This window comes from Streptomyces sp. NPDC002886 (genome assembly GCF_042888445.1).
Taxonomy (GTDB): Bacteria; Actinomycetota; Actinomycetes; order Streptomycetales; family Streptomycetaceae; genus Streptomyces.
This window is the reverse complement of the sequence record NZ_JBIAPV010000001.1, coordinates 1,288,558-1,373,221: the sequence shown is the minus strand read 5'-3', so window position 1 is coordinate 1,373,221 and position 84,664 is coordinate 1,288,558. Positions and strand designations below refer to the sequence as shown.

Sequence of the window (84,664 nt, the reverse complement as noted above, 5' to 3'; positions counted from 1 at the left end):
TTTAGGCGCCCTGCCTCCGACTCCGACAGGGTGCGGGGTGCTCTAGCGCCACAAATCACGTTTTACGTCCAGGCCAACACCCCACCCCGCCCCCGGCACCGACCCGGCGCCTTCCCGACCCCGGCTGGGAGGACATCCAGACCCGGCCGGGCCGCTTTCAGGCGGTCGGGGATGGGTTTTCTAGCCCGCCCGCGCCCTTTCAGCCGTCCGGAGTTTGAGGACCGGGGCCTGGGGCGGAGCCCCAGGGGGTCCGGGCGTAGCCCGGGACCCCTTCCCAGCCCGTCCGGCGTTTGAGGACCGGGGTCCGGGCAGCGCCAGGGGAACGGTGGAAGGGCGGGTAGGGGAACTCCGCCCCGCAGGGCCCACCTAGTCGCACCCGCCCACCGGACCCCGCGCCGGGACGGCGGTGGCGAGCACCCCGACCGGCCACCGCCGGACGGAGTCCGGTGTGGCTGGGGCGGAGCTGGTGTGGCCCGCCCAGGCCGCATCGGGCGGGCGGTGCGTCAGGAAGGCGTGGGGGCGGGGTGGAGTTGGTCTGCCAGCCAGGTGGGGATGCCGCCCAGGAGGTGGAAGAGGCGGCGGGCCTCGGCGCGGAGGCGGGCGGCCTCCGGTTCCGGTTCGGCTTCGGCCAGGGCCGCCAGGGCGGGGGCCGTGCCGATCAGGAAGCCGAGGTCCTCCCGGATGCGGAGCGATTCCGCGAAGCCCTTGCGGGCTTCGGCGACCTCGCCGTCCCGCAGGGCCAGCGCCGCCAGGTGCCGCCAGGTGAAGGACAGGAGGAGGGTGTCGCCGTGGGCGAGGGCGCCCGCGTGGGCCCGCCGGTAGGCCGGCAGGGCCGATGAGGGCGCGTCCGCCAGGTGCTCCGCGACCAGGCCCCGGCGGAAGTCCAGCAGTGGCCGGGTGCGGGAGCCGGGGGACAGCAGCGCCGCCGCCCGACCCAGGGCGGAGCGGGCCTCGTCGGCCCGGTCGCGTACGCCCAGTACGGTCGCCGCGTACGCCAGGTGACCCCGCTCGCACGCGGCCGCGCCCCGGTCGTCGTCGTCCTGGGAGACCGCTTCGGCCACGCGCAGGGCGTCTTCGGCCTCGGCCCAGCCCTGCCCGGTGAACAGGCAGCGTTCGACCAGGAGCCCGGTCCGCTGCACGGCGGCTCCGGCATCGTGCAGGTGCGGTGTCAGCAGGGCCGCCGCGTCGGTCCAACAGCCGCGCGAGCGCAGCCGCCATATCGCCCGCTGGAGGGGGTCGTCTCCCCCGATAGTTCCGGCACTGGACATGGCGGTATCCGCCACATTGCCCTCCCCAAAGCAACCAAGCAGCACGTCGTTGAGCCCTGGGGCGAAATGAGAGCACGGATCGGCAGGTTCGGCCAAGGGGTCGGGTGAACTCTTTCACAAAGTCCGGACGGATCATCAGCCACCCCCGCCCGGCCTCCAGTCGGGCTGCACTCGGTCCCGACCGGCCCCCCGGCCGGTCAGGCGGTGGATCTTCTCAGCTCATCCGCAGTGCCAGGAAGAAGTCGAGCTTGTCCTCGAGCCGGGAAAGGTCCCGTGCCGTCAACTGCTCGATTCGCCCGACCCGATACCTCAGCGTGTTGACGTGGAGGTGCAGCCGCGTCGCGCAGCGGGTCCACGATCCGTCGCAGTCCAGGAAGGCTTCGAGGGTGGGGATGAGCTCCGCGCGGTGGCGGCGGTCGTAGTCGCGCAGCGGGTCCAGCAGCCGGGCCGTGAAGGCGCGGCGGACGTCGTCCGGGACGAACGGGAGCAGCAGGACGTGCGAGGCCAGCTCGTGGTGCCCGGCCGCGCAGACGCGGCCCGGGCGGGCCGCGGCGACCCGGCGGGCGTGCCGGGCCTCTTCCAGGGCCCCGCGCAGGCCCTCGGCGGAGGACACGGCCGCGCTGACGCCCAGGGTGAGCCGGCCGTCGTCGGCGAGTCCGGCCGCCAGGGGGTCCCGTACGGCCGCGAGCAGCGTTTCCGCGTGCAGGGCGGTGTCGGGGCCCTTCTCCTCGCCGGGCTCCCCGGCGGGCGCGGGCAGCGGTACGAGGGCGATCGCCTCGTCCCCGGCGTGCGCGACGGCGATCCGGTCCGAGGGTTCGGGACCGGAGACGGAGGGGTCGACCAGGATTTCTTCGAGCAGCGACTGGGCTACGGGGCCGCCCGCGATGTCACCGCCGTCCCAGTCCACCCGGGCCACGACGACCTGCCAGTGCGGGGCGGCGCCCAGCCCGGGCAGGAGCACCGGCGCGGCCACCCGCAGGCGGGCGGCGATCTCGGCGGGCGGAGCGCCCGTCTGGACCAGCTCCAGGACCTCCTGGGCGAGGCGCCGGCGCACCGTACGGGCCGCGTCGCGGCGGTCCCGCTCGACGGCGATCAGCTGGGTGACGCCCTGGAGCAGGTCGAGCCGCTCGGCCGGCCAGTCGCCGGCGTCGGCCTCGACGGCCAGCAGCCAGTCGGAGAGCACGCTCTCGCGGACGTCCCGGGCCGCCGGACCGGCGGCGCCGCGCCCGTGTCCCCTGATCGGGAAGAGGGAGTACGTAATACCCTGGAGGGAGATCCGGTGCGGTCCCCTGCGGCCCGTCCGGACCGCCGCGAGGTGCTCGCTCGCCAGTGCCGCGCAGATGCCCGGCGCCAGCGGCTCGCCCGCCCCGGCGATCTGCCGTCCGGTGGGCGAGAGCACCCAGGCCCGGAGATCGAGGTCCGTGGTGAGCAGATCGAGCACCACATCGGGTCCGCCACCGGCCGGACCGGAGGTCATGAGCCGTCGATGGCGGTCCACGACGGCCGCGAGGTCTCCGGCACGCTCTCCCGACACCTGCCGCACCACGTACTCGGTGATGGTGGCGAATGCAACGTCTTCGTTTACAGCGAACAACGGCAGACGGTTGCGAAGACACGCCGAGACGAGGTCGTCGGGAATGTCACCCAGCTCCGCCTCGCCTGCCGCGAGCCCGGCCACGCCGGCGCTCGCGAGGATTCGTACGAACGGCTCGGAGTCGGCTGAATTTCGTCTCCAGGCCAGGCCAGTGAGGACCAGCTCCCCTCCGGATAGGTACCGGCTGGGATCCCGTAGGTCGGTCGTCATGACCCCGCGGACCGTCCGGTCGAGTTCTTCCTCGCCGCCCAGCAGCCGCAGCCCCAGCGCCTCGGTTTCCAGCAGTGCGCGCAGCCGCATGATGTCGCCGCCGATCTGTCTCGAATGTTGCCGTTGGAAATCGGGCAGGTCGTCGCATCCTGCCTTTCATACGAATCTACAAGACGAGGGAGGTCCCCAGCCAACTCCTTCATGGTTTCGGTGACTGCACCCGGGGGACGCAGGGCCGGTGTACTGAGTCCACACCGCGTTAACAGCACGTGAACGACCAGTCGAGGGCCCAACGGCCTCCTGGCTTGAAGTGAACGACCCGATTAAGAAGAAGAGAGCCGCACATGGACTTCCTTCGCCCCGCCAGCTGGGAGGAGGCGCTCGCCGCTAAGGCCGAGTTCCCCACAGCTGTGCCGATTGCGGGTGGCACCGATGTGATGGTCGAGATCAACTTCGACCACCGTCGGCCGGAGTACCTCCTGGACCTGAACCGCATCGGTCTCCTGCGGGAGTGGGAGGTCGGCGAGGACGTGGTACGTCTGGGCGCCTCCGTCCCGTACACGCAGATCATGGAGAACCTCCGCACGGAGCTTCCGGGACTCGCGCTCGCCTCGCACACGGTCGCGTCCCCGCAGATCCGTAACCGCGGCGGTGTCGGCGGCAACCTCGGTTGCGCCTCGCCGGCCGGCGACTCCCACCCCGCGCTCCTCGCGGCGGGTGCCGAGGTCGAGGTGGAGTCCGTACGCGGATCCCGCCTGATCCCGATCGACGAGTTCTACACCGGCGTCAAGCGCAACGCGCTGGCCGCCGACGAGCTCATCAAGACCGTCCACGTCAAGAAGGCGGACGGCCCCCAGCAGTACTCCAAGGTCGGCTCCCGCAACGCGATGGTCATCGCCGTCTGCGCGTTCGGCCTGGCGCTGCACCCCGAGACCCGTACGGTCCGCACCGGTATCGGTTCGGCCGCGCCGACCCCGATCCGGGCGAAGGCCGCCGAGGAGTTCCTCAACGCCGCGCTCGAAGAGGGTGGCTTCTGGGAGTCCGGCAAGGTCATCACCCCGTCGATCGCCAAGCAGTTCGGTGACCTCGCCTCCGGCGCGGCCAACCCGATCGACGACGTCCGCGGCACGGCGAAGTACCGCCGCCACGCGGTCGGCATCATGGCTCGCCGCCAGCTCGTCTGGACGTGGGAGCAGTACCGCGGTTCGAACAACGGCCGCTCGCTTGAAGGGGCTGCGTAATCATGCGCGTCAATTTCACTGTCAACGGCCGTCAGCAGGAAGCCGACGACGTCTGGGAGGGCGAGTCCCTTCTCTACGTCCTGCGCGAGCGCCTGGGCCTGCCCGGTTCGAAGAACGCCTGTGAGCAGGGCGAGTGCGGTTCCTGCACCGTCCGTCTCGACGGCGTGCCGGTCTGTTCCTGTCTGGTCGCGGCCGGTCAGGTCGAGGGTCGCGACGTCGTGACCGTCGAGGGCCTGGCGGAGTTCGCCAAGCAGCGCGAGGAGCACGGCCACGGCGGTGCCTGCGGCACCGGCGGCGGCTGCGGCAGCAAGGGCGGCGTCACCCTGGACGCGGCCAAGCAGTGGCAGGCCAAGCCGGGCGACTCGCAGACCGGCGAGGGCGTCGAGCTCTCCACCATCCAGCAGGCGTTCATCGACGCCGGCGCCGTCCAGTGCGGTTTCTGCACCCCGGGCCTCCTGGTCCAGGCCGACGCGCTGCTGGAGGAGAACCCCTCCCCGTCCGACCAGGACATCCGTGAGTCCCTGTCCGGCAACCTCTGCCGCTGCACGGGCTACGAGAAGATCCTCGACGCGGTCCGCCTCGCGGCCGCCCGTCAGTCTGAGGCGGTCTGACCATGGCCCAGAACACGCGCACGGTCCCGGCGGGTACGCCGACCAACGTCACGCAGAACCACACCAAGGGCGGCATCGGCGAGTCCACGCTGCGCCCGGACGGCACCCTCAAGGTGACCGGTGAGTTCGCGTACTCCTCGGACATGTGGCACGAGGACATGCTGTGGGGCCAGACGCTCCGCAGCACCGTGGCCCACGCCGAGATCGTCTCGATCGACATCTCCGAGGCCCTGGCGATGCCGGGCGTCTACTCGGTGCTGACGTACGACGACCTGCCGGCCGAGATGAAGAACTACGGCCTCGAGATCCAGGACACCCCGGTTCTCGCCAACGGCCGGGTCCGTCACCACGGTGAGCCGGTCGCCCTCGTGGCCGCCGACCACCCGGAGACCGCCCGCCGCGCGGCCGCCAAGATCAAGATCGACTACCGTGAGCTGCCGCTCGTCACGGACGAGGCCTCCGCCCTCGCCGAGGGCGCGCCGCTGATCCACGAGGGCCGCGACGACCACCACATCGGTCACGTCCCGCACCCGAACATCGTGCACCGCCAGCCGATCATCCGCGGCAACGTGGAAGAGGCCCGCAAGCGCGCCGACGTCATCGTCGAGGGCGAGTACACCTTCGGCATGCAGGACCAGGCCTTCCTCGGCCCGGAGTCCGGTCTGGCCGTACCGTCCGAGGACGGCGGTGTCGAGCTGTACGTCGCCACCCAGTGGCTGCACTCGGACCTCCAGCAGATCGCCCCGGTCCTGGGCCTGCCGCCGGAGAAGGTCCGCATGACGCTCTCGGGCGTCGGCGGCGCGTTCGGTGGCCGCGAAGACATCTCGATGCAGATCCACGCCTGCCTCCTGGCCCTGGCCACGAACAAGCCGGTCAAGATCGTCTACAACCGCTTCGAGTCCTTCTTCGGCCACGTGCACCGTCACCCGGCGAAGCTGTACTACGAGCACGGCGCCACCAAGGACGGCAAGCTCACGCACATGAAGTGCAAGATCGTCCTGGACGGCGGCGCCTACGCGTCCGCTTCCCCGGCGGTCGTGGGCAACGCCTCCTCCCTCTCGGTCGGTCCGTACGTCCTGGAGGACGTGGACATCGAGGCGATCGCGCTCTACACGAACAACCCGCCCTGTGGCGCGATGCGCGGCTTCGGCGCCGTCCAGGCCTGCTTCGCCTACGAGGCCCAGATGGACAAGCTCGCGGCGAAGCTGGGCATGGACCCGGTCGAGTTCCGTCAGCTCAACGCCATGGAGCAGGGCACGATCATGCCCACCGGCCAGGTCGTGGACGCTCCGGCGCCCGTCGCCGAGCTGCTGCGCCGGGTCAAGGCCCGCCCGCTGCCGCCGGAGCGCCAGTGGGAGTCCGCCGGCGAGAACGCGGACGTCCGCGCGCTGCCCGGTGGTCTGTCGAACACCACCCACGGTGAAGGCGTCGTCCGCGGCGTCGGCTACGCGGTCGGCATCAAGAACGTCGGCTTCTCCGAGGGCTTCGACGACTACTCCACCGCCCGCGTGACCCTCGAGGTCATCAACGGCGAAGCGGTCGCGATGGTCCACACGGCCATGGCGGAGGTCGGCCAGGGCGGCATCACCGTCCACGCGCAGATCGCCCGTACCGAGCTGGGTGTCACGCAGGTGACCATCCACCCGGCCGACACGCAGGTCGGCTCCGCCGGTTCCACGTCCGCCTCGCGGCAGACGTACATGACCGGTGGCGCCGTGAAGAACACCTGTGAGGCCGTCCGCGAGCGGGTCCTGGAGATCGGCCGGCGCAAGAACGGCTCGTACCACCCCGCGTGGGCGACCGCCGAGCTGCTCCTCGAAGGCGGCAAGGTCGTCACCGATGGCGGAGAGGTCCTCGCGGACATCGCCGACATCCTCGAGGGCGAGGACGCGATCGACATCGAGCTCGAGTTCCGCCACGCCGCGACCGAGCCCTTCGACCTGGTCACCGGCCAGGGCAACGGCCACGTCCAGTACACCTTCGCCGCGCACCGCGCGGTCGTCGAGGTGGACACCGAGCTCGGCCTCGTCAAGGTCGTCGAGCTGGCGACCGCCCAGGACGTCGGCAAGGCGCTGAACATGCTCTCCGTGGTCGGCCAGATCCAGGGTGGTACCACCCAGGGCCTGGGCGTCGCGATCATGGAAGAGATCATCGTGGACCCGAAGACCGCGAAGGTGCGCAACCCCTCCTTCACGGACTACCTGATCCCGACCATCCTCGACACCCCGACCATCCCGGTCGACGTCCTGGAGCTCGCCGACCCGAAGGCCCCGTACGGCCTGCGCGGTATGGGCGAGGCCCCGACCCTCTCGTCCACCCCGGCCGTCATCGCGGCGATCCGGGCGGCGACCGGTCTGGAGATCAACAAGACGCCGATCCGTCCGGAACTGCTCACCGGCACCCTCTAGGACGGCCGGTCCGGGGGCCGCGAGGCCCCCGGACCCCCCAGATTTCCGGGCGGTGTGACACGGGAACGTCACACTTCCAGTCGCACCGCCCGGAGCACAGAAGTCCGGAGTCATCAGCACCGCACCGCTCGCGGTCAAGTTTTCCCCGGAAGTACCCCCCCGTAGTACCCCCCGGGTCACCGCCTACCCCAGGTGACACCAGGAGTACCAGCCGTACCGCAGAACCCTCGCAGTACCCGCAGTACACGCAGTGCACCTTTTGCGTCGCCTCGGGCCGTCACCCCGGGTCGTGCAGCCAAACGCGTTTTCCCAAATCCCGTGTCTCCAATCTTTATGCGGGTGCCCCTTTGAACCTTGGGAGTTAGGCACCATGACCCAGTCCTCTGTGGAGCCCAAGACCAGTGCGGAGGAAGCCGGAGACGGCTCTTCGACCCCCGCTGGACAGTCTTGGCTCGACCGGTACTTTCACATCAGCAAGCGCGGATCCAAGGTCGGAAACGAAGTTCGTGGCGGTATCACGACCTTCATGGCCATGGCTTACATCCTCCTGCTGAACCCCCTGCTGCTTTCCGGCAAGGATGTCGACGGCCACACGATGGCCGCCTCGGCGATCATCACCGCCACGGCGTTCGCCGCGGCCGTCACGACGCTCCTCATGGGCTTCGTCGGCAAGGTTCCCCTCGCGCTCGCCGCCGGCCTCTCCGTGTCCGGCGTGCTGGCCTCGCAGGTGGCCCCCCAGATGACCTGGCCGCAGGCCATGGGCATGTGCGTGGTCTACGGCGTCGTGATCTGTCTCCTGGTCGTCACCGGCCTCCGCGAGATGATCATGAACGCGATACCCCTCGCGCTCAAGCACGCCATCACCATGGGCATCGGCCTCTTCGTCGCCCTGATCGGCTTCGTGAAGGCGGGCTTCGTCGGCAACGGCGGGGAGTTCATGCCCCCCGTCCAGCTCGGTGCGACCGGAGAGCTCTCCGGCTGGCCCGTCCTGCTCTTCGCCATCACCCTGATCGCGATCTTCATGCTCCAGGCCCGCAAGGTGCCCGGCGCGATCCTGATCGGCATCGTCGGTGGCACGGTCCTCGCCGCGATCCTCAACGCCATCGTGGACATCGACCCCAAGGCCTGGAAGAACGGCCCGCCGGAGCTCAGCGGCTCCGCGGTTTCGGCGCCGGACTTCTCGCTCTTCGGTGACGTCTCCTTCGGCGGCTGGGGCGACGTCGGCTACATGACGGTCGGCATGATCGTCTTCACCCTGGTGCTCGCCGGCTTCTTCGACGCGATGGCCACCATCATCGGCGTCGGTACCGAAGCCAAGCTCGCCGACGAGCAGGGCCGCATGCCGGGCCTGTCCAAGGCGCTGTTCATCGACGGTGCCGGTGGCGCCATCGGTGGCATCGCGGGTGGCTCCGGCCAGACCGTGTTCGTCGAGTCCGCGACCGGCGTCGGCGAGGGTGCCCGCACGGGCCTCGCCTCCGTCGTCACCGGCCTGTTCTTCGCCGCCTGCCTCTTCTTCACCCCGATCACGCAGATCGTCCCGGGTGAGGTCGCCTCCGCGGCCCTGGTCGTCATCGGCGCGATGATGATGCAGAACGCCCGCCACGTGGACTGGGCCGACTCCTCGACCTCGATCCCGGTCTTCCTGACCGTCGTGGTCATGCCCTTCACCTACTCGATCACCGCTGGTGTCGCCGCGGGTGTCATCTCCTACGTCGCCATCAAGGTCGCTCAGGGCAAGGCCCGTGAGATCGGCGGCTTCATGTGGGCGCTGACCGGAATCTTCCTGGTCTTCTTCGCGCTCCACCCGATCGAGAGCTGGCTCGGCGTCGGCTGAGCCGGCCGGGTCTGATCCGTAGCAAAACCCGCACCCTCCACGTATCCGATACTGGAATCTGAACCTCTCCGAGGAGGCCCCCATGCTGGACATCGCCGAAGAACTGAACCGGTGGGTCGAGCAGGGACGCGACTTCGCCGTCGCCACGGTCGTGGCGGTCGGCGGGAGCGCACCCCGGCAGCCCGGAGCGGCCCTCGCCGTCGACAGTGACGGCACGGCCATCGGTTCGGTCTCCGGCGGATGCGTGGAGGGTGCGGTGTACGAGCTGTGCCAGCAGGCGCTGGAGGACGGCGAGACCATCCAGGAGCGCTTCGGGTACAGCGATGACGATGCCTTCGCCGTCGGTCTGACCTGCGGCGGAATCATCGACATCCTGGTGACCCCGGTCCCCGTGGGCTCTCCCTCCCGGGAGGTGTTCGCGGCCTCGCTGGCCGCCGCCGCCCGGGGGGAGGCGGCGGCGGTCGCGCGGATCGCCGAAGGCCCGGCCGAGCTCATGGGCCGCGCCGTACTCGTCAGGGGCGAAGGCTCCTACGAGGGCGGATTCGGCGGTCACCCCGAGCTGGACCGGGCCATCGCCGACGAGGCCCGTGCCATGCTCGAGGCCGGCAAGACCGGCGTGCTGGAGATCGGGGCCGACGGCCGCCTCTGCGGAGAGCCGCTCAAGGTGCTGGTCGAGTCCAGCGTCCCGCCGCCCCGGATGGTCGTCTTCGGTGCCATCGACTTCGCCTCCGCGCTCGTGCGGATCGGCAAGTTCCTGGGCTATCACGTCACCCTGTGTGACGCCCGGCCCGTCTTCGCCACGAAGAAGCGTTTCCCCGAGGCGGACGAGATCGTGGTCGACTGGCCGCACCGCTACCTCGAGGAGCAGTCCTCCGCCGGTGCGATCGACGGCCGGACGGTCCTGTGCGTCCTCACGCACGATGCCAAGTTCGATGTCCCCCTTCTCGAACTGGCCCTCAAACTTCCCGTCGCCTACGTCGGCGCCATGGGCTCCCGCCGCACCCACGAGGACCGAAACAAGCGGCTCCGCGAGGTCGGCGTGACCGAGCTCGAGCTGGCCCGGCTGCGCTCCCCGATCGGCCTGGACCTCGGGGCCCGCTCGCCGGAGGAGACCGCGCTGTCCATCGCCGCCGAGATCGTCGCCAACCGGCGCGGCGGCACCGGCGCGGCCCTGACCGGCGCGCACATCCCGATCCACCCGGACGTCGCGAACACGGTGATCAGCAGGATCGGTTCCGTCGCTTGAAGAGCTGACGAGCTTTAGCACGGTGTGTACAGGGCGCAACCCCGTGGGGGTTGCGCCCTTTCGTTGTTCCGCCTATCTTACCGGCCGGTAACAGCGTCTCGCCTTAACGGAGTTGACCGGATGTCTGCCAGTCGATCGAGTAACCGTCGTGAGCGTGGGGCCGGCCGCGCCCTGCCGGCCCTGGCGGCCGTGGCCGCGCTGGCGCTGGCCGCCCTCGCGGTGGGTCCCGCGCCCGCGGCGGGGGCCGGATTCGCGGCGGGCTCCGGGTCCGAGGCGGGCTCCGGGTCCGCGGGTGCGGGCCCGCGCGAGGTCCTGTTCGTGGGCAACAACTGGGAAGGCACCGCCGACGTCCTCGCCTCCACCGGGGACCTGGCCAAGGTGGGCCGGATCGACATGGTTCCGGACAAGGAGGAGCGGCTCCGGGAGATCTACCTCAACCCGGTGAAGCTCGCCTACTTCCTGGGCGTCCGGGCCACCGCGGGCGAGGGCCACGACCAGTTCGTGGACGACATGTACACCACCCCGGACGGCTCCTCCGTCATCGCCTCCCGCCCCAGCTTCGCCGACGTCGTCTCCATCGACGTCCGCACCGGACGCGTCAACTGGCGCTTCCCCGTCGCCGGTTACCGGGCCGACCACATGGCGATCTCCCCGGACGGCACCCGCGTGGCGGTCTCGGCCTCCACCGCCAACACCGTGCACGTCCTCGACATCGCGAGCGGCCGCCAGGCCGGCTCCTTCACCACCGGCGACAAACCGCACGAGAACACCTTCACCCGGGACGGCCGCTTCCTGTGGAACAGCTCCATCGGCGACGTGACCTCCGCCCTCGACGCGCCCTGGCTGGACTGGACGAAGGGTGACCGCAGGATCACGGTCGCCGACGCGCAGACCCTCCGCCCGGTCCGGGTGATCGACATGCGGGCCCGCCTCGACGCCTTCGGGCGCTCCGACCTGTCCGACGCGGTGCGGCCCATGTCCTTCACCCCGGACGAGTCGAAGATGTACTTCCAGGTGTCCTTCTTTAACGGCTTCGTCGAGTACGACGTGGCCGCCGACCGGATCACCCGGATCAAGACCCTCCCGGTGAACCCCGCCACCAGCACCGACCGCACCACCTGGGTCAACGACTCCCGGCACCACGGCATGTCCATGAGCCCGGACGGATCCAAGCTCTGCATCGCGGGGACCATGGACGACTACGCGACCGTCGTGGACCGGGCCACCCTGGAGCAAGGGCCCCTCGTCCCCGCCGCCAAGCCCTACTGGGCCACCGTCGACGGCGACGGCACCGGCTGCGTGATCTCCGAGAGCGCCGCGGACCAGGTCACCGCCATCGACTTCGCCACCGGCGCCAAGCGCGTCTCCGTACCCGTCGGCGACCACCCGCAGCGGGTCCGGCTCGGGCACGTCCCGGCGGACTGGACGGGGCCCGCCGCGCGCTGACCCGCCACCGGACGGGGCGAGAACCGGCCCGCATCGAGAATCGGCCGTTATGAAGTGACTGGTCCACCATGACCGATTAGTCTCCGGATCATGGTGGAGATCCGCGAGGTGCCCGAGTCCGACATCGACCGCGCTCTGGAGCTCGCGTACCTGGTCTTCCACGACCGCCCGGAGAAGGAGGGGCGCGAGCGGCACCACGAGCTGCTCCGCCCCTGCCTGCGGATCGGGGCCTACGACGGCGACGCGCTGGTCGGGTTCATGGCCGCGCACGCCTTCCGGCTCTCGGTGCCCGGGGCGGACCTGCCCTGTCCCGGGCTCACCTTCGTCTCCGTCGCCCCCACCCACCGCCGCCGCGGGGTACTGACCGCGCTGATGGGCGACCTGCTGCGCCGCGCGGGGGCGGCCGGCAGTCCCGTCGCCGCCCTGTGGGCCTCCGAGGCGGCCATCTACGGGCGCTTCGGCTACGGCAGCGCCACCCAGGGCGCCACCATCGAGATCGACTCCACCCGGCCGCTGGCCCTGCGCATCGAGGCGGACCGCAGGCCGCTGCGGCTGGTCGCCCCCGAGGAGGCGGTCGCCGTCGTGGGCCCGTACCAGGAGGCGGCCCGAGCGGTCCGGGCCGGGCGGCCCAGCCGCAGCGAGCGGCGCTGGACCGAGGAGTGGCTCATCGAGCAGGACGAGGAGGACGAGGAGCTCAGCCCACCCCGGATCATCGTCCTGGGGGAGCCGGGCGAACCGATCGCGGGCTACGTCCTCTACCGCACGAAGCCCGAGGAGAACACCGGGGGCGTGCGGGTCCCGGGCCTGGTCCGGGTCGACGAGCTGGAGGCCGACACCCCGGGGGCCGCCGCGGCGCTGTGGGAGTGCGTGGCCTCCCTCGACCTCACCGGCCGGGTCACCGCGTGGGGCCGGCCGGCCGACGACCCGCTGCTGCACTTCGCCGCCGACCGGGACCAGGTCAGGGTCACCGCCGTGTTCCCGGCGCTCTGGCTCCGGCTGGTCGACGTGGCGGCCGCCCTGACCGGCCGGTCGTGGGCCGCGCCCGTGGAACTCGTCCTGGAGCTGACCGACGTACGGCTGCCCGCGAACGCGGGGCGGTTCCTGCTGAAGGCCGGGCCGGACGGCGCGGCGTACGAGCCCGCCGCAGCGGGCCGGGCCCCGGACCTGACCCTGGACGTACGGGAGCTCGCGGCCTGCTACCTCGGCGGGACCCGAGCCGTCGAACTGGCCGCGGCGGGACTGCTGGTGGAGCACACCGCCGGCGCGGCAGCGGCCCTGGACGCCGGGCTGCGCACCGCGCTGCTCCCGCACACGGCGGACGAGTTCTGAAGGGTCCGCGGCGGGGAGGACGGCCCCCGCCGCGGATCCGGCTCAGGGGGTGGGCAGGGAGATCCGGGCCGCCGACATGCCGAAGTCGGAGCTCAGGACCCCGGTGGAGATCCCGTCACCCAGGCGGTGCAGGTGCTCCTCGCGGTAACGGACCGTCTTCTCGTGCCAGTTCAGGATCCCGGCCAGCCAGTCCTTCAACTCGCCCACGTACGCGTCGAGTCCGGCCCGGGCTTCGGCGTCCAGCTTCCAGTCGTCGTAGAGCAGGGGCAGCTGGTTCGCGACGATGTGCTCGAACTCCTCGGTGCGCTGGGTCATCAGCGAGTGGCAGATGTGCAGCGCCTTCTCGTAGCCGATGTCGAAGAAGTTGCGGGTGACGAGCACGTAGTTGTGCACCTCGCCCTCGACCTCCACCTCCTTCTGGTACGAGAAGATGTCGTTCATCAGGCACGCGGAGTCGGCCGCCGCGTTCTCCAGCGAACGGATGGTGCCCGAGGCGTAGATGTCCTGGGGGATGCCCCGGCCCGCCTGGCCCAGCCGGCACAGGTACATCGTCAGGTGCGAGCCGAAGGTGTGCCGGCGCATCTCCGCGTAGTCCACCGGGTCGGGGATGCGGTTCTGGATCTGGTTCTCCATCTCCCACAGCCAGCTGTGCAGCATGCTCACGAGGGTGGCCCGGAATTCGGCCCGGACCTCGGGGGACATGTCCTTGCCGGTGCGCACCCACAGGTCGCCGAGGGACCGCTCCATCGCGGTCAGTCCCACCGGCTGCTCGGCGTGGTCCACCGGGAGCATGGCGACGAGCCGCGCGGTGGTGGCCTTGGCGGCGGAGAGGTTCTTGGACTGGGCGAAGACCACCGGGTAGTAGTCGTCCCCGTACGTGCCCCAGGTCAGCCAGCAGGCGTTGAGGGCCAGGGCCTCGGGGGTGGCGTCGGGGTCGATGCCGGCGGAGCAGAGCGCGAAGTCGTAGCCGCGCAGCTTCTCCTCGTTCCAGATCGCCGAGCCGGGGTCGCCGGGCTGCGGATCGATCAGACCCATCCGCCGGGCCCAGGCGACGGATTCCTCGCGGGCGCGGGCGTGGTGGGGGCTCAGGGTGAGCGGGAACGGCATGTAGACGTCCGGGACGACGGACGGGCCGGTCGGCTCGAAGGGGACGTGGGTGAAGGAGCGCCGGCGCAGTTCCAGGGCGCGGGGGGCGAGGATGGAGCGGAGGTCGAGGGCGGTGGTGCCGAGGCCGGTGGGCATGAACGGGAGGGTGAGCGGGGCCGTGGCCCGGGCCTCCTTGTTCATGTAGCGGCTGGAGACCATGTGCCACTCGTGGCCGCCGGACTGCCAGTCCTGGAGCCCCTTGGCGTAGGCGAGGACGGCGGCGATCTCCGCCGGGTTCATGGCGTGGTCGGCGAAGAGCTGCGGGAGTTCGGCGAGGGCGGTCTGCTCGAACTGCTGGAGCCGGGAGGTGAGGAGGTCGTTGGAGGCCTCGGCTGCCTCCTGGGTGGTGCAGTCGAGGAAGGTCTCCAGCACCAGGATGGCGTTGGACAGTTCACCCTCCTCGGAGACCTCGCGCTGGTAGGAGAAGATGTCGTTCCTGATGTGCACGGCGTCGGAGAAGGAATCGCGCAGCACGCCGAGGGGGCGGGAGTGCGCGACGCGGGCCGGAACCTCCGCGGACACGTACTCGATGAGCCCGGCCGACCAGGGCGCCCCGCCGACCTTGCGGCGCATCTCGATGTATTCGAGGGGGTTGGAGACCCGTCCGATGTTGATGTTGGCGAGTTCCCACATCGACTCGTCGAGCAGGTTCTTGGTGGACAGGGAGAACCGTTCCCGCCAGTCCATCGACATGGCCGGGACGGTACGGGCCCACAGGTCGGCGAGTCCGGCCTCGACGGGGTTGGTCGCCTCGGGGAACCCGTCCGCCAGGTCCATCGGCATGAAGGCGCCGAGCCGGTCGAGGTAGGCCTTGGCGCCCGCGCGGTCCTGGGAGCGCTTGAACATCTCCAGGAAGTGGTCGTCGAAGAAGAACACCCACACGTACCAGTCGGTGACCAGGGACAACGCCTCGCTGCCGCAGTCGGGGTGGGTGTACGAGCAGAGCAGGGCGTAGTCGTGCGAGTCGAGGTCGCTCTCCTCCCAGACGCCGGAACCTTCCAGCATCCCGAAGTCGCGGGCCCACTTCTTGGTGTGGACCCTGGCGTCCTCCAGGTGGGGGTTCAGTCGCGCCGGATAAGGCACATAGAAATCCGGCAGTTGAAACGGCTGCGTCACGGCAGGGTGGGCCTTTCATCTGACTGTCTCGTTGGTTCCTCACGAGATCAGCAGGGCACTACCCGTGTTGCCGGTGGGATAAGGGGGACTTCACTTCATCAGGTGACGTGTGCGTCGTTCCGCGACGGATGGGGCCGGTGACCGGTAGAGGGGCCGATGGGGCGGCCGGGGAGGGTTCGGGTCGGCTGGCCGGGGAGGCGGTGACCCTCCCCGGCGAGGGGGCTCAGGCCCCGGCGGACTTCCGCTCGTCGAAGGCCGGGTAGAACTTGCGCAGCAGGCCGAAGGTCTCGGGGAAGTCGAGCTGGCCCGGAGCGGAGCTGGCACCGAAGAAGGAGTACGTGATCCGGGACCCCAGGGCCGGGAAGAAGACGCGGGAGACGGCTCCGGTCTCGCCCATGGCGATGACGATCAGCCGGGTGTCCTCGGCCCCGGCGCGCAGCAGCAGCGAGGCCAGCCGCCGTACGTCGTCCTGGGACCGCACCATGGTGGACACCTTGACCACGTCGGCGCCGGCACTCTTCGCGTCGTCGATGACGGTCTGGAGTTCCTCGGTGGCCGGGGTGAATTCGAAATTGTGATAGGAGACGAGCGCCACCGTGTCGTGCCGGTGGGCGGCCTCGATCACCTCGGACAGGATTTCTCCGGAGGAGAGCTCGATGTCCACGGCCTGGACCTGAGGGGCGAGCGCGCGGAACAGTTCGAGCCGCTCGGCCTCGGTGCCCTTCCAGTCGCCGCCTTCGCGGGCGGACCGGATGGTGGCCAGTACGGGCAGCGTCTTGAACGCGTCCACCTGCGCGAGGACATGGGCCGTGTCGGTCGCCGCGTACCGGTCGACGCGCAGTTCGGCCACGTCGACGCCCGCGTTCTTGGCGGCGTGTGCGCGCGGCTCGGTCTCGCTGTCGTCGAAGCTGACGGCCACCAGCGGAATCCCGCCGTCGAGAAGGGCCCGCAGTGAATTCATTTCTTGGTCACAGCCTTTTCGATTCCGATATCCGACGCGAGGCGCAGGGTGAACGGGGCGGATTATACGTGGAATCGGTAAGGGTGAGGGTGGGTGCCCGCTCCTTGGCCGGAAGGGTGCCCGGCGCGCTCGCGGTGTAGCTGGTGTCGCACCCCGACATGCTTGTCCGATTGTTCTAGGTTTGTCCCATCAGTTCATACTTTCGAGTTCCGGGAGAGAGACTCATGGCGATCGACCTCGACAAGGTGCTGGACAAGGCGTGGGCCGACAAGCCGCTCGCGGAGGTGCTCGCGGCGCCGGTGGCCGCGCTCAAGGGCGTCACCGACAAGGACGGCGAGCTGCTGCTCGAAGCCTTCGGCGTGAAGACCGTCGCCGACTTCGGCCAGCTGAAGTACGCGCGCTGGGCCCAGGCGCTGGTCGCGTTGAACCAGACCAGCAAGTAAGAGGGTCGGCGCACCGGCCATCCGGCGCGCCGGCCATCCGGCGCACCGGCTACCCGGCGGGCCTCAGGTCCCCGTCGGGGTGGGCCGTGCGCCAGGCCTTGATGGACAGGTCCCAGTCGTCGCCCGTCAGGGCGGTGAGGGACGCGGGAAAGAGGCCGTCCTCCTCTTTCGCGATGTGATGGTGGAGCTCCTCCACCGCCCGGCGCAGGGCCGCGGCGTCCGCCGGGTCCGCCAGGTCGGCGCCGGCGAGGAACGCCGCCAGTTCGCGGTGCTCCTCGACCAGCGCCGCGATGTACGGGGCGTACTCCGGGTCCTGCTCCATGACGGTGAACAGGCCGTCCTCCTCGCCCTTCCAGTGGGCGAGCAGGACGGCCGTCATCTCCGTGACGAGGGCACGCGCCCTCGGGAGGTCCCCCGTATCCAGGGCGCGCAGCGCGTCGCCCGCGGCGTTCGTCACCGCCTCGTGCTCGGCGATGAACTCCTTGATCAGGGGGATCTCACGGCAGCCGCAGTAGTGGCACATGCGGCCAGTCTGATCCAGCCGGTGTCCGGTTAGTCGCTTTCGCCTTCGAGGTTGCCCTCCGTGTCCAGGTACACCTGGCGCAGCGCCTCCAGGACCTGCGGGTCCGGCTTCTCCCACATGCCGCGGGACTCGGCCTCCAGCAGCCGCTCCGCGATCCCGTGCAGGGCCCAGGGGTTGGCCTCCTCCAGGAAGGCGCGGTTCTCCGGGTCCAGGACGTACGTCTCGGTCAGCTTGTCGTACATCCAGTCGGCGACCACACCGGTCGTGGCGTCGTAGCCGAAGAGGTAGTCGACCGTGGCCGCGAGCTCGAAGGCGCCCTTGTAACCGTGGCGGCGCATCGCCTCGATCCACTTCGGGTTCACCACGCGGGCACGGAAGACCCGGGAGGTCTCCTCGACCAGCGTGCGCGTCTTGACCGTCTCGGGCCGGGTCGAGTCCCCGATGTACGCCTCGGGGGCCGTGCCGCGCAGGGCGCGGACGGTGGCCACCATGCCGCCGTGGTACTGGAAGTAGTCGTCGGAGTCGGCGATGTCGTGCTCACGGGTGTCGGTGTTCTTCGCCGCGACCGTGATCCGCTTGTAGGCGGTCTCCATCTCCTCGCGCGCCGCGCGCCCTTCCAGGCCCCGGCCGTACGCGTACCCGCCCCACACCGTGTAGACCTCCGCGAGGTCGGCGTCGGTGCGCCAGTCGCGGGAGTCGATCAGCTGCAGGATGCCCGCGCCGTACGTGCCCGGGCGCGAGCCGAAGATGCGGGTGGTGGCCCGCCGCTCGTCCCCGTGCACCGCCAGGTCGGCCTGCGCGTGGGCCCGTACGAAGTTGTCCTCCGCGGGCTCCTCCAGCGAGGCCGCCAGCCGTACCGCGTCGTCCAGCAGGCCGATGACGTGCGGGAACGCGTCCCGGAAGAAGCCCGAGATGCGCAAGGTCACGTCGATGCGCGGACGGCCGAGCTCCGCGAGCGGGATCGGCTCCAGGCCGGTGACGCGGCGCGAGGCCTCGTCCCAGACAGGGCGGACACCGAGCAGCGCCATGGCCTCGGCCACGTCGTCGCCCGAGGTGCGCATCGCGCTGGTGCCCCACAGGGACAGGCCGACGGAGGCGGGCCATGCGCCGTTGTCCGTGCGGTAGCGGGTCAGGAGGGAGTCGGCGAGCGCCTGGCCGGTCTCCCACGCGAGGCGGGAGGGGACGGCCTTCGGGTCCACCGAGTAGAAGTTGCGGCCGGTCGGCAGCACGTTGACCAGACCGCGCAGCGGGGAGCCGGACGGGCCCGCCGGGACGAATCCGCCGTCCAAGGCGCTAACCACGTGGGCGATCTCGTCGGTGGTGCCGGCCAGGCGCGGGACGACCTCGCGGGCCGCGAAGTCCAGTACGGCCGCCACGTCCGCGGAGTGGCCGGCGGCGACCGAAGCCACCGCCTCCGGGGCCCAGTTCGCGTCCTCCATCGCCTGGACCAGCGCGCGGGCCGTCTCCTCCGCCTCGTCGGCGGTGGTGCGGGTGGCCGCGGACTCGTCGAGGCCGAGCGCTTCGCGCAGACCGGGCAGGGCCGTCGTACCGCCCCAGATCTGGCGGGCGCGCAGGATGGCGAGGACCAGGTTGACGCGGGCATCGCCGGTCGGGGCGCCGCCCAGGACGTGCAGACCGTCGCGGATCTGGGCGTCCTTGATCTCGCACAGCCAGCCGTCGACGTGGAGCAGGAAGTCGTCGAAGCCGTCGTCGTCGGGGCGCTGCTCCAGACCCAGGTCGTGGTCCAGCTTCGCGGCCTGGATCAGGGTCCAGATCTGCGCGCGGATGGCCGGCAGCTTCGCCGGGTCCATGGCGGAGATCTGGGCGTACTCGTCGAGGTGCTGTTCCAGGCGCGCGATGTCGCCGTACGACTCCGCGCGCGCCATCGGCGGCACCAGGTGGTCGACCAGGGTGGCGTGCACGCGGCGCTTGGCCTGGGTGCCCTCGCCCGGGTCGTTGACCAGGAACGGGTAGATCAGGGGCAGGTCGCCGAGCGCGGCGTCGGGGGCGCAGGACGCCGACAGGCCGGCGTTCTTGCCCGGCAGCCACTCCAGGTTGCCGTGCTTGCCCAGGTGGATCATCGCGTCGGCGCCGAAACCGCCGTCCTCGGCGCGCGCCTGGATCCAGCGGTACGCGGCGAGGTAGTGGTGCGAGGGCGGCAGGTCGGGATCGTGGTAGATCGCGATCGGGTTCTCGCCGAAGCCGCGCGGCGGCTGGATGAGGATGAGGAGGTTGGCGCGGCGCAGGGCGGCGAGCACGATGTCGCCCTCGGGGTTCGCGGAGCGGTCCACGAACATGTTGCCCGGGGCCTCGCCCCAGTGCCGCTCGACGCTTTCGCGCAGATCGGCCGGGAGTTCGGCGAACCAGCGCTTGTAGTCGGCCGCCGGGATGCGGACCGGGTTGCGGGCGAGCTGCTCCTCGGTGAGCCAGTCCTGGTCGTGGCCGCCGGCCTCGATCAGGGCGCGGATCAGCTCGTCGCCGTCGCCGGAGACCAGGCCCGGGACGTCCTCGACGGGACCGAAGTCGTAGCCGCCCGCGATGAGGGTGCGCAGCAGTTCCACGGCGCTGGCCGGGGTGTCCAGGCCGACCGCGTTGCCGATGCGGGAGTGCTTGGTCGGGTACGCGGACAGGACCAGGGCGATCTTCTTGTCGCGGCGCTCGATGTGGCGCAGGCGTGCGTGGCGCACGGCGATGCCGGCCACGCGGGCGGCCCGCTCGGGGTCGGCGACGTAGGCGGGCAGCCCGTCCTCGTCCAGCTCCTTGAAGGAGAAGGGGACGGTGATCAGGCGGCCGTCGAACTCCGGGACGGCGACCTGGGTGGCGGCGTCGAGGGGGGACAGGCCCTCGTCGTTCGCCTCCCAGGCGGACCGGGAGCCGGTCAGGCACAGGGCCTGCAGGATCGGCACGCCGAGGGCGGCCAGGGCGCCGGCGTCCCAGGACTCGTCGTCACCGCCGGCGGAGGCGGTGGCGGGCTTCGTGCCGCCGGCGGCCAGGACCGTGGTGACGATCGCGTCGGCGGACGCGAGCTGCGCGATCAGCTCCGGCTCCGGGGAGCGCAGGGAGGAGACGTAGAGCGGGAGCGCCTGGGCCCCGTGGGCCTCGATCGCCTCGGCGAGGGTGTGCACGAAGGCGGTGTTGCCGCTCATCTGGTGCGCGCGGTAGTAGAGCACCGCGATGCGGGGCCCTCCCTCGAGGGGGGCGCGCTGCGGGGTGCGCTCCAGCGGGCCCCACGTGGGGGAGGCCGCCGGGGGCTCGAAGCCGTGGCCGGTGAGCAGCACGGTGTCGGAGAGGAAGCGCGCCAGCTGGTCCAGGTTGGCCGGGCCGCCGTGGGCGAGGTAGCCGTGCGCCTCGGCGGCGATGCCGATCGGGACGGTCGAGGCTTCCATCAGCTGGGCGTCGGGGGCCTGTTCGCCGGTCAGCACGACCACCGGGCGGGTCTGGCCGGGGGCCAGGAGCAGGTCGAGGCCTTCCTGCCAGGCGCGCAGGCCGCCGAGGAGGCGTACGACGACCAGGGTGACGCCGTCGAGGAGACCGGGGAGGTCGTCGAGGGGAAGGCGGGAGGGGTTGGCGAAGCGGTACGGGACGGGAGCGTCCCCCGCGTTCGCCGCGCGGGCGCTGAGAAGATCGGTGTCGGACGTCGACAGCAGCAGGATCATGCGGCGGCAGGCCTTCCTCGGGGTTTCCGCGCCCCGGGCAGTGAGGACGGCGGGAGTTCCTGACTCATCCGGTGCGGCCGGGGCCGCGCGGATTCACAGTGGCGGGACCGCGCCGGATTCGCACCGGGCTTCCTCCCATGTCGCCGTCCTCGGCGATGGCGGGCCTGTTGGCCGCCTTGGACTCATCCTAGGGGGCGGGGTCCCCGGCCGGGAGCGGGGGCCCTCCGGGGGTACGGGAGCCCTCCGCGCGGCGCCGTCGCCGGGGGCCGGCCCCCGGACCTCCGCTCCTCAAACGCCGGAGGGGCTGGATATTCCCCACACGTTGCGGTCACGTGCGGACTGAGGCCGGCCACATCCAGCCTCGTCGGCGTGTGAGGCGTGGGTCCGGGCGGAGCCCGGGGAACGGTGGAAGGGCGGGTAGGGGACTTCGGCCCCGCGCAGCGGCACGCGGGGGTCCGGGCAGCGCCCGGAGGGTTCGGGTGGGGCCCGGACGGATTCCGTGGAGGCGGGGCGTGGGGCTGGATTCGGGCAGTCGTCAGGCTGGAACGGGGTGGTGTGGGCCACAGGGGGCGGGCGCAGAATCGTGGGTATGCTCGCCGCCATGCCCACGCCCCCCTCCGCCACCGCGCGGGACGAACCCGTCATACGGGATCGCGGCGACGCCTGCCCCGGCGCGCTGCGCCTGCATGCCGCCGACGACGGGTACCTGGCGCGGGTCCGGATCCCGGGGGGTCTGCTGACCGGCCGGCAGGCCTCGGTGCTGGCGCTGGCCGCCGACCGCTTCGGGGACGGGCACCTGGAGCTCACCTCGCGGGGGAACGTGCAGCTGCGCGGGCTCGCCGAAGGATGCGGCACGGGGCTGGCGGAGCTGCTGGACGGGGCCGGGCTGCTGCCCGCCCCCGGCCACGAGCGGGTACGGAACATTGTCGCGACCCCGCTGTCCGGGATCGGGAGCTCCGGGCGGCCCCATGTGACGCCCTGGGTCGGCGAGTTGGACCGGCTGCTGTGCGCGAGCACCCGTGCGACGGCCCTGTCCGGGCGGTTCCTGTTCGCCATCGACGACGGGCGCGGAGACGTCGCCGCGCTCGACCCCGATGTCACCCTGCTCGGCGGACCGCGGGGCCGGGCGCTGGTCCGGCTCGGCGCCGCCCCGGGCGCCGTGGAGGTGGACGCCGCCGACGTGCCGCGGGCGGCCCTGCTCGCGGCCGAGTACTTCCTCGACTCCGCCGACGCCGCCGGTACCCGGGCCTGGCGGGTGTCCGAACTGCCCGCCGAGCACGCCCTGTTGGAAGGGGAGTTCGCGCTGCGGCTCGGGTCGGCGGGTATCGCGGCCGACGTCCTTCCCGAGGTGGCCTGGCCCTACGCGCCGCCGCCCAGGCCCTGGGGCCCCGGCACCGGTGACCGGACGGCGCTGTGCGTCCTGCCCCCGCTCGGCCGGCTCACCGCCGACCAGTGGCGGGTGCTGGTGGACGTCGCGGCCGGCGGGGAAGAGGGCTGGGAAGGCGGCTGGGCGGACAGCGGTGAGGGCGGCGGCGAGCTGCGGGTCACCCCGTGGCGGAGCATCGTCCTGCCCGGCGCGAGCACCGTGCGGCGGCCGGTCGAGGGCTACGCGCGGCTCGTGGCCGCGGGCCTGTCCGTCGCACCCGACGGCCCCTGGGAGTCCGTCACCGCCTGTACGGGGCGGCCGGGTTGCGCCAAGGCGCTGTCCGACGTGCGCGCCGACGCGCGGGCCGTCGTGGACGCGCAGGGCGCGAACGGTGCCCTCGGCGATGATCGGGCCGGCCGCGGCGCGCCCGTCCACTGGTCCGGGTGCGAGCGCCGCTGCGGGCACCCGCGCGGCACCGCCTGGGTCGACCTCGTCGCCACGCCCGACGGGTACCGGCTCGACGGCCGCCCGGTGCCGTCCCACGAACTTGCCCAGGCCGTCGCCGACGCGCGCAGCCAACCCCGAGTGTCCGAAGACGCAGTGAAGAAATGAGCGAGTACACCGTGTTCGAGTACGAGAAGGACGGCGCCGAGATCTACCGCCAGTCCTTTGCCACGATCCGCGCCGAGGCGGACCTTTCCGGGCTGCCCGCCTCGGTCGCCCAGGTCGCGGTGCGCATGATTCACGCCTGCGGGATGACCGACCTGACCCGGGACCTGGGCTACTCGCCCGAGGTCGTGCTGAGGGCGCGCGCCGCCCTGGAGGCCGGTGCCCCGATCCTGTGTGACGTGCAGATGGTCGCCAGCGGGGTCACCCGCAAGCGGCTGCCCGCCGACAACCAGGTGATCTGCACCCTCTCCGACCCGGCCGTGCCGGATCTCGCCGCGAAGATGGGCACGACGCGCAGCGCCGCCGCCCTCGAAGTCTGGCGGGACCGTGGCCTGTTGGAGGGTTCGGTGATCGCCGTCGGGAACGCGCCGACCGCGCTCTTCCGGCTCCTGGAGATGATCGAGGAGGGCGCCCCGCGCCCCGCCGCGGTCATCGGGGTCCCCGTCGGATTCATCGGCGCCGCCGAGTCCAAGGACGCCCTCGCCGAACACCCCTCCGCACTCGACCACTTGATCGTCCGTGGCCGCCGCGGCGGCAGCGCCATGGCCGCGGCCGCCGTCAACGCCATCGCGAGCGTGGCCGAATGAGCACCGGACGGCTCTACGGGGTCGGGCTCGGGCCCGGCGACCCCTCGCTGATGACGCTGCGCGCCGTCGAGGTGATCGCGGAGGCCGACGTGGTCGCGTACCACTCCGCCCGCCACGGCCGCTCGATCGCCCGCTCCATCGCCGCGAAGCACCTGCGCGCGGACCACATCGAGGAGCCGCTGGTCTACCCGGTCACCACCGAGACCACCGACCACCCCGGCGGCTACCAGGGGGCGATGGAGGAGTTCTACGAGGCCGCCGCCGCCCGGCTCGCCGCCCACCTGGACGCCGGCCGGACCGTCGCCGTGCTCGCGGAGGGCGACCCGCTCTTCTACAGCTCGTACATGCACATGCACAAGCGGCTCTCCGACCGGTACGAGACCGAGGTGATCCCCGGGGTGACCTCGGTGAGCGCCGCGGCCGCCCGGCTCGGCACCCCGCTCGTGGAGGGCGAGGAGGTGCTGACGATCCTGCCCGGCACCCTCTCCGAGGAGGAGCTCACGGCCCGCCTCGCCGCCACCGACTCGGCGGTCGTCATGAAGCTCGGCCGCACCTTCCCCGCCATCCGGCGGGCCATGGAGAACAGCGGCCGGATCGCCGAGGCGCGCTACGTGGAGCGTGCCACGATGGCGGGGGAGCGGACGGGCCTCCTGGCGGACACCGACCCCGACTCCGTCCCCTACTTCGCCGTCGCCGTGGTGCCCAGCCGGATCGGGAACCCGGGCAGCGTGCCGTCCGGCCCCGGCGAGGTCGCCGTCGTCGGCACCGGCCCGGCCGGGCCGCTGTGGCTGACCGCCGAGACGCGGCGGGTGCTGGCCGACGCCGAGGTGCTGGTCGGGTACACGACCTACCTGGACCGGGTCCCGGTCAAGCCGGGCCAGATCCGGCACGGCTCGGACAACAAGGTCGAGTCGGAGCGCGCCGAGTTCGCGCTCGACCTCGCCCGGCGCGGCAAGCGGGTCGCCGTGGTCTCCGGCGGCGACCCCGGGGTCTTCGCCATGGCCACCGCCGTCTTGGAGGTCGCGGGGCAGCCCGAGTACAAGGACGTGCCCGTACGGGTGCTGCCCGGGGTGACGGCCGCCAACGCGGCGGCGGCCCTGGCCGGTGCGCCGCTCGGCCACGACTACGCCACCATCTCCCTCTCGGACCGGCTCAAGCCCTGGGAGGTCATCGCGGAGAGGCTGCGCGCGGCCGCCGCGGCCGATCTGGTCCTGGCCCTGTACAACCCGGGCTCCCGCAGCCGGAACTGGCAGGTGGCCCGCGCTCGCGAACTGCTGCTGGAGCTGCGCGCGCCGCAGACCCCGGTGGTCGTCGCGCGCGACGTGGGCGGGCCGGAGCAGTCGGTGCGGATCGTCACGCTGGCCGAACTGGAGCCGTCCGAGGTGGACATGCGGACGATCCTGCTGATCGGCTCCTCGCAGACCCAGGTGACCGAGCGGCCCGACGGGTCGCGGGTGACCTGGACCCCGCGCCGTTACGGCTGACGCCGGGCGGGTCTGTGCCGGGGAGCTCCGCCGACTTGGCGGGGGCCCGGTGGGCGGGTTCGGGTGGTTCGGCCCTGCGGGGCGAAGTCCCCTACCCGCCCTTCGCCCGTTCCCCGGGGCTCCGCCCCGGACCCCGCGCCTCACGCGTCGGCGAGGCTGGATATGGCCGGCGCAGCCCGCACGTGCGCGCAGCGCACCGTGCCGGCCCCCGGGAACGGCGCCGCACGCGGCATGGGTCCGGGCAACGCCCGGGGAACGGTGGAAGGGCGGGTAGGGGACTCCTGCGCCGCGGCACGCTCGCAGCCGGGCGGGCTCGGTGAGACGCTCAGCCGGACAGCCAGCCCAGTACCCCGTCCACCGACGGGGTCTGCGGGACGCCCTGCGGCACCCGCGGGCGGCGGACCACCAGCACCGGGACACCCGCCTCGCGGGCGGCCGTCAGCTTGGGGGCGGTGGCCGAGCCGCCGCTGTCCTTGGTGACCAGGAGGTCGATGCGGTGGCGGGACAGGAGGTCCCGCTCGTCGCCGAGGGTGAACGGGCCCCGGGCCAGGAGGACTTCCAGGCGCGGCGGCACGGACCCGGCCGGGGGATCCACCGAACGCACCAGGAACCAGGGCTCGGTGAGGTGCGCGAAGCTGTGCAGTCCCATCCGTCCGGTGGTCAGGAAGGCGCGGGTGCCGAGCCCGGGCAGCAGGGCGGCCGCCTCGGCGAGGGAGTCCGCGAAGTGCCAGTCGTCCCCGGGGCCCGGGGACCAGCCGGGACGGCGCAGGGCCAGGAGGGGGACGCCCGAACGGGCCGCCGCCCCGGCCGCGTTGAAGCTCATCCGCTCCGCGAAGGGGTGCGTGGCGTCGACCAGGTGCGTGACCCCGTGCGCGGTGATCCAGGCGGCCAGCCCGTCGGCACCGCCGAAGCCGCCGATCCGGGTCTCGCCGGGCGGGAGCACCGGGGCGGCGACCCGGCCGGCCAGCGAGGTGGTCACCCGGGGGGAGTCCGGGGCGGCGGCCAGCGCCTCCGCCAGGCGGCGGGCCTCGGTGGTGCCGCCGAGGATCAGGACGTGCGGACCCGGGCAGCCGGCCGGATCAGCAGGCATGCCGGTCGCGCTCGGCGGAGTACAGGTGGCTGTCGCGGAACTGCTCGGCGCCCAGGGTGCGGCCCACCAGGATGACGGCCGTGCGGACCAGCCCGGCCTCCTTCACCTGGGCGGCGATGTCGGCCAGCGTTCCGCGCAGGATCAGCTCGTCGGGGCGGCTGGCCATCGCGACCACCGCGGCCGGGCACTCGGCCCCGTAGTGCGGCAGGAGTTCGTCCACGACCCGGTCGACGTAGCGGGTGGCCAGGTGGAGGACGAGGAGGGCTCCGCTGCGGCCCAGCGTGGCGAGGTCCTCGCCGGGCGGCATCGGCGTGGCCTGCTGGGAGATCCGGGTCAGGATCACGGTCTGGCCGACGGTGGGGACGGTCAGCTCCCGCTTCAGCGCGGCGGCCGCGGCGGCGAAGGCGGGGACGCCGGGGACGACCTCGTAGGGGATGCCGGCCGCGTCGAGGCGCCGCATCTGCTCCGCGACGGCGCTGAAGACGGACGGGTCGCCGGAGTGGAGCCGGGCCACGTCCTGGCCCGCCGCGTGCGCGCGTACGCACTCGGCGATGATCTCGTCCAGGTTCAGCTGCGCGGTGTCGATCAGGCGGGCGTCCGGCGGGCATTCGGCGAGCAGTTCGCGCGGGACCAGGCTGCCCGCGTACAGGCAGACGGGGGCGGCGGCCAGCGTCCGGGCGCCGCGCACCGTGATCAGGTCGGCGGCGCCGGGGCCCGCACCGATGAAGTACACGGTCATGTCGTCTGATCCACCATTTCGGGGTCGGGCAGGTCGGGCTGGGAGTGCGGGTGGGGCGGGTACGGCTTGGTGACCGTCCACTGGGTGACGGGCATCGCCTGGCGCCAGCCGGTGAAACCGCCGACCGGTACGGCGTGCGCGACGGCCAGTTTGACCAGTTCGCCGCCGTGGCGGCGGTAGCGGTCGGTGAGGACCGCCTCCGACTCCAGGGTGACGGTGTTGACCACGAGCCGGCCACCGGGGGCCAGCGCCTCCCAGGCCGCGTCGAGCAGGCCCGGTGCGGTGAGGCCGCCGCCGATGAACACGGCGTCGGGGGCGGGCAGCCCGGCGAGGGCGGCGGGCGCGGAGCCGGTGACCACGCGCAGGGCGGGCACGCCGAGCGCGGCCGCGTTACGGGTGATCCGCGCGGCCCGCTCCGTCACCCGCTCCACGGTCACCGCCCGGCAGGAGGGGTGCGTGCGCATCCACTCGATGCCGATGGAGCCGGAGCCGCCGCCGATGTCCCACAGCAGTTCGCCGGGGGCGGGGGCGAGGGCGCACAGGGTGGCGGCGCGGACGTGGCGCTTGGTGAGCTGGCCGTCGTGCTCGTAGGCGGCGTCGGGCAGGCCGGGGGTCGAGCCGAGCCGGGGGGCTTCGGCTTCGGGGTCGCGGCGGCAGTCGACGGCGACCACGTTGAGGGGGTCGCCGGGCGGGTGTTCCCAGCTCTGGGCGAGGCCCTCGTACGCGTCCTCGTGCTCGGAGCCCAGCTGTTCCAGGACGCGCATCCGGCTGGGGCCGAAGCCCCGCTCTCGAAGCAGAGCGGCGATCTCGTTCGGGGTCAGTGCTCCGGCGCTCAGCACCAGGACCCGGCGGCCCTCGTACAGGGCGGCCGCGAGCCGGACCACGGGGCGGCCGACCACGGTGACCACCTCGGTGTCCTCCACCGGCCAGCCGAGGCGGGCGCAGGCGTAGGAGACGGAGGAGGGGTGCGGCAGGACGTGCAGGGCGTCCGGACCGAGCTCCTCGGAGAGGGCCCGGCCGATCCCGTAGAACATCGGGTCGCCGCTGGCCAGCACCGCGATGCGGCGGCCCGCGTGTTCCGCCATCAGCTTCGGCACGGCCGGGCGCAGCGGGCTGGGCCACGCCACGCGGGCGCCGCCGCACTCCCCGGGCGGGAGCAGGTCCAGCTGCCGGGGCCCGCCGATCAGCACCTCCGCCCCGGCCAGTGCGGCCCGGGCGGGCTCGGTCAGCCCGCCCCAGCCGTCTGCGCCGAGGCCGACGACCGACACGGGTACGGGGGGCGGTGCGGAGCTCACTGGGTGGACCTCGGGGTACGGGAAGCGGGTGGACCCGCAGCCTACTGGGCCCGGCCTGCGGCCCTGGCGGCCGGGCCCGTCCCACGCGGTGCCCGACAGGGGTACCGAGGAGCCCACCCCGTCCCCGGACCCGCCCCACCCCGAAACGGTGCGCGCCCACCGCTGGACGGAGTGGGCCGCGTAGGTGCTCGGGGGCCGGTCGGGGGTGGAGGATGTGTACGTAGGCATCGGGGGAAGGTGGGCGCAATGGTGCGCGGAGACGGACGACGGAGCAGGGCGCGGCTGGTGGCACTCGCGGTGGGGCTGCCGCTGCTGGCGACCGGGCTCGTGCTCGCGGTGGTGTTCACGGTCACCGGCGCGCTCGCGCCGAGCCCCCTGCACCGGGCGGTGGACGAGTACCTCGACGTGGTGGGCCGCGGCGGTCCGGTCCCCGGGGCGGCGGTCGGCTGCCCCGAGGGTGCGGCCGACCCGGCCGCCGTGCTGCACGGCCTCGCGGGGACCTTCGGCCACGACATCGTGTCCTCTACGGAGAGCGGCGGCGACGCGTCGGTCAACGTGGACCTCACCCCTCCGGAGGGCGGCCCGATCGCGGTGGTCCTGGAACTCCACCGTGCCGACGACCGCTGGCTGGTCTGCGCTGCCTCCACCGGCCGGGTGGCGATCGACGCCGACCCCTTCTGAGCCGTGGGCGGTTCGGAACCCCGTCCGGTGACCGGGCCGCGCGCAGCGGTTCGAGTGCCGGATCGGCGGCTCCGGGATCCGGCTTTCGGCGGGCACGGCCGGCCGTCCGCGGCGGCCCGTCGGGCGCCGGAGCGGCGGTGGGGGGCCTCGACACCGGGGAGTAGGGTGCGGGGGCCGGTGGGCCATGGGGTCGCCGGGAGGGAGGAGTCGCCATGGCGGGCTGGAAGGCCACCGGGATACCGGATCAGAGCGGGCGTACGGCCATCGTCACCGGAGGCAACAGCGGGATCGGCTACGCCGCCGCCAGGGAACTCGCGCGCCACGGCGCCTCGGTGGTGCTCGCCTGCCGGAGCGCGGCCCGGGGGCGCGCCGCCGAAGTCGCGCTGCGGGGCGAAGTGCCCGGCGCCGACGTGGAGTTCATGGCGCTGGACCTCGCCGATCTGGCCTCCGTACGGGAGTTCGCGGCCGCGTACGGGCGACGGCGGCAGGGGACGCTGGATCTGCTCGTCAACAACGCCGGCGTGATGGCGCTGCCCTACGGCCGCACCGCCGACGGGTTCGAGACGCAGTTCGGGGTCAACCACCTCGGGCACTTCGCCCTCACCGGACTTCTGCTGCCCCGGCTCCTCGACGCCCCGCCCGGGGCCCGGATCGTCACCCTCTCCAGCGGCTTCCACCTCTTCGGGGACGTGGACCACGAGGACCTGAGCGGTGAGCGGAACTACCGGCGTTGGATCGCCTACGGCCGGTCCAAGACCGCGAACCTGCTCTTCACCCACGAGCTCGCCCGGCGCCTCGCGAGCGCCGGGTCCGGGATCGTCGCGGCCGCCGCCCATCCCGGCTACGCGTCCACGAACCTGCACGTCGCCGCGGCCCCGCAGGCGGGCGCCACCCTCACGTCACGGCTCGCGGTCGCCGCCAACGGCCTCGGCGTCGCCATCGGCAACGGGGTCATCGCCCAGTCCGCGGCCTCCGGCGCGCTGCCCACCCTGTACGCGGCCACCGCCCCCGGGGTCCGGCCGGACGAGTTCATCGGGCCGCGGTTCAGCATCCGCGGCGCGCCGCACCGTTCCTGGCGGGCGAAATGGACCCTGGACGACAAGTCCGGCGAACGCCTCTGGCGCGCTTCCGAAAAGCTCACCGGAGTCTCGTACGCGGCTCTATCGCGCTGAATCCCCGGGGGTTAGCTTGCTACTCGCCAGTCACTTCGGGCTGTCGAGTGCGAGCTCCGGCTTCGGGCTCCGGCGGCCCGGTCGTGTCACGCCGCGTCCCTGGGAGAGCCATGCGCAGATCCGCCCTGCCCGCGCCCCTGTCGTTCCCGATGCTCCTCGCCCTGGCCGCGACCCTGGCCGCGGCCCTCGTCGCCACCCTGCTCACCGCCCCGACCGCGCGGGCCGCGGACACCGCGGAGAGCGCCGTCCGCGCGCAGCGGCGTACGCCGGTCGTCCTCGTGCACGGGTTCGGGGACACCGCGGCCTCCCTCGACGGGCTGGAGGACCATCTGCTCGCCCAGGGGTGGCTCGCCGGGGACCTCGCCGAATTCGGCTACGACTGGGCCGCCACCAACGACTCCAACGCCGCCCGCTTCGGCGCCTTTCTCACCGAACGGTTCGGCAGCCGCCCGGTCGACGTGGTCGCCCACAGCATGGGCTCGCTGCTCACCCGCAAGTACCTGAAGGACGGCGGGAGTTCCCGGGTCCGCGCCTGGGTCTCGCTCGGCGGCCCCAACCACGGAGCGGGGGACGCCGCACCCTGCGGGCCCTTCGCCACCTTCTGTGACATCCATGCGGCCTCGCTCGCGGACATGACCCCCGGCAGCCCCTTCCTGACCTCCCTCAACGCGGGCGACGAGACCCCGGGCACCACCCGCTACACCACCATCAGCTCCACCTGCGACCAGCAGATCCCGCCCGGCGACGGTCGCGCCCCGCGCTCCACCGAGCTGGCGGGAGCCGTCAACCACGTCCTGCCGGTGGGCGACAGCGGCTGCCCCTCGCACTACGGACTGCTCGGCAACGACTGGGTCCGCCGGCAGATCGTCGCCGAGTTCTCCAAGGACCCGGTGAGCGAAGTGGAGCTGAAGACGGGGCCGTTCCGGATCACGGTGGATTCGGCGCGGTTCACCTCCGGCGGGGAGAACGGGCCCGAGCTGTACGACGGCCTCACCCTGACCACCGACGGGACCGCCCGCTCCCTGTGGCACCGGGACCGGTCCGGCGCCACCGCCTTCCCGGACCACGACCCCTGGTTCGGGCTCGACGACACCACCCGGAGCCGGCTGTTCAGCGGCCGGGCGACCGTCACCGCCTACCTCACCGACGCCGACTACAGCGCCGGGAACAATGACGACGTGATGGCCGCCGGCCGCGTGCACTGGGACCCGTCCCTCGGCTTCGGCCGGTTCACCGCCAGGATGGCCGGTGTGGACGGCGGCGAAGCCTCCGTCACCTACACCGTCACCCCGGCGCAGGGCGTCCCCGCCTGCCGGGTCCGCGTGGACCGGGCGGAGCTGACCTACTTCGACGACGGTACGACCCGCCCCGCGCTCTACGGGGACATCGCGGTCCGGACCGGCGACGGCGCGCGCACCGCCGTGTGGTCGCGCTCCGGCTCGGACCCGTCGACCTTCCCCAACCAGGGCAACCGCACCGACCCCGACCCGTACTTCTACCAGCGGGTCGGCTCGGGGGCGACGTACGGGCCCGGGCCGTTCGAGATCGGCGTCTTCCTCTGGGACTACGACGCCTCCTCGGCCGACGACCTGGTCGCCCGGGGCACGGTGGCATGGGATCCGTACACCGATCAGCCGGGGACCCGTACCAGCGAGTTCCGCGGGGACGACGGAGGGCACGTGAAGGTCACCTGGACCGCCCTCTGCCCCTGACGCGGGGGGCCGGGCCGGGGTCCCGGCGGCGGTCCCGGCCGGGGCGCGCCCCGGTATGAGCCCGTCCGCCCCCGTCGAGCCTCCGGGCGCCCCGTCCGGGACCTGACCAGGCCGCCCCGTCCGCATCCACACTCGGCGGATGGACGACGACGCAACGGACAACCACCTACGCACCACCACCGGCCCGCACACCGAGCACCACGCCGAACACCACGCGGGGGACCGTGCCGAACACCGCGCCGGGGACCATGCCGTGGTCCTCGGCGCGGGTATGGCCGGGCTGCTGGCCGCACGCGTGCTCGCTATGCGGTTCGCCCGGGTCACCCTGATCGAGCGGGACGAACTGCCGCAGGGAGAAGAGGTGTTCAGGCCTGGCATACCCCAGGCCCGGCACGTGCACGTCATGTGGTCCCGGGGTGCGGAGCTGATCGAGCTGATGCTGCCGGGCATCACCGGCAAGCTGGTGGCCGCGGGGGCCGGCCTCTTCGACTCCCCGCGCGACTTCCTCTGGCTCAGCCCGGCCGACTGGTTCGGGCCCGTGTCCGGGTCCAGAGTGCTGCTCGCCGGACGGGAGTTGCTCGACACGACGGTGCGGGCGGAAGTGCTCCGCAACCCACGCGTCCGGATCCGGGCCGGTGCGGCCGCCGCCGGACTCGTGGCCGGGCCGGACGGCCGAACCGTGACCGGCGTGGAACTGCGCGGCGGCGAACGGCTGGACGCACGCCTCGTCGTCGACGCGACCGGACGCTCCTCCAAGGCCCCCGCCTGGCTCGCGGCACTCGGCCACCCGGTCCCCGCGGTCACCCGCTACGACTCCCATCTCGGGTACTCCAGCCGCTACTTCGAGATCCCGGACGATCCGGGCCGGCGCTGGCAGGGCATGTACGTCCAGGGCCGGCCCGAGCTCCCGCGCGGCGGTGTGCTGGTGCCGCTGGACGGGGACCGCTGGCTGGTCACCCTCGTCGGCAACGGCGAACACGCCCCGTCCGCACAGGACGAGGAGTTCCTCCCGTTCGCCCGGAGCCTGCGCAGTCCGGCCCTGTACGACGCCATCCGGGGCGCGGTACCGCTGTCCTCGCCCACAGTCTTCCGGAACACGGTGAACGAATGGCGCCACTACGAGCGCCTGGAGCGCTGGCCGGCCGGGTTCCTGGTGCTCGGCGACGCCGCCTGCCGCGTCAATCCCGTGTACGGGCACGGGATGACGGCCGCCGCGCTCGCCGCGGAAGCCCTGGCCAAGGAGATCCGCACCCTGAACCCGGAGGGGATCGCGGCGGCCTCCCGCCGGATCCAGCGCCGGACCCTCGCGACGGCCGCGGTGCCCTGGCAGATCGCCACCAGCGAGGACATGCGCTATCCGGTGACGGAGGGACCGGCGCCGGACCGGGCCACGCGGATCCTGCAGCGCTACATGTCCCGGGTGATGGCCGGAGCCAACACCGACCAGGCGATCGCCTCCCGCTTCTTCGGGGTGCTCTCGCTGACCCGGCCGCCGGGCACCCTGCTCGACCCCGTCACGATGGTCCGCGTCCTGTCCAAGCGCCACCTCCCGGAGAGCCCCCACACCACCGCCTACCCGCCCCACCACGGCGCGCCGGTGGGACGGGTCAGGTAGCGCTCGACGGCCTCGCGGGCACGGGCGCTGGAGGCCGCCTCGTCGGCCAGGGACCGGGCCAGGGCGTCGATCCACTCGTCCAGGCCCACCCGGCGGCGGGAGAGCACGACGCCCCGTACCTCGTGGCAGATCTCCCCGGCCACCTGGCCCCGATCCGTCCGCAGCGACAGCCGTTGCTCGCCGAGAGCGACGTCCAGCGCGGTGACCGTGCCCTCGCGCCCGGCCAGGCGGTCCGCGACCGAACGCCTGCGGTCGACCCGTACGGCGCCGGGCGGCAGGGAGTGCGCCAGGTCCGCCGCCAGCACTCCGACGTGCAGGCTCAGGTCCGCCTGGTCACTGCGCAGCGCCGCGGCCAGCAACTCGACGTCCGTCTCCGGCATTTCGGGAACCTCCGGGACTTCGGGCACCTCGGGCAGGTCAGTCATCGAGGCCCAGCACCATGGTCGGCCGGTCGATGACGTGGTCGGCGCGCAGCGGGCGCACCGCGGTCCCGATGGCGAAGAACTCGGTGGTGTGCGACCCCCAGCTGTGGGTGTGCTGCCTCAACTGGACCGCCACGATTCCCTCGGCCTCCAGACTCGTCGCCTCTGCCTGCATCCGGCTCATCGCCAACTCGCGGGCATCGTAGAGGGCCTGGGTGAAGGGCTCTATCTCGACGTTGCGACCGGCGGTGGACAGGGCCTGGGTGAAGCGCTGGTGCGCCACGTGGTAGACGCACGACCCCATGACCATGTCCAGCGGCGCGTACCCGGCGCGGACCAGGGTCCAGAAGTCCTGGCCGGACAGGTTCGAGGTGAAGGGCTTGCCCTTGTTGTTGAGCCAGGTCCCGCCCGGACCCGGGTCGGCGCCGTCCGCCTTCACGGCCGTGCCGACCGCGATGAACTCCGCTATGTCCGAGCCGAACTCCTTGAACTCGATGTCGAGGCGCACCCCCACGATCCCGTCCGCCCCCAGGGCGCTCGCCTCGGCCTCCATCCGGCTCATCGCCAGTTCGCGCGCCTCGTACATGGCCTGCGACAGCTTGGTCAGTTCCTGGTTCTTCGTCCACCGGCCGAGTTGGATGCCCACGTGGTAGACGGAGGAGCCCAGGACCAGGCCGAGGGGGCGGAAGTCGAGCTCGCGTACCAGCAGGAACTCGTTCACCGACAGGTCCGAGGTGAAGAGCGAACCCTTTTCTCCCGGCCGGAGCTGTGCCAGTCGCCGCATCGCGTCCTCCGGTATCCCCTGCCCTGCCCCTGCGTGCCCCGTGTTCTCGGTCATCTCAGTGTTCACGTTTCAGTCGCATGATGGTCAGTGGTCCTGGTCCGGCGGGCCGCGCGGAGCGGCCGAACCGGGCGACGGCGGTGCCGACGAGGACGGCCTCCGCCACGACATCGCGCGCGTACCCGATGGAGGGGCACTCGTTCTCGCGCACCCGGAGCCCGATGTCGTCCACCACCACCCCGTCGCCGCCGTGCCGGGCCGCCTCTTCGGCCAGCTGTTCGCGGGCCTTGTGGCGTACGTGGCCGACCAGTTGGGTGTACCCGTCGACCTCCTGGTTCCCGGCCGTCAAGCGGGACAGGCGGGAGGTGCGCCAGTCGTCGTGGCGGGTGTCGATCGCGATGCCGAAGGCCAGTGCGGTGGGAATCCACCCGGAGTGCACGAGCCGGGCGAAGTCCTGCCCGCCGAGGTGTGAGGTGAAGGGCTCGCGCGGGCGGACGCGGGAGCGGGCCCGTACCGCCGTGCCGAGAGCCGTGAACTCCAGGGTTTCCGCGGCGAATTCGGTGACCCGCAGATCCACACCGACGATCCCGTCGCCGCCCAGCGCGCGGCACTCGGTCACCGCCCGGGAGAGTGCCAGCCGGCGGGCCGTGTACAGGGTCCGCACCAACTGGGAGTAGGAGGCGGTCCATGCGGAGGAGGGCTTCTTCACCCCGTCCGTGACCGACCAGGCGCCCGGGCAGCCCCAGAGGCCGGTGTACCCGATGGCGAAGACGGCGGTGCCGAGAACCTGCCCCACCGGATCGAACCCGGCGCCCTCGACCGCCGCGAACTCCTGGACCGACAGGGACGAGTCCCAACTGCCGCCGGACCGGGACCGCAACGCCGCGCCGTCAAGGGTTCCCGGCAGGCCGGTGTCTCCTCGTTGTGCCATCGAATCCCGTACCGTCCGCCCCCATGGCCCACCGTGCGGATCACGGCGTGGCCCCGTCGGCAGCCTATGTCATCCACTCCGTGGGCCATCGGGCGATCTAGGATCGGCCCCATGATCGCTGAGCTGCAGTGTGTGGTGCTGGACTGCCCCGACCCGGCGGCGCTGGCCGCCTTCTACCAGTGTCTGGCCGGCGGCGAGGTCAACCGTCCCGACCGGCGCTGGGCGACCGACGCCACCTGGGCGACCCTGCACCTCCCCGCCGGTGCGGTCCTCGCGTTCCAGTACGCCGAGGACCACCGGCCGCCCAGCTGGCCGGACCCGGCCCGGCCCCAGCAGATCCACCTGGACTTCGCCGTCGCGGATCTGGACCCGGCGCATACGGAGGTCCTGGCCCGCGGAGCCACCCTGCTGGACGGGGACCGGGCGGGAGAGGGCTGGCGGGTCTACGCCGATCCGGCCGGGCACCCGTTCTGCCTGGTGCGCCACTGACCGGCTGTCCCCGCCACCCTCCCCCCGCTCAGCCTCGGCGGGTCACTTCGACGGGCTGAGCTGCACCGTCGTCAGGGCGCCGCCCGCGGCCTCCTTCACCACCGCGATCCGGGTCCCGGTGTCCGGCACCTTGACCCCGAGCTGCGGCAGCGCCGCGTTCCAGTACGACCCGTGGCGGTCGTCGAAGACCGGTACGCCGCTCCGGGCCGGGATCACGGTCGCCGCGCCCGCCTTGTGCAGGACGATCCGGTCGCTCTTCCCGAGCGAGAAGGGCGCGTCGAAGGTCTGCGCCCGTGCGTTCAGCAGCGTGCCGTCCGCGTTCGTCAGGGGATCCGGCCGGGAGTCGACGGGCAGCAGCAGGCCGCCGCCGGGGTGCGCCTTGGTGGTGTTGTCGCTGTACGCCGTGTCCCAGAGCCACACCAGGACGCCCTGCTGGTACGGGTAGAACTCCACCGTGTCGCCCGTGAAGCCGAAGTTGTACGGACCCGTCCGCAGCAGGCTTCCATAGCCGGTGTAGCGGCGGTTCTCCACGAAGTACGCGCGCGGATGCCGCTCGCTGCCCGTACGGCCCTTCGTGCGCGACCACTTGGCCGCCGTCCAGCCGTTCACGCCCTGCTCCGCCCCGTCGCGCAGCAGCACCCGGTCGTCGTCGCCCGCCGTGACACGGATGTCGTCGAAGGTGACGCCCTTGCCGTGGGTGTTGCTGTCCGAGGTGACCCGCAGCCTCAACTGAACCGAGGTACCGCTGAATTGGTTCAGCGGCACCGAGAGCCGGGTCCAGCCGGCCGAGGTGCCGGAGATTCCCTTCGCCCCGATGGGCGTGGCGTCCACCGTGCCCGGCAGCGCGGTCCAGACGGTCCCGCCGTCCGTGGAGGCCTCCACCGTCAGGTAGTCGAAGTCCTGCTCGATGTCGTACCAGACCCGGGCGTCCAAGCGGGTCGCGGCCGGGGCCGCGACCCCCGACAGGTCGACCGTGCGCGACAGGGTGTTGTCCATGAAGTCACCCGTACCGCTCCACCACTGGCTGCCGCCCTCGTACGGGTCGACCAGCTCGGTCGTGGTCGAGGACGGCGGCAGGTGCACCAACAGTGCCTGCGGATCCTCGGTGTTGTAGCCGGACACCCCGAGCGTGGCGCGCGTGGTGCGGCCCGCGTCGGCCTCCGTGTACTGGAGCCAGCCCAGCTGCAGCTTGCTCCAGGGGTCGAGGTCGCCCGGGAACTCGCCGGTGGAGTTGCGGCCCTTACCCAGGTAGGAGGCGGAAGACATCAGCGACCAGAAGTTGACGCTGTTGTCCCCGTCCGAGCTGTACAGGTCCGGCAGGCCCAGGTCGTGCCCGAACTCGTGCGCGAAGAGGCCCGCGCCGCTGTTCTCGCCACCGGTCAGGTAGTCCCCGGCCCAGATGCCGGTGTCGCCGACCGGGGTGCCGCCCGCCTTGTTGCCCTCCGGGCCCGCGCTGCCGGCCTGGTTCCAGTAGGCGAACCAGCGGTGCGCCCATACGGCGTCCTTGCCCTGCGCACCGCCGCCCCAGGTGCCGTCCTTGCCCGCGTGGACGACGATCAGGTGGTCGAGATAGCCGTCCGGTTCGTCGAAGTCGCCGTCGTGGTCGGCGTCGTAGCGGTCCCACACGTCGTACTCGGCGAGCTGCGCCTTGATCTGTTCGGCCGTACGGCCCTTCGCGCGCTCGGAGGCGTACCAGGAGTTCGTGGCATCCCGGATCATGTCCCAGTTGGTCCGGCACTGGCCGGACTCCGAGCAGTTGTCCGTGCCGTAACGGGCTTCGTTCCAGGGGAGTTTGACCCAGTCGGTCACCGTGCCGTCCATGTCGTACCGGCCGGAGGACTGGAGCCGGTAGTAGGCGCGCAGGGACGCCGACTGCGGATCGGTGGAGAAGAACTGCTTCTGGTAGAAGGACCGGTCGAAGTTCTTGCGCCACAGGGTGTGGTTGTCGTCCGAGGCCGGCTTGCCGATCGTGTTGTGCGCCGGACCCGGGGTGCCGCCGAAGCGCGGCTTGCCCTCGAACTCGGTGGTGTTGTCCACCTGGTCGCCGAACTCGGCGAGGATCACGAAGACCTTGTCCTCGCGCTCCTGGGCCAGTTCGACGTACCGCTTGCCGACCTTGGCCCGCCGGGGCAGCGTGCCGTCGGCCTCGGCGCGCAGGCCGCCGGGGCGGCCCGAGGCCACCTCTTCGAGGGCTTGGCGGCGCAGGGCCTGGCGCTGGAGCTCCAGGGGCGCGGGCGGCGGGGCGGCGGCCTGCCGCTGCTCGGCCTGCTGCCGGCCGACGGGCGTCGGGGTGGCCGGCGGGGCCGGGGAGGCGGTGGCGGCTAGCGCGGGGGCGGCGAGGAGGGCGAGTGATATCGCCGCTCCCACCGCAGCGAGTCTGCGCAACGTAACTGACCTTTCTGGAGGTTCCGGTCGGTCGGGGGCTGCCGGAGCGGGAGTAATATTTCACATGTGACAGGTGATTGATAGGTGTGGGGGAGGTGGACCCCCGGTGCGCCCCGGGCGGCGCCCGGGGCGCGTGCCCGGGCCGCACCGGGTGCTTGCAGTGGCCATCCGAACTGCACGTTCCAGGGGCCCCGTTCGCCGTGCGGCGCTATCGTGCCGAGCGGGGACGACGGTGCGAGGGGGCGGAGCCGCGATGCGATTTCTGTTTGTGCACGGCACGGGGGTGCGGCGCGAGCGGCACGACACGCTCTTCGCCCTGGTCCGGGACCGGCTGACCGCCCGGTTCCCCGGCGCCGCCGTCGACTCCTGCTTCTGGGGCGACCGGTACGGGGCCACCCTGAGCGCCCAGGGGCGGTCGGTGCCCGGACTGGGCGCCCCCGGCGCGGCCCCCGGCGCCGACGACGAGGAGGTCGCCGAGTGGGGGCTGCTGGTCGCCGATCCGCTCTGCGAGCTGCGGGTCCTGGCGGAAGCCGGCTGGGACACCGGAGCCGGCGGCGGGTCCGGGGGAGACCCCGACGGCGGCTCCGGCGCCGGATTCGGCGGCGGCTTGGACGGGGGCGACGCCTTCGCCATGCCCGGCGTGCGGTCCGCGGGCGAGCTCGTGCTGGAGCTGCTCGCCGAACTCCCCGGGGCCCGGGGCGGCGGCGAACAGGGCGGCGAACAGGCCGCGCTGCTGCTCGGCACCGGCCTCGCCGCCGGATTCCCCGCCGCCCTGGAGACCGTCGCCCGCTCCGCCGAGGCCGCCCGCGCCGGCGGCCGGGCCACCAGTGAGCCGCAGGCCCGCGAGCTGGCCAAGGTCCTGGCCCGCGCGGTGACCGCCGCCGCCCTCGCCTCGGCCGGAGCCGAGGCCGACTGCACCGGAACCGAACGCGACCGCCTCGTCGAGCTGATCACCGCCCGCCTCGGTGGCGACGCCCGGGTTCCCGGAGCCCGGGCCGCCGCCGTCCTCGGCCGGCTCGCGATGCGCGTCACCACCCAGCCGCTGCTCAACGCCTGGCGCGGCTCCCTCACCGTCGGAGCCACCCCGGCCCTCGGCGACATCCTGCGCTACCAGGCCCGGGGCGCCGACCTCCGCGCCTTCCTGCGCGAGCGGATCACCGCCGAGCCGGGGCCGACCGTGCTCATCGGCCACAGCCTCGGCGGCATCGCCCTGGTGGACCTCCTCGCCCTCGCGGCCGCCCGCGGCGAGCCGGTGCCCGGGGTCGAACTGCTCGTCACCGTCGGCTCGCAGGCGCCCTTCCTCCATGAACTCGGAGCGCTGGCCGGGGTGGTGCCGGGCAGCAAGCTCCCGTACGGCTTCCCGAGCTGGCTCAACGTCTACGACCGCCAGGACGTGCTCTCGTACCTCGCCGAGCCCGTCTTCCCCGGCGACCCGCGCGTCAGCGACCAGGAGATCGGCAGCCGCCAGCCCTTCCCGGCCTGCCACAGCGCCTACTGGAAACAGGACTCGCTCTACGCACGCATCGAACGGGCGGTGGCCGAAGCGGAGATCGGGTGAACCCCCTGGACCTCCTGCCCCCCGACCTGGGGCCGCGCACCTTCGCGCTCGTCGCCGGGGTCGAGAGGTACGAGATCAGCCGCCACTGGAACCTGCGCGGCCCGGCCCGCGACGCCCTGCGCTTCGCCCGCTGGCTCACCGGCCCGGGAGGGGTGCCGCCGGCCCATGTACGGCTGCTGCTGTCCACGCTCGACGACCCGGAGGCGCTCGACTGGTCCGGGTCGGCCGGGCTGGCGGCCCTGCGCGGCACGCACCGCCCGGCGACCGAGGCGAACGTGAAATCGGTGCTGTTCGAGGAACTCCCGGCATGCGAGGGCGACTTGCTTCTCGTTTTCTGGGCCGGACACGGCTATACGGAACCGCGCCGCGGCGAGTTGATGCTGCCTTCCGCGGACGCCCGGCCCGGCCAGATCCGCCACCTCAACCTCGACTCCGCGCTGCGCTGGTGGCGCACCAACCTCGTCAGGCACGAACTCTTCCGGTACCAGGCCGCCTTGGTGGACGCCTGCCGGGTCGACGCACCCCGCGACGCCCGATGGAACTTCGGGACCAGCGACTACGGCGGCGGCGCCACCGTCCCCGGGCGGCGCCAGTTCCGGCTGTACGCCTCCCGCGAGGGCGAGGCCGCGAAGAACGACGCCGAACGCGGCGCCGGCCGCTTCACCGAGGAACTCCTCACCGAACTCGCCGAACGCACGGTGCGCGAGGCCGTCTCCGGTCTCTCCGACACCGCCCGCTCCATCCACCACACCTTCCTGGGCCTGCGCGAACGCGGCGAAGGCTGGCAGCTCCCGCAGTTCGTCGTCGACCGCGACTGGGACGCCTCCTCCTTCCTCGACGACGACGTGCCCGGGCTGGCGCCGCCGCGCGCGAGCCGCCTCGACCAGAGCGCCTGGGACGGGCTCGGCGAACTCTTCGAGGACCGCGACCTGCCGCGCTGCGCCTACGAGGCGTACCTGTGGGCGTTCCGGGCGGCCGGCTGCGCGGCCCCCGCCCGGGGCGGCCTGCCCGGCGACACCCTGCTGGAGGTGGCCCAAGACCTCGACGAACGCCACGGCGGGCCCGGCGGGATGCCGCTGGCGGTGCCCTTCGTACGGTTCCTCGGGGAACAGGGGGCGGCGGGAGACGAACGGTGGGCGGCCCGGGTGCGCGACTGGGTGCGCGCCACCCGCGAACGCCTCGGCCTGCCCGCGCTGCCGCCCCCGCCCCCGCCGCCGCGCAAGACGGTCCTGCACGTGCGCCTGGAGACGCCGCCGGGCGGGGAGGACGGGCTCCGCGCCCGGATGTGGCTGCGGCGGGAGGCGACCGAGCACATCTGGGAATCGGAGGGGGAGCCGGTCCGGCTGGACGCGGTACGGGACGCGCTGGTCCGGCAACTCGCGTCGGTCGGGAAGGCATTGGGGGCCGAGGCGGAGGCCGGGCGGCCGTCCGGAGCGGTGGAGCGGATCGAGTTCCACGTGCCGTACGAGCTGCTGGCCCTCGACTTCGACCAGTGGCCGGTCCCGCGCGGCCCGGGCGGGCGGACCCGGCCCCTGGGGGCGCTCTACCAGGTGGTGGTGCGCTGCCCGCAGGAACGCGAGGACACCGGCGCCGAATGGCGGGGCAAATGGCGCTGGTTGTGGTCCCAGGGCGGCCGGCACCCGGACGCGGTCCGTGTGGTGGCCGACGCGGACGCGGACGACGGGCTCGGCATGGAACTGGGCGCGGGACCGGCGCCCGCGTGCGTCCTGGCGCACACCCGGGCCGGGGCGCGGACCTCGGCGGTGGTGGAGGCGGTGCTGGAGGGCGGTGTCCCGGTGGCCCTCTGGCACCGCGGCCCCGCGTCCGGGTCCGCGTCCACGTCCGGGTCTGCGCCCGCGTCCCCGCCCACGGGCTCGGACCGGACCCGGTCGCCGCGGGCCGGCTCCAGCCGGGGCACGGAGCCCGGGGCGGGCGGCTTCGCGTACGCCGGCCCGGGCGGGTCCGCGGGCGACCTGCTCGATCTGCTGGTGCCGCCCGGCGAGGACGGGCAGCCGCCCGACCCCGGCGCACTCGACGTGCTCGCCCTGCCCGCCCGCGTGCGCGCGGTGCGCAGGGCGGCGGCCGTCGCGGGCGCGGGCGCCCCCGGCGGCGATCGCCGACAGCCTTTGGGGGGAGACCGGTTGGTCCTCCTGTGGGACGATCCCGACGACACCCTCACCCTCCGGTCCCTGGCTTGAACCCGCGCCCGATGCCGATCCTGATCCCGCGCCCGCCCCCCCGACTTCGCATCCGCACCGATCCCGATGACCGCGCGCGGCGACGGCCCGCGACACCCACGATGGAGGCAGAGGCTGTGGTGAAGGACTGGTGGCTGTACCAAGGGACCGGCGGGGCCGCCGAACGCCGGGCCAGGCTGGAGGCCGGACCGCCGCCGCCCTGGCGGGACTTCAAGGGCGTCCCCGACCCGGGGTACGCGCCACCCGAGTGCGCGGGGCCGGCCTGGGAGCGGACCTGGCGGCGCGGCGAGGGCTACGTCCCCGACGAGCTGGAGAAGGACGTGGTCAACACGGCCCTGCACCTGCGCCGGCCGCTCCTGATCACCGGCAAGCCGGGTGTCGGCAAGTCCACGCTCGCCTCCAGCATCGCCGCCGACCTGGGCCTCGGCCCCGTACTGCACTGGCCGGTCACCAGCAGGACCGTCCTGCGCGACGGCCTGTACCTGTACGACGCGATCGGCCGGCTCCAGGAGGCGGGGCTGGAGCAGCTGCGCACCCCCGGCGCCGAACCGCCCGCGGCCCGCGACCGGACTCCTGCCTCCGCCGAGGGCGGGCCGTCCATCGCCCGCTACCTGCGCCTCGGCCCGCTCGGCACCGCGCTCCTGCCCCAGGACCGGCCCCGCGTCCTGCTCGTGGACGAGATCGACAAGAGCGACATCGACCTCCCCGGAGACCTCCTCACCGTCTTCGAGGACGGCGGCTTCGTCATTCCCGAGCTCGCCCGGCTCGCCAAGGAGGCCCCCACCGTCGCCATCGGCACCGACGACGACACGGAGGAGGCCGTCCGGATCTCCCAAGGCCGCGTCCAGTGCCGGTACTTCCCCATCGTCGTCCTCACCAGCAACGGCGAACGCGATTTCCCGCCCGCCTTCCTGCGCCGCTGCGTACGGCTCCACCTGGACCCGCCGGGACCCGACAAGCTCGCCCGCATCGTGCGCGGCCGGCTCGGCGTCGACATCGAGAACAGCGACGAGTACCGGGACCTCGTGCGGAGCTTCCTGGAGCGCGCCGAGGACGGCGACCTGGCCACCGACCAACTCCTCAACGCCATCCAGCTCCGGCTGGCCGGGGCCTGGTCCGCCCCCGGCGACCGCGAGCGCTTCCTGGCTACCGTCATGCACCACCTCACCGGGCCCTCCGCGTGATCGAGAAGCTCCTCGCCGCCCTGGCCGAAGGCGCGGAGGGCGCCGGGGACGGCGGCCCGCGCCCCGGGCTCGGGGCGGAGGAGATCGCGGACATCCTGTGGCTCGCGACCCGGGTGGACGCGGCCGCGCGCCCGGAACCCGACGGGACGCCCCCGGCTGCCGCACCCGAACCCGCCGCGAACGCGACGGAGCCACCCGTCCCGGCACGCGGCGGCTCCGGCGGCCCCCGAGTCCAGTACTTCCCCCCGGCCGGGCCCGCCCGCGCCCCCGGCACCCCCGTGGACCCCGCCGCCGCACCGGCCGCGGCAAAGACCCTTGGTGGGGCGCCCGCGTCGGCCCGGCGCCGCGGCAGCGCGGTGCGGCTGCCGCGCGCCGCCACCCTCGACGACCCGCTCGCCCTGATGCGCGCCCTGCGCCCGATCGGCCGGCGCGGCATCGGCGGGCCCGGGGAGGAGCTGGACGAACAGCTCACCGTCGAGCGCAGCATCGAGCGGATGGTGCTCACCCCGGTCCTGCGCCCCGCCGAGAGCCGCTGGCTGGACGTGGCCCTGGTCGTCGACTCCCACCACTCGATGCTGCTCTGGGCCGACCTGGTGGAGGAGGTGCGCGGGCTCCTCACCCGCAGCGGGGTCTTCCGCGACGTGCGGACCTGGCGGCTCACGGGCACCGGCCCCGGCGGCGCGCCCAGGGTCGCGCACCACCGCGACGGCCCGTCCCGCAACCCGCTGGAGCTGGTCGACCCGGCGGGCCGGCGGCTGATCCTGGTGCTCTCCGACACGGTGGCCGGCGGCTGGCGCGAAGCCCCCCTGCGCGCGGTGCTGCGGCAGTGGTCGGCGCACAACGCGGTGGCCGTGCTCAACGTCCTGCCCGAACGGCTGTGGACGCGCGGGGCGGTCCAGCCGGTCCCCTTCGTGGTCCGCGCGGACCGGCCCGCGGCGGCCACCCGTTCCTGGCAGCGGGTCCCGATGACCCGGCGGGCCCGCGGCGGCGGGGCGGTGATCCCGGTGGTGGGCATCGCCTCCGGGAGCCTGGCCCGGCTGGTGCGGGTGGTGTCCGGCGACGGCCGCTGGCGGCGGCTCGCGTGCCTGCGCCTCGACGGGGAACCCGCGCGCGAAGCCTCTTACGGGACGCCGGGGACCGCGAAGTTCTTCCCGGACCCCCTGGAGGCGGTGGAGCGGTTCCGCGCGAGCGCCTCACCGACGGCCCAGCGCCTCGCCGACCACCTGGCCGCCGTACCGCTCACCCTGCCCGTGATGACCCTCGTACGCCGTTCCCTGCTGCGGGAGTCCGAGCACGGCCACCTCGCGGAAGTGGCCCTGGGCGGCCTGCTCGCCCCCTGGGACGGCGAACAGGCGCCGGACGACGTGGAGTTCGAGTTCCTGCCGGGCGTACGGGAAGCCCTGCTCGGGTCGCAGCTGCGCGGGGACGTGGCCGCGGTACGGGAACTGGTCCGGCGGCGCGTCGGGGACTACCTGTCCCGCAACCGCGGCACCGCCCGGGACTTCACGGCGTTCCGCCTCGGCCCGCAGGGCGGGGGACGGCGCGAACTGGCCCCGAACGCGATGCCGTTCGCCGTGACCGGGGGGCCGGTGTCGGGGCTGGCCGACCGGGTGGTGCGGGTCGGATTCGGGATGCAGTCGGAGCCGCAGGCGGTGGGCGTGCTGTTGTCGCCCCGGCTGGTCCTGACGGTCAGAGAGGCGCAGGCCACGGGGTCGGACACCTCGGCCTGGGTCCGGGCGGAGGGGCAGGAAGTCCTCTGTCGGCGGGCCTGGGGGGACGGAGCGTCGCCCCAGATCCTCCTCCTCCTCGCCGCCGTGGACCTCGTGGATCCGGCGGACTGGAGGGACCGGGCTTGGATGGAGGGGTTCGCGGCCCCGGGTGAGCACCTCGTCGTGGACGGTGTGACCGACGAGGGCGAGGCGGTGGCGCTGACCGGTGAGGTCCTCCCCTACGAGGGGGAGCGCAATGGGGAACTGGTCCGGCTCTCCGCCGAACCGGAGGCCTGGAGCCGCTACGTGGGCTCACCGGTCTCCCACAACGGGATGCTGGTGGGCGTCGTGCACACGGTGCTACCGGACCGGATGGTGTTCCTGACGGGGCAGGCGCTGCTGGAGCAGAGCGAATTCCGTGTGGCGGTCACCAGGCGGACGGGCGCCGGGTACGAGAGCTCCGGAATCTGCATGGCACTGCTGCTCCACGTGGAGCTGGGCCCGTCCGGCCGGTCGGCGCAGTCGGAGCTGTCCGAACTCGTCCTGCGTGCGCAGGCGGAAGTCGGTGTGGCGGTCCAGATGTCCTTCTGGGCGGACGGGGCCCTGCTGGTCCCCCTGTCCGGTCCGGGCGCCCTCGGAACGGCCGGGCTGATGCTGGCCGCGTTTCCGGGGATCCTCTCCCGGATGCGCGGGGGTTCCGGCGAATGGGAGGTTTCCTTGGCGGTGGCGCTGGCCAGGGGGCAGTTCATGCCCGAGGGTAGCGCCGTGCGGGGACCGGCGGCCGACGAGGCCCTGGCGCTGGTTCGGCGCCCGGAGCTCATGGAGCGGCTGCGGGGCGGTGCGATGGGATCGGTCGTCACCGTGAAAGGCGCATCGCTGCTGGACGTCGGAGGGCTGGACTCCCTCACGGCCGAACCGCTCCGCTCGGGGGCGGAACCGGGGCCGCGCGGATGGATCTGGCTCGACCCACCCGCCGTGGTGGGGCGGGTACTGGCCGATGCGGAGCTGGGGATCGACGACCCGGGCATCGGATGGCCGCCTTGCGGGTACGGGGGCGTGGAGACGGAGGCGGCAGGGTGCACGGGCATCCGGCTGCTGGGCGGCAGGCTCTGCCTGGCCCATGCTTCCGCCTCGGACCGGGACGAGTACCTCGGCAGCCTGGGGCCGGGGTGGGACGTGGACCTGCGGGGAACCACCTTCGCCGACGGTCTGCTCGAGCGCCTGATGGCCGCGCTGCGTGACCCGGAGACGGGGCACGTACGGATGCGGCTCGCGCTGTTCGACCGGGCGCGCTTCGTCGAGGAGTGGTCCGCGGCGGGGGGAGAGTTCGAGAAGCGCGCCTCCTTCGACCGTGCCGTCTTCGAAGGCCGGGCGGTGTTCGACGCTGCTCACTTCAAGGGGGATGTCTCCTTCGGTCGGACCGACTTCCGTCGCGGCGCGACCTTCGACGCGGCGGTGTTCGACGGCGAAGCGCGTTTCGCCAGGGCGGACTTCGAGGTCAACGCCGGATTCGCGGAAGCCGTGTTCGCCCGAGGCCTCGACATGACCCGGGCCGAGGTGTGGGGCAGGGCGCGGATGGGCCGGATGCGGGTGCGGGGAGCCGCCGACCTCGGGAGCACGGTCTTCCACGGCCACAGCGACTGGAAGAGCGCCACCTTCCTGGGACCCGCCTCCTTCGGGTCCAGCGTCTGGGGCTCCGACGCGGTGTTCGACCAGGTCCGCTTCGAGGGCCGGACCTCCTTCGACCACGCCACCTTCTCCGGACCCACGTTCTTCAAAGGCGCGTTCTTCGCGGACCTGGTGACCTTCGCCGGAACCGACTTCGCGGACCAAGGGCAGTTCATGAACACGACCTTCGTCGATCCGACGGGGCTCCCCGACGCGTGGCGCCCGCTCCTGCCACCGTCGGGCGCCGCCACGTTCAGCCTGGGCGGCCCCGACGGGGGCTCCGGGACGCCGACGCCCTGAACCGGGAGGGCTACCCGCTCCGCCGGAGCAGGAAGAACAGGCTCGGTCCGAAGTTGAGGGCGGCCAGCGGGCTCTGGACGCGCTGTTCGACCGCCAGCAGGCGGTCCTCGCCGACGCTCCGCTTCAGCCGGCCGCTGCGCATGTTGGACACGGACAGCTTGTCCTCGACCCGGAGCCCGGCCTCCGCGAACTGTCGTACGACGGTGTCGGGGTGGTGGTTGACGAAGGGGATGCCGCCCTCGGCCGCCTTCTCGGCGGAGCGGATGTCCACGGGCCCGCGCGGGACGCCGCGCAGCCGCTTCGCGTAGCGCAGTTTGTTCAGCATGTGCGCGGAGTTGGCCACCTCGATCAGGGCGCGGCCACCGGGCTTCAGTACGCGCGCGATCTCGCGCAGCGTGGGGACCGGATCGGGAATGTGGTGCATGACGCGGATCATGGAGACCAGATCGGCCGATCCGTCGTCCAGCGGGAGGTGGCCGGGGCGCATGTGGTGCGCGGTGATGCCGGGGTGGTCCGCCAGCAGCCGTCCGGCGATGGCCACGTGCTTCGCGCTCGGGTCGCACATCATGACCCGGTCCGCGTACTCCTTGAGGACCGGGCTCAACCGCCCGAACCCGCCGCCCACTTCGCAGACGAGCCCGTAACGGCGGTCGCCGATCAGCCGTTTGACCGCGGCCAGCTCCGCCGCGTGTTCGTAGTCGCGTCCTTCCCAGTAGGCGACGTAGTCCTCCGACTCGTCGTCGTACTGGTCGCCCCGCGCTTCACCGTTGTCCACGTGCCGCCCCCCGGATGTGCGTGTGTGGCGCATCATCCCGGCGGGTTCCTGGGGGAGGCAACGGCTCCGGCGTGTGGATGCCGTGCGGATTCCCGGGTGCGGGGCCTGTCGGTCCCGCACCCGGGTGCCCGGTCAGGCGGTGGGCGGTACCCGTCCCGGGCGGCCCGCGCCGCGGGTCAGGCGGTAGCCGCCGATGCCCGCGAGGGCGGCGAGCAGGCCGCCGGCCGCGGTCCAGAGCCAGCGGTCCGACCACCAGGTGCCCGACCAGCCGTCAGCCGGTGCGATGCCGGACGCCGTGCCGGCGGCGGGGACGAGCGGCACGGCCAGGGCGTTGTCGGCCGCGTAGGCGCCGCCGACGTCCCGGGCATCCGCTTGCACGCGGGCCCGTACGGGCTGACCGAGGTCCTCCGGTGCGAGGTCGGTGACCGTGAGCCGGAGGTAATAGGCCCCCGGCAGCGGGTCGTTGGCCCACTGGTCGGCGCCCGATCGGACCGGGCGCAGGGTGCAGGACAGGTCGACGGTGGCCGCGTCCTTGGCGGCCGTGCCGGTCTGCGTGCCGTACATGCACGGCTGGCGGCGGCGCAGGCCGTCGTACACGTCGAGCTGCCAGGTGGAGGCGGAGTGCCGGCCCGCCGCGGCGGGCAGGGTGACCGAGGCCCGCACGGTGGCGCGCTGCCCCGAGTCCAGGGGGAGCACCCAGTAGAGGTAGTCGCCGGTGGAGGCGTCGGCCGTGGCCTCCTGGCCCAGCTGGACCGGGGTGGCCGTACGGAAGGCCGTGCCGGCCTCGGTCGGCGCCTCCCCGCCGCCGCTCGGGCTCGGCGACGGCGAGGCCGCCACCCCGAGCAGGCCGCCGCCCACCAGCAGGGCGGCGGTCAGCGCCCGCCGCGCGCGCCGGCCGGCCGGGCGGTCGGCCCGGGATCCTTCGTTTCGTTCACGTCTCACGGCACTCATCAGTTGTTGGTCCTCCAGACCGTGATACGCCAGCGGGAGACCCAGCCCCACACCAGTCCGGCGAGGAGGCCGGTGAGCGCCAGTGCGCCGAGCAGCCACCAGCCGCGTCCGAGGCCGAAGGAGGCCACGTCGGAGGCCCCGTCCGGGCCGTCCACCACGTCGATGGTCAGCTCGACCGGCATGCCCGGGGTGGTCTTGACCGTGGCGGGGGCCGAGAAGGAGTTGCTGACCTGGAGGCACACGGTCTCGGCCGGTTCCTCGTCGTCCGCGCTCCCGGCCTTGGGGTAGCGCAGCCCGGACGAGATCAGGTCGGTCCGCCCGTCACCGGCTTCCTGGCCGCGTACGATCTCCCGGCCGCTCCGCGTGGTGGCGCGCAGCAGCACTCCGTAGTCGTTGTTCACGGCGCGGTCGGCCCCGATGCTGACCGAGGCCCGCAGCTCCTTGCCCGGCGGCACGGAGACCCGGTACCAGCGGTGCTCGCCGAAGCTCTCGCGGTCGCTGTAGAGGCCGGGCTGCAACTCCGGTGCCGCAGCACACTGCTTGGCGCCCTCGGTGGCCACCGGATTGACCACCGGTGTGGCCGCGCGACCCACCAACTGTTTGACCCTGCCCGACAGTTCGGCCGTGTGCTGCACGGAGGTGTACGTGCCGCCGGTGGCCTCGGCGATGCAGATCAGCTGGTCGCGGGTCTTGGCGTCGGGGACGAGCCCGAGCGTGTCGATGACCAGGTGGATCCCCTGGGCCGCGATGCTCCGGGCCACTTCGCAGGGGTCGAGCGGGGCGCAGGTGTCCTCGCCGTCGGTGATGAGCACGATCCGCCGGGTGGCGTCGCCGCCCTTCAGGTCCTCGGCGGCTCCGAGCAGCGCGGGCCCGATGGGCGTCCACCCGGTGGGGGCCAGCGTGGCCACCGCCGTCTTGGCCTCGGTCCGGTCCAAGGGGCCTACGGGGTAGAGCTGCTTGGTGTCCTTGCAGCCGAGGTTCTTGTCGGGGCCGGGGTAGTTGGCGCCCAAGGTCCGTATGCCGAGGCGCACTTCCTCGGGCACCGCGTCCAGCACCTCGTTGAACGCCTGTTTCGCGGCTGACATCCGGGTCTGCCCGTCGATGTCCTGTGCCCGCATCGAGCCGCTGACGTCCAGCACCAACTCGACCTTGGGCGCTTCCTTCGCAACCGGCTCACCGGCGGCGGCACCTGCCGGGAACAACCCGGCAGCGAGGGTGACGAACAGGCCGCACGCACTGGCCCTCACCCATCTTCTAGTGATCATCGCCGGATCGTATTGAGATTCCCGGCACCCGCCAAACCGGGGCCGGTCCCGGGCCGCCACAATCGGACGCGGGGGGCGCCCGGCACTCCGCCGGGCCGGACCCCGTCCGGGGTCAGGGGTGCGGCCCCGGGGGACGCCCGGTTGGGACCTCACCGCGGGGCGGGGACGGGACAGCCCTCGGGGGGCCCGGCGGACGGGTGCCGGGCCCGTGCTTTCCGTTACCCGGCCCCGGGGTGACGGGACGTCGGCTCGGATCGGGTTTGCCGGGATGCGCGGGGGTCGCGGCCCGCGGGTTGCGGGTCGGCGCGGCGGCCGGGTCGGTGGGCGCCGCGGAGGTGCTCGGTTCCGGTTCGCCGTCCTGAACGCGGGCGCAGTAGCCGGGAACGGCGTGGCGGCTTCCCGCGGCGGCGACCAGCGCGGCGAACCGCTGTTCGGCCAAGACCTCCTCGGGGTGCGCCCCGGTGGCGCGGATGAAGGTGCGGCACAGCTCGGCCAGGCCGGAGGGCGCCGCCGACGGGCGGCCGGATGCCTCGGGGGACGGCGCGTCCGCGGCCAGGATGCCGGGCGTGGGGGAGGAGACCGGAAGATCGCGCTCGGGAGCGCCCCCGAGGACGGTGGGGAGGTTGCCCGTGCCGGCCGCGACGGCCACACCGCCGAGGGCGACCGCCAGGACGGCGGCCGCGGCCTTCGAAGCGAGGAGCGCCGCCGCGGTGAGCGGCGAGCGCCTCGGGGAGACCGGGACGGGTGCGCGTACGGGTACGGATGCGTGAGCGGCCGCGGCGTCGAGGCGGGCGGCCCGGAACATGGCGAGGGCTTCCGGCTCGCCGGACAGTTCGCTCTTCCCCGCGGGAGCGGCGGCGGCTGCGAGCAGCTCCGCGAGGCTCTCGTGACGGTCCGAACGGTCCGAAGGGGCGGGACGGTCCGTGGCGCCGCGTGAATCGGTCGACTCGGATGTATGGGCCGCACCCGGCGTACCCGAGGCCTGCGACCGGGCACCGGCGAGCAACTGCTCGGCCGTGAAGCGGTCGATGCGGCGGGATCGGCGGGTGCTCATTTCGTGCCCTTCAGCGTCGGAGCCGTCGTCGGTGTCACTCCTGGGGCGGAAGTTCTTTCGGGCCGCCGGGGATCGGCCGGTTCACCCGGTATGTCCCTGCCCGTTGTGGCATCCGCCCCCTGCTGGTCGAGTAGCTGGGCGAGCTTGCGCAGCCCGCGGTGCGACGCCATCCGTACCGCCCCGGCCCGCTTCCCCAGCACCCGCGCGGCGCTCTCCGCGTCCAGGTCCATGACCACCCGCAGCAGGACGGCCTCCGCCTGGTCGCGGGGCAGGAGGGAGATCAGCGCGAGCGCCGCACCCGTCCCCATCGTGGCCAGCGCGGCCCCCTCGGTGTCCTCCAAGGCCGCCCGGTCGTGCAGGTACTCGACCGGTACGGAAACGGCCGGCCTGCGGCGACGCCGTCGCAGCAGGTCCATCGCCCGGTTCCGGCCGATGGTCGACACCCAGCCGCGGAACCCGTCGAAGTCTCCGCTGAACGAGCCCAGGTCCCGCGATATCTGAAGCCAGGTCTCGGACGCCACGTCCTCCGCGTCCTCGCCGACCAGGACGGTCAGGTAGCGCAGGAGTACGGGCTGCACCGCGCGGAACAGCGTCTGGAAGGCCGCTTCGTCACCCTGCTGCGCCGCCCGGACGGCGCCCGTCATGTCTCCCGGGGCGGGCCGATTCCCCGGTATGCCCGCTCCGTTGTCGGCTCCGCCGAAATCCTCCGCACTGTGCACGCGGGACATCATGCGCCACCCGGGCCCGAGGTCCCACGCCGGCCGGACGGCCGCCGACCGACCGGCGGCCGACCGCCGACCGACCGCCGACCGACCGCCGACGGACCGCTGACGGACCACCGACGGACCGGCGGCCCGCCGCCCGGCCGGCGGATCAGTTGCCTCGCTCCGGGGCTGGTGCCGGGGAGGGGGACTCGCCTTCCACGGCACCGGGGCCCCTCCACGGCACCGGCCCCGTTCCCGCCGTTCCCGTGCTCGCGCCGCAGGCACCCGTGCTCGCGCCGCAGAACACCCCCTAGACGGCGGAGGGTTCCACGGAGGACCACCCCTTGGCGGTCGGGGTGAAGACGATCCCGCCCACCACCAGGAAGCCGAACGGGTCGTCGGCCCCGGAGCGGACGCCGCCGCCCGGGACGGTGAACCGGCCGGTCTGCTTGCGGGAGACCAGGTCGATGACCACCCCCGAGGTCCGGCACCGCACGTACGCCAGCCCGTCGGTCACCACCACCGCGTTCGCCGCCTCCGGGCGCTCCGGGTCCGTGCACTCCTGTGCCAGCGGGACCCGCCACACGGCGCCGCCGGACTCCTGGTTGAGCTCCATGAACCCCGGCTCGCCGCCCGAGGCGGTCGCCATCAGGTACACCTTGTCCCCGGCCACGGCCGGTCCGGACAGCGTGGCGCCGGCGTACGGGAGGTCCGCGCTGCGCCGCCGCGCCGGCTCACCGCGCAGCACCCCGGCCCCGTTCTCCTTGTTGCACAGGAAGACGGTCGCCCCGTTCCCGTCCCGGCCCAGCGTCAGCCCGCGCGTCTCGCAGCTCCCGGGCATCGTGAAGCGGGTGCCGTCCTGGGGGGTCCCGTCCTGAGAGGTCCCGTCCTGGGGGGTCCCGGACGGCAGCTTCTTGCCCGTGGCCCCGTCGAGTGCGGTCACGAAGCTCTCGAACCTCATGTCGTCGGTGTTCTGGGAGCGCCCTTGTACGTACACCCGGGCGCCGTCGGCGCGCAGCGCCGGATAGCCGTCGTCCGACCCGGGCACCTCCCGCTGCCACAGGACCTTCCCGGACCGGGTCTCCAACGCGGTGACCGTGCCGGACGCGGAGACCGCGTACACCCGGCCGCCGTCCGCGTCGAGCACCGGCCGCCGCAGCTTCTCCTCGGTGGGGAACTGCCACCGGGGGGTGCCCTCGGCGAGGTCCAGCGCGGTGAACCCCCTGCTGTCGAGGGCGATCACCGTGTGCGTGCCGGCGACCGGCCCCGGGGCCACCACCGGGGCCTGGCCGTCGGTGAAGCCTTCCAGCATCCGCCCCCACAGCAGCTTGCCGGTCGCCGCGTCGAACCGGCTGATCCCGTCGCCCGGCAGCTCCTTCTTGGGCCGGGGCGAGGTGCACACCAACGAGGATTCCGCGTACACGCAGGACCCCATGGAGGAGCCGCCGTTCCAGGCCCGCCACCCGGCGGGGCGCCGGGCGGGCCCGTCCGCGTAGGCGCGGCCGCCGCCCGGGCTGCCGCCCTCGGTGGCCACGTACGGGGCGAGGGCGCCGGTGACCGCCTGCGGGGAGGACGTACGGGTGCCCCCGCCGGGGTTCCCGGAGGCCCCGGCGGACGACTCGGGGACCTTCGCGTTCTCCCGCTCCCCGCCGCCCGGCGGGGAGAACCGCAGGTAGATCCCGCCGCCCGTCAGCAGCGAAGCCGCGAGCGCCGCGGCGAGCAGGACGCGCCTACGAGGCCGACGGGGCCCGCGCGACCGCCGGGGCCGTACGGCCGCCGCCGCGTCCCCGGCGGGGCCGGTCGGCGGCCCGGACTGCCGGGTGAGCGCCCCGGCGGTGTCCTCGACCGGCTCCTCGGCCAGCTCCTCGACCGGCGTCTCGACCGGCTTACGGGGCTCCTCGCCCGGGTCGCCCGCCTCGCGGATCGGGTTCTCCCAGTCGGCCGCCGGGATCCGCGCCAGCACGGCCAGCAGCTCGTCCGGTCCCGGCCGGTCGGACGCCTCCTTGGAGAGACACGCCCCGACCACGTCCCGTAGGGCGTCGGTCAGACCCGTGATGTCCGGCGCGTCCGACACCACCCGGTAGGCCGTCATGTAGTGCGACTCCGCGTCGAAGGGCCCCCGTCCGGTCGCGGCGAACACCAGCACCGACCCCAGCGAGAACACGTCCGAGGAAGGCCGCACCCGCGCCGGAGCCGACAACTGCTCCGGCGACATGTACGGCGGCGTCCCCAGGATCTGCCCGGTCGAGGTCAGCGTCTGCTGACCCGCCGCCCGCGAGATCCCGAAGTCGATGACCCGCGGCCCGTCGTCCGTCAGCATGACGTTGTCCGGCTTCAGGTCGCGGTGGATGACCCCGGTGGTGTGCAGTTCGCGCAGCGCCTCCACCAGTCCCAGCGCGAGGACGCGGAGCGCGCTCCCGCGCAGCGGGCCGTCCGTCTTCACCCGCGCGCCCAGGGTCCGCCCCGGCACCAGCTGGGTGGCCATCCAGGGCCGCTCCGCGTCGGGGTCGGCGTCCACCACCGCAGCCGTGAAGGCGCCGCTCACCCGCCGGGCGGCCGCCACCTCCTGCCGGAACCGGGTCCGGAACTCCGGGTCGTCGGCGAACTGCTGGTGCACCAGCTTGACCGCGACGAGCCGCCCCGAAGCGGCCCGCCCCGAGTACACCGTCCCCATCCCGCCGGAACCCAGCCGGGCGATCAGGACATAGCCGCCGATCGCCCGCGGATCCCCGTCCCGCAGTGTCATGTACCGCCCCGCCCACCCGTGTACGTCCGTCGGCGGCACCCTATCCCGGACCTGCGCACTCGTCCGGCGAAGGCGCCCGCCGGCCCGCGCGGATCCGGGGGCGTCACGCCGAACGCAGGGCGTCCGTGGGGGAGGCCCGGGCGGCCCGCAGCGCGGGATGGAGCCCGGCGAGTGCGGCCACCACCACCGAGACCGAGGGGCCCGCGACCAAGGTGTGGAGCGGGATGGCAGCCGGCCAGCCCTGGACCAGCGCGTAGCCGTACACGGTGAGGCTGCCGAGGAGCAGTCCGCCGATTCCGCCGATGAAGCCCATCAGCACGGCCTCCAGCAGGAACTGCGCCGCGATCTGGCCGCCCCGGGCGCCCAGGGCGCGGCGCAGCCCGATCTCGCCGCGGCGTTCCATCACGCCGACGACCATGGTGTTGGCGATCCCGACGCCCCCCACCAGCAACGCCACTCCGGCCAGGACGAGTACGAGCGCGTTGAGGCTGTTCTCCGTCTCGGTGCGGGCCAGCAGGAGGTCGGAGGGCCGGCTCACCGCGACCATGGTCGGGCTGCCGGGGTTCGCGGTGGCCGCGGCCACCGCCTGGACCTGGGGGACGCGTTCGGAGTACGACCGCAGGTAGACGGTCGCGGCGCTGCCGTCGGCCCCCAGGTGGGCGACCGCCCGGGGCCAGCCGACCAGGGCCGCCGTGCCCAGTTCGGGGGTGAGTTCGTTCGGGGCGAGGATGCCGAGGACCTGGTACCACTCGCCGCCCAGCCACACCCGCTCGCCCGGTCCGGTGACGCCGAGGCGCTGGGCGGCCCGGTCGCCGAGCACGGTCACCGGGAGGTTCTCGCTCGCGGCGTCCAGCCAGCGCCCGCTGCGCAGTTCGGCGCGCAGCACCTCCGGCAGGTCGAGGCGCGCGGCCAGCACGCTGAGGCTGCCGGTCTGCTGCTCCGGTACCAGGTCGTTGCGGTACACCTGGGCCGTGGTGGCCCCGGTGGCGGTGGTCCGCTGCACGGGCGCGATGGCGGAGAGCATCTTCTCGGCGGTGAGCGGGAGCGGTACCGGCTGCTGGTCGGGCCCCTTGCCGGGGGCCACGGTGATCAGGTTGGAGCCGAGCTGGTCCAGCCGTGCCAGCAGGTGCTGCTGGTTGGAGTTCGAGATGCCGGTGACCGCGACCACGGCGGCGATGCCCAGCGAAATGCCCAGCGCGGACAGTGCGGTGCGCAGGGGGCGGGTACGCGGCCCGATCATGCCCAGGCGCAGCAAGTCCAGGGCGCGCAGCCGGGAGCGAGATGTCGTCTTCGGCCGGTCCTTCGTCGGCAGGCCCGTCATCGGACGGCTCCGGAGGGCTCCGGGAGACGTTCGTCGAACGCGATGCGGCCGTCCTGGATGCCGACCCGCCGGGGGAACGAGGCGGCCAGCGAACGGTCGTGGGTGATGACCACCACCGTGGTGCCGCCCGCGTTCAGGGCGTGCAGCAGCTCGACCACGGCGGCGCCGGACACACTGTCCAGGGCTCCGGTGGGCTCGTCGGCGAGCAGCAGCGCCGGGCGGCCGATCAGCGCGCGGGCGATCGCCACGCGCTGCTTCTCACCGCCCGAGAGCTGGTCGGGCCGGTGGTCCAGCCGGTGCCCGAGCCCCACGGAGCGCAGCGACTCCACGGCCCGCGCGCGCCGTTCGGAGAGGGGCGCCCCGGCGTACAGGAGCCCGGTCGCGACGTTCTCGACGGTGGTGAGTCCGGACAGCAGGAAGAACTGCTGGAACACGAAACCGATCCGGTGCGCCCGCAGCGCGGCCAGCTCCCGGTCGGACAGGCCGGCCAGATCGCGGCCCTCGAAGCGGAGCCGGCCCGAGGTGGGCCGGTCGAGCGAGCCGAGCAGCGCGAGGAGTGTGGACTTGCCGGAGCCGGACGGCCCGACGACCGCCAGGAGTTCACCGGCTTCGACGGTGAGGTCGATGCCGTGCAGGATGCGCAGCGGGGGCGCGCCCGGATACTCCTTGACGAGGCCGGACAGCTCCAGGACGGGGGCGGCGCCGGCCGCTGGGGAAGCCGGGGGAGTCGGGGAAGTCGGCGAGGTCGGTGAGGTCGGGGGAGAGATCACTTGGGGATCACCACCTGTGAGCCGGGCTTCACGTCGCCGGTGATCTGTGCCTTGGCGTCGGCGATCAGGCCGAGCTGGACCCTGACCAGCCGGGGTGTGGGGCCGTCGGAGACCCGTACGCCGTATCCGCCACCGTCCAGGGCGAGCAGCGCGGTGACCGGGACGATGAGCGCGTGGTCGGCGGTGTCGCCCACCACGGTGACGGTCACCGCGGACTGCCCCGCCCGCTGCGCCTGTTCCTGGCCGTCCAGCACGATCGTCACGGTGGTCTTGACGGCGCCCGCTCCGTCCCCGGAGCCGCCGCCCGCTCCACCGGAACCGTCCTCCCCGCCGGAGCCGGAGCCGCGGATCAGCGAACGGATGCGCCCCTCGACGGCGGAGCCGTCGGCCAGCTTGACGCGGACGCGGCCGTCCGGCTTGAACCGGGAGAGCTGGTTCTCGGCGGGCCGCACGGTGACCACGAGGCCCTCGCGGGTCACGGTCATGAGCGAAGAGCCGCCCAGGACCGCGCCGAGCTGTGCGCCGACCTGCTGCACGCGTACGGACTCCCGCGGCAGCATGACGATGCCACCCAGGGCCACCGTGCCGGTCTCCTTGAGCCCCAGCGACTTCTGCCAGCGCTTCACGGCGGTGGCGGTGTCCGGCGTGAACTTCCGGTCGGCGGCCAGGCCGAGACCCTTGGCGTGGCCGAGCTTGATCAGGTTGCGCTTGAGCTGCTCCACATCGGAGTCCGCGGGAACTCCGGGGCCCAGGTCGCGCCACATCGGGCGGTCGCCCACCATCAGCGCCACGGCCTGCCCGTCCACCTCGAAGAGCTTCTGCCCGGCCTTGACGACGGCGCCGACGGCCGGAAGTCCGGTGATGGTGCCCTTGCCGGACGCGACGACGGGGGTGGGCGCGTCGTACACGAGCGAGCCGGTGAGCTGGATGCCGCTGGACAGCGAGCCCTGCTCCACCGGGGCGAGGCCGTACCGCACGTCCGCCCGCTCGGTCCCCCCGGTGCCGTGGTCCCACGGGCGGGCGACGGCCAGCGCACCGGCCCCGGCCACCACGGTGACCAGCAGCAGCGGGACGAGGACCTTGCGGCGCTTCCTGCCCCGCACCCGGCCTCCTTCCCCGGCGAGGGGCGCCTCCGGTCCTGCGGTTTCCACGGGCCCTGCCGCTTCCACGGGTTCTTCCGTGCGGGTCACCTTCACTCACCGATCCGGTAGCCGGGCAGCGGGAACTTCGCGTCGCAGGCGCGCGCGGCGGCGTCCCATTTGGCCTCGTCGAACACGGCGCGCGGTATGACGACCACCGCGTCCTTGGGATCCGGGTCCGGCATGTCGGAGTAGCCGCTCGTGCGGGCGCACTCGACCCACTTGCGCGCCATCTCCACGTACTTGGTCTTGTCGGCCTGCTGGACCTGGTGGATGCCGGGCACCTTCTCGTCGCACAGCCGGCTCGCGGCGTCGTACCCGGACGGCATGCCGGTGTCCGTGCTCGCCGCCGGAAAACCGATGTTGCCGTCCTTGTCCTGCTCGACGCTCGTCTGCCCCTGCTTGTGCATGCAGTCGACCCAGGCCCGGCGGACCGCGTTGTCGTCCTGCGGTTTGACCGGGCCCCCGCGGTCGCTCCCGGCGACCTCGGGCGCCGGGGCGGTGGCCGAGCAGCCGGCCAGTGCCAGGGCCGCCGCTGCCACGGGCAGGCCCCGCATGAGCAGTCCCCGTACGGACCGGCCGCGTATCGCGGATGCGCTTCGCATGTCCCACACTCCCAGTGCGTTGCTGATGAACGCCCCAGTTCTACGGTTCGCGCGGTGAGCCCCCTGTGATCGCGCGCCTAACCGCCGGCTAACCCGGCTGCGGGCAGGCTGGTTCCCGGCGCCGGCTCGGGTGGAACAGCGGCGGCACGGGCGAACGGAGCGGAACGCGATGCGGGTGCTGATCGTCGAGGACGAGCGGGAACTGGCCCTGATGCTCGCCGAAGGGCTCCGCGACGAGGGCATGGTCTGCGACCTCGCCCACGACGGCCTGGAGGCGCTCCGGAAGACCGGCGAGGCCGACTACGACGTGGTGATCCTGGACCGGGACCTGCCCGGACTGGGCGGCGACGCCGTGTGCCGCGCGCTGGCCGCGATGGGCCATCCGGCCCGGATCCTGATGCTCACCGCCGCGGACACGCTGTCCGACCTCGTCGAGGGCCTCGGCCAGGGCGCCGACGACTACATGACCAAGCCGTTCTCCTACCTGGAGCTCGTCGCCCGGCTGCGCGCGCTCGGCCGCCGCTCCGCCGCGGGCCGGGCCGAGGTCGTGCTGAGCCGGAGCGGCATCAGCCTCGACACGGTGCGCAGGGTCGCGGAACGCGACGGCCGCCCGCTGCACCTCACGCCGAAGGAACTGGGCGTCCTGGAGCTGCTGCTGGCCGCGGACGGCGCCCCGGTCACCACCGAGGAACTGCGGGAGCGGCTGTGGGACACGGGACTCGACCCGGCCACCACGGCGGTACGGGTCACCGTGCACGCCCTGCGCCGCAAGATCGGCGATCCGCCGCTGATCGTGCACGACACGGGCTACGGATACCGGCTGTGAGCCGCTCCCGCCTCGCGCTGGGGACCGGCCGCCGCCTGCCGCTGCGGGCCCGGCTGACCCTGGTGACCACGGCCGTCTTCGCCGTCCTCGGATGCGGGGTGCTGGCGCTGAACTGGCTCAGCTCGCGCCAGCTCATCGAGGCCAACCGCGACCTCATCATCGCGTACGCCGGAACCCCGCAGGCGCCGCTCACCGATCCCGGGACCGCCGACGTGCCCCCGGGGCCCACCGACGTGCCCCCGGGGTCCACCGACCTGCCCCCCGGGGCCGCCGACGTGCCCCCGGGGTCCACCCAGGCCGCCCTCACGACCCCGTCCCGGGCCTTCGACCACTTCCAGGACGCCATCCTGGGCGACCTGCTGACCCGCTCCGCGCTGCTGCTCACCGTGTTCACGGCGCTCGCCGCGCTGCTGGCCTGGTGGGCGAGCGCCCGCTCCCTGCGCCGGCTCCACCAGGTCACCGGGGCCGCCCGGCGGATCAGCACCGGCAGCAGTCTGGGCGAGCGGCTCGCGCTGGACGGACCGTACGACGAGATCCGCGAACTCGGCGACACCTTCGACGCCATGCTCGACCGGCTCGACCGGAGCTTCACGGCCCAGCGGAGCTTCACCGCGCACGCCTCGCACGAGCTGCGCACCCCGCTGACCGTCCTGCGCACCGCGCTGGAGATCCCCCTGGCCCGGGGGCGGGTCCCGGACGACCTGCGCCCCGCCGTCCTGCGCGCGCTGGACGCCAACGCGCGCATCGAGCGGCTGATCGCGGCCCTGCTGACCCTGGCGCGCGCGGAGAGCGCCGCGCTGGTGCTGCGTCCGGCGGACCTGGCGGACGCCGCCCGGGCCGCGGCGTACGACCTGGCCGAGGAGGCCGGTACGGCCGGGGTCCGGGTCACGCTCGACGCGGCGGCGGCCCCGGTGGACGGGGACCCGGCGCTGCTCCGGCAGGTCGCGCTCAACCTGCTGGCCAACGCGGTGCGCCACAACTACGCCGACGGCACCGCCCTGATCACGACCGGCACCGCGGGCGGCACGGTGTTCCTGGAGGTGTCCAACACCGGCCCCGTCCTGCCGCCGGAGGAGGTGCCCGCCCTGTTCGCGCCGTTCCACCAGGGCCGGGAGCGTTCCGGCGGCTTCGGCCTCGGTCTGGCCGTGGTCCAGGCGATCACCGCCACGCACCACGGCGAGATCGTGGCCACGCCCCGCGTGGGCGGCGGGCTCAGGGTCCGCGTCCTGCTGCCCGGCCGGGGCGGGGGCGCGACGGGGGCGCGGCCGGGGCCGGTTGACCTCAGTCGTCGTCCTCCCAGCGGTGTCTGATGTTGATGAGCGAGGCCTTGGCCAGGACCACGGGGTTCAGGAAGCGCACCGGGCCGATCAGCCGGGAGGCGAACCGGTGCATGTGCCGCGCCATGGCCGCGTCGCGGGCCGCCGCCGCGAACACCAGCTCCTCCGCGGGGTTGAACGGACGGGACTTGGCGAAGTCGATCGCCAGCGTCTGGTGACCGCTCAGCTTGCGCCCGTGCTTGCCCGCGTACCGCTTGAGGGACCGGTCGAGGCCGCGCCGTCCGGCAGCGTCCGGGGCGGCCGCGGCCGGGGCGACCGCCTCCGCCAGCCATGTCGCGGACTCCAGGGCCCACCCGCATCCCACTCCCCACAGGGGGTCGCCGGTCAGGGCGGCGTCGCCGATGAGCGCGAGGCCCGGCGCGGTGGGTTTGCGGCTGTGGAGCGGGTGGTCGACGGTCCCGATGATCTTCGAGACGCGCTCGGCCGAGTCGATCGCTGGCGCTTCGGGCAGGGCGCGGACGAAGGCGGAGAAGCTGCCCTCCAGGTCCTCCCGGAACTCCGGCAGCCGCTTCTTGTCCGGGAGCACCGCGAGGACGGTCACCCCGTCCTCGTTCGGGAACGCGTAGGCCATGTCGGGTTCGAGGAACCAGGTGTGACCGATGCCGTCGCGGAGCGGAAGGCCGCGGTAGTGGGCGAGATAACCGAAGCGGTTGTTCGGACGCGTCACGGTGCGCATCCCGGCGTGCTTCGCCACGGCCGAGTCCTTGCCGTCGGCGCCGACCACCAGCCGGGCCCGTATCTCGCGCTCGCCCTGTGGCGTCGACGCGCGCACCCCCACGGTTCGTCCGGCTTCCCGGACCAGTCCGGTGACCTGGTGACCGAGGAGCAGGTCGACGCCCGGGGTCTGCGCGGCCCGGGACCTGATCAGCGGGTCGAGGGTGCTGCGCCGGACGTTGTACGCGTACGGCAGCGGGGGGCCGCCGGGCGCGGGCTTCGGCTCGATCCAGCCCCAACGGGTGTACCAACGAGCCTCGTTGTGGACGGCTCCGGCCTTCTCCAGGTCCGGTACGAGGCCGAGTTCGTCCAGCACCGGAAAGGCGTTGGCGGTGAGGGAGTGGGTGCACAGCACCTTGTAGGCCCCGGGGTCGGAGCGGCGTTCCAGCAGGGCGACGCGGACGCCGCGCCGGGCGAGCAGGATCGCCGCGGCGCTGCCGGCGAGGCCGGCTCCGCTGATGACGACGTCGTAGTCGTGTTCCGTGCTCTCAGGCATGGGCATGCCCTGATCGCCCCCTCGGGGTCCGGTGCCGCTGACGGGAGTGGTGCCGCCCCACTGGTGTCATGCCCATGAAGACTTGTCAAGATCGCGCCGGCCGGTGCGGACGCCCTGCCCCGCGGCGACCGCACCGGCCCGGACCTCAGTCGTCCAGCTCCAGGCGGTGGACGCCGCCCTGGTCGACGCCGGTGAAGAGGTACCGGCCGTCGGGCGAGGCCGCCAGGGACAGGACGTCCTTGTTCGGCATGCCGCGGGAGATGTTGCGCCAGGTCAGCCCGCCGTCGGTGGAGCGGAGCACACCGCGCCCGCCGGTGGGGGTGAAGTCCATCCAGCGGGTGCTGGTCCCCGCGTAGAGGGTGTCGCCGACCCGCAGGAGATCGGAGACGCTGATCCGCAGGGCGCCGGTGTCGGCCTTGGTGAAGGTCTTGCCGCCGTCCTTGCTGACCCGGATCGCCTGCCCGCCCGTGACCATGGCGCCCGCCGTGAACTGGATGGCGTGCACCTCGGCTTCGGACACCTGGTGCGTCGTGGCCCCGAAGTCGTCCGAGTAGGACAGCCCCCACCAGCCGCCCAACCAGATCCGTCCGGGCTTGCCGGGATCGGCCGCGATGGTGTCGTAGGAGCGGCCCTGGTCGAAGGTCTTCCAGTGGGCGCCGCCGTCGGTGGTGGTGTACAGACCCGCGGAGTCGGAGCCCTTGTAGGAGATCATCATCCGGTCCGGGTTCGCGGGGTCGACGAGGAACGCGGTCCCGTTCGCCTCCCGCGTGCCCACGTCCGACCAGGTCCGGCCGGCGTCCGCGGTCTTCCGCAGCACCACGTTGTAGAGGTAATTGACCAGCTGCCAGCCGGACTTCGGGTCCGCCGCGGACGGCTGGAAGGCGACGACACCGGTACCGGTCGTGCCCTCGCGCTCCGCCGCACCCCACTCGGGGCTCGCGGCGGGCACCGTGGTGCGGTAGGTGCCGACCGAGGTGCCGGCGAGGAGCTGGTCCCCGAAGGTCGCCAGCGCCGTCACGGACTCGCCCTGCACGCCGATCCGCCGGTAGCCGCCCTCCCGGGTGGAGCGGAACAGACCGGCCGCGCCGGAGCCGATCGTGTGGGAACCGTCGGCCCAGCGGTCGTAGTCGTAGACCACCGAACCCGGCACCGGCTGCGCGGACGTGGTCCACGTACGGCCGCCGTCGCGGCTCAGGGCTCCGGTGCCGCTCAGATCGTCCTGGTAGATGTCGCCGCCGGAGACGTCGACCAGGCCGCTGTAGGTGCGGCTGGTCTTCTCGACGCGGCGGCCGCCGTCCCGGCTCACGTACAGGCCGGAGTTCTGGCCCTGCACCTTGATGGCGAGCAGCGCCCCGTCGGCGTCGAAGCCGCCGATGACCTGCACGCGCGGCGTGGCCTGGAAGACCGTCCGCGCGGGCTGGGGCGAACCGGTGACGAAGTCGCGGATCACCCAGATCGCCTGGCCGGCCCAGAGGTACAGGTCGTCGCCGCCGATCACGCTCTTGGTGAGGTACCCGGTGATCCCCGAGAGGTCCACCGGCGTCCAGGTGGCGCCCCGGTCCCGGCTGACGAACCGCTCGCCGGTGTCGTCGGAGGTGGCGAGCAGGACCCGGGTGCGGGCATCGGCGGTCAGCTCGGTGATCGCGGCCGGCGGGCCGGCCATCCGCTCCCAGGAGCGGCCGCTGTCCTCGGTGCGCATCAGCACGCCGCCCTCCGGGAACGCCGACGGGTGGGCGCTGACCACGGCCTCCCACCAGCGGCTCGGATTGCGGGAGTCGATGACCAGGGACGGCTCCCGCAGCGCGTTGCTGACCGGGGTGTGGCCCCGCTGCTGCCAGCTCTTGCCGCCGTCGGTCGTGAGCCAGGCACCCGGCCGGGTGCCCTGGGTCATCACGGCCTGCTTCGGCTTGCCGGGGGTCAACTGGGTCGTGCCCACGGCGCTGTTCGGGCCGACCGGCTTCCAGTCCCTGTCCTTGGACGCCTTGAGGCTCACCTCGAAGGCGCCCGTACCGTACTGGCGGACCGCGGTGGCCGTGGTGGCGCGGGCCGTCATCGTGTGGACGCCCGATCCGAGGCCGGTGAAATCGGCCCGGTAGTAGGACGGGTCCGAGGTGGGAGCCGTCGCCTTGGTGTAGGGCTTGCCCTTGGGCGGGGTGACCGTCAGCACCGGCGGCGCGGTGAGCGGGGTCGGGCTGTACACGTACACGGTGGTGGAGCCGTCGTGGGACGGGTCCTCCGCCGGGTCCACGTACAGCGGGATCGCCGCCATCAGGTACGGCACGGTGAGCGACCGGCCCTTGTCGGGGGTGACGGTGACGCGGCCGGCGAGGTAGTTGGTGGCGTAGTCCGTGATGTCGGGACGGTCGCGCTCGACGGTCAGCGTGACCTTCGCGGTACCGCCCGCGGGGATGGTGACGTGGTTCGGGGCGACGGTCGCGGGCCCGGTCACGGCCACCTTGCCGGTGACCGGCGCGCTGCCCGTGTTGTGGAGCACGACCTCCCGGGCGCCGGTGACCTTCGGCCCGTCCATGTGCGCCAGGCCGAAGGAGACGGTGGCGGGGGAGGCGTACAGCCCGGCCCCGGCCGCGGCGGCCGTGTCGAGCCGGCCGCTGCCCTGCGACTGCAGGTCCGGGCCGTCGAGCGGCTTCGCGGACCCGATCACCTCGGCGCGCAGCCGGTCCGCGGGGCGGTCCGGGTGGAGCTGGCGCAGCAGCGCCGCGGAGCCCGCGGCGAGCGGCGAGGCCATCGAGGTGCCGGACATCCGCAGGTAGCCCGTGGGCTCGATGCCCTTGGGCGCGGTGGAGAGGATCTCGACGCCCGGGGCGACGATCTCGGGCTTGAGGCCGAGCCGTTCGGAGTCCGGGCCGCGGGAGGAGAAGGAGGCCATCTCGTCGGTGGAGTCCCGGCCGCCGAGCACCAGCTCGCCGCCGGATTCGGCCAGCGAGGCCAGCCGCTGACCCGTCTCGTAGTCCACGCCGGTCACGACGAGCCGGTCCAGGCGCAGGGAGTCGCCGGACTCCGCGGGCGTGGCACCGAGCAGTACCTCGCTCCGGGCGGCGGCTCCGCCGCGGGCGGACTCCTGCTCGCGGCGCGGCTGGAGCGGGTTCGTACGGCTCCTGCCGCCGAACACGACCGGGCCGCCTCCGCCGCCGCCTACGCCGCCCACCAGGGCGGCGGCGCCGCGCCGTTCGGCCTCGCGCCAGGTTTCGAGCTCCTCGGGCCACACGTCGTACGGGTTCACGGCCGGCGGGATCGCGTACAGCACGACCTTGCCGCGGACGTCGCCCGCCTTCGCCCAGTCCTCCGCGGTGCCCATGCCGATGGAGACGACCCCGGCGGTCAGCTCCGCGGCCGGCGGGTTCGCGGACCGCCCGCCGCGGTAGCTCTGCAGGGTGTCGCCCGCCGCCTTGAGCACGGGCAGCCGGATCCCGCTGGTGGAGGCGCCGACGGCGATGACGCCGGGAGCGGCGGCCGGGGAGCCGACGGTCCAGTAGCCGGGACCGGCGTTTCCGGCGGCGGCGAAGACCAGGACACCGGCGTCGACGGCCGCGGACGCGGCCCGGGACAGCGGGTCGCTCGCGGTGCCCGCGCTGTTGCCCAGGCTCATGTTGACGATGTCGGCGCGGTGCGGGTTGGCCGGGTCCACCGCCGCCTCGATGGCCGCGATGATGCCGGAGTCGTCGCCGCTGCCGTCGGCGCCGAGCACCTTGTACGCCAGCAGCTCGGCGTCCGGAGCGGCGCCCGTGACGCCCGCGGCCGTGGCCGCCCTGCCCGCGACGATGCCCGCGACATGGGTGCCGTGGCCGTTGTCGTCCATCGGGTTGGCATCGTTGTCAACGAAGTCCCAGCCGCCGACCACCTTGTGGCCCTCGCCGAAGCCGCCGCCCAGGTCCGGGTGGGTGTAGTCCACCCCGGTGTCGATCACGGCGACGGTTACGCCCTTGCCGGTGACCTTGACTCCGGCCGGGTCCTCCCGGGCCCACAGGGCCGGATTGCCCACGACCTCGTTGGCGTCGGTGTCCAGGGCGCGCGCGGTCCCGGAGGGGCTGACGGACTTCACGCCCGGCAGCTTCCGCAGCGTGGCCAGGTCGGCGGAGCCGACGGTCATGGCCACGGCGTTGAGCAGCAGCGTGTGGCGGCGTACGGCCTTGGCGGTGACGCCGGCGCCCTTCGCCTCGGCCAGGAACGCGTCGTGCCTGCCGGTCAGGCCTTTGCGCGCGGCCGTCACCTCGGCGGCCTTCGCGGCCCGGGCGGCCTTCGTGTCCTTCGTGTCCTTCGCGGTGCTCTTCGCGGAGCCGGGCACGGCCGCCAGCGCCGGGGCGCCCTCGAACTCGACGATGACCCGCTGCGTGCCGTGGTCCGCGGACTCGGGGGCGGCGGCGACGGCGGGCGGGACCGAGACGAGCAGTCCGCCGAGCACCGCGGCCACCAGGCCCGTATGCACAGTTCTTCGGTGTGAGTGACCCATAGGCGGTACCTAATGCGGCCCGGTCCGGATAGGGCAACGATTCCCTGTGGCCCATTGCTGCCGCTGGCACAGGTGGGCCACGATGGCCCGCATGTCCCAGGAACTGGCGGCCGTCGGCATCGACGCCTTCGACGAGCAGGTCTACCGCGCGCTGCTCGCCCGGCAAGCGGCCGCGCCCGCCGAGCTGGCGAGCGAACTCGGCACCGGCCCGGAGCGGGTGGCGCGCGCCCTCGACCGCATGCACGACCGCGGGCTGGTCGGACGGCTGTCCGGCCCCCGACGGCGCTACGCGGCCATCGACCCGCAGCACGCGGTGGAGGCGCTGATCCAGGAGCGCACCGTGGAACTGGGCCGGGTACGGTCGGCCGCCGGCGAGCTCGCCGGACTCTTCGAGGCGGCCCGGCGCGGCGATGCCAAGGAGGTCGAGATCGTCTCCGGCCGGGAGGCGCTGGGCCGTTGGTTCGTACGGCTCCAGCAGGAGGCGAAGCACCAGGTCCGGACGCTGGACCGGCCGCCCTACGCGCTGACCACCGCCAATCCGGTGGAGGAGACGGCGATGCGCGGCGGGCTGACGTACCGCGCGGTGTACGCCCCGGAGGCGCTGGAGTGGCCGGGGGTGCTGGACGACATCCGGCGGCTGGTGGCCCACGGGGAGCAGGCACGGGTGCTGCCCGGGCTGCGGATCAAGCTGGCGATCGCGGACGACGCCCTGGCGCTGATGCCCCTGTCGCTGGACCTGACGGACGTGCGCGCGGCGGTGATCCGCCCGTCGTCGCTGCTCGACGCGCTGACGGACTACTGGCGGCTGTGCTGGACCGTGGCCACCCCGCTGCTCGCGCCGCCGCGCCCGACGGGACCCGGCGGGGAGTCCGCGGAATCGGGCGGGGCGGCAACCGGCGGGGCGGCGTCGGGCGGGGCGGCATCCGGCGAGGCGGAGCCCGGGGAGGAGGACCGGCTGCTCCTCGCCCTGCTGGTCAGCGGGTTGAAGGACGAGGCGATCGCCCGCCAACTGGGCTGGTCCGTAAGGACCATGCGACGCCGGATGAGCCGACTGCACGACCAGCTGGGCGCGGCGAACCGCTTCCAGGCGGGAGCCATCGCGGCCCGGCGAGGCTGGATCTGACCCGTCGGGTACCGCGAAAACGTTATCCCGCAGCCTTGTTGACCAGGAGTCGAACAGGACCCTACCTTTCGGTAGTCCAGAGCGGACGGCCGAGTTTCGGCGGTGGAGGGGAAGTCCCGGTGAACCGTCTCCAGCGCGTCCCGTGGCCGCGCGTGGCAACCATCGCGGTGGTGACGCTCTGCCTGGTCTACGCACCCGTGGCCATGACCGAACTGTGGTCCTACGCCCGGCCCGGCGCACCGGCCCCCGGGGAGTGGATCCTGGGCCGGACGGTGTCCCCGGAGTACGTCGCCGAGGCACTGCGGACCCGCGTGGCACCGTACGGGCGCAGCCTGGTCCCGCTCGTCGTGCACTCCGTGCTGGGTGGTGCGCTGATGCTGCTCGGACCGGTCCAGCTGCTGTCGGCCGTCCGGCGCCGTCCGCGCCTGCACCGCGCGGCGGGAGTCGTGTTCGCGGTGACGGTGTACGCCTCCATGGCGGGCGCGGCGGTGTACCTCGTACGCACCGCGCCCGAGGACGCCTTCAGCGGTCCGACGTTCTGGATCGCGCTGGCCGCCATCCTCGTGGGCACCACGCTGAGCGTGACGTTCGGGATCCTGGCGGCCCTCGGCCGCTTCCCGGAGCTGCACCAGCGGTGGATGCTGCTCTGTTACGGCTACCTGATGACCGCCCCGCTGCTGCGCCTCGAATGGGGCGCGCTGCCCCGGCTGCTGCCGGGCCTGTCGATGGAGGAGATCAACCGGGTCGCGACCATGCACCTCGGCTCCGTCGTCGTCTTCGGCGCGCTGCTCGCCTCGCGCGCCCTCGACCGCGGTGGCAGGCCGGTGCCCGGGGCCGGTGCGCCGGCCGCCGACCCCCTCGGCGGCGCCGGGACCTGGGTGCCGTTCCCGGCGCTGGTCCTGGCGCACCTCGCCGGCGGTGCCGCCCTGGCCCGGATCGGCTGGTCGTTCCTGTCCTGGGGCCCGGTCGGCGGACGGCTGCTCCTCGGCTACCTGATCCCGTACGCGGCCACGTTCGCCGTGATGACCGTGCGCCACCGGCGCGCCGGGCGGCGCGGTGACGGGTGGGCGCGCGAGGAATGGCGCCTGCACCTGGCGGCCTTGTGCCTGGCGCCGCTGTTCTCGCTGGCCGCCGCCGTGCCCCTCGACCGGTACGCGGGTCTCGACCGCCCCACCGCGCTGATCGCGGGGGTCGCCGTCGGCTGCGGCATGACGGCCTTCGCGGCCACCGCCGTGGTGAGCCTGCGCGTGATGTACGCCCGCGAGCTGTCCCGGCGGGCCGGGCCGGCCATCGCCGGCGGAGCGCCCACAACTGTCGCTGCACCCAACGGAGTCGAGGGAGTCGAGGGCGTATGGCAGTCGAACCGCAGGAGCCGGGACCGGGTGACGGGCGCCCGCTCACGGCGGGAGTGACGATGCTCGCCGTCGTCGTGGGCGTCGTCAGCCTCACGACGGGTGCGTTCCTCGTCGCCGCCAGCCTGGCCGGATACGCGGGCGGCGCCTGGAAGTCGCCGGACCCGCTCAGCCCCGGACTGATCGGAGCGGCCATGGCCGGCGTCACGCCGGGTCTGTTCGCGATCGGCCGGGCGCGGGTCTGGGAAGAGGCGCGGGTGCTCGTGATCCCCCTCGCCGTGGTGCTGCTCGGCCTGTTCACCGTCAGCCTCCTCAACGCCGACACGCTCCAGGTGGCCGCGGGCGCCTCGATCGTCCTCGCCCTGTTCAGCCTCGGCTGGGTCGCCCTCCTCGGGCTGCTCGCGGCGTTCGCGGTACTCGCCGTCGCCCTCCAGTGCTTCCGGCCCGGCTCCCCCCTGCGGACCCGGGAGATCCCCCTGCCCGGCTGGTCCAAGCCGCCGATGGCCGTACTGGGCTCCGCCTGGCTCGGCATCGGCGCCGGACTGCTCGTTCTCCCCGGCTTCTGGGGCGGCTTCATCCCCTGGGAGGTGATCCGGGCGGACGCCCAGGGCCTCGGAGTCTGGGCGCTCGCGCTCGGCATGGGTGTGCTCGGCGCCCTGGCCGAGGACGACCTCGGCCGGCTGCGCCCCGCCCTCCTCGCCATGCCCGGCGTCTCGCTCGCGACGGCCGTCGTCCTGGCCGCGCACGCTCCCGCCGTCGACTGGAACTCCGGCCCGGGACTGGCACTGACCACCCTGATCGCCGGGCTGTTCTGCACCGCCGTCGCCGGCCACTGGTACGGATCGCGCAGGCCGGGCGCCGGCGCCGACGCGGCGACGGAGCCGCTGGCGCGGACGGTGTAGCGGCCGTACGCCGGACATATTGCCTGGTGGGGCCAGGGAGGGCCCGGCTAGCATCCGAGGATGCCGATGCCGATGCTGCTGCCGACGGACACGTCCTTCCGCGATGCGGTACGTCGAGCCGACGTCGGCCTGCTGGCCGGCCTTCTCGACGCGCAGCACTGTTCGCCGGCCGTCTTCGGGATCCTCGTCCGGCACGAGGATCCCCGCCTGCGGTACCTGGGGCTGGTCCTCCTGGCCGAGCGCGTCGGGTCGGACCGTACGGGCGGTGAGCGGGAGATGGCCGAGTTCGCGGGGCTGCTGCCCGCGTCCGTGGGCGGAGCGCCGGAGGAGGCGCTGGTCCTGGCCCGGCTCCACGAACGACTGGGGCCGTACCTCCGGGGACCGTACCTCCGGGGGTCGGGCACGGGGGAGTCGGGCCTCCGCGGTCCGGGCCTGCCCGCGTGGCGGACGGCCGATCTGCCGGTACGGGTCCGGATCGCCTGGTTGCGCGCCGAACTCCTGAACGAGCCGACGGTGCTCCGGACGGAGCCCCGGGGCGAACTGCTCTACCAGGCCGTGCGGGAGGCGACCGCGGCCGCGGCGCACCGGCCCGAGCGGCTCGTGAACGAACTGCTGGACAGCGGCGACCCGGTGCTGCAGGCCGACGCGCTGCGGCTGACCCGGGAGGGGCTGCACGCCGGCCTGCTGGCCCCCGTACGGGTCCGTGGCCACGTGATCAGCCTGCTCGGCGCCGACAGCGCCGAAGTCGTGACGGCCGCACTGGATGAACTCGCCGAGCCCTGGGCTGCGTTGGACCCCTTGGCGCCGGGTCTGCTGGCGCCGTTCCTCGCTGCCGATTCGGTGATCACGCGGCCCGGCGCCGCCGCCGCCGCGCTCGGGGCCGCGGCCCGCCACGGGCATGACGGCCTGCTGTGGCAGGTCGTCGACGATGCGGACCTGCCGCCGGTTCTTCGCCGGCGCGCGATGGAACTGCTCGGTGAACTGGCGGACCGCGGTGACATCGGCGCGTTGACCGCCGTCGCCGCGGGGGACCCCTTGCTGTTCGCGGGGTCGGCCGTGACCTGCCTGCGCGGGCTGCACCGGCGCGGGCACTTCCCGGACGGTCCGCACGTCCCGGCCGTCATCGGCCTGGCGCTGGCCGATCACTCGGTCGCGCCCCACGAGGTCGCGACGATCCTGTTCACCTGCCGGCACGAGACGCTCCGCGTCCTGACGGACACGGACGCCGGCGACCCGACCTGGCCGCGAAGGCTCGCACTGCTGGTGGCCCTGGCCGGGCAGGGGGCGGGGCGGCTCCCGATCGGCGAGGCGATCGCACGGGTCCTCCCCTCGGCCCCCGCACCGGCACCGTTCCTCGACGCCATCCGTGCGCTGCGCCACGCGGACGCCGAGGACGCCGTGATCACCCTCCTGCCCTCGGCGCCCGCGGCGGCCCTGGACGCGCTGGAGGCCATCGGCGGGCACCGGACGGCGACGGCGCTGAGGCAAGGACTCGGTCTCGCGGCGAAGGCGGGCGGGGGAGAGACCGGCGGGGGAGAGACCGGCCAGGGAGAGACGGGCGGGGGCGAGACGGGCCGGGGAGAGACGGGCGGGGGCGAGACGGGCCGGGGAGAGATCGCGCCGCATCTCCGCGCCGTGCGCAACCGTGCGCTCGAGGTGCTGTGGCACCTGACCGACGATCCGGCGCGGCGGCAAGCCCTCCTCGTCCGGCTCGATCCCGCCGATCTGCCCACGCGCATCGCCGCGGACCTCGGTGGGCCGGACGAGCGGGAACTGGCGCTCCTGAGTTCCCATCCGGACCCGGACCTGCCGGTGGCGGCGCTGTGCCGGCTGGCCGCCCACGGCGGCGCCGGCACGCTGCCGGTCATCGCGGACCTGCTCCTGCGCGTCGTGGCCGACCTGGCGGCCTCCCGGGAGCCGGGCGCGGCCGCCCCGGTGCCCGACACCGGTTCCCCGGCAGGACAGCCGGCCGGGGAGCCGGTGGTACCGCAGGAGGTCCTGGACGCCGTACACGACCTGGGACGCCGGCTCCACCTGCGGGGACGGATCAGGCCGGTCTGCCTGCTCGACGCGGCGAACCCGCGAGAGGCGGGGCACGCACTCGTCGCGACCATGGCGCTGGACCTGCTGGACCGCCCCGGACTGTCGGGAGGCGAGCAGACGATCCTGCTCGAACTCCTCCTCAGGGCTCCCTACGAGGGCACCCGTGCGCGGGTGCACCGCCTGCTGCGCCACCGCGACCGGCACGTGCGCAAGCACGTGATCGCGCTGCTCGCCCGCGAGGCCGGCGGGGACGACGCGCAGGCGTTGTCGGCGACGCTGATCGCGCTGACCGCCGCCCAGGACATCCAGACCGTACGGCAGGCGCTGCTCGCCCTCGGTCACGCGCGGGCCCGCTGGGCCTCCACCGCGATCGCCGCCCGTCTCGGCCATCCGAACATGAACGTCAGGAAGACCGCGGCCCGGGTCCTGGTCGGCTCCGGCACATCCGCGGCCGTACCCGCGTTGCTCTTCCAGCTCGGCCACCAGGACAATCCGGGCCTGCGCGGCACCCTCGTCGAGGCGCTGCGCGCCATCCTCGGGGACGCCTACCCGGCCACGGTCCTCGCCGCCGGCGAACAGAGCGAGGACGATGGCCGGGTACGCGAACTGCTGCTGGCGGGCCTCGACCGCACGCTGCCCGCGCGCTCGGTCCTCGCACTGGACGGCCAGGCGTCACGGGTGGCGCCGACCCTGCTCGCCCTGGTGGCGTCCGGGCGGGTCGGCCTCGCCTCCGGGAAGGCCGAGGACCTGGCCGCGGCCATGACCGGGCACGGGATCACCCCGCCCGGCGTACCGCGGTCGGCCGAGGACGCCGGAGCGGACCGCGACGCCGAGGCGCTGGCGACGGAGGGCTGGCGGGCTCCGGTCGCGCTCCGCCTCGCCGCGCGGCGCGAGCCGCCCCGTCCCGCCCGGCTGCGGGAGCTCCGCCCCCAACTGCCCGACTGGCTGCGCCTGGCCGCCTCCCACCCCGCCGAACGGGTCGGCGTCCTGCGGCTCACGCTCGGGCTCTGCCCCGCACCGTGGACGGCCGGGGAACTGACGGAGTTCGCCCGGTCTGCCAGGGTCCTGCTCGACGGGCTCGCCGAGGCCCCGACGGCCGAGCGGCACGACCTCATGGCGGTACTCGAAGCGGTCGCACCGACCCTTCCGGCGATCGAGAGGTTCGCCGTCGCGGAGGCGGTACGCGCCCTGCCCGCCGCCCCCTCGGACAGCCCGTCCACCCTGACGCTGCTCCGCGCCCTCGACGCGGTACTGGTCCGCGCGGACCTCGAACAAGCCCTGGATTCGGCCCGGTTGGGCGCCAACCCGGGGCGGGCCGAGAGCGCCGTACTCAGGGAGGCGTTCGCCGCCCCGCAGTCGCCCGCCACTCCGCAGCCGTTCGCCGGCCCACCGTCGCCCGCCGCCACCGCGCAGGCCGAAGCCGAGGCGTGGCGCGCCGCGCTGGACGCCGCGGTCCGCGCGCCGGGAGCCCTGGAGGAGTTCCGCCTGCTCTGCCGACAGCGGGCCGGCGTGGACGCCGCGTACGGCGTCCCTGGCTCCCGGGACCGTCTGACCGCGCTGATCGATGCCCACGCCACGGCCGGCCCCGGGGTCCGCGCCCTCCTCATCGACTGGATGACGGAGATCCAGCCCCTCGACGCACCACCCTGGACGCTCACCGAGACCGCCCGTGCCGGCGCCCGCTCCGACATCGGCGCGCGGGCGCCGCGACCGCGGACCGTGCGCGTCGACGACCTCGACCAGCCCGCGCCGCGACCGCGGACCGTGCGCGTCGACGACCTCGACCAGCCCCGCTCCACCGCCCTGCGCGAACGCCTGCTGGCCATGCTGCGGGCTTCCGCACCGGACCGCAGGCACGCCGCGGCCCTCGCGCTCCTGAAATGGCCCGAGCCCGAGGGCGTGCTTCCCGTGCTCCGCGCGTTCCTGCGGGGCCGCGTCGACGTACCCGTCGGCGCGGCCCTGGCCGGCGCGCTGAGCGTGCTCGACGAGGGCGAACTGCGCGCGGACGGCGTCCTGCGCGACCGGGTCGCCCTCGTGGCGAGCCGGCTCGACCCGCCGGAACTGGAGCCGCTGGTGCCGCTGTTGCTGGAATGGTGGGAGCACGACCCCGCGTCCGGCGGCTCCGAGATCGGGCGGGCCCTGCACAGGGTCCCCGCCGACGTGCTGGCGGAGCACCTGGGGGACCGCCTCGAGGCCGGCGCCTGGGGGTTCCTCGACCTGCTCGGCGGGCGTTCCCTCCTGCGCACCCCCGCGCTGACGCGGACCTGCCGGCGGCTGCGCGCCGAAGGACGCGACGACCTCGCCGACACCCTGCTCCTCGTGGAGGGTCCGCTGCGCCGGCCGGACAGCGTGCGGCAGGACGCCGCCGACCTGGCCGCGCTCCGCGAGCGCGCCCCGGCGGCCTCGGCAGGGGCGTCGGCGCCTCCGTCCCGGCAGGAACTGCTGGAGCTGGCCCGTACGGGCGACCCCGTACGGATACGCCACGCGCTCGCCCGGCTGGCCGAGGATCACGACGGCCCGGACGCGGACTGGGACCCCGAGCTGCGGGAGCTGATCGGCACGCTGCTGCGGCACCCGAAGCCCAAGGTCCGGCTGCACGCCCATCGCACCTCGCGGGCCGTGCTGGACCGTCAGGCCTACCTCCACCACACCTCGGTCCTCCTGGACGACCCCCAGCCGGACCTGGTGCGCACGGCGATCCGGACGCTCTGCCGCGCGGGCTGGACACCCGCCGTCCCCGCGGTGACCGGACTCCTGGAGCACCCCCATCCCGTCGTCCGCAGGGCCGCGGCCGAGGGGCTCGTCGGCATGGGCGCGCCGGCGGTTCCGGCCCTCAGGCGTGCCGTCGTACACGCCCGTCCGGACCGGCGGTCCCTCTACGCGGACGTCCTGGAACGGATCACGGCCGGCCAGGCGGTCTGACCGGTGACCGGCCGGGGCCGCGGTGGCCGGATCGGCCGGATCCGCCTGATCGGCCGGCCCGGGAGGGCTCAGCCCCTCGCGTGCTGGTGGAGCGAGGCGACCAGCAGGTGGGAGTCGAGCAGGGAGACGTCCGCCGTCCTGTCCGCCCGCGCGTAGCCGGCCAGCATCCGTTTGGTCAGGACGAGCGCCTCGGGCGAGCGCCGCACGAGGGGTCTCGTCCAGGAATCGATCACCTTGTCCAACTGCTCCAGCGGCGCGGTCCGGTGCAGCAGGCCGATGCGGTGCGCGGTGTCGGCGTCGAAGACGTCGCAGGTGAGCATGAGTTCGCGGATCCTGGAGGCGCCGACCTCGGAGACCAGGCGCCCCATCGCCCCGCCCCACGCCGGCGGCAGCCCGATGCCGACCTCCGGCATGCGGAAGCGGCTGGTGTCGGCGCCGGCCCGCAGATCGCAGAAGGCGGCGAGGGCGAGGCCCGCGCCGATGACCCGCCCGTGCAGCCGGGCGATGGTGACCGCGTGGGTGTTCTCCAGGGCCTGGCACAGGCGGTGCGCCTTGTCGGCGATGCGGCGCAGGCCCACTCCGGAGGGATCGGCGGTCATGGCCTCCTGGTACTCGCCCCGGTCGGCGCCCAGGCAGAAGTCCGGACCCAGTGACGACAGCGTCAGGATCCGGACGTCGGGTCTCTCGTGGAGTTCGTCGAGCAGGGCGATGAGATCGTCGAGGACCGCGGCGTCCAATGTGTCGTCCTGCCCCCAGGGGTTGAGGCGGACGTGCAGGACGGGGCCGTCCTGTTCGGCGCGTATCGACTTGGGGGCGGTCCGGACGAGTGCGTGTACGGGCGCGTGTGCCGGTGCGTGTGCCTGTGCGGGGATTGCGGGGAGGGGAGCGGGGAGGGGGGTCGGGTCGGTCATGCGACTGCTACGTCCAGGTTCAGGAGTCGCCGGAACGCCACACGGGGCGCCATCGACGGGGGGCGTACGAGCGTGAGGCGGGGGAGGCGCCGGACCAATTGGTGGAGCAGGGTCTGGGCTTCGATGCGGGCCAGCGGCGCACCGAGGCAGTAGTGGATACCGCCGCTGAACGCGAGGTGATCGGTGGGGCGTTCGGGGTCGAAGAGGTCCGGGTCCTTGTGCCTGGCCGGGTCCCGGTGCGCCGCGCCGATCATGAGGTGGACCATCTCGTCCCGCCGGATCTCGAAACCCCCGAGCACGGAGTCCTGCGAGGCGATCCTGCTGATCACGTGAGTCGGCGGGTCGTAGCGGAGCGTCTCCTCGACGAACCCGGGCACGAGATCGGGGTTGTCGGCCACCTTGGCCCAGCGGTCCGGGCTCTCCACGAGCCGGAGCGCCATCGTCGACAGTAAGGTCGCGGTGGTTTCCAGCGCTGCCAGCAGGACGAACAACACCAGGTGGTAGACGGCCTCGTCGGCCTTGTCCCGGTCGGGCTCGATCGCGTCCCACGTCTGGATCCACCGGGTGACGGGATCGTCCCCGGGGCGGGCGCGCCGGTCGCGGACCAGGTCCATGAAGTAGGTGCGCAGTTCGGCCGTGGCCGCGTCGGACAGTGCCAGCTGGCTGGCCGACGGCAGCAGCTCCTGGGTGAAGACCTGATCGTGCGTCAACTCGCGGAGCCTGCGCCAGTCCGCCCGGGGCAGCCCGAGCCATTCGCCTATGGTGGCCACCGGCAGCTCCTCGCAGACGAGTTCGGAGAAGTCGGCCTCGCCGGTGCGTATTCGCTCCGTGAACGCGTCGAGGAGCTGATCCGCGGTCCGTTTCACGGTATGGCCGATGCGCTCCACGGTGCCCCGGTCGAACGTGCCCGCCGCCCGGCGCACCTTGGTGTGATCCGGGGGGTTCAGCGCGGCGAGCGTATGGCCCATCTCGCGCGAGGAGGGCGCGTTCCACCGCGTACCGGCCCCCTGGCGCTCGCGCCATTCCTTGTCGGGCTCCAGCCATTGGCGACTGCGCAGGACCTGGTCGCAGGCGGCGAAGCCGGTTACGGCAAAGCCGCCCCAGGGGGCGGGTACCACCTCGCCGCGTGCGAGGAGTTCCGCGTAGATGGGGAAGGGGTCGGCCTGCCCTCTTGCCGTCCGCAGACGGGAGAAGAGGGAGGCGGACGCCCGGCGGTCGCATGCCGGAGTTGTGGCAACGCCCATGATGGCGGCTCCTTTCCGAGAACCAGCCGCCATGCATACCCCCAAGATCGTTAGGGCATCCGTTACCGCCGGGTACTCAGGGTGTTACCTGAATCACAGATTCCTCATTCGCCTCTGGTCCATGCCAGGAAGCGGCTGAACAGGCCGCCCTTGGGCTGCTGCGGGCCGGCGCCGGCGGGTGAACCAGCGGGTCCGGTGTGAGTGGACGAGGCTGCCGGTGACTGCTGTTGGGGCGTCTGGCCCGGGTTCGACCCCGTCGACCAGGAGGACCCGGCGGACGCGGCCGGCCTGGCTCCCTGGGCAACGGCCTTCGGGGTGAAGCGGATCGGGAGGGTGACCAGCGAACGGCTCCACGGACTGGGCGCCCAGCTCAGCGACTTGAACGGAACGCGCAGCTCGACGTCGTGCAGCTGATTGAGCAGCGTCTCGACGGCCGTCACGGCGATCATGAAAGCGGGGTCCTTGGCGGGGCAGGCGTGCGGGCCCGCTCCGAAGGCCAAGTGCGCCTTCGCGCTGAGCTGTTCCCGGTGTTCGGTCAGCTTCGGGTCGGTGTTGGCCGCGGCGAACGAGACGAGGATCGGGTCGTTCGCCCGGATCACCCTGCCGCCGATCTCGACGTCGTGGGTCGGGTAGTGCGCCGCGTAGTTGGAGATGGGGGCGTAGTTCCACAGGGTCTGCGAGACCGCGTCCTCGACGGGGAGGGCGAGCTGCCATTCCTCACCGAGGTACAGGGCGCTGCTGGTGCCGATGGCCGCGGTCAGCGGCGCCGTGCCGCCCGAGAGCAGGGTGACCAGTTGGTGCAGCACCTCCTCGTCGCTCAGCTCGGCCGGGTGCTCCATCAGGCGCGTCGTCAGATCGTCCGTCGGGCGCCGCCGCTTGAGGGCGATCAGCTCGGTGAGCGCCCCGCCGAGCACCTCGTCGGCGCCGGGGGTTCCCTCGAAGATGCCGCTGATCCCGGCGATCACGCGGTCGCCGATCTCGGGCGGGCAGCCGAAGAGCTCGCTGAAGACCAGCAGTGGCAGTGGCTGGGCGTACTCGGCCATCAGCTCGGCGTGGCCGCGTACGTCGGTACTGAACTGGCTGATCAGGTAGTGGGCGGACTGCTGCGTCTGCCGGATGAGCTGGTGCTCGTTGACGGTGGCGAGGCTGTCCGTCACCGCCCGCCGCAGCCGGGCGTGCGCCGCGCCGTCACTGAAGAGCGCGTTGGGGCGGTAGCCCATCATCGGAAGGGCCGGGCTGTCGGCCGGGACGCGGCCTTCGGCCAGTGCGTTCCAGCGCCGGGAATCGCGTACGAAGGAGGCGGGGTTCTGCAGGACGTACAGCGCGGCGTCGTAGCTCGTGACGAGCTCGACCTGTACGTCGGGGGCGATGTCCACGGGCGCGCTGGGACCGTAGGACCGCAGCTGCGCGTAATGGCCGTCCGGATCGGCTCCGAACGAGGGGCCGTACATCTGGACGTTCCCGTGCGCGGGGCAGCCGGGAGGTATCTCGTGCGGGTCACGTGGCTGTTGCATTCCTGCGCTCCTAGCCGAGTTGGGACATGAGGTGTTTCACGAGGGTGATGAGGGCCCGCGCGGAGGAGTTCTCGTCCCGTACGTCGCACTCGACGACAGGGGTCTCGGGCGAGAGGTTCAGAGCCTCGTGCACCTCTTCGAGCGGGTAGTGCGTGGTGCCCTCGAAATGGTTCACGGCGATGGCGTAGGTCAGGCCGAAGCGTTCGACGAGGTCCAGGATGGGGAAGGACTCGTGCAGTCGCTCCGGGTCGACGAGGACCAGCGCCCCCAGGGCGCCCCGGGAGAGTTCCTCCCACATCTCCTTGAAGCGCTCCTGGCCCGGCGTGCCGAAGAGGTAGAGCACCAAGGTGTCGCTCAGGGTGAGCCGGCCGAAGTCCATGGCGACGGTGGTGGTCGTCTTGTCGGGCGTGCCCGACAGGTCATCGAAACCCACGCTGGCTTCGGTGATCTCTTCCTCGGTCCGCAAGGGCTCGATCTCGGAGAGACTGCCGATGCAGGTGGTCTTGCCGACCCCGAAATGCCCCACGATGAGAATCTTCACCGCGTGGGAGACATCTGGATCCAGGTACACGCGTTACGCTCCGAATCGATTCTTCAGGCCTTCGAGCACGGCGCTGACCAGCTCTCTGTCGACACGTTCGGCGCGCGGGATCGGTGTCCTCGCGAGGATGAGCTCGTCCTCCTCCAGCTGCGCCAGCAGGATGCGGACCACGCCCAGGGGCAGGTGCGTGTGCCCCGCCACCTCGGCCACGGACAGGAAGCCGTTCGCGACCAGGTCCATGACCCGCGCCGCTTCCGGGGACAGCGTGCGCGCCGCCACCTGTCCGCGCTCCGCCGCCGCGGTCACGAGCGTCGTGTGCTCGTACTCGTGGTCCGGGGGCAGTGCCCGTCCGTTCGTGATCACGAAGAGGGGGACTAACGGGGAGGTCAGTTCCAGCTCTTCGTCCCGGTCGAACCCCTCAGGCATGGCTTGTCCCCTTCCCCGGTGTCGATGCGACCGTCGCCTTTGCCGGGGCCGTCAGCCGGGGCACCACCTCGTGCAGACGCGTGGTGAACTGCTCGATGTCACAGTCGTGTTCGGCGGCCGCAGCCAGGAAGGCATCGGGGCCGGCCGCCATCAGGAAGATCCAGCCGTGCTGGAACTCGATGACCGTCTGGCGCCATTCCGGGTCCTCGACGGCCCCGGCGAACTGGGAGGTGACCCGGCTGTAGGCGTGAATGCCCGTCATGGCCGCGGAGATCGTGTCCGCGAGGTCGCGGCTCATCCCGTGGGTCGCCCCGCGGGGAAGGCCGTCCGACCCCAGCAGTACGGCGTGGCGGGCGCCCTTGACCTCGGACATCACCCGGTCGAGCTCGCCCAGGACGAAACCCGAGTCACCGGGGCCCTGCTGCCGGGGAACGCCCCCGCGCGGACCTCCGGCGTCCTCGGCGTTCACCCGCGGGGGCGAAGTGAGGTTGGTGCCCAGCCGGGCGACGAGGCGGTGCATGCGGAAGGAGATCTGCTGCATGTCCACATCGGGCGCGGCCGCGGCGGCGAGGTAGGAACCCTGCCCCGCCCCGATCAGGAAGCTCCAGCCGTGCGTGAACTCGATGATGGTCTGGTTCCACCGCCGGTCCTCCTGCGTGCCGGCGAAGTGGGCCGTGGCCCGGCTGAGCGACTGCATCCCGGCCATGGCCGCCGAGATGGTGCGCACGTCCTTCTCGGCCAGGCCTTCGGTCGCGCCGCGAGGAAGACCGTCGGCCGACAGCAGGACGGCGTGCCGTGCGCGGGGCACGTTGTGCACGATGTCCTCGAGCATCCACGAGAGGTCTGCGGTCATGCCTCTTCGGGCCCTTCGAACGAGGTGGCGTCAAGGTTGCGGCCGGAGAGGGTGCCGCGCTGGAAGGCACCCAGGCCGCGCCCGGACGTACGGCCCGAGTCCCCCGGGTTCCGCGGCGCCGGCGTGGTGGCGTCGGGGTCGGGGACGCTCGCGATCGGAGCCTGGCGTGCGCCGCGCTTGGGCAGACCGTGCATGGTCCGCGCCGTCGCGCCCTGGGCGGGCCGGCTCTCGGCGGCGCGCCGGAACTCGGCGACCGGAGCCTCGCCGACCAGAGCGGCGCCGACCGGAGCGCTGCTGACCGGAGCGCTGCTGACCGGAGCCTCCTGGACGGGCCGGATCTCCTCCATGGTCCACAGCTCCTCGGGCAAGAGGACGACGGCCCGGACGCCGCCGTACCGGGAGACCCCGGTGACATCGACCTTGAAACCGTGCTGACGCGCGATCAGGCCGATGACCGGGAAGCCGAACTTGGGCTGGGTCCCGAGCTGCGACAGGCGGGGGGCGATCTCCCCGGAGAGCAGCGCGGTCGCCCGCTGCCGCTCCTCGTCGTTCATGCTGACACCGGCGTCGTCGATGACGATGCAGAGGTTGTTCTGGACCCGCTGGAACGTCACCTCGATCGGTGCGTCGTGCTGCGAGAAGCTGGCGGCGTTGTCGAGCAGCTCCGCCACGGCGAGGGCCACGGGCGCGACCGCGGACGACTTCAGGGCGAGACTGGTCTGCTGCATGATGGCGACCCGGTGGAAGTTGCGGATCTGCCCCTGGGCGCTGCGCACGACGTCATAGACGCTGGCGGGCCTGTTGCGGCGGCCGAGCGGGGCACCGCACATGACGGCGATGCCCTGAGCCTTGCGCGCCATCTGGGCGTTGGCGTGGTTGACGTCCAACAGGTCGCTCAGAACGGTGTGTCCGCCGTACTTGCGCTGGATGCCGTCGAGAAGCGTCGTCTGCTCGGCGGCCAGGCTCTGCAGGAGGCTGGCGGCACCCTTGAGGACGGCCTTGGTGTTCTCCTCCGCGGCGTCCTTGGCCGCGCGGAGCGTGGCCTCCTGCTCACCGAGGAACCTCTGCAACTCGGCGCGCGAAGCGTGCAGGTGGCTGTCCGTCGCGAGCAGCTGGTGCCTCAGTTCGGCCTCGGTGTGCTCCTTCTTCGCCCCCAGCGCTCTGGTACGGGCGACGAGTGCCACGACCGCGACGACGGCTATCGCCGTCACCGCGACCAGGCACCACACAAGTGCGTCTCGATTCATGGAAACCTTTCCCGGCGCGTGCCATGCGGACGGCTGCAGATACACCTCGCGAGGCCCCGCAACACAGCTGATCGGCACGGTTCACCTGCTGTTACGCGGAGAGCATGCCGCCGATCCAAATCAGCATCTGCGTCTAAATGAATCAAGATCACAGATGCCGGGATGTTATCACCGGATCATCGGCTCTCCGGACGCCCGCTATGGCACCCGATCGCCCAACCGGACTGGCACGGTTGTGGGTTGACATGGCCTTTCGGCCCCTCGCATCCGGCGCCGCGTGCCCCCTCTCGAGACCGCTCCGTTAAGCAGTTCTTCACGTGAGGGGCGGGGATCTCTCACAACTATCCGCCGCAGGGCGCCAACCGAACCCCGGAGGGGCCTCAGTGGCTCGACGTGCCGGCGCTCCGTTCGCGGATACCGGGGGCGTGTGAGGCTTTGCCCCCATTTATCGACATGTTTTGGGGATCGGGCTAATCGAGCGATGGCTGAAATCTCCGATTTCCTTATGTCCGCTTCTTCCTGACGTGTCAACAGGTGCCCGGCCGCCCGTGGGGCCGCCGCCCCGTGACCGGCTTTCGGCCCCGCGGCGCTTTCGCGCGCCGTCCGGCTGCCGGTTCCCTTGGCTCGTACGCGGACATGGCGACGCCATCGTCAACACCCGTCCTCTGAAAGCTTTTTGGCTGTGCATCAGGAGTGGAAGCCGAACGCCGGAATCGCGTGGATCCTTCGATCCTTCCCGCGGCTTGACGAGGGCATCGTCAGCCGCTCGTCCTGGCCGGCAAGGCGGGACCGGGGGAGACCGGCCCGGCCGCGCTCCGGGCCGCCTCTGCTCCGGCACCGACACGTTCGGCGATGCGATGCGACGCGGTGCGCGTCCGTGGCCACGACCTGATCCTCATCGGCTGCGACGCCGGAGCCGCCCCCCTGGCCGACCTGGTCGACCTGGCGGACACCGTCGTGGACGCCCTCCGGCGGACGCCCTCCGGCGGACGGCGGCCGAGCAGACCGGCAGCGCCCCGCCCGGCCGTGGGTGCCATCGGCGGGGGAGCCCCGGCCGTCCGCTACGCCCTCGCCGCGAGGGAGTACCGGCGGGAGGGCCACCGGGCCCGGAGCCACTTCTTCTTCAACGGAACGGCGGCCTTCCCGTAGGAGCGCACCGCCCCGGACGCCCGGGGCGGTCGGCCGTGGCTGGAATCGCGAAGCGAAGCGATAGCCGGGCCCTCGCCGGAGTTCCGAAAGTCTTTCGTAATTCAATTAATCGAGGGGGAAATCGGTGAGGCCGGACCGGGGCCGCCGGACAGCGAAGCGGAACCCTCCGCAGAGCATTCCCGGCTTCCTATGGACTCCCCGAGGACGGGTGGGCCGGCGGAACGCCGTTCTTCGACCACCACGCCCCCGGGATGGTCGCCCGGCCGGGCAAGCGCCGCCTGGACGGCTGGACCGGACGGGAGCCGGCCCGACGAGAGCCGGCCCGACCCGGTGTGGCGACGGCGCCGACCGCGGAGATCCGGCTGCTGACATGGAGGTTTACCCCCGGGCTGGGCGGAAAGACGCCCGCTACGGGAGGTGGAGGGCCTGGATGAGGTGCTGCACCCGCCTCCCGGCCATCGCCACACGCACTCCGCCCCCGCCGCCCATCGGCCGGCCGTCAGCTCTTGCGGGTCAGCGGCTGCCCGGCGAACTGCACCCCGGCCAGGCCATGGACCATGAGGGTGCGAATGTTGCTGTGATCGGTGCCGCTCGGCGTCGCCAGCACGCTGCGGTAGTGCTCCCCGAAGGCCAGCAGAGCCTCCTGGTCGCTCAGCTCTTCCAGCAGGGCCAGTCCCAGAGTCTTGCAGGAGCCCTCGTTCTCGCCCGCGGCGTTGTCCACTTCCCCGTTGTGGAATGCCTGCGGCTGGTACGCGTAGTGCGCGGCGACGAAGGCCAAGGTGTCGGCGAACTCGTGCTCACCCGACGCAAGGCTTGCCCGCAGCGAGTTCAGATCGGTCATGGTGGCTCCCCTGGGTTGGACAGACGATCCGTTCGCCGTCCGTGACCGGACGACATTACCCCCTCGCGCCCAACCGGTCGGAACCGCCCGACACGACCGAACGAACGGCATCCGCGCAGGTCACGCTGCGGGTGGAGGGGGCGTCCCGGACCGCCGCGCCCGGACGCCCCGCCCCGGCGGATCAGCTCTGCGGTTCGCTGACGTTGACCATCCACGTGATGCCGAACTTGTCCGTGCACATGCCGAAGACGTCGCCCCACATCTGCTTCTCCAGGGGGACGGACACCGTGCCGCCGTCGGACAGCTTGTCCCAGTAGCCCTGCAGCTCGCCCATGTCGTCGCCGCTCAGGCTCACCGCGATGTTGTTCCCGGGCTCGTGTCCCGCCCCGGGCGGATTGTCGGCGCCCATCAGGGTGAATCCGCTGGGCGTCTCGAGCATGCCGTGCATGATCTTGTCGGAGTATCCGGGGGGAGCCTCGGCGCCGAACCCGGCGTAGGTGTGGACGGCCAGATCGCCGCCGAACACCTCCTTGTAGAACTCCATGGCCTGCTTGGCGTCGCCGGCGAAGCTGATGTACGGGTTCAGGCGAGAGGGCACGTTCACTCCCTTTTGTGGCGAATGATGCAGTACGGGCAGCCTAGGGGCGCGCCGTCCGTACGAAGGGTTCCCCCGAGCCCCCCGTCCGCCTCGTGTCGCACACCCACCCCGTAGAGCCGGCCCGGACCGGCCCCAAGGGCGGCAAGCACCCGCTGCTGCCGCCCGGCCACGACGGTCCGGCGCCGCCGGAGCTACCGGCTCACCGTGCCCCTGCCCGTACCGGCCGGCTAACCGCGAGCGGGGTCCGTCTCCCGCTTCGCGGCACGGTCGAGGCTGCTGATGATCCACTCGGCCAGATCGCGGCCGTCGCGCTCGGCGGCGCCCGCCCACAGGGTTTCCCGTTCCGCCGTAGTGCGCACCTGGAGTTGCACCTGCTTGCCCTCGCGCTCGTCGGCCGCGTCGGACGGTCCCGCCAGGGCCGCCTGCCGCAGGTGCTGTCGGAGCGTGTTGCGGGACCATCCCTCCTGAGCGGCGCGTTCCAGCCACATCGCACGCTTCGGCGGCTCCAGCGAGGCGACCTCGGCATGATGCTGGAAGCTGACCTTCGGGTGCCGTTCGGCGGCCGGGAACCGTCGGGCGATCCAGGCGTAGTTCCGCAAGGTCTTGTAGTCCAGGCCTGTTTCTTCCATGGCCTGCCGGTACCGTCCGGGGTACATGGCCTGGCCGAAAATGATCCAGTCGCCGAGCCACCAGCTCGAAGAGTCCGCTATCAGGTAGAGGTGCTTGCCGAACCGCTTCCACTCGGCCAGGGAGAAGTCCG

62 protein-coding genes and 1 riboswitch are annotated in these 84,664 nt (G+C 73.1%); of the genes, 27 read left to right on the top strand and 35 right to left on the bottom strand.

Annotated elements, in window-relative coordinates; translation table 11 throughout:
• Positions 1 to 503: 503 nt before the first annotated feature.
• Together ACFYYB_RS06110 and ACFYYB_RS06105 are read right to left on the bottom strand one after the other, a co-directional pair.
• On the bottom strand, positions 504 to 1,283 hold the full coding sequence (locus ACFYYB_RS06110) for a hypothetical protein (RefSeq protein ID WP_389433424.1): 780 nt from the start codon (positions 1,281 to 1,283) through the stop codon (positions 504 to 506).
• Positions 1,284 to 1,482: 199 nt separating this feature from the next.
• Entirely contained in the window at positions 1,483 to 3,162 is a 1,680-nt protein-coding gene (locus ACFYYB_RS06105; protein WP_389433423.1) for a PucR family transcriptional regulator, read from the bottom strand.
• A 254-nt stretch (positions 3,163 to 3,416) separates the two neighbouring features.
• On the opposite strand from ACFYYB_RS06105, the gene ACFYYB_RS06100 reads away from it, so the two are divergent.
• From ACFYYB_RS06100 to ACFYYB_RS06070, 7 genes are all read left to right on the top strand, one after another.
• Entirely contained in the window at positions 3,417 to 4,313 is an 897-nt protein-coding gene (locus ACFYYB_RS06100) for a xanthine dehydrogenase family protein subunit M (protein WP_250744166.1), read from the top strand.
• Between the two features lie 2 nt (positions 4,314 to 4,315).
• Positions 4,316 to 4,924: a (2Fe-2S)-binding protein gene (locus ACFYYB_RS06095; protein WP_274550125.1), complete on the top strand. Its 609-nt coding sequence runs from the start codon at positions 4,316 to 4,318 to the stop codon at positions 4,922 to 4,924.
• A 2-nt stretch (positions 4,925 to 4,926) separates the two neighbouring features.
• The gene (locus ACFYYB_RS06090; RefSeq protein WP_389433422.1) at positions 4,927 to 7,332 is read left to right on the top strand and encodes a xanthine dehydrogenase family protein molybdopterin-binding subunit; all 2,406 of its coding nucleotides are present in this window, start codon (positions 4,927 to 4,929) and stop codon (positions 7,330 to 7,332) included.
• Positions 7,333 to 7,702: 370 nt separating this feature from the next.
• The gene (locus ACFYYB_RS06085; protein ID WP_389433421.1) at positions 7,703 to 9,166 is read left to right on the top strand and encodes an NCS2 family permease; all 1,464 of its coding nucleotides are present in this window, start codon (positions 7,703 to 7,705) and stop codon (positions 9,164 to 9,166) included.
• An 82-nt stretch (positions 9,167 to 9,248) separates the two neighbouring features.
• Complete coding sequence (locus ACFYYB_RS06080) at positions 9,249 to 10,412, top strand: XdhC family protein (RefSeq protein ID WP_389433420.1); 1,164 nt, start codon at positions 9,249 to 9,251, stop codon at positions 10,410 to 10,412.
• Positions 10,413 to 10,532: 120 nt separating this feature from the next.
• A complete protein-coding gene (locus tag ACFYYB_RS06075) occupies positions 10,533 to 11,858 on the top strand; it encodes a YncE family protein (protein WP_389433419.1) in 1,326 nt (441 codons plus the stop codon).
• Positions 11,859 to 11,948: 90 nt separating this feature from the next.
• Positions 11,949 to 13,187 (top strand): GNAT family N-acetyltransferase, encoded by a 1,239-nt coding sequence (locus tag ACFYYB_RS06070; RefSeq protein WP_389433418.1) that lies wholly within the window; start codon positions 11,949 to 11,951, stop codon positions 13,185 to 13,187.
• 42 nt (positions 13,188 to 13,229) lie between these two features.
• Here the strand turns inward: ACFYYB_RS06070 and ACFYYB_RS06065 are convergent, their stop codons facing one another.
• Positions 13,230 to 15,449 (bottom strand): germacradienol/geosmin synthase, encoded by a 2,220-nt coding sequence (locus tag ACFYYB_RS06065; RefSeq protein WP_389433417.1) that lies wholly within the window; start codon positions 15,447 to 15,449, stop codon positions 13,230 to 13,232.
• Between the two features lie 223 nt (positions 15,450 to 15,672).
• Entirely contained in the window at positions 15,673 to 16,410 is a 738-nt protein-coding gene (gene aroD, locus ACFYYB_RS06060) for a type I 3-dehydroquinate dehydratase (protein WP_389433416.1), read from the bottom strand.
• Positions 16,411 to 16,634: 224 nt separating this feature from the next.
• Here aroD and ACFYYB_RS06055 point away from each other — a divergent pair, with 224 nt between their 5' ends.
• Positions 16,635 to 16,853, top strand: coding sequence for a hypothetical protein (locus ACFYYB_RS06055; RefSeq protein ID WP_327303778.1), 219 nt, complete (start codon positions 16,635 to 16,637; stop codon positions 16,851 to 16,853).
• Positions 16,854 to 16,902: 49 nt separating this feature from the next.
• Here ACFYYB_RS06055 and ACFYYB_RS06050 read toward each other — a convergent pair whose 3' ends face one another.
• Positions 16,903 to 17,376, bottom strand: a complete 474-nt coding sequence (locus ACFYYB_RS06050; protein WP_389433415.1) for a hemerythrin domain-containing protein — start codon at positions 17,374 to 17,376, stop codon at positions 16,903 to 16,905.
• Between the two features lie 29 nt (positions 17,377 to 17,405).
• Entirely contained in the window at positions 17,406 to 21,032 is a 3,627-nt protein-coding gene (gene cobN / locus ACFYYB_RS06045) for a cobaltochelatase subunit CobN (protein WP_389433414.1), read from the bottom strand.
• A 53-nt stretch (positions 21,033 to 21,085) separates the two neighbouring features.
• A riboswitch (cobalamin riboswitch) is annotated at positions 21,086 to 21,167 on the bottom strand.
• A 466-nt stretch (positions 21,168 to 21,633) separates the two neighbouring features.
• On the opposite strand from cobN, the gene ACFYYB_RS06040 reads away from it, so the two are divergent.
• The 3 genes from ACFYYB_RS06040 to ACFYYB_RS06030 are packed head-to-tail and all read left to right on the top strand — an operon-like array spanning position 21,634 to position 25,138.
• Positions 21,634 to 23,010, top strand: coding sequence for a cobalamin biosynthesis protein CobG (locus ACFYYB_RS06040; protein WP_389433413.1), 1,377 nt, complete (start codon positions 21,634 to 21,636; stop codon positions 23,008 to 23,010).
• On the top strand, positions 23,007 to 23,654 hold the full coding sequence (locus tag ACFYYB_RS06035) for a precorrin-8X methylmutase (RefSeq protein WP_389433412.1): 648 nt from the start codon (positions 23,007 to 23,009) through the stop codon (positions 23,652 to 23,654). The genes ACFYYB_RS06040 and ACFYYB_RS06035 overlap by 4 nt, the downstream gene beginning before the upstream one ends.
• Positions 23,651 to 25,138, top strand: coding sequence for a precorrin-2 C(20)-methyltransferase (locus tag ACFYYB_RS06030; RefSeq protein WP_389433411.1), 1,488 nt, complete (start codon positions 23,651 to 23,653; stop codon positions 25,136 to 25,138). The genes ACFYYB_RS06035 and ACFYYB_RS06030 overlap by 4 nt, the downstream gene beginning before the upstream one ends.
• 325 nt (positions 25,139 to 25,463) lie before the next feature.
• On the opposite strand, the gene ACFYYB_RS06025 is transcribed toward ACFYYB_RS06030, so the two are convergent.
• The 3 genes from ACFYYB_RS06025 to cbiE are packed head-to-tail and all read right to left on the bottom strand — an operon-like array spanning position 25,464 to position 28,490.
• Entirely contained in the window at positions 25,464 to 26,228 is a 765-nt protein-coding gene (locus ACFYYB_RS06025; protein ID WP_389433410.1) for a cobalt-precorrin-6A reductase, read from the bottom strand.
• Positions 26,218 to 26,967: a precorrin-4 C(11)-methyltransferase gene (gene cobM / locus ACFYYB_RS06020; RefSeq protein ID WP_266903575.1), complete on the bottom strand. Its 750-nt coding sequence runs from the start codon at positions 26,965 to 26,967 to the stop codon at positions 26,218 to 26,220. Before cobM ends, ACFYYB_RS06025 begins: the two co-directional genes overlap by 11 nt.
• Positions 26,964 to 28,490, bottom strand: coding sequence for a precorrin-6y C5,15-methyltransferase (decarboxylating) subunit CbiE (cbiE, locus tag ACFYYB_RS06015; protein WP_389433409.1), 1,527 nt, complete (start codon positions 28,488 to 28,490; stop codon positions 26,964 to 26,966). The genes cobM and cbiE overlap by 4 nt, the downstream gene beginning before the upstream one ends.
• A gap of 18 nt (positions 28,491 to 28,508) precedes the next feature.
• Between cbiE and ACFYYB_RS06010 the strand changes: the two genes are divergently transcribed.
• From ACFYYB_RS06010 to ACFYYB_RS05995, 4 genes are all read left to right on the top strand, one after another.
• A complete protein-coding gene (locus ACFYYB_RS06010) occupies positions 28,509 to 28,943 on the top strand; it encodes a hypothetical protein (protein WP_389433408.1) in 435 nt (144 codons plus the stop codon).
• A gap of 212 nt (positions 28,944 to 29,155) precedes the next feature.
• On the top strand, positions 29,156 to 30,115 hold the full coding sequence (locus tag ACFYYB_RS06005) for an oxidoreductase (protein ID WP_389433407.1): 960 nt from the start codon (positions 29,156 to 29,158) through the stop codon (positions 30,113 to 30,115).
• A 110-nt stretch (positions 30,116 to 30,225) separates the two neighbouring features.
• Positions 30,226 to 31,827, top strand: a complete 1,602-nt coding sequence (locus ACFYYB_RS06000) for an esterase/lipase family protein (protein ID WP_389433406.1) — start codon at positions 30,226 to 30,228, stop codon at positions 31,825 to 31,827.
• 139 nt (positions 31,828 to 31,966) lie between these two features.
• On the top strand, positions 31,967 to 33,442 hold the full coding sequence (locus ACFYYB_RS05995; RefSeq protein ID WP_389433405.1) for an NAD(P)/FAD-dependent oxidoreductase: 1,476 nt from the start codon (positions 31,967 to 31,969) through the stop codon (positions 33,440 to 33,442).
• Here the strand turns inward: ACFYYB_RS05995 and ACFYYB_RS05990 are convergent.
• The 3 genes from ACFYYB_RS05990 to ACFYYB_RS05980 are packed head-to-tail and all read right to left on the bottom strand — an operon-like array spanning position 33,400 to position 35,576.
• A complete protein-coding gene (locus ACFYYB_RS05990) occupies positions 33,400 to 33,867 on the bottom strand; it encodes a hypothetical protein (RefSeq protein ID WP_389433404.1) in 468 nt (155 codons plus the stop codon). The two genes, ACFYYB_RS05995 and ACFYYB_RS05990, sit on opposite strands and share 43 nt — an antisense overlap.
• Positions 33,860 to 34,648 carry a heavy metal-binding domain-containing protein gene (locus ACFYYB_RS05985; protein ID WP_389433403.1) on the bottom strand — a complete coding sequence of 263 codons (789 nt, stop codon included), beginning with the start codon at positions 34,646 to 34,648 and terminating at the stop codon, positions 33,860 to 33,862. Before ACFYYB_RS05985 ends, ACFYYB_RS05990 begins: the two co-directional genes overlap by 8 nt.
• Positions 34,649 to 34,703: 55 nt before the next feature.
• Positions 34,704 to 35,576, bottom strand: coding sequence for a heavy metal-binding domain-containing protein (locus tag ACFYYB_RS05980; protein ID WP_389433402.1), 873 nt, complete (start codon positions 35,574 to 35,576; stop codon positions 34,704 to 34,706).
• Positions 35,577 to 35,687: 111 nt separating this feature from the next.
• Here ACFYYB_RS05980 and ACFYYB_RS05975 point away from each other — a divergent pair, with 111 nt between their 5' ends.
• On the top strand, positions 35,688 to 36,065 hold the full coding sequence (locus ACFYYB_RS05975; RefSeq protein ID WP_389433401.1) for a VOC family protein: 378 nt from the start codon (positions 35,688 to 35,690) through the stop codon (positions 36,063 to 36,065).
• A gap of 42 nt (positions 36,066 to 36,107) precedes the next feature.
• Here ACFYYB_RS05975 and ACFYYB_RS05970 read toward each other — a convergent pair whose 3' ends face one another.
• The gene (locus ACFYYB_RS05970; protein WP_389433400.1) at positions 36,108 to 38,432 is read right to left on the bottom strand and encodes an immune inhibitor A domain-containing protein; all 2,325 of its coding nucleotides are present in this window, start codon (positions 38,430 to 38,432) and stop codon (positions 36,108 to 36,110) included.
• A 271-nt stretch (positions 38,433 to 38,703) separates the two neighbouring features.
• Here ACFYYB_RS05970 and ACFYYB_RS05965 point away from each other — a divergent pair, with 271 nt between their 5' ends.
• From ACFYYB_RS05965 to ACFYYB_RS05950, 4 genes are all read left to right on the top strand, one after another.
• Positions 38,704 to 40,008: a hypothetical protein gene (locus tag ACFYYB_RS05965; protein ID WP_389433399.1), complete on the top strand. Its 1,305-nt coding sequence runs from the start codon at positions 38,704 to 38,706 to the stop codon at positions 40,006 to 40,008.
• Positions 40,005 to 42,206, top strand: a complete 2,202-nt coding sequence (locus ACFYYB_RS05960; protein ID WP_389433398.1) for a hypothetical protein — start codon at positions 40,005 to 40,007, stop codon at positions 42,204 to 42,206. Before ACFYYB_RS05965 ends, ACFYYB_RS05960 begins: the two co-directional genes overlap by 4 nt.
• A 101-nt stretch (positions 42,207 to 42,307) precedes the next feature.
• Positions 42,308 to 43,390: an AAA family ATPase gene (locus ACFYYB_RS05955; protein ID WP_389433397.1), complete on the top strand. Its 1,083-nt coding sequence runs from the start codon at positions 42,308 to 42,310 to the stop codon at positions 43,388 to 43,390.
• On the top strand, positions 43,387 to 47,067 hold the full coding sequence (locus ACFYYB_RS05950) for an SAV_2336 N-terminal domain-related protein (protein ID WP_389433396.1): 3,681 nt from the start codon (positions 43,387 to 43,389) through the stop codon (positions 47,065 to 47,067). Before ACFYYB_RS05955 ends, ACFYYB_RS05950 begins: the two co-directional genes overlap by 4 nt.
• Positions 47,068 to 47,077: 10 nt before the next feature.
• On the opposite strand, the gene ACFYYB_RS05945 is transcribed toward ACFYYB_RS05950, so the two are convergent.
• The 10 genes from ACFYYB_RS05945 to ACFYYB_RS05900 form a co-directional block, all read right to left on the bottom strand.
• Positions 47,078 to 47,842 carry a class I SAM-dependent methyltransferase gene (locus tag ACFYYB_RS05945; protein ID WP_389433395.1) on the bottom strand — a complete coding sequence of 255 codons (765 nt, stop codon included), beginning with the start codon at positions 47,840 to 47,842 and terminating at the stop codon, positions 47,078 to 47,080.
• 132 nt (positions 47,843 to 47,974) lie between these two features.
• Positions 47,975 to 48,793: a hypothetical protein gene (locus tag ACFYYB_RS05940; RefSeq protein WP_389433394.1), complete on the bottom strand. Its 819-nt coding sequence runs from the start codon at positions 48,791 to 48,793 to the stop codon at positions 47,975 to 47,977.
• On the bottom strand, positions 48,793 to 50,058 hold the full coding sequence (locus ACFYYB_RS05935; RefSeq protein ID WP_389433393.1) for a VWA domain-containing protein: 1,266 nt from the start codon (positions 50,056 to 50,058) through the stop codon (positions 48,793 to 48,795). The genes ACFYYB_RS05940 and ACFYYB_RS05935 overlap by 1 nt, the downstream gene beginning before the upstream one ends.
• A gap of 112 nt (positions 50,059 to 50,170) precedes the next feature.
• The gene (locus ACFYYB_RS05930) at positions 50,171 to 51,112 is read right to left on the bottom strand and encodes a hypothetical protein (protein WP_389433392.1); all 942 of its coding nucleotides are present in this window, start codon (positions 51,110 to 51,112) and stop codon (positions 50,171 to 50,173) included.
• Entirely contained in the window at positions 51,109 to 51,840 is a 732-nt protein-coding gene (locus tag ACFYYB_RS05925; RefSeq protein ID WP_389433391.1) for an RNA polymerase sigma factor, read from the bottom strand. The genes ACFYYB_RS05930 and ACFYYB_RS05925 overlap by 4 nt, the downstream gene beginning before the upstream one ends.
• Before the next feature lie 286 nt (positions 51,841 to 52,126).
• Positions 52,127 to 54,562, bottom strand: a complete 2,436-nt coding sequence (locus ACFYYB_RS05920) for a PQQ-binding-like beta-propeller repeat protein (protein WP_389433390.1) — start codon at positions 54,560 to 54,562, stop codon at positions 52,127 to 52,129.
• Positions 54,563 to 54,665: 103 nt separating this feature from the next.
• Positions 54,666 to 55,883, bottom strand: coding sequence for an ABC transporter permease (locus ACFYYB_RS05915; RefSeq protein ID WP_389433389.1), 1,218 nt, complete (start codon positions 55,881 to 55,883; stop codon positions 54,666 to 54,668).
• Positions 55,880 to 56,653 carry an ABC transporter ATP-binding protein gene (locus tag ACFYYB_RS05910; RefSeq protein ID WP_389433388.1) on the bottom strand — a complete coding sequence of 258 codons (774 nt, stop codon included), beginning with the start codon at positions 56,651 to 56,653 and terminating at the stop codon, positions 55,880 to 55,882. Before ACFYYB_RS05910 ends, ACFYYB_RS05915 begins: the two co-directional genes overlap by 4 nt.
• On the bottom strand, positions 56,650 to 57,756 hold the full coding sequence (locus tag ACFYYB_RS05905) for a peptidoglycan-binding protein (protein WP_389433387.1): 1,107 nt from the start codon (positions 57,754 to 57,756) through the stop codon (positions 56,650 to 56,652). Before ACFYYB_RS05905 ends, ACFYYB_RS05910 begins: the two co-directional genes overlap by 4 nt.
• Positions 57,757 to 57,845: 89 nt before the next feature.
• A complete protein-coding gene (locus ACFYYB_RS05900) occupies positions 57,846 to 58,397 on the bottom strand; it encodes a hypothetical protein (RefSeq protein WP_389433386.1) in 552 nt (183 codons plus the stop codon).
• A 169-nt stretch (positions 58,398 to 58,566) separates the two neighbouring features.
• On the opposite strand from ACFYYB_RS05900, the gene ACFYYB_RS05895 reads away from it, so the two are divergent.
• Together ACFYYB_RS05895 and ACFYYB_RS05890 are read left to right on the top strand one after the other, a co-directional pair.
• Positions 58,567 to 59,223, top strand: a complete 657-nt coding sequence (locus ACFYYB_RS05895) for a response regulator transcription factor (protein WP_389433385.1) — start codon at positions 58,567 to 58,569, stop codon at positions 59,221 to 59,223.
• Positions 59,220 to 60,533, top strand: coding sequence for a sensor histidine kinase (locus ACFYYB_RS05890; RefSeq protein ID WP_389433384.1), 1,314 nt, complete (start codon positions 59,220 to 59,222; stop codon positions 60,531 to 60,533). Before ACFYYB_RS05895 ends, ACFYYB_RS05890 begins: the two co-directional genes overlap by 4 nt.
• Here the strand turns inward: ACFYYB_RS05890 and ACFYYB_RS05885 are convergent.
• Together ACFYYB_RS05885 and ACFYYB_RS05880 are read right to left on the bottom strand one after the other, a co-directional pair.
• Positions 60,505 to 61,770, bottom strand: a complete 1,266-nt coding sequence (locus tag ACFYYB_RS05885) for an NAD(P)/FAD-dependent oxidoreductase (RefSeq protein ID WP_389433383.1) — start codon at positions 61,768 to 61,770, stop codon at positions 60,505 to 60,507. The two genes, ACFYYB_RS05890 and ACFYYB_RS05885, sit on opposite strands and share 29 nt — an antisense overlap.
• A 145-nt stretch (positions 61,771 to 61,915) precedes the next feature.
• Positions 61,916 to 66,214: a S8 family serine peptidase gene (locus ACFYYB_RS05880; protein WP_389433382.1), complete on the bottom strand. Its 4,299-nt coding sequence runs from the start codon at positions 66,212 to 66,214 to the stop codon at positions 61,916 to 61,918.
• Positions 66,215 to 66,329: 115 nt separating this feature from the next.
• Here ACFYYB_RS05880 and ACFYYB_RS05875 point away from each other — a divergent pair, with 115 nt between their 5' ends.
• From ACFYYB_RS05875 to ACFYYB_RS05860, 4 genes are all read left to right on the top strand, one after another.
• Entirely contained in the window at positions 66,330 to 67,361 is a 1,032-nt protein-coding gene (locus ACFYYB_RS05875; RefSeq protein ID WP_389433381.1) for a helix-turn-helix domain-containing protein, read from the top strand.
• Between the two features lie 119 nt (positions 67,362 to 67,480).
• On the top strand, positions 67,481 to 68,773 hold the full coding sequence (locus ACFYYB_RS05870; protein ID WP_389433380.1) for a DUF2306 domain-containing protein: 1,293 nt from the start codon (positions 67,481 to 67,483) through the stop codon (positions 68,771 to 68,773).
• Positions 68,713 to 69,615, top strand: coding sequence for a hypothetical protein (locus ACFYYB_RS05865; protein WP_389433379.1), 903 nt, complete (start codon positions 68,713 to 68,715; stop codon positions 69,613 to 69,615). The genes ACFYYB_RS05870 and ACFYYB_RS05865 overlap by 61 nt, the downstream gene beginning before the upstream one ends.
• Positions 69,616 to 69,675: 60 nt before the next feature.
• Positions 69,676 to 74,580 carry a HEAT repeat domain-containing protein gene (locus ACFYYB_RS05860; protein ID WP_389433378.1) on the top strand — a complete coding sequence of 1,635 codons (4,905 nt, stop codon included), beginning with the start codon at positions 69,676 to 69,678 and terminating at the stop codon, positions 74,578 to 74,580.
• 68 nt (positions 74,581 to 74,648) lie between these two features.
• On the opposite strand, the gene ACFYYB_RS05855 is transcribed toward ACFYYB_RS05860, so the two are convergent.
• The 7 genes from ACFYYB_RS05855 to ACFYYB_RS05825 form a co-directional block, all read right to left on the bottom strand.
• The gene (locus ACFYYB_RS05855; RefSeq protein WP_389433377.1) at positions 74,649 to 75,491 is read right to left on the bottom strand and encodes an enoyl-CoA hydratase/isomerase family protein; all 843 of its coding nucleotides are present in this window, start codon (positions 75,489 to 75,491) and stop codon (positions 74,649 to 74,651) included.
• Entirely contained in the window at positions 75,488 to 76,735 is a 1,248-nt protein-coding gene (locus ACFYYB_RS05850) for a cytochrome P450 (RefSeq protein WP_389433376.1), read from the bottom strand. Before ACFYYB_RS05850 ends, ACFYYB_RS05855 begins: the two co-directional genes overlap by 4 nt.
• 104 nt (positions 76,736 to 76,839) lie before the next feature.
• Positions 76,840 to 78,249, bottom strand: coding sequence for a cytochrome P450 (locus ACFYYB_RS05845; protein ID WP_389433375.1), 1,410 nt, complete (start codon positions 78,247 to 78,249; stop codon positions 76,840 to 76,842).
• Between the two features lie 10 nt (positions 78,250 to 78,259).
• Entirely contained in the window at positions 78,260 to 78,820 is a 561-nt protein-coding gene (locus ACFYYB_RS05840; protein ID WP_327303732.1) for an ATP/GTP-binding protein, read from the bottom strand.
• A 3-nt stretch (positions 78,821 to 78,823) separates the two neighbouring features.
• On the bottom strand, positions 78,824 to 79,216 hold the full coding sequence (locus ACFYYB_RS05835; RefSeq protein ID WP_389433374.1) for a DUF742 domain-containing protein: 393 nt from the start codon (positions 79,214 to 79,216) through the stop codon (positions 78,824 to 78,826).
• Entirely contained in the window at positions 79,209 to 80,069 is an 861-nt protein-coding gene (locus ACFYYB_RS05830; protein WP_389433373.1) for a roadblock/LC7 domain-containing protein, read from the bottom strand. Before ACFYYB_RS05830 ends, ACFYYB_RS05835 begins: the two co-directional genes overlap by 8 nt.
• Positions 80,066 to 81,316: an ATP-binding protein gene (locus tag ACFYYB_RS05825; RefSeq protein ID WP_389433372.1), complete on the bottom strand. Its 1,251-nt coding sequence runs from the start codon at positions 81,314 to 81,316 to the stop codon at positions 80,066 to 80,068. The genes ACFYYB_RS05830 and ACFYYB_RS05825 overlap by 4 nt, the downstream gene beginning before the upstream one ends.
• A gap of 852 nt (positions 81,317 to 82,168) precedes the next feature.
• Between ACFYYB_RS05825 and ACFYYB_RS05820 the strand changes: the two genes are divergently transcribed.
• Complete coding sequence (locus ACFYYB_RS05820; protein WP_389433371.1) at positions 82,169 to 82,465, top strand: hypothetical protein; 297 nt, start codon at positions 82,169 to 82,171, stop codon at positions 82,463 to 82,465.
• A 499-nt stretch (positions 82,466 to 82,964) separates the two neighbouring features.
• Here the strand turns inward: ACFYYB_RS05820 and ACFYYB_RS05815 are convergent, their stop codons facing one another.
• From ACFYYB_RS05815 to ACFYYB_RS05805, 3 genes are all read right to left on the bottom strand, one after another.
• Positions 82,965 to 83,306: a HopJ type III effector protein gene (locus ACFYYB_RS05815; RefSeq protein WP_389433370.1), complete on the bottom strand. Its 342-nt coding sequence runs from the start codon at positions 83,304 to 83,306 to the stop codon at positions 82,965 to 82,967.
• A 181-nt stretch (positions 83,307 to 83,487) separates the two neighbouring features.
• Positions 83,488 to 83,904 carry a VOC family protein gene (locus tag ACFYYB_RS05810; RefSeq protein WP_389433369.1) on the bottom strand — a complete coding sequence of 139 codons (417 nt, stop codon included), beginning with the start codon at positions 83,902 to 83,904 and terminating at the stop codon, positions 83,488 to 83,490.
• A 227-nt stretch (positions 83,905 to 84,131) separates the two neighbouring features.
• Positions 84,132 to 84,664: LmbU family transcriptional regulator (locus ACFYYB_RS05805; RefSeq protein ID WP_389433368.1), on the bottom strand; the 533-nt coding region annotated here is incomplete at its 5' end.

What these genes read in the sequence shown, in the direction of transcription:
- ACFYYB_RS06090 (WP_389433422.1), top strand. Translation starts at nt 4,927, where the DNA reads ATGGCCCAGAACACGCGCACGGTCCCGGCGGGTACGCCGACCAACGTC.
- ACFYYB_RS05845 (WP_389433375.1), bottom strand. Translation starts at nt 78,249, where the DNA reads ATGCAACAGCCACGTGACCCGCACGAGATACCTCCCGGCTGCCCCGCG.
- ACFYYB_RS05865 (WP_389433379.1), top strand. Translation starts at nt 68,713, where the DNA reads ATGGCAGTCGAACCGCAGGAGCCGGGACCGGGTGACGGGCGCCCGCTC.
- ACFYYB_RS05925 (WP_389433391.1), bottom strand. Translation starts at nt 51,840, where the DNA reads ATGTCCCGCGTGCACAGTGCGGAGGATTTCGGCGGAGCCGACAACGGA.
- cbiE (WP_389433409.1), bottom strand. Translation starts at nt 28,490, where the DNA reads ATGCCTACGTACACATCCTCCACCCCCGACCGGCCCCCGAGCACCTAC.
- ACFYYB_RS06010 (WP_389433408.1), top strand. Translation starts at nt 28,509, where the DNA reads ATGGTGCGCGGAGACGGACGACGGAGCAGGGCGCGGCTGGTGGCACTC.
- ACFYYB_RS05820 (WP_389433371.1), top strand. Translation starts at nt 82,169, where the DNA reads ATGCGATGCGACGCGGTGCGCGTCCGTGGCCACGACCTGATCCTCATC.
- ACFYYB_RS05825 (WP_389433372.1), bottom strand. Translation starts at nt 81,316, where the DNA reads ATGAATCGAGACGCACTTGTGTGGTGCCTGGTCGCGGTGACGGCGATA.
- ACFYYB_RS06055 (WP_327303778.1), top strand. Translation starts at nt 16,635, where the DNA reads ATGGCGATCGACCTCGACAAGGTGCTGGACAAGGCGTGGGCCGACAAG.
- ACFYYB_RS05965 (WP_389433399.1), top strand. Translation starts at nt 38,704, where the DNA reads ATGCGATTTCTGTTTGTGCACGGCACGGGGGTGCGGCGCGAGCGGCAC.
- ACFYYB_RS05850 (WP_389433376.1), bottom strand. Translation starts at nt 76,735, where the DNA reads ATGGGCGTTGCCACAACTCCGGCATGCGACCGCCGGGCGTCCGCCTCC.
- cobN (WP_389433414.1), bottom strand. Translation starts at nt 21,032, where the DNA reads ATGATCCTGCTGCTGTCGACGTCCGACACCGATCTTCTCAGCGCCCGC.
- ACFYYB_RS05940 (WP_389433394.1), bottom strand. Translation starts at nt 48,793, where the DNA reads ATGAGTGCCGTGAGACGTGAACGAAACGAAGGATCCCGGGCCGACCGC.
- ACFYYB_RS05995 (WP_389433405.1), top strand. Translation starts at nt 31,967, where the DNA reads ATGGACGACGACGCAACGGACAACCACCTACGCACCACCACCGGCCCG.
- ACFYYB_RS05930 (WP_389433392.1), bottom strand. Translation starts at nt 51,112, where the DNA reads ATGAGCACCCGCCGATCCCGCCGCATCGACCGCTTCACGGCCGAGCAG.
- ACFYYB_RS06070 (WP_389433418.1), top strand. Translation starts at nt 11,949, where the DNA reads ATGGTGGAGATCCGCGAGGTGCCCGAGTCCGACATCGACCGCGCTCTG.
- ACFYYB_RS05875 (WP_389433381.1), top strand. Translation starts at nt 66,330, where the DNA reads ATGTCCCAGGAACTGGCGGCCGTCGGCATCGACGCCTTCGACGAGCAG.
- ACFYYB_RS06000 (WP_389433406.1), top strand. Translation starts at nt 30,226, where the DNA reads ATGCGCAGATCCGCCCTGCCCGCGCCCCTGTCGTTCCCGATGCTCCTC.
- ACFYYB_RS05915 (WP_389433389.1), bottom strand. Translation starts at nt 55,883, where the DNA reads ATGACGGGCCTGCCGACGAAGGACCGGCCGAAGACGACATCTCGCTCC.
- ACFYYB_RS05985 (WP_389433403.1), bottom strand. Translation starts at nt 34,648, where the DNA reads ATGCGGCGACTGGCACAGCTCCGGCCGGGAGAAAAGGGTTCGCTCTTC.
- ACFYYB_RS06030 (WP_389433411.1), top strand. Translation starts at nt 23,651, where the DNA reads ATGAGCACCGGACGGCTCTACGGGGTCGGGCTCGGGCCCGGCGACCCC.
- ACFYYB_RS06095 (WP_274550125.1), top strand. Translation starts at nt 4,316, where the DNA reads ATGCGCGTCAATTTCACTGTCAACGGCCGTCAGCAGGAAGCCGACGAC.
- ACFYYB_RS06025 (WP_389433410.1), bottom strand. Translation starts at nt 26,228, where the DNA reads ATGCCTGCTGATCCGGCCGGCTGCCCGGGTCCGCACGTCCTGATCCTC.
- ACFYYB_RS05975 (WP_389433401.1), top strand. Translation starts at nt 35,688, where the DNA reads ATGATCGCTGAGCTGCAGTGTGTGGTGCTGGACTGCCCCGACCCGGCG.
- ACFYYB_RS05990 (WP_389433404.1), bottom strand. Translation starts at nt 33,867, where the DNA reads ATGACTGACCTGCCCGAGGTGCCCGAAGTCCCGGAGGTTCCCGAAATG.
- ACFYYB_RS05830 (WP_389433373.1), bottom strand. Translation starts at nt 80,069, where the DNA reads ATGACCGCAGACCTCTCGTGGATGCTCGAGGACATCGTGCACAACGTG.
- ACFYYB_RS05835 (WP_389433374.1), bottom strand. Translation starts at nt 79,216, where the DNA reads ATGCCTGAGGGGTTCGACCGGGACGAAGAGCTGGAACTGACCTCCCCG.
- ACFYYB_RS05955 (WP_389433397.1), top strand. Translation starts at nt 42,308, where the DNA reads ATGGAGGCAGAGGCTGTGGTGAAGGACTGGTGGCTGTACCAAGGGACC.
- ACFYYB_RS06035 (WP_389433412.1), top strand. Translation starts at nt 23,007, where the DNA reads ATGAGCGAGTACACCGTGTTCGAGTACGAGAAGGACGGCGCCGAGATC.
- ACFYYB_RS05860 (WP_389433378.1), top strand. Translation starts at nt 69,676, where the DNA reads ATGCCGATGCCGATGCTGCTGCCGACGGACACGTCCTTCCGCGATGCG.
- ACFYYB_RS05855 (WP_389433377.1), bottom strand. Translation starts at nt 75,491, where the DNA reads ATGACCGACCCGACCCCCCTCCCCGCTCCCCTCCCCGCAATCCCCGCA.
- ACFYYB_RS06005 (WP_389433407.1), top strand. Translation starts at nt 29,156, where the DNA reads ATGGCGGGCTGGAAGGCCACCGGGATACCGGATCAGAGCGGGCGTACG.
- ACFYYB_RS05815 (WP_389433370.1), bottom strand. Translation starts at nt 83,306, where the DNA reads ATGACCGATCTGAACTCGCTGCGGGCAAGCCTTGCGTCGGGTGAGCAC.
- ACFYYB_RS06075 (WP_389433419.1), top strand. Translation starts at nt 10,533, where the DNA reads ATGTCTGCCAGTCGATCGAGTAACCGTCGTGAGCGTGGGGCCGGCCGC.
- ACFYYB_RS06080 (WP_389433420.1), top strand. Translation starts at nt 9,249, where the DNA reads ATGCTGGACATCGCCGAAGAACTGAACCGGTGGGTCGAGCAGGGACGC.
- ACFYYB_RS05920 (WP_389433390.1), bottom strand. Translation starts at nt 54,562, where the DNA reads ATGACACTGCGGGACGGGGATCCGCGGGCGATCGGCGGCTATGTCCTG.
- ACFYYB_RS05885 (WP_389433383.1), bottom strand. Translation starts at nt 61,770, where the DNA reads ATGCCTGAGAGCACGGAACACGACTACGACGTCGTCATCAGCGGAGCC.
- ACFYYB_RS06085 (WP_389433421.1), top strand. Translation starts at nt 7,703, where the DNA reads ATGACCCAGTCCTCTGTGGAGCCCAAGACCAGTGCGGAGGAAGCCGGA.
- aroD (WP_389433416.1), bottom strand. Translation starts at nt 16,410, where the DNA reads ATGAATTCACTGCGGGCCCTTCTCGACGGCGGGATTCCGCTGGTGGCC.
- ACFYYB_RS05935 (WP_389433393.1), bottom strand. Translation starts at nt 50,058, where the DNA reads ATGATCACTAGAAGATGGGTGAGGGCCAGTGCGTGCGGCCTGTTCGTC.
- ACFYYB_RS05895 (WP_389433385.1), top strand. Translation starts at nt 58,567, where the DNA reads ATGCGGGTGCTGATCGTCGAGGACGAGCGGGAACTGGCCCTGATGCTC.
- ACFYYB_RS06050 (WP_389433415.1), bottom strand. Translation starts at nt 17,376, where the DNA reads ATGTGCCACTACTGCGGCTGCCGTGAGATCCCCCTGATCAAGGAGTTC.
- ACFYYB_RS05900 (WP_389433386.1), bottom strand. Translation starts at nt 58,397, where the DNA reads ATGCGAAGCGCATCCGCGATACGCGGCCGGTCCGTACGGGGACTGCTC.
- ACFYYB_RS06105 (WP_389433423.1), bottom strand. Translation starts at nt 3,162, where the DNA reads ATGCGGCTGCGCGCACTGCTGGAAACCGAGGCGCTGGGGCTGCGGCTG.
- ACFYYB_RS06040 (WP_389433413.1), top strand. Translation starts at nt 21,634, where the DNA reads ATGCCCACGCCCCCCTCCGCCACCGCGCGGGACGAACCCGTCATACGG.
- ACFYYB_RS05980 (WP_389433402.1), bottom strand. Translation starts at nt 35,576, where the DNA reads ATGGCACAACGAGGAGACACCGGCCTGCCGGGAACCCTTGACGGCGCG.
- ACFYYB_RS06100 (WP_250744166.1), top strand. Translation starts at nt 3,417, where the DNA reads ATGGACTTCCTTCGCCCCGCCAGCTGGGAGGAGGCGCTCGCCGCTAAG.
- cobM (WP_266903575.1), bottom strand. Translation starts at nt 26,967, where the DNA reads ATGACCGTGTACTTCATCGGTGCGGGCCCCGGCGCCGCCGACCTGATC.